The organism is Serratia sp. HNCC26DJ206 (assembly GCF_057180605.1).
Map to the genome: position 1 here is coordinate 1 of NZ_JBXUGP010000010.1, position 115,343 is coordinate 115,343.

A 115,343-nucleotide genomic window follows, 5' to 3' on the forward strand; every position below is an offset into this window, starting at 1 on the left:
TGTGCCTGCGCGGTTATTGATGCTGCTGGCGTGGGACAGCGTCAGATCCTGCTGCCCCAGTTGCTGCACCGTGCCCTGCTGGTTGGAGAGCGCAGCCGCGGTCAGCGCAAGCTGGTCGGCACTGAGTTTACCGCCGTCGTTATTGAGCATCCCACCGGTACGCACAGAGAGTGTTTGCGTTGCTGCCAGATTGGCCCCGGCGGTGCTGATATCACCCACCGTGGCCTCCAGATCAATAGTGTCGCCATAGGTCTGGCTGCCGCTGAAATCCAGCGCGGTGCCGGTGGCGGAAAGTTGCCCCGCTGCCGAGTTCTGGCCGTTGGCGGTGAGCTGCCCCTGGCTGTTGAGCGTCAGGTTGCCGCTACTGCCGAGTTTGCCATCGCGGGCCATGCCTGCCGCCAACACCCCTTGTGCGGTGCTGTTAATGCTGGCTGCGGTGAGTGTGGTGTTACCCTGTGCGGCCACAATCCCGCTGTTGGTCAGTGCGCCACGGCTCTGCACCTGGGTATCTGCCCCGGCGTACAGCTTGCCGCTGTTATTGATATCCCCAGTGGTCGTCACCTGGACGGTCTGAGAAGCGGTCATCGCCCCGCTGTTAGTGAGTGTGCCGTCGGCATTGACCACCACGTCACCGGCAATCGCATTGAGCGCCCCGGCGTTGTGCACGCCGACCCCGGCTTCGGTGCCCAGCAGGCGGATTTTATTGGCGTACATACCGCCCAGTTGGGATACATCCACCGCCACCTGTGGACGGGGGCTGCCGTCAGCGGTCTTTGCTGCGACAGTTTGATGTGCGGCATCCACCTGGTTGCGCCCGGTGGTCACCGCCAAATCGTTGGCCCACAGCCCGGCATTGATCTTGACCGAACGGGCAATCAGGTCGGTATGATCCTGCAGGCTGCTGTCCAGCCCATTGCCCTGTATGACGATTTCGCCGCGTTCGACGTTGTAACCCGTCAGTTGGCCGTTGGTCATTTGCGCCTGGCCGGTGGTGAGTGTGGCGCGGTTGGCGTTGATAAAGCCACAGCCGCTACAGGTGATGCCTGCCGGGTTGGCGATCACCACCTGCGCTTTCTGCCCGGCCACTTCAATAAAGCCGTTCAACTGGCTCGGATCGCGGGCGTTGACTTCATTAAGAATGACTTTGGCTTCACCCTTCGCCAGCCACGGGTTGGCGGTCACCATCCCGGCGATCTGGGTCTGGGTGTTGAGGTGGCTGTTATTGAGCACCACCCCCTTGTTATCCACATCGAACTGGCTATAGACGTTGCGGGAAACCCCCTCGGCGCTTGGCGTCTGGATATTGACCTGCGGCGTGCCGTTGGCACTGCTGATGATGGTCGGCTGCTGGTTGCCCGGCGCACTGCCATCGGCCACGATATTGGCCTGCACCGGCTGAATGGCCCCAAAGGCCAGCAGCACCGCAAAACACAGGCCATGAACTTTACCGACCATCTGGCTAAGGGTGTGGCCCGTGCCGGACGGCGACGACGCGGCTCCCGCACGGCCAGCCCCGGCGATATCGGGCACCACCATCAGCATGCCACGAGCCTGGTTGAAAATGAGTCGGTATAAGTTCTTGTTCATGACTGCGTCCCTGCGGAAAAGCAAAAAGTAAAAAAATAAGGTCTCTACCTTAATGACCTCAAACGACAGCGTGATCCCTATCGCTTCAGGTCATTAATCCCGGCCGAAACCGGGATGTCTGGCATCAGAAGCGGTAACCGATACCGATATTGAAGCCGTTGATGCCGTGAGATTTGCTGCCGTCATCCAGGCTGGAGCCTTCGTAACCGATATTAACGGACCAATTCTCAACAGGGTTGATTGCAACACCCGCTGCATACGCAAAGTTCGTTGAATTACGGGAGCCCGTAATGGTCATATGGCCTTCTTGCGCATCCGCATCAACACTGTTGCGCCATTCATAGCGTCCGTCCATTTTTGTATAAGCAACCCCCAACAGCCCATAGATACTGACATAATCATTAATACGATAGGCAGGTCCGACCAGCAACGAATAATATTTCGTATCGAGACTGGTTTTATAGGAATCACCCCAGGCATCATGATAGGCATTGGTGTCATCACCTTTCAGGTAACTGAAAGAACCCACAATACTCAGTGGAGAATCCCATTCGTAGCGATATTGCAAATTGACACCGTTTAAGCTGCTCGCATCCTGCACCTTGCTATGCGCATACCCCACAGAAACCGTGTGCTGATCGGCCTGTGCCAGTGAACTCAAACCCAGAGCGGCGACCAACGCCGAGGTCATCAATAACGCTTTCATTGTTTCATCCTTTAAGTGTGTGCTTGCCTTAGCAGCAGTTTTACGTCATCCCTAGTCCCGCCGCTCATCGGCGTGCGGGTATTCGGGTAGAGAAACAGATAATGGGTTGGCCGCACGCCAGGCGCGAGCCTGCGCGTGACTGACCTGGTCACCCTTGAAATTCATCACGCGTTTACCGCGTTGTGTGCCACGGTGATAAAGGGAACGAAAACAGTGCTCAGGGAGCAGTGCGGCCCCCACTAGGCGGCGCATCGCCCGGACGTCGCCAAACGGCGCGATCCAGTCGCGGAGCCACAGGCGATCGCCGCTGGCCCAGTCATCTTCCTGCACCAAAATGGCCGGTTGCGTGAGATAGCGCGCTTCCGCCTCCGCGTTCAACCACATCCAACTGAGGAAAAACAATGGCTGTGTGCCCCGACTGACCAGCATATAGTGCTGGTGTTTGATAATCGGCAGCAGCACCGTGGGCAACGCGTGCAGCGGCACATCCCGGTGCTGCGGCGAGTGCATCCATAGCCATACGGCGGCCCCGAGTACTTCGGCCTCACTGCGATCGCCACCTAACATCAACGGGGCATGGACGTCATAAGCACCTATCTGCATCAAAAATCCCAGTTCAGGGTGAAACCCAGCGTGACCGGGCTGGTATCAAAACCATCCGGTTTGGAGAGTGGCACCCCGGCGAACAGGTCATAACGGGTCTTGAAGGCGCTGCCACGCACGCCGAGTACGCTACCGGCGAGATTGGTCCCTATCAGTTCCTCAGGACCACAACCGCTGACATGGCCGTAGTCAGCCCCCAGGTACAGCTCCTGATTGGGTACCGGCGTCGTCCAGGCCAGCTCATTGCGTACCGTCCAACCCGCGTTGGCATTGAGGGTACGCTCACCGTCAAAGCCGCGCACCGTAAAGCGGCTGCCGATGGCAAACTGGTCCTGCGGCGTTAGCGGGGTGTTACTCATCTGGCGCTGATACTGAACGTTGTAACGGAAGGTCTGCTTGCCCAGCGCAAACGGCACGTTCAACTGGCTGGAGATCTGGATAATCTTGCTCAGCGCGGTCGCTTCACCGTAATACTCTTCCGGCGCAGGCAGTGCACCGAACCAGCGGGTGCCACGTTGATAGCTGATACCGGCGTCCAGTGTGGACTGTTGAATAAAGTGACGATGTTGCAGCCCCATGCGCCAGGCGGCGGTACGGCGGCGCTGCCCTTCTATTTCGGTATCATTGATGTAGCTCTTTGAGCCACGCGTCAGGATATCGTAGGTAAAGGTGGTTTTCTGGCTGCCGCTGCGGTGCAGCACGCGGCTTAGTTGCACCGTCAGGTTCTGGCTGTCACCGCTGTAGCGGAAGTCGCCATTGAGTCCCGCCACGGTCTGGTGATAGTCGTAGTCGTTGGCGGTCACTGACAGCATCGCGTAGCGGAACGGCACCGAGTAGTGAGCGGTGATGTTTTTGCTGCTCTTGGCATTGCCGGGTTGCAGCGCTCGGGTGCCGGAAATATAGAACAGGTCGCTGAGTGACAACGGGTTATCCAGCGAGAAGGTCAATCCGCCCTGGTAACGCCCGGTACTGCGGGTACCAGAATCGTCCAACGACGCGCCCAGCCGCCAGATTTTGGCCTGTTGCCAGTGCAGCAGGATGTCACTTTCCCCCGGCTTTTCCCCCGGGACGATTTCCATCTTGGCCTGCACGGTCGGCAGGCGTTGCAGGTTTTCCAAGCCTTGCTCGATGTCGCGCAGATCCAACAGATTACCCGCGCGCGGCGGGAAAGCGTTGAACAGGCTGACATACTGGCCGCTGTCCGGCGTCAGTTTCACCTGACGGATAAAACCGGGCAGGATTTTCAGTTGCAGCGTGCCGCTTTTTAAATCCTGCTGCGGGGCCAGTACGCGGGTGGTGATATAGCCGTGATCCACCAGGCGGTTCTGCATGGTGCTCATCAGCAGATTGATGCCTTTCCCCCCCAGACACTGGCCCTGCGCCTGATTGGCGATGCGTTGTAACGGCAACCAGCGCGGCAACGCTTCCTGACCACTCAATTCCACGCGATCGATATTGAAGCAGGGTTTTTCCTGTGGGAAAGCCAAACGCCCCAACCGCGAAGCCGGGGGCAGCAGACGCACATCGGGCGTCGGGGGCAACAGCTGCTGTTCCAGCGCGCGTTGGCGCTGCTGCTGCAAGATCACTTGTTCGTTGTTATTGATGGCGCTAGCGGCAAATGCCATAGGTGAAACCATCAGGAGCGCAGGCACAGCAATAGCACAGGCACGACAACAGCGCGCCCGGCGGACAAAACGGGGGGATAGCATCAAACAATCCTTGTTGGAAAACGCTTAATATTTGCTTATATAAATTTGCGCGAATATTAACCATGAGGAGAACCGTTTGCAATAATAATCCTGACTTGGACGCGTATAAAGACGCCTTTATCAGCCCTGATGGATGATTGCGGGATTACCAAAGGTCAGTATTAACCACAGCATTCAGGGTTGGGAGCAGGTATAAGCTAAGCAGGTTACACTGCGGCACCCTGACGAATGAAGTAGGAATGCACCACGTATTCTCTTAATCAAACTCACCCAATACCGTCGGGCGTGTATCCTTTGGCGGCTCTGGCTTTAGATACTCAGGTTTTATCTGGCAGATCCTGCCTGCCATTGCACCAAGTAATGACTCTGCGGGGTAAGATTCCCATTGCCCAACACTTCCCCTCTTGGCAATTGCATCGCCTTGCCCCCAATACTCCGAAAGGTAAATTCGTTCAAATTGCGCACGCTGATGAGTATCACAGTTCACTACATTGATAACCCGAGAACTAGCGATATAGACAGGTGGATTCCTATCGAAACGGCGAGGAGGAATGTAGTTGTTAACAATATAAAATCGACGTAGGTGAGGATTCCCCTGATAGCTGGAAATCGTGCGCAAATCAACATAGAGACCACCTGAATCATCTTCCAACAATTTAATCAACCCAGAAGGTCGAGGACCTGGCTTGGGTTCTTTCGCCTTATTCAGGCTGGCACACCCCGTTAGTAGAAACAGAACTGCACATAACGCAATTGGTTTCTTCATTTTTGAGCCTCACGCAGATCTGGGCGTAGAGATTCTAAAATGCCATTCGTCACACTTCCTTGTATCGAGCACAATAATGTTGTTCGGCCATTGCTGGTACTCAAGAGCGCTATTTTTTCCACACTGCCTTTCGCAGGGGCAATGCCGCTAGCCGCGCCCGTGTTAGGTTGCCAGTCGCTATCTCCGGTATATTTGATTTGTGGGTTTGCAAAATACTCCTCACCTGCTTTATGCCAGCTTGCCTGCGGCAAAGCAGCCATTACTGCCTCTATCGAGTCATTAAAGATCAACCCCCAATAATAGTATTTGCCCATAACTTCCAAGTCAGTTTCTTGCAGGGAATACCCGACTATTGACAATGTTCCGGTCTTTAACGGATTAGCAAACCAGACAGTACCATTATTGTCTTTGGGTGGAACAAACCACGCATGATGGTGGTTATCGACCACCATTGGAGCCAAATTCTTTAACTTGCCTTGTTGTGCATACAACTCACTGAAGAAACGACTGTCACAGTGAAGTAAGCTTTCTGGGAGGGTTTCGGCTTGCACCACAGTAGTCACACTAAACGTAACCAACAGGGTTATAAGTATATTTTTCATTTAACATCCTTGCTGAAGATAATGATTTCCTCAAAAAATAATAACCTAAAGTTCTGTGGCTAGTACATGGGAAGATGGAAAACGAAACAAACAGAATTAAGCCAAGGTTGGGTATTAACCCTGCACAATTAGCTTTGAACGTGGCTTGCCGTATCCCATAAGGAGTGAAGCCTCAAATAAGCCGAGTAGCCCACCCAGCCCCGTGTCAGAGCAAGGGCAGCAAGCATATATCTGCTTCTAGCGTCTCCAGATGTCACTGCACGTTCACTCCTGCACCTCACCGTAAACAAACGTAATCCACTGAAATTAAATAATAAAGATAGATTGAGGTACATTTTTGGCTGTTCTCTAATGGCGATGAAAACACACGGCCTTAAGTGGCAAAACCAAGGAGAACACATGACTCAATACCAGCTAGGAACGATATCAGCGCAGAGCTCGTACTTCACCCCTCCAGCACCAGATGCCATTCCGTATCAGCGTATGCCACTCAACCTCCTCAGCGACGCTATCTGGAGCGTACAGAACAAGACCAAAGCCCCCTTGCCTTTGGTTGTCGCTGCGGCCCTGACGCCAATTGCCCTGATCTGCCAGGGTTTGATCGACGTCAGCCCCGCAGAGGATCTGCTCTTCCCGGTGTCTTGTAACTTTTGCACTGTAGCAGAGTCGGGTGAACGCAAATCAACGGTCGACAAGCTGTTTATGGCCCCTATTTATGACTACGAGCGTTCAGCCAGCATGCAATATCAGGAAGACTTGCAGCTATACGCACTCAACCTGGAAACTTGGAAAGTGGAATTCAAAGCATTAAAAAGCCAGCTTTACAAACAGACCAAGAAAGGCCAGCCGACTGATGCGATAAAAGCACGTCTGATAGCACACCAACGCAATGAACCAAAACCACCAACCCGTGTGCAGTTGTTGGCGAATGACATCACGCCAGCAGCGTTGCAATATCTGTTGCACAGCGGTGGAGGGTCATTGGCTCTGCATTCGGCAGAAGGTGATATTCTGCTAAGTGGCCAGGCCTTGCAGAACCTGGGGCTGCTTAACGATTTGTGGGATGGTGCATCATTCTCGGTGACGCGTCGCCAATCCGAAAGTTTTACAGTTCATGATGCACGTTTGAGTATAAGCCTGATGGTGCAGGCTGCGGTATTGCAGAAATACTTAAAACACTCCATGGAACAGGCTCGTGGCAGCGGATCCCTGGCACGTTATTTCTTTGCGGCTCCACAATCAACCATCGGTACTCGTGTCGGCCATACCATGGAGAACTACCAGCAATGGGTTGCCCCGTATTACCAACGCCTGGAACAGTTGCTGATGCAATATACGGATAAACTGGCAATAGGCGACAAAAGCCGGATTACGCTGACTTTTACCCCAGAAGCACAGCGTTACTGGGCAAACCTGTGTGAGAACATCGAGCGCCAGTTGTTACCCGATGGTGACTATTTTGCCATCCGTGATTTCGCCAGCAAGGAAAGCAACAAGGTGGCTCGCCTGGCAGCACTGTTCCATTATTTCAGTGGTGATGAAGGGGATATCCCGGTACATACCGTGGAAGCGGCTCAGGCAATATGTCAGTGGTATTTGAACGAAGCGCTGCGCCTGTTTGCGCCAGCACCTGTGCCGCCCCAGCATGTCTTGGATGCGGATTTGCTCAGCCAGTGGTTGCACGAACGTTTTCAGGATAGTGATGGCCAACCAATGACGAGGTCCTGGATGCGTTCACGCGTTCCCAGTGCGCTGCGCCAACCAGGACGCCTAGGACCAGCGCTGGATTACCTGCATTGCAACCGGCGAGTGCATGTCTGGCGCAAGGGGAATACAACCTACATCTCCCCACCGCAATCTATTACCCAATCTGTTTTTACTCGCTAATCCCCTTTTACCTCACACAGCGTCCTTACTTTGGGCGCTGTATTTTTATGCATTCACACCCAATGCGGGCCGTGAGTTAGCATGCGTTAACCTTGGCCTCATTTACTGGTGAAATGTTACTTTTTTATTTTCCCCTTGGGGTTGCTACTGCTTAATTTGCTCAATTGAGCAAATTAAGCAGTTAGTTAAGGCGAATGCAGTGAAAAAAGACATTTCAAACCGTAAAGTCAATGCGTTATTGTCACGCTGTTTTATTGACGGCAACGACATATCACAGTGTAAAAGGTAGCTGCATGAATAGCGATGAACAGGATAACGTGAAGGGAAAGGGTGACGAGCAGCCGGTCTATTACTCTCAGTTACTGTCAAATGTCGGGTGTGAGAAACATAACGCAACACCGGATGAAGTAAGCTGGTTCGACTATAAAAAAAATTACTCTTTCGTCGCGCAGATGCCACTGAGAGATCTGGTTTGCGAACTGACGGTACGAAGGGAATTATGCATCATTGCTACCCATGGGGTTATCAATGGAACAATCCCCAAAGCGCTTTATGAAGAACTCTACGCAGAGATCACTTCAGGGAAAAGCGTCATCGGCGATCATTTCAAATCGCACACGTCAGTACCAGAAATTATCTATCTGGCTGATGAGCAAGAAACGCCATCGCAACAGTTGGAAGTCCCCGTTCGGGAACTGAACGTTAAGGATGTTCTTGCCTGCCATAATGCCCTGAACGGAGGAACTCTCACCATACCCACCCACCCTTGCTATCGTCGCCGATTAGACCAGGTTGACGAAAAGACGCCACTGACTGCGCTCCAATCACCCGATGTCGAACTGGTTTATCTTTCTGTAGATCCTTCGTACAGTGAAGCCCAGTTGATAGTGGCTTTTAAAGAGACACTGGCCAAGTTACGTGCACAATATAATATTTTTAGTGGTGCCACACGTGATAGACCGCTTACCTGCAGGAACATCATTAACATTCAATTACATCAAATAATACCCCTGATGGACTTGTTGCTTTGGCAACTCAGGAATGGATGGCAATTGCCGCTAGAGCAGATCTACAAATTGCTGAAAGGCAAACCCGTCAATATCCCCAACAAAGAGGTCGACTATCACCGGACCAACTTTATCAAAACAACATTATCCGGTTTTGAGAAGATTGTTTGCCAAGGGACATTTGAACAACTATTGAGCACCTTGCGAGAAAAAGAGCACCTGTATGACTTGAGTATTCGCGATTTGATTAATGATTCATCACTTTACAACAGCAAAAAATAAAATAAGTAAATATAATTTTATAAAATTTTACTTATAACGAAATGTCGAATCCCTTCATTTACTATTTACCTCGAGTTCAACAAACATCAACAACGAGGTAATTATCATGAAAGCAGTTTCTACTAACAATGTATCCCGCAATGAAGATCAGACAGATCGCCTGATCGACATGAAATTCCTGATGGCACACTCAGGCCTGTCACGCACCTTCTTCTACAAACTGATGGATAACAAGCTGTTTCCAGAACCACTTAAGTTGGGCCGCTCTAGCCGCTGGTGGCTGAGCGACTATCTGCAATGGCTGAAAGAGCGCAACACCAAGCATGCCGCGTAAAGGCCATATTGGCGCATGAATATGGTGCGAATTCGCCTTGGCGGTCGGTGATCACTTTCACCTGATTGCACTAACTTGCCACAACGGTATTAACCCGGGGATACCGTCCATGGCAGGGGAGTCGCTCAACCGCTCCAACAAACTGTCATGCCATAGACCCTATAGGCAAACGGTGAGTTCAGGAGTTTATATTATTGATATTAATAGCTAATCAATCATCACCAGATGCATTTGGTTGAAAGATAACACTGCCTGGTCAACTCATGATGAGTGAGTTGTTGTAGCTCTGACATTACGCGTTAGAGAGCCTGTTAAGGCTGGCAAGTGTGAATCATCAAACGGTTACCCATTGAACTGCAGTCTCTTCCCTGTTGTGGCAACACCACAACGGTAGGCGTTCTGCACCCGTAAATCACGGTTCTCTCTATTAGCCATCACTAATAAAGAGCACTCAAGGAATGAAGCATAATGAATGACGATGATTTGGCACAGCTGGAATCAACCAGCATGCACCACCCTTACAGTGATACCACACTACTGGTAACGCCAGATTGGGATCTGCTGAAAATACAACTGCGTGTGTTGTTTTTGCTGCGCAAGCTGATGACTGCTGAACAAGCCATCTTCAATCGCCGGGGAAAACTGACGCTGGCAGGGCATTACCTGCAAGAATTGTTGCAAATAATGCCTGGTCTCATCGCTGCTATCGGTGAATACCAGCAGTTGCACCCAACCATCGCGGCTTTCCGCCAGGAAATGGAACGCTGCGGTTTGGTATTGCCTCTCACTCTGCTTGCATGCACCCGGCAAAACATTGCGCTGTTGGAACAACTCCTGAGCGAGTTTCGTGCCACAGTAAATTCAGCAAAGCATCAACGCCAGTTGCGTAACTTCCAGCGTGCAGCCAATAAAAACCTGCGTGGCGCACTGGCCTATGTCGATGACTTATTTGAACGCCGTAGCCGTTTATCGGTGGTGCGGGTGGATCTCTCTTACGAGAAAACCGTAGCGAAATCCATCACAGCAACCCTCACGCGGTTGCATCACAAACGCCTGTTTAAACGTGTGCAATCTCACCCACTATTCGAACACTGTGACGGTTATTTGTGGAAGCTGGAACGCGGCTTGCACAAAGGCTTTCATTACCACACCTGCTTTTTATTTAATGGCAGCCGCATCCGTCGTGACATCTTGCTGGCACGCCGCATTGGTGAGTATTGGAAGCAGGACATCACTGGTGGCACGGGGCTTTATTTCAACTGCAACGCCATCCAGCATACCTATACGCATTCTGGAATTGGTGACGTTCATTACCTCGATCAGACCAAACGAGCCGCATTACAGAAGGCGATTACCTACATCACCAAAGTCGACGCTGCCGTCCGCCTGGTTCTACCGGGAAATGCACGCACATTCGGTCGCGGAGAACGTCGTATACAGCTTGGGGCTAAGCGTGGCAGACGTCGCCAGCCTCTACACCAATGATCACAACCGCTGCACGACCAGCGTAATCACTCACATTTATCATTTTTAAGGTATTTAATATGAACAATCACAACACACTGATTTCAAATGACGTAAATAGCCATTTATCCCACTTGATGCTGTCGACCAGCAAGAATGCAGAATTTTCACCGCTTAATACCCGTTGGCTAACAGAGGATTATGACCGCCTGATTGGACCTATTTTTCTTTTGAATCGGATAGACTATGCCGACGCAGAGGAGTTACTGAAGATCTACGGACGTTTACAGCTTTCGATGAACACCTGGAAAGGGCTGCGCACTTTCCACCCAAAGCTAATGTGTCTTGCTGAACTGACAGCACAGGCCGAATCAAATCTCCCGATTGATCGTGATGTTGAGTCTGAGTTGCTCCAGAGTATGGCAACAATATCCGATGTACTGCGGTCTGATGAACATAAACGGCAGGTGGCCGAATGGTTATGGGCAAAAGACAGAAATCTTCGCATTGGGCTTGCGGCACAATCGGTGATCAACACCAGTTACCCCTCTTTTGTCGCTGTTGGCGTTGAACTGGCCTACGCTGATGCAGATACGCCACTAGAGCGTATGGTGCAGGATCGCCAACAACTCTTGAGCGGCTTGCGCAACACTCCGGAATTTGAGCATTGCGTGGGGGCGTACTGGTATCTGGAATATGGTCAACAAAAAGGCTATTACCTGCATGGCACGTTTTTCTTCCCCACCAAAGAGCCTGACACTGCGCCGATACTGGCGAAACGCCTCGGTGAACACTGGCAAAACACGGTGACAACAGGCGATGGCTGCTACCATGCCAATACCCGTGTGCAAACCGAGTATCAGTACCCTGGCTGCCTTTTCGTGCAACAAGGTGATAACGAGATGCTCAAACAGTTGGAATGGTGGTTGATCTGCATGACCTGTGTGGATGAATTCTTCCCATTGGCGTTACCCGAAGGACAATACTCATTCGACACACAGCCCTATGTCTATTATTTACGCTCGCAGAGTGACTGGACGGAAACCTCTCTCTACGAAGCTGAAATGATGAACGAATGGGTCGAAAAGTTGCGCAAACAAGCATAGCGCGTTAAAGGGTGAACTGTACCACTATGGCAAGGATGCTGGTGGAAATCGGGTACAGTTCACAATAAATGTGGCAGATTTGTTAAATCAGGTCTACAAGCATTCTCAGCAGAATACAGTACAAAAATTTTTGTTGACGGTGCCTTTACCAAGCTCAGGAAGGCTAGAGGCTGGTCTTCGCCTCACCCAACCAACCTAGAAAGCTGTGGATCGTTACGCATGCGAACACACCATTTGGCCACTGCTGAAAGCTCGCTTTCAGGCTTGGTGAGGCAGACAATGTCGCGCGCTGCGGTCTTCGCTTGTTCACGAGCTGCAGCAGAGGTTCGTGCCTTCGCGAGTGCTTGAAGGTATTTATTAATCAGCTTTGTGGTGTTTTGCCAGATCTTTCGTCGTTCCTCAGCTAACGCTTGGTGTTCAGAGAGTTTTAAGCGATCCACAGTACGCCGTACTCGTACATAATCCCAGCGTGGAATGCCAGGTGCAGGAACGGCCTTCCCCTCCTCATCGAAAGCAAGCAGAGTCACGTCGTGGGCATTAGTCGGGTCAAGAAAGTGTGGAATTTCATCTCCTTCACAACGAGACACATAGGTTGAACACGGTGAGCCATGGCGAAGAGGGAACCATGCGCCTTTCTTTCGATTAGGTACTGTGCCTGCAATACGAAAGTTCATGTAGTCGAAGGCCAACCACCAATACCCGTCTCGTTCTGGTCCCTTGGCGTTGCGAGCAGCTTTCTTCGGACGAAAATGTTCCACATCTAAATGTGATGCAATATCACGTGCTTCGGTAAACCAACATTTGCCGCCCGATAGAGCAAGAAGCCACGGCTTCAGTTTTCCCCAGTGCCCGCTGTGCCTATCGATCAGTTCATTACGCTCTTTGAGCTTGCCTGTAGTATTCAGTCTGGCAAGTTCGCTTATCAGGCGTTTGGATTCTGTTAACCAAACCTCCCAATCAGCTTTTTTCCAACAAATATCAGGAGGTAAATCAGCATCAGTTGGCAGCTTGTTTTCTAAGTCGATGAAGATCACTGGCTATCCTCCTCACGTAAGATTTCATCGATAATAGTGTCGGCTATTATATCCTGCTCTATCTGTTCCTCTGGCGTAAGAATTGGTTTGTGGAACTTAGTGTGTTTAGCCATTCGTCGTACAAACTTGGCATAGAACGGATCTTTAAAATCTGCATTTGAAAAACCTAAGTCTGCCAACTCCGCACTCAAACGGCGCAATTCATCATCTTGTTCAGGGGTTCTTTCATCGAGTGCAAACAGTTCATTGCGCCGAAACAAGCGGCGCTCGGTTTCGATATCCAGTGTGGACGACAAACCAAACAATTCGCTCTTGAGTAGCCCTGTTACACCCATCCCTTGCGGGTGCTCATCCGGAGTATCGACCAGTGTGCGATTACCATCGCGACGCAGTATATGTACCTGTTCACGCTTCAGACTGCCCACCATCATGGGATCATGAGTGGTGATGATTATTTGCGACTCGCTCTGTAGCAGCGCTGCATCATCGGAACCCAGCACGCCTTCAATATCGTCGAAGTAACGCAGCTTCCAGATCGGGTTCAGGTGGGTGTCGGGTTCATCAAGCAGGAACAGACACTGGTCGTCACGAGTGATGCGCATCAGGCCCAACACGGTGAGCATTTGCAGCTCGCCTTCTGACAAATGAGTGAAGCTTACCTTGCCGCCGTGTTCATCACGCTTCTTCACCGTGATACGCACTTCTTCTATCAGGTCACCAATGTAAGCCCCCTCGGCGTAGCGGAAGAAACTGTCGGCACTGCCGACCAGTTCGCCAAGTAGTTTAAGTTTCTCCTGACTTGGCACAAAAAGGTACAGCTGTTTCTGTTTTTCGGTGCGGCCACGGAAGTCGATCTGTTTCGTCGCCTCTTGCTCAATCGGTGCCCAAGCTACTTGCCACAGCTTGTCGAGGAACTCGCTCACCACATTGCCGCGCGCATACCAGAAGCGCGGGTCGCCTTCGTTCAGTTCCTGCTCGTCAAACTTGCCACTGCGGCGCTTTTCACGCAGGCGGTGCGGTTCTTTCAGCACAAACAGTGCGGATTCCAGCGACTCAATGTGCAGGTTCTTTAGCACCTTCTGAAACACTGGGTCGTCAGACAATAGGCAGGCCAGCAGCACCAGTTGGCTATGGCCACCACGACAGTAAAACAGGCGGCGCAGGCGGTCGTCACCCGCTTGCTTCAGCCGCGACTCGCGGCGACGTTTGGCTTCTTCGACGGCGCGAATATCTGCCTCGGAGCCGGTAAAGTTCTCCAGTAGTTGCTCAGACAGTACTTCATCTGTAGTGATTTCCTGGCGCTGGTTGAAGCGACGCTGGTGCTCTTGAAACAAGGCTTCGATACGCTCGTTGCGGCCCGAGTAATAGGCAAAAATATGCGCAGGCAGCATCTCACGGTTTTTCAGCAAATAACCTTGTGATTCGGCTTTACCGTCCACCCACACATAGGGGCGCTTTTGCCTGGCGGTATCAGCCTCAATGCGTACCACATGACCACGAATACTATATTCCAGCGTGTAATCAAAAGCCGCTTCGCGGTCCAGATCCACATCGCGAAAGAGGGTGATCAGCGCCTCGATCAGGTTGGACTTGCCGGTGCCATTCTGACCAATCAGGGCGTGGCTACGGATGGGCTTGAGTGGTACATCTGTTGCACTCGCCGTTGGCTGCAAGTGCGTCGCGAAAGTGATCTCAAGCTCGCGCAGATTGCGAAAGGTTGGGATGCAGATGTGTAGCAGTTGCATATCAGGCGCTCACTATATCGGCTGGTTTTTCACGCACTTCGGCGGGGGCAGGCTCCAGAATCCAACCTTGCACCACTTCTGTTTTCAGTTGCGTGTAAAAAGCATCGATCTCACCGCCGAAGCGCAGCCATAAATCCTTGGCACTCATCTCGCCATGGTGACGAGCCAGAGTGGTGGCCAGCGGCGCTTGGGCTTTGATATCCGGCGTAATGCCTAAACGCAGCGTGGCAATCAACTCGGTTTGTGGGACTTTCATGGGTTCCTCTTGTTGTTCGATAGTGAGGCCGGTAAATGCTGCAACAGTCGCGCTAGCCAGCAATAATGCCAAGTGATTCTTACTCTCTAGCTTTTTGCGCCAAATACCCGCTTGCTTCGTCAGTGCATCAAGTTTGGCCAAAACTGCTCGCTGCTCATCAAGCGGTGGAATAGGCATTGGAAAGCTTCGAAGTTGCGTCATATTGATTGAAGCCAGATTGGTTGTCTGTTTTGAAGCTCCGGCGAAATAGTCACGACCGATGCCTGAATTGAATACAAGTTCGACCCATTCGTTCAGCAAGGACAATGAAGGAACCCGGGCCTTGAATACGTGGTTTTGATGGAGGCAGTTATCGACACCACCTCGCCATATTGCTGTGCGACCGACCTTGTCCCAATCACCGCCTTCAGTGATGAGCAAATCACCTTCTTGGACAAGATATTTATTCAACTCCTGTTTTCCGATCTGGATTGTTTTCAGATCAGTCAGCTTGAAGAATCCGCGTTGAACGTTGGCAACAGACAGATAAGGGCACGTCATGACATCTCGACCACGCAAGTCGCGACCTTTAGTTACCCCTCCAATAACCACCGCGACCTTATCAAACGGTGCAATAGCCCAATGTTCTGGATATACAACGTCCGAGTCAGCAACTGAGATGAGTTTCTGCCGACGCATCAAACCTGACGAGATGTATTGGCCGCGTAAGCTATCGCAATCGGCCATGATACCGCCCACAGGTGCAAGCGATGTTGATGGCAAAGAAAGCAAACCACGGACAGCAATATTTTTGAGCTCTGCGACGAACTCATCCACATCCTCCGGCACATGAAACAGCCTACCAAAATTGTCGGCCAAACGCGTCCAACTAGTTTGCAGTTCGTGCGGGCTGGTGGCGCTGGCTACCGCTTGCAACATGGACTGGCGCAGCTTGTTTTGCAGTTTGCGGCGGGTTTGTTGCTGCGCTTCCAACTTGTCGCACAAGGCCATCAACTCATTGACTTTGGCGACGATGCGGAATTGTTCTTCCTTTGGTGGAATTGGCATTGGAATTGGCCGCATCCCTCTGAGTGAAATATTTGCAATATTTGTTGTTTGACTTGCTGTGCCGCGCATCCGTGCCTGCATATAAGGGCTGCGTAGCGCAAGATAAAGGTACTCCGGTTCAAGAATATGAGGGCGTACTGCGGCGATGAAACCGCCGAATGTTACACGTTCTTTGACATCTCTCACTAGCGCCACTTTGCCAACAAGCTCGTAGCTATTTGCCATTGAGATCATGGTGTCACCTTTTTCGACCCATTGATCGACCCTGGTAACAAATTTTGGTTCGATGAAAATCAAATCATTCCAATCAATTTCTGACTGGACATTGCTGGTACGGAGGCAAGCTACCACATCGGAAGACCGGGTAGTTTGCTTTTTTGATGCGGGGAATGTGACGCCTCTAACAATCTCGCAAACGTTCCCTAAACGCTCATAAGCCCAGTTTTCGGGCAGTTTAAATTTCAATTCAAAATCTTCGATATCGGGTTGAGGCGTGGGCCTGCGAAGCCTTCCGCTTTTAACCATTTCATCGCGAAAAATCTTAATTTCTGAGAGAAGCGAGCTGGCATTTTCAGACCTATCTGGTGTTGCAGTTAATTCGCCCCTAATGGCCAAATCAAGAATCAGTTCGCGTAACTTACCAATACCCCCAGGTGCATTTGCTATATGCCCAAATTCTGCCAAAAGCTGCTGTGTATCCATTAAGCATCCTCGCCGACAAAGTGATGCGCCAATGCCGCCGCCAACTCACTTTTGAGCTGGTTTTCGGTTTCTTCAATTTCACCGAGCAGTTTTTTGTATTTCTCTAGCAGTACGTCTGGGTCGTGGGTTTCTTCTTCTGCCGTGTTGGGGTTTTTGATGTCGAGGTTAAAAATCGGCCAGTAGATACGGTCGCCAGCGGCTTGGGCATCGCGGGCTTGCAGGCGCAGCGGTTCGGCTTGAGCGCGCAACGCGGCGATCTGGGCGTCGATCTTTTCGCGGTAGGCAGCGTCAGTAGTGCCGACTAGGCTCTTGCGCAAGTCGCTCGCTTCACTTTCGAGCGCGGCGGCTTGATTATTCAGCGCTTCGGCACGTTGCCAGTGTGGTTGGGCAGCGGCTTCGGCCTGTTCGCGCTTGGTTTTGAAATCCACCTTCCAGGCAAATTCGTTCTCCACGCGGTCGGCAAAGTCGTTATCCTCCGAGCCCCACCACTCTCGTTCAGGATCGAATTCCTCCAGCCGGATGGGCTTGGTTTTGGAGTAGCTTTTGTAACCTGGCGGGTAGGGATGCTCGTAGTACCAAATGGTGTCGGTATGGAAGTGCTCGGTACCGTCATTGACCGCATTGCCCTTGGTGAAGAACAGCAGGTTGGTTTTGATGGTGGTGTAGGGCGCGAACACGCCTTTGGGTAGGCGGACGATGGTGTGCAACTTGCAGTCACGCAGCAGCAGCTTTTTCAGTGTACCTTTGATGCCATCACCAAACAGAAAACCATCGGGTAGCACCACGGCGGCGCGACCCTTTTCCTTCAACAGTTTCTTGATGATGAGCGCCATGAACATGTCGGCGGTTTCGCGGGTGCGCAAGTCAGCCGGATAGTCGCTGCCAACGCCATCGTCTTCATACCCTCCGAATGGGGGGTTAGTGATGATGCAGTCAACCTTGTCGCTGGCCTGCCAATCGTTCCAGCCGATACCTAGCGTGTTTTTGTGCTCGACCTGGCTGGGCACATTGATGCCATGCAGTAGCATGTTGGTGGTGCAGAGCAGGTGCGGTAACTGCTTCTTTTCAATGCCAAGGATCAACTCTTCAATGGCGCGCTTGTCTTCAGGACGCGGTGATTTCATTGTCGCGAGTTGCTTGCGGAAACGCTCTATGGCGGCAGTCAAGAAACCGCCTGTTCCACAAGCGGGATCCATGACTGTCTCGCGCTTATCTAGACGCGGGTTGACTCTATCAACCATAAAAGCTGTGATGGCGCGCGGGGTGTAGAATTCCCCTGCATTACCTGCGCCGCGCAAATCGTTGAGTAATTGCTCGTACACATCGCCAATATTGGCGCGGATGGTAAAATCGTGGAAATTGATAGCGTCTTCCAGCTTCTCGATCACGGCTAGCATCTGCGGGCCGGATTTCATGTAGTTATTCGCATCTTCAAAGACACTACGGATGACTTTGTGCTGAGGGCTCTTGTTAGCATCAATCTCTTTGAGCGTTGGGAATAACTCGTTGTTGACGAAGCTGATCAATTCACTACCGGCAATTTGTGGTTTCTTTTTGCCATCATCACCCGCTATATAAGCTGCCCAGTTACGCCAGCGGTACTTTCCGGGCAAGGGAGAGGTATACGCCGGGTTATCATCCACCCATTCCTCCTCACGTTGGTCAAACACCTTGAGGAACAACATCCATGTGAGCTGGCCGAGACGTTGTGCATCGCCGTCGACGCCGTCATCTTTGCGCATGATGTCTTGAATGGATTTAATGGTACTGCTGAGATTCATCTTTCTATTCGCTTGTTGAGGGCCCGTTGTTTAATCAAGCCTGTTTTTGTTCGGATATGTCGTAGAGAGCCAGCTCCAGCTCCTTCACGGCTTGGGTGTATTGCTCTACGCCACCAAAAATACCCCGCCGGATTTGTGTTTTGCTGCCAAATTGGTCAAATGGAGGTAATTCCAGCACGTTGGCATCCTCTATGTCTTGTACACCATGATCGGCAAATTTTTCTAGTAAAGCTTCCAGTACGACCTTGGCTTGCTCACCGTACTTGCCGAACACATCACGCTTTTTCACGTTGTTGGCTCGTTCACGCCGAGTGAGTGGCTTCTGGTCAAAGGCGACGTGGGTTACCAGATCAAAAGCATCCAGTTCGCTGCCGTTAGCGACAGCCTGTTGCAGGATCTCGAATGGTACGCCATGTTCAGCTAATTCCTCTAGCACTGCTTGTTTGCGCTCAGCGTTGCTCCAGCGCCGTAGAAAGTTGGTTAGGTTACCAAATTCAGCCTGCAAAGTGCTTTTAATGTCACTTTTGAGCAGGACTCGGTAATCCTCAGTGATGAGCTTGCCGTCGACATCAAGGTATTGCGAGCGTTCTACCGCTAAGCACACATTGACGTCATCAATCACATACCTTACTCGGCCTGCGCTGCTACCAGCCTTATCTGTGAGACTAGAGTCATAGGGTGGAGGTTCGGGTTCTTCTATACTAGGGGGCGTGACGACATCTGGCGGTACCACAGGATCCTCAGGGCGAGGTTCGTAGATCACCACGGGTTCGCCGTCGAAATCGGGATCAGCGAACAGTCGCGTAGCGCCTTTAAAGTCCATGATGGTGAAGTAGAGTTTTTGGTAGTCCTCACGCAGGCGCGTGCCACGGCCAATCATCTGTTTGAACTCCGTCATCGAGTTGATGCTCTGGTCCAAGACAATCAGTTTGCAGGTTTTGGCATCTACGCCCGTGGTAAGTAGCTTCGAGGTGGTGGCAATAACCGGGTAAGGTTCATCGTTGTCGATAAAGTAGGAGAGCTGTGCTTTCCCTTCGTTATCGTCTCCGGTAATTCGCATGACGTAACGGCGATTGTTTGCGGCAGCAGGGATGAGCTTTACCAGTTCTTGGCGCATCCGCTCGGCGTGATCTTGGTCGTCACAAAAAACAATCGTCTTGGCCATCGGATCGGTTGCTTGGAGGTATTCCCATACCTTGTTGGCAACAAGCGCTGTGCGTTTCTCCAGTACTAGATTGCGATCAAAGTCTTTTGTGTTGTACTGCCGTTGCTCAATGGCCTGGCCTAGCTTATCGATTTTCCCCTTCTCTGGTGTGTAGCCGACTGCATCAACATCGGTTGCAATGCGGATCACCTTGTAGGGGGCAAGAAAACCGTCTTCAATGCCCTGCTTGAGCGAATAGGTATAAATAGGCTCTCCGAAATAGCTGGTATTGCTTGTTTCCTTGGTTTCTTTCGGTGTGGCAGTCAGGCCAAGGTGGGTGGCTGTAGTGAAATAATCTAGTATATCGTGCCATGCTGAGTCTTCCGCAGCGCTGCCACGATGACACTCATCAATCACGACTAAGTCGAAGAAATCCCCTGGAAACTGGCGATAGATTTGTTTCCATTCTTCCCTCCCCGTTACAGCTTGGTAGAGAGCAAGGTAGATCTCATAGTTCTTTTTGACTTCACGGTTAGTGACTTTGTGCATCACCTCGCCGAAAGGGGCGAAATCCTGCTGCATAGTCTGGTCGACGAGGATATTGCGGTCGGCCAAAAACAGAATGCGCTTCTTGGATTTTGCTTTCCATAAGCGCCAAATAATCTGAAAAGCTGTATACGTTTTCCCTGTACCGGTGGCCATGACCAGCAATATTCGCTCTTGCCTTTTGGCTACTGCTTCAATGGCACGGTTAATTGCCACACGCTGATAGTAACGTGGTTCGCGGCCGCTGCCATCGGTATAAAACGGCTGTTCAATCAGCTTTACAGCTTCAGGTGCAACTAATCCTTTCCATTGTTGATAGACCATCCACAAGTCGGCCAAGGTCGGGAACTGGGTAAGCTGAAGTTCTCGTTCAATAGGCAGGGAAAGACCTGTTCGGTCATGCAGGAGAAAACCATCGCCATTGCTACTGATGGCAAACGGCGCGTCTAGCATTTCGGCATAGGCTAGAGCTTGTTGCATACCGTACCCAATGGAGAACTTCGCCTGTTTGGCCTCTACAACCGCGATCGGTACGTTTGGTCTTGCATAAAGCACATAATCGGCACGTTTAGGACCACCTTTCGCTTCAGGGTTTTTTACTCGAGAGGCCATCTTACCGCGTACCATGACACGACCGTCGGTGAGGTTGACTTCCTCTCGGAACTGATGCTGCTGCCAGCCAGCTTGTTGAATAGCTGGTGTAATGAATTTGGTGCAGATATCACGCTCGCTGAGCTGATATTTATCCATGACAGTAAGCTCCTTCAACGTTCCGGTGTGTGTGCCTTAGGTGCTATGAATAAGCATCAAATGATCAAGTTTGACAAGGTGTCCATATGAAATGTGAATTAATTAGCCACTAACCTAAATCCGGCCAATAAAATACGCCCAAAACATGCAATTTTCATGATACAACACCCCTGTTTCATCGGCTCGCTGATCTTCCTGTAGGCTAACAACCAAGAACCAGTGCATAGATTCTATGTCCCAGTGGCCCGTACTGCTTCCATGGCCTTTTCAGTCCCGCGAAAACTAACAGCGCCAACATCACTGCCAGTGCTGTTGGTCCCCGTCAGAAAAACCACCTCACCCTAAGCACGACGTCCAAACTCCCCATGCACCACATTTCCGTCAAACTCTAGGCTATCCATATAGTCGGCATACCACTGCAACATCTCACGCCTGCCATCCAGATACTTCGCATGGTTGTAGGTACCACGAATGCTGTTCTTATCCACATGGGCAAGCTGTGTCTCAATCCAGGCCGAGTTGTAGCCTTGCTCGTGCAGGATGGTGCTCATGGTGTGGCGGAAACCGTGGCCGGTCAGCCGCCCTTTGTAACCTAGCAGTTCGATAACCTGATTGATGCTTTCCTTGCTGATTGGCTTACGCTGATCGTTCCGGCCAATAAACACCAAGGGATAGCCACCAGTCATTGGCTTGAGAGAGCTGAACAGCTCGATAACCTGCATGGACAATGGAATGACGTGCGGTCGCTTCATTTTCATCACTTCAGCCGGTATGTTCCATACACCCTTATCCAAGTCGATATCCTGCCAGCGCGCAAATCTCAGCTCTTGGGTTCTTACGCCCGTCAGCATGATGATCTTGGTCGCAGTTTTAGTGATGACACTACCGGTATAACCAGAGAGATCTTTAAGGAAATGCGGCAGTTCCTGAGCCGTCAGGAAAGGAAAATGATGCTTCTTTGGCGTTTTCAAAGCACTGGCTAGGTCTGGTGCAGGGTTGTATTCAGCTCGTCCAGTGATAATGGCATAGCGAAAAACTTCACCACAGCGTTGGCGTACTTTGCGCATCTTCTCAAGCGCATCACGCTTTTCCATACGCCTGAGAGTTTCCAGTAGCTCCATCGGCTTGATTTCTGCAATAGGGCGTTTCCCTATAAAGGGGAAAATATCCTTCTCGAAGGTATCAATGATTTCATCACGGTAGCGCAGTGACCAGCGATCAGCTTTAGTCTGATGCCACTCTCGGGCGACGGCTTCAAAGGTGTTTATAGCATTAAGCCTCTGAGCGAGCTTCTCGGCCTTTTTGGTTTCACTAGGGTCGCCACCTGCCGCCAAGATCTTTTTAGCTGCATCGCGCTTTTCACGGGCATCGGCCAATGAAACATCGGGGTAAACGCCAAAGGCAAGACGCTTCTCTTTACCGGCAACGCGGTATTTCATGCGCCAATAGCGCGACCCATTGGTTGCTACTTCAACGTATAACCCTCCGGCGTCACCTAAGCGGTACGGCTTATCTCTGGGCTTTAATGCTCGAACTTTTGCATCAGTTAATGGCATCGTTGTTTCCTCCTCCTGAAAGCAAGAATGCTTTGACGGCCTGAGTTTGCTCTGGCGTAAGCGATAGGGTTTGCTTGGTTGTTTTGATAATCAGCCCGCCAGACTCGGTGAGCGAAAGCTGGAAAGCTTGTTTGGTACGTTCCTGACGGCGTTGTTCTCTCTCCAGAGTTTTATCAATCGCAGGATCGTAACCATCTTTGAGCTTCGCTCTGGCCTCTTCCCTTAACATAATGGCTTCACTAATCGTTACAGCAGGGAATGTCCCGAACGCCAGGCTCTTCTCCTTACCGTCTATGCGATACTTCAAACGCCAGTATTTTGAGCCTGTAGGCTTCACCAGCACATAGAGCCCCCTACCGATAGCAAACTTATAGGGTTTACTACGGGTATCAAGTGACGCTATTATTTGATTATTAATGGTTTTTAGCTGTTTTGGTGGCATGTGATTTTACCCACAGTGGTCGATGTGCCCAATAGTGCCCCCAGGGGCATATTGATACCAGTAGACTCTAGTTGACTTCGGAATACAAGGAAGGCTTGATATACAAGGGTTTAACGGGGGTTTAGTTGACGTTGGGAGAGCTCAGAATACACTGAATGGCGGAAGACCACAGGAGTCGAACCTGCCCAGGACCGCTGGCGGCCCCAACTGGATTTGAAGTCCAGCCGCCCCACCGGGGACGATGATCTTCCTCTAAAACGGAAGCAAGTGGCGGATTATAGCGCGAATCACCCTTAGTGCTAAGCGCGAAATCGTGTTTCCGCGATCCCCTTCTTACACTTTGCCTCCCGGCAAAAATCATCGCTACTTATCTGCTAACCTGATCCGGCCCGGGTTATTCACCCGTCCATTGCTGGAGATGCTATGACCAAGAAAGTTGCCGTCCTGCTAAGCGAAGGATTTGAAGAGGCTGAGGCGGTTATTGTGATCGACGTATTGCGTCGTCTGAAGATTGATGTGGAACTGCTGTCCTGTCAGGATCGGCTGGAACTCCGCAGCTATAACAAGATGCGCATGTTCGCCGATGCTCTGTTGGAACGCCGTATGGATGTCATGTACGACGCCGTGGTAATCCCCGGTGGGCCGCAGGCAACTGCCAACATGGCGGATAATTCGATGGCCGTGGAGTTTATCCGCCGTCACGATGAAGCCGCAAAGTTGATTTGCCCACTGTGTTCCGCTGCTGCTCGCGTGCTGGCCGTTAACCGGTTGCTGCAAGGGCGCCGTTATGTCTGCTCCGGTGAACTGCATCGTAGCGTGGCAGATGGCACCTATGTGGCTGAAAGAGTGGTTGAAGACGGTAACCTGATCAGTGGCAAAGGGCCGGGGGCTGCGTTTGATTTTGCCTTCACGGTTGCCTACCGCCTCACTGGCGATTATGCCGCCACGCAGGAACAGGCTGAGCATATCTATCACGAAAACTGGCAAGTACCACAACAAGCAGTGCCTGCATAAACGCTAAACACTGCTGCTAACTGGGCGCGGCACAGCTAGCGCTTTCTGGCCTGACGCCGGGAGCGAAGACTGTTACCGCGCTTTCTGTTTTTAAACCCTTAGTCATGCCTGCATATTCAGCAAAGTAAACCTGTTATTCCCTACCTCATTGCACATCGACGTTCGCAAACGTTTCACCGCTTCACTACGTAGTAAATGACATCTTTTGCAGCTTGGTTTGGAAGATTAGTTCAACAAAGCAGCATGTTTTTGCTTCAACCAAAGTATCAAGGCTTGCCACAGCGCTTCAGCTTGTTCTATACAAGCTGCAACAGCGCTATCCGTCACCAAGTCACCTGAATAATCAGCAACGTTACGCTGCTTACGTAATGCATCAAGATAAATCATGGTTTCACGCGAAATACCTATGGTCAAAGGCAATGATTGAATCATCATCTGATGATGACCAGGTTTACTGGTTAAGGTGCGGAAACCCTCTACCTGCAACGCCAGATTAGCCATTTGCATAATCGCTTTGTAAGCAGTATCGAAGCGGTTTTCGTTGCTAAGTTGCAAAATAGCGGCATCCCGCAAATTACGTTCGGCGGCCGCCAATAATTTCTTGATAGTCAGCGTATCAGTTGGGATTGCCTCCAACCCTATCCCGACTAAATTGCTCAGCGTCATCCTTATCCCCTGCAATCCATAATCTGGGTTTACTCAATACATCCTGAATAAACGCCGTTTTCTCATCCAGTGCGGCCAGCCATTCAGCCACAGAGTAAACCTTGGGATTTATTTCCCGCCCCAATTCCGCCTGGAGTGGGTATAACGCCATGACAATCTCATTGAATGTCACATCGCCAACGATCAGCAGATCCACATCGCTGGCATCAGTCGCCTTGCCACTGGCCACTGAGCCAAAAACAAATGCCAGAATGATTCGCGACTCAAAAACAGCCAATGCGGAGCGTAAATGTACGGCTAGTCCAGAGGTTTTGCGGAAAATCGCAGCCAGTTCGGGATAAATCAAGCAATCTACGTTCACACGATAATAAAGCTGCTTACCCTGTTCCTGTTTTTGCAGAATGCCCACCTGTGCCAACTTACTCAATTCTTTATGCAGCGTTCCTGCCTGAGTTGCGGTCTGGCGCGCAATTTCCCGCACGTGAAACGCCTGTTGCGGAGAATTCAGCAACAGATTTAACACTTTGCGCCGGTAATCGCTGAATAAAAACTCCAGTAAAGGCTCGTTCATGCGGGAACTCCATGTAGCTTTATTGGCTTCAAATGTAGCCAATAAAGCTACACAAAACAAATTGTGGATACTACCTAATACCCCACCTCCCCATAACGATCACGATGCTCTTTGGGCGTCATGTCATAGCCTTTCTTAAACACCGAATAGAAATACTGCAGCGACGGGTAGCCGCACATCTGCGAAATCTCATTGATCGGCAGCGACGTGGCGGTGAGCAGGTTGCGGGCGCGATCGAGTTTTTCTTCATGGATCACGTTATGAATGGTCTGGCCGGTTTCGTCTTTAAAGCGTTTTTCCAGGTTGGAGCGGGACATGCCGATCGCGTCCAGCACCTGTTCCACCTTGATCCCTTTGCAGGCGTGGTGGCGAATGTAATGCATGGCCTGAATCACCGCCGGATCGCGCAGCGAGCGGAAATCGGTGGAGCGGCGCTCGATCACCTTCACCGGCGGCACCAGAATGCGTTGCAGCGGCAACTCGCGCCGATCGAGCAACTGGTGCAGCAGCTTGGCGGCGCGATAGCCCATCTGGCGCGTGCCCTGCGCCACCGACGATAAGGCAACGCGCGAAAGATAGCGGGTCAGCTCTTCGTTATCGATGCCGATCACGCACAGCTTTTCTGGCACCGGGATATCCAAATGCTCGCACACCTGCAACAGGTGGCGCGCCCGCGCATCGGTAACGGCAATAATCCCGGTCTGCTGCGGCAGCGTCTGTATCCAATCCGCCAGGCGGTTCTGCGCGTATTGCCAGTTTTCCGGCGCGGTGGCCATCCCCTGGTACACCACACCCTGATACTGTTCCTCGGCCACCAACTGGCGGAATGCCTGTTCGCGCTCCTGCGCCCAACGCTTGCCACCTTCCACCGGCAGGCCATAAAACGCAAAGCGGTTCAGCCCCTTTTCCTTCAGGTGCATAAACGCCGCTTCCACCAGCGCGTAGTTATCGGTAGCGATATAATGCACCGGCGGGTAATCCTCTTGCCGGTGATAGGAACCGCCAACGCCGACAATCGGCACGTTGACGTTATGCAGCAGTTGTTCAATGTTCCGGTCGTCGAAGTCGGCGATCACACCATCCCCCAGCCAGTCTCGGATGTTATCGATGCGGCAGCGGAAATCCTCTTCAATAAAGATGTCCCAATCACTCTGTGAAGCCTGTAAATACTCACCAACACCTTCCACCACCTGGCGGTCGTACACTTTATTGGCGTTGAACAGCAAGGTAATACGGTAGCGCTTTTCGAACATGGGGATCCTCCTGCCTCTGTGAATTTTGCCTCGCCGCCAAGATCCCCTGAATGGTTACACCCGGCGCTTGGTGGCGGAATCCATCCACACCGCCAGCAGCAAGATGGCACCTTTGACGATGTACTGCCAGAAGGTCGGCACGTCCAGCATGCTCATGCCGTTATCCAGCGAGGCCATGATAAACGCCCCCATCACCGCCCCGGCCACGCTGCCAACCCCGCCCGCCAGGCTGGTGCCGCCGATTACACAGGCGGCGATGGCATCCAGTTCGGCAATGTTCCCCGCCGAAGGTGAACCTGCTCCCAGGCGTGAACTGAGGATCAGCCCGGCAATCGCCACCATCAGGCCATTGATGGCAAACACCGCCAGCTTGGTGCGCTCCACGTTCACCCCGGAAAGCCGCGCAGCGTCGATGTTACCGCCGATCGCATAGATACGGCGGCCAAAAGCGGTGCGCGTCGCCATAAAAATCCCCGCCAACATCAGCGCGGTGAGGATCAACACCGGCGTCGGCACGCCACGGTAATCATTCAGCAAATAGATAGCGCCCAGCACCAGAATCGCCAGAATGCTCTGCCGGGTAACGTCCCCGCTCGGTGCCGCCACCGGCAAACCAAGCAGGGCGCGCTTGCTGCGCTGCCGCCATTGCCAGGCCACGAACAGCATCAGGCCAACGGCACCGATGCCAAAACCCAGCCCGTTCGGCAGGTAGCTCTGGCCAATCTGCGACATGGCATTGCTGGTCGGGGCCACGGTGGTGCCGTTGGTAATACCGATCAGAATACCGCGAAACGCCAGCATGCCCGCCAGCGTGACGATAAACGAAGGCACCTTGCGATACGCCACCCACCAGCCGTTCCAGGCCCCCAGTAACAGCCCGGCCAGCAGCGTCACTACAATGGTCAACGGCAGCGGCCAGCCGAGCCAGACGTCAAATATCGCCGCCGCGCCGCCCAGCAAGCCCATCATGGAACCCACGGAAAGATCGATCTCCGCCGAAATAATCACAAACACCATGCCCACCGCCAGGATGCCGGTGATCGCCGTCTGTCGCAGCAGGTTGGAGATATTGCGCGCGCTGAGATAGGCCCCTTCGGTGGTAAAGGTAAAGAACAGCATGATGACAACGATCGCCGCCAGCATCACGAACACCTGCAAGTTGACGGATTTTAGCCCCGGCAACGGCTTTTTCTGCGCCAATGGCGGCAGGTTTGCTTCAGATTGCGTGCTTTTCAACATGGGTTTCACTCCTCAGTGCCGCTTCCATTACCTGTTCCTGGGTCAGACCACGGTTGACCAAATCGGCTTTGATGCGCCCCTGATGCATCACCAGCACCCGATCGCTCAGCCCCAGCACTTCCGGCAGTTCGGAAGACACCACAATCACCGCGATCCCTTGCTGCACCAGTTGGTTGATGAGTTTGTAGATTTCATGTTTGGCACCGATATCGATACCGCGTGTGGGTTCATCCAGAATCAGGATTTTAGGGTTCAGCAGCAGGCATTTCGCTAAGATAGCCTTCTGCTGGTTGCCGCCGCTCAGCCGGCCAATCGCCAGCTCCGGCGAAGAGGTTTTCACCTTCAGCCGCGCCAGCGACTGCTGAATGGTGGCCTGCTCCTGCGCGCTATCCAGCACCGTCAGCGGGCCGCTGAAATCACTCAGCGCCGCCAGCGTCATGTTCGAGCCAACGCTCATCACCGGCACAATGCCGTCGCGCTTGCGATCTTCCGGCACCATGGCGATGCCATACTGCATTGCCTGTCGGCAGGTGGTAATGGTGGCAGGCTGCCCGTCGATACTGATACTGCCCTGCCAACGCCCCGCATAAGCGCCGAACAGGCACTGCATGGTTTCGGTACGCCCGGAGCCCACCAGCCCGGCCACGCCGAGGATCTCGCCGCGCCGTAGCTGGAAGGAAACATCGTCCACCCGGCGGATATGCCGGTTGACCGGATGCCAGGCGGTGAGGTTTTCCACCTGTAGGATCACCTCACCAATAGCGTGCTGCTCCTGCGGATATAGCTCGGTCAGTTCACGCCCTACCATCATGGCGATAATATCGTCTTCGCTCATACCTGCCGCTGGCCGGGTACCAATATGCTTACCGTCGCGGATCACGCAGATCAGATCCGAGATCGCTTTCACCTCATTCAGCTTGTGCGAAATATAGATGCAGGCAATGCCGTGATCGCGCAGATCGGCGATGATCGCCAGCAGAGTGGCAGTTTCGCTTTCCGTCAGCGAGGCGGTAGGTTCATCCAGCACCAGCAGGCGCACCTGCTTGTTTAACGCTTTGGCGATCTCCACCAGTTGCTGCTGGCCAAGCCCCAGTTCACCAACGCGGGTATGCGGGTCCACCTCCAGTTTGACCTGCGCCAGCATGCGCTGGCAGCGCAGGTACATATTGTCGTAATCCATCAGCCCAAAGCGGCCCCATTCGTTGCCGAGAAACATGTTCTCCAGCACCGTCATCTGTTTCACCAGCGCCAGTTCCTGGTGAATGATGGCAATGCCCTTCTGTTCAGTATCGCGAATGGTTTTGGCCGTAATAAGGTCGCCAGAAAAATAAATCTCGCCCTGATAACTGCCGTGCGGATATATTCCGCACAGCACTTTCATCAGCGTTGATTTCCCTGAACCATTTTCACCGCACAAGGATAATACCTGCCCAGCCTCTAATTGCAGGCTGACATTATCCACGGCCTTTACTACGCCGAATTGTTTAGTGATATTTTTCATTTCTAACAGGCAGGGCATTATTCCCTCCAAAGAGCTTCGTCAGAATTAATTAAGATCGGATTTCTTATGGAAGCCATCGGCAATAATGGTGCTATCGATATTCGATTTATCCACCTGAACCGGGGTTAATAACCAGGCAGAGACTTCTTTACTGCCGTTATTTAATTTGGCATTGGATTTTGGCTGTTCGCCTTTACCCAGCTGCACCGCAATATCTGCCGCTTCATCGGCCAATTTGCTGATCGGTTTATACACCGTCATGGTTTGGGTGCCTGCCACAATGCGCTTCACCGCCGCCAAGTCGGCATCCTGACCGGAGATCGCCACTTTGCCCGCCAACCCCTGTGCCGCCAGCGCCTGAATCGCCCCACCGGCGGTGGCATCGTTGGAGGCGACAACCGCATCGATATGGTTATTATTGGCCGTCAGGGCGTTTTCCATAATCTTCAGCGCGTTTTCCGGCAGCCAGCCATCGGCCCACTGATCGCCCACCACTTTAATCTTGCCGCTGCTGATCAAGGGTTGCAGCACGGTCATCTGCCCTTTGCGGAACAGCTTGGCGTTGTTATCCACCGGTGAGCCACCCATCAGGAAGTAATTGCCCTGCGGCACCCGCTGCACCAGGCTTTGCGCCTGCATTTCGCCCACTTTTTCGTTATCGAACGAGATGTAGAAATCGATGTCGGCGTTATTGATCATCCGGTCATAGGCCAGCACCTTAATCCCTTCGCGTTTCGCTTCGCTGATCACATTGCTCAACACCTGGCCGTTGTAAGGGATAATCACCAGCACATCGACGCCACGGTTGATCATATTTTCAATCTGCGCCATCTGGGTTTCTTCATTACCGTTGGCAGACTGCACAAACACGTTTGCCCCCAGCGATTCGGCTTTTTTAACAAAGATATCGCGATCTTTCTGCCAGCGCTCTAAACGCAGGTCGTCAATTGCCATACCGATTTTAATTTCTTTACTGAATCCTGATTGACTGGCCAGCAGCAAAAGAGCGCAGGCGGAGAGGAGAATAGGCTTAATCATCATCTTATAACCCTTTTCAATGTAGTGTGTATGGGTAATATGAATCACGAAACGTCCAGCCGATTGTTGACACTTATTTTTCATTCGGCAATTGCAGATTTTTACCGGCGAATTACGATTTTTGGTTTAATGTTAATTTTATGATAGCGATCATGTTTTATAACCCTGCCGCTAATGACGTTGAATAAACGCGAATATGAGATCCCGCGCACATTTAATAATTCTGTGAATTTAAGTGTGAAATAACGTAATTGAGCATCGGCCAGCTAACTCCGAAGATAAACCCAACCCACTATCCCCCCGTTATTCAGGAGTTCGCTAATGCAATCCTATTTTGATCAGCTTGAGCAGGTTCGCTACGAAGGCCCCAGCAGTAATAATCCGTTGGCCTTCCGCCACTACAATCCCGATGAAATCATCCTTGGCAAACGGATGGCCGATCACCTGCGTTTTGCCGCCTGCTACTGGCATACCTTCTGCTGGAACGGTGCCGACATGTTTGGCGTGGGAGCTTTCGATCGCCCATGGCAGCAGCCGGGCGATGCGCTGGCGTTAGCCAAACGTAAAGCCGACGTGGCCTTTGAGTTTTTCCACAAGCTGAACGTACCCTATTACTGCTTCCACGACATCGACGTTGCGCCAGAAGGGGCAACGCTGAAAGAGTATCTGAACAATTTCGCCGCCATAACTGAGGTGTTGGCCGAAAAGCAGCAAAGCAGCGGCGTGAAGCTGCTGTGGGGCACCGCTAACTGCTTCACCAATCCGCGCTATGCCGCCGGTGCCGCCACCAACCCGAACCCGGAAGTGTTCAGTTGGGCTGCCACCCAAGTATTCACCGCCATGAACGCCACTCATCAACTGGGCGGTGAAAACTATGTGCTGTGGGGCGGGCGCGAAGGCTATGAAACCCTGCTAAATACCGATCTGCGCCAGGAACGCGAACAGATTGGCCGCTTTATGCAAATGGTGGTGGAGCACAAGCACAAAATCGGTTTCCAGGGCACGCTGCTGATCGAGCCGAAACCGCAGGAACCCACCAAGCACCAGTACGATTACGACGTTGCCACCGTGTACGGCTTCCTCAAGCAGTTCGGCCTGGAAAAAGAGATCAAGGTGAATATCGAAGCCAACCACGCCACGCTGGCCGGGCATTCGTTCCATCACGAAATCGCCACCGCCATTGCGCTGGGCATCTTCGGTTCGGTCGATGCCAATCGTGGCGATCCGCAACTGGGCTGGGATACCGATCAGTTCCCGAACAGCGTGGAGGAGAACGCGCTGGTGATGTTCGAGATCCTCAAAGCAGGCGGTTTCACCACCGGTGGCCTGAACTTTGATGCCAAAGTGCGCCGCCAGAGCACCGATAAATATGACCTGTTCTACGGCCATATCGGCGCGATGGATACCATGGCGCTGGCGTTGAAAGTAGCGGCGCGCATGATTGAGGATGGCCAGTTGCATCAGCAGGTGGCCAAGCGTTACGCCGGTTGGAACGGTGAACTGGGCCAGCAAATCTTGCAGGGGAAACTGTCACTCGCCGCGCTGGCGCAGTACGCTGAGCAGCAGGTTCTGGCACCGCAACATACCAGCGGGCATCAGGAGAAACTGGAGAATCTGGTTAACCGTTATCTGTTTGGTTAATTCCGCTTCTGGCTCCTTTGGGGGGAAGGTTGAGTGAGGGGAGCATTGGCGAAAGCCCATCACCCCGGCCCTCCCGCAGGGAGAGGGGGCGATACGTCAAGCATTCTGCTCGATTGAACAGCATAGCTGCTGCCTGCAAGTTTTCGCCGTACGTCCCTTCTCCCTTGGGGAGAAGGCTAGGATGAGGGGATACCGCTCGCCAATGCCACTCACACCGGCCCTCCCGTAGGGAGAGGGGGCGATACGTCGAGCATTCTGCTCGATTGAACAGCATAGCTGCTGCCTGCAAGTTGTCACCGTACGTCCCTTCTCCCTTGGGGAGAAGGCTAGGATGAGGGGAAAAAACCTTCCCCCTCTGGTGAAGGGGTGATACGACATATTAAAGGAACTGCACCCATGTACATCGGTATCGATCTCGGCACTTCCGGCGTAAAGGTCATCCTGCTCGGCGAACAGGGCCAACTGCTCGCCAGCCAAAGTGAACCTTTACCCATCTCGCGCCCGCACCCTCTGTGGTCTGAACAATCTCCTCAAGATTGGTGGCAAGCTACCGATCGCGCCATGCTGGCGTTGGCCAAACAGCATGATCTGCAAACGGTAAAAGCCATCGGCCTGACCGGCCAAATGCACGGCGCAACGCTGCTGGATAAGCAGCAACGGGTGCTGCGCCCGGCAATCTTATGGAATGACGGCCGCAGTTTTGCGCAATGCCAGGCATTGGAGCAAAGCGTACCCAACTCGCGGGAAATTACCGGCAACCTGATGATGCCGGGCTTTACCGCCCCCAAACTGCTGTGGGTTCAACAGCATGAACCGCAGGTTTTCCGCCAAATCGACAAGGTGTTATTACCAAAAGATTATCTGCGCTGGTGCATTACCGGCGAGTTCGCCAGCGATATGTCCGATGCGGCAGGCACGATGTGGCTGAATGTGGCGCAGCGTGATTGGAGCGACGCGATGTTGGCCGCCTGCGGACTAACGCGCGATCAGATGCCTGCGCTGTTTGAGGGGAATCAGATCACCGGGCAGGTGCAGGCTGAATTGGCCAAGCGCTGGGGCATGAGTCCAGTGCCGGTGGTGGCCGGTGGCGGCGATAACGCCGCAGGAGCCATCGGTGTGGGTTTGTATCAGGCCGGGCAGGCGATGCTATCGCTTGGCACCTCCGGTGTATATTTCGCAGTCAGCGACGGCTTTCTCAGCAACCCGGCCAGCGCGGTACACAGTTTCTGCCATGCGCTGCCGCACACCTGGCACCTGATGTCGGTAATGCTCAGCGCCGCATCCTGCCTGGACTGGGCCTGCCAGTTGACCAACATCGACAGCGTTGCCACCCTGCTGAGCAATGCCGAACAGGCTGCACCGGCAGAAGCCCCATTGTGGTTCTTGCCTTATCTTTCCGGCGAGCGCACGCCGCACAATAACCCGAATGCCAAAGGCGCTTTCTGGGGCTTTACCCATCAGCATGGGCCGAACGACTTGGCACGCGCGGTGTTGGAAGGCGTCGGCTTCGCTTTGGCAGACGGCATGGATGTGCTGCACGCCAGCGGCCTGCAACCTTCTGCCATCACGCTGATTGGCGGCGGCGCGCGCAGCCCGTTCTGGCGCCAGATGCTGGCAGACATCAGCGGCCAGCGGCTGGAATACCGCACCGGCGGCGATGTCGGCCCGGCGCTGGGAGCGGCACGGTTGGCGCAGATTGCGCTGAACCCCGGCCAACCGTTAAGCGATTTGCTGCCCGCGTTGCCGCTGGAGCAGGTACATGAGCCGGATACCGCACGGCATCAGCAGTACGCCGAACGGCGCAGCACCTTCCGCGAGCTATATCGCTGCCTGCGACCATTAATGTGACTCACCCCTTCAAAGACTGGTTAACAGGTCATTTCACCGCTACAATAAGACCTGTTAATCAGTCTTTTTGGTAGGTAAATATGGCCAACATTATTTTGAGTGATACCAGCGCAAGCATCAGCGAACTGAAAAAAAATCCGATGGCAACGGTCGGTGCAGGAGCGGGTTTCCCGGTAGCCATTCTTAATCGTAACCAGCCAGCGTTTTACTGCGTACCAGCAGAACTGTATGAGCAGATGCTCGATGCGTTAGACGATCATGAACTGGCTAAACTGGTCAATGAACGTCGGGATCAGGCACTGATTGAGGTCGATCTGGACGAGTTTCTATGACGTATCAGGTCAAGTTCCGCGAATCGGCGTTAAAAGAATGGAACAGGCTGGATAAGTCGGTACAGCAGCAGTTTGCCAAAAAATTGAAAAAGTGCTGTGAAAATCCACACATACCCGCAGCGAAATTACGCGGTATGCCTGACTGCTATAAAATAAAATTGCGCGCCTCAGGGTTCAGGCTGGTTTATGAAGTTATCGATAACTGCCTGGTGATTGCCGTCGTCGCCGTAGGAAAAAGAGAACGGAGCGATGTTTATCAGCTCGCCAGCGAACGCTTAAGATAAGCGTTAACCTGCCGATCTCAATGCTAGTCCGCTCGTGCCACCATGATGGCCGTTTTTGGCCTTCTTTCAGCCAGGTTAGCAGCGCACTATAGCGCTATACCCCACTGAAGGAAGGCCGAAAATGTCACATAGCGCATTATTGATTATCGACGTTCAACACTCGTTTCAACACCGTCCATTCTGGCAAGAAGACGATCTGCCAGCGTTTCAACAGGCACTGACGCGCCTGATCGCGGGCTGCCAGCGGCAAGGCGTAGCGCTGGTGGATGTGTTCCACGTCGCGCCGGAAGGGCCGTTTTCTCTCGCCTCTGGCTACGTGAAACGCCTGCCGTTCCTGGCGCATCAGGCCGACGTCACGGTACACAAACAGGTACACAATGCGCTGACCGATTCTGGCTTGGACGCCTGGCTGCGCGAACGCCAGATTGATCATCTGATCATCAGCGGTATGCGTACCGAGCAGTGCTGCGAAACCACCGCTCGCGTCGCTTCCGATCTGGGCTACAAGGTGACGTTTGTCACCGAGGCGACGCTCACCTTCCCGATGCGCCATCCTGATGGCACGCTCTTTACCCCCGAGCAGTTGAAGCGGCATACTGAAACCGTCCTGGTCGATCGCTTCGCTACGCTAGCCAGCGTTGATGAAGTGTTGGCCCAACTGAAACAGGAATAACCATGCCCAAGGCCGTTTACTTTCTGATGTTGCCCAACGTGCTGTCACTGGATGTCAGCGGCCCGGCGGAAGTTTTGCGGCTTTCCGGCCAGTTTCAATTGCACTATGTCAGCCCGGTGCCGCAAATCACCTGCTCTATCGGTATGAGCATCAGCCTGTTGCAGCCATTGCCTGCGCAGTTGGCCAACGGCGATATTCTGGTGGTGCCGGGCGTGGCGGACTCAGCCAGGGGTTTCGCCAGCCCAGAGGCCGCTCAGGCCCGGCAATGGCTGGAGGGATTACGGCCCGCGCTGGCACAGCAGCGTTTCAGCCTGGTCTGCGTCTGTTCCGGTGCCTTGCTGGCCGCGCAGGCAGGGCTGCTCGACGGTTACCACTGCACCACCCATCACGATGTGCTCACGCGCCTGCGCCAGCAAGCACCGGCGGCTCAGGTGAAAGAGAACCGCATCTTTGTGGAAGATCGCGGCATCTTTACCAGCGCGGGCGTCACCGCCGGTATCGATCTGGCGCTGCATCTGGTCAATCAATCTTGCGGAGCCGACCGTGCGCTGGAGATTGCGCGTGAAATGGTGATCTATTTCCGTCGCTCAGGCGACGATCCGCAGCTTTCCCCTTGGTTGCGCTATCGCAACCATCTGCACCCCGCCGTACATCGGGCGCAGGATGTGATGGCCGCCGAGCCGGAAGCGGATTGGTCGGTGCCGCTGGTGGCGGAAAAAGCGCACGTCAGCAGCCGACATCTGGCCCGGCTGTTCCGCCAGCATATCGGGATCAGCGTGCGGGAATATCATGAACAGCTGCGCTTGGCCGTGGCACAGCAACGCTTGCAGCAAGGTTACGGGCTGGAGAAAGCCGCGCTGACCGCAGGATTCTCCTCTGGTCGCCAGCTCCGGCGTGCGCAGCAGCGTAACGCCTAAATACACGGTCAGAATGCGTATACGGTTTATCTTATGATTGCCAAGAGTAACGATTGGCGGCAAAATAACCGCCTCAACTCGCTCAGATTGCGCTTCCCGCCCCTGGCAGTTCCTTATTTTTCTTTGCTATCAGTAGTATAAATATGAAAACAACATTACCCCCTACGGCACGCTTGGGCCGACAGGCGCTGTTATTCCCGCTTTGCTTGGTGCTATTCGAATTCACCACCTATATCGCCAACGATATGATCCAACCCGGTATGCTGGCGGTGGTAGCCGATTTCAACGCAGGCGTTGAGTGGGTGCCAACCTCAATGACCGCCTATCTGGCTGGCGGTATCTTTCTGCAATGGCTGCTGGGCCCGCTGTCGGATCGTCGTGGCCGCCGCCCGGTGATGCTGGCCGGGGTTGCCTTCTTTATCGTCGCCTGTCTGGCAATCTTGCTGGTGACCAGCATTGAGCAGTTCATCTTTATGCGCTTCCTGCAAGGGATCGGTCTGTGCTTTATCGGCGCAGTGGGCTATGCCACCATTCAGGAATCCTTTGAAGAGTCAGTGTGTATCAAGATCACTGCGCTGATGGCCAACGTGGCGTTGATCGCCCCGCTGCTCGGGCCGCTGGCAGGTGCTGCCTTGATCCATATTGCGCCGTGGCAAAGTATGTTTGTGATTTTTGCCGTTCTGGCCGCCATTGCCTTCGTCGGCCTGTGGAAAGCGATGCCGGAAACCGCCACACTGCAAGGGGAAGCCTTTTCCGCTGCCAACCTGTGGCGCGATTACCGCCAGGTGCTGACAAATCGTCGTTTTATCTGCGGTGCGCTGGCGATCGGTTTTGCCAGCCTGCCGCTGCTGGCGTGGATTGCCCAGTCGCCGGTGATCCTGATCAGCGGTGAGTCGCTCTCCACCATGGATTATGGCCTGCTGCAAATCCCGGTATTCGGCGCGCTGATCCTCGGCAACCTGACGCTGGCCCGCCTGACCGGCAAAAACAGCGTTGAGCGCCTGATCAAATTGGGGGCCGGGCCGATGATTGTGGGTTTGATGATCGCCGCGCTGGCGACGGTGTTCTCCGAGCACGCTTATCTGTGGATGACCGCCGGGTTAAGTTTGTATGCTTTCGGTATTGGGCTGGCAAACGCCGGGCTGTATCGTTTGACACTGTTTTCCAGCGAAATCAGCAAAGGCACCGTCTCTGCCACCATGGGGATGTTGAGCATGGCGGTATTCACCGTGGGTATCGAGCTGGCTAAAGTCGCCTATGTTTGGGGCGGGAGCGGATGGTTTAACCTGTTCAACCTGCTGAGTGGCCTGTGCTGGCTGGCGTTGGTGGCGGTGTTCCTCACCAAACGCGGTGGCGTAGCCTCAACACCGACGGAAGCGGCTTAAAGACGGGCCTCAACCACAAAATTTTAAACCGGGTGAACAGATGGCACCCGGTTTTCAACCACCAAACAGCCCGCTATCCCGCAGCAGATGCTGATTGCCCTTGCGGCGAGTGAAACCGCTGCGATCGAAAAATTCCAGCACCTGAATCGCCAGTTTGCGGCCAACCCCCAGCCGATCGCGAAAATCACCGGCATTGGCGCTGCCTTGCGTCGCATCCAGCTCGCGGATCAACGCAGCAAACTGCTCAATCCGCTGGCTGCGATAGTAGCGATCCACCACCACGGCGGTCACATGACCAAGCTGAGCGGCTTTGCGCAGCGCGGCGCGAACGTTGGCTTCTTCTTCACCCAGCGCTGCGGCCAGATCGCGCACCCACCAGGCTTCATCACCCAGTTGCGGTTCGATGCGCACCCACAACGCCTGCTGCTCCGCGCTGAACGCCAGACCATGCTCGGGCAAATGCAGCCAACCGCGCGTATTACGCAGCAAACCGGCCGCCAACAACCGATCGATCATCATAAATACCAGCGGTTCATCCAGCACCGGTAAGGCCATACGCCGCAAACGAGCGCGCCCTAAACCCAGTTGATCGCCATGCTGTTGATGGTATTCGGCCAACACCTGCAACACACGCTGCTCGCCCTGCTGCACGTTGGCCTGCGCCAGCGCCACTTCACCGGTAATCAGCAATGCGCGCCCGGCAAGCAACTGCGCCAGCCCGCTGTGGGTCAACTGCCGCGCCCAGGCAAAGGCAGCCAGATCCAGCGCACCGCCCGGCAAGCGTAAATCCAGCACCTGTTCGTCGTTTTGCGCCTCGGCCAGCGCCGCCAGCCAGGCCAGATAGTCTGGCTGACGTTTGCCACGCTTCGGCGCAGCCAATACCAGCACCCGTGCTGCGCCCAAGGTGTGGCGGGCGCCAATATCCCGCAACACCAGACGATCGTTTTCCGCCAGCCACAGCGGACGATCGAGAATCAACTCCGCCAAATTGCCGGTTAACAGCGCAATTCGGCCAGTAATATGGCTGGCAGCATGGTGCAGATGCAGCGGCTGCCAATGCTGCAACGGTGCATCCGCCTCAACCGCCACCAGAATACGCTCAGCGACCACCGGCGGTTGCTGTTCCAGCAGCCAGTCACCGCGCTCCAACTGCTCTTTGCTGACATCACCGCTGATGTTCAGCGCTATGCGTTGCCCGGCAAATGCCTGTTCCGCCGCTTGGTTCTGAGCATGCAGGCCGCGCACCCGCACCGGCACATCGGCACCGGTCAGCCACAGGGTATCACCCACTTTAACGCTGCCGCCCAGTGCGGTACCGGTCACTACCAGCCCTGCCCCTTTCACGCTGAAGGCGCGATCGACCGCCAGCCGGAAGCGGCGCGTCAGCGCGTGCTCGCCAGGTTGCCGCGCCAAAAGATGCTGGCGCAAAGGTTCGATGCCCAAATCCTGTGCCGCTGCCGTAACAAACAACGGTGCATCATGCCAGCCCTGCTGTGCCAGTTCGGCCGCCACTTGTGCACGCACTTCGGCGATCCGCCCTTCGTCGACGCGATCGGCCTTGGTCAGCGCTACCGTCAGTTGCGGGTGCCCGCTCAGGCGCAGAATCGCCAAGTGCTCGCGGGTCTGTGCCATCACGCCGTCGTCGCACGCCACCACCAGCAATGCATGGTCGATACCGCCGATCCCCGCCAGCATATTGCCAAGGAATTTCTCATGGCCGGGAACGTCAATAAACCCCAGCACGCGCCCGTCCGGCTGCGGCCAATAGGCATAGCCGAGATCGATAGTCATGCCACGGCGTTTTTCCTCTGGCAGGCGATCGGCATTGATGCCGGTAATCGCCTGCAACAGCGTGGTTTTGCCGTGGTCGACGTGGCCAGCGGTGGCGATAATCATGGGTTTAGCACCTCAAGCAGTGCGCTCTCTTGCTCCAGGCAGCGCAGATCGAGCCATAACCGGCCGTCGTGGATCCGGCCAATCACCGGCTGTGGCAAACTGCGCCATTGCTGCGCCAAAAGCTCCAGCGTAGCGCCTCGGCCATCGAGCGGGGCAAAGGTCAGGGCATAGCTTGGCAGGCGATCGACCGGCAGTGAGCCGCTGCCAATCTGTGACCAACAGGGTTCAGCACGCAGCGCGAAACGATCGGCAAAACGCACCGCCAACGGGCGCAATAGCCGTTCGGCGGCTTGTTGCATCTCCTGTTGCGGACGAGCCAGCAGGCGCAGCGTCGGCAGATGTTCTGCCAACAGTTCCGGTTGCTGATACAGCCGCAGCGTAGCCTCGAGCGCCGCCAGCGTCATTTTGCCGACGCGCAGCGCGCGTTTCAGCGGATGCTGTTGCAGGCGGGCGATCAGCTCTTTTTTACCAACGATAATGCCCGCCTGCGGCCCGCCCAGCAGTTTATCGCCGGAGAAGGTTACCAAATCCACGCCCGCAGCAATCAAACGCTGCGGCATCGGTTCTGCGGGTAGGCCGTATTGCGTCATATCGATCAGCGCACCGCTGCCCAGATCGGTGGCGGTAGGGATGCCCTGTTCGCGGCCCAGCATCGCCAGCTCCGCTTCATCCACGGCGGTGGTAAACCCTTGAATACAGTAATTACTGGTATGTACCTTCATCAACAGGCCGGTTCGCTCGTTGATGGCGGCACGATAATCTTTCAGATGGGTGCGGTTGGTGGTGCCCACTTCCACCAGTTCACAACCGGCCTGGCGCATCACGTCGGGGATGCGGAACGCGCCGCCAATCTCCACCAGTTCACCGCGCGACACCACCACCTGTTGACCAGGAGCCACCGCCGCCAGCATCAGCAAAACCGCCGCCGCGTTGTTGTTGACGATGCAGGCATCCTCTGCGCCAGTGAGCTGGCACAGCAAATCGGCGATAGCGCGATCGCGGTGGCCGCGCCCGGCACCGTCCAGATCGTATTCCAGCGTGACGGCGCTGCTCATTGCCTGCACTACCGCGTCGATCGCCGGTTGCGCCAGCAATGCGCGGCCAAGATTGGTATGCAGCACGGTACCGCTGAGGTTGAACACCGGTTGCAGCGCCGAGCGTTGCTGTTGGTTCAGGCGCATTAGCAGCGCCTGCGGCCAGTCTTGGCACCATTCCGGCAATTGCTGGCGGGTTTTAATCACCTCGCGCGCCTGCGCCTGCATCTGGCGCAGCAGTTCGCTAATCAACGTCTGCCCATGTTTCGCCACCAGAGGTTCAACGGCGGGATCGCGCAATAGACGGTCGATGGCGGGTAGCTGGCTGTAAAGTTGCTGAGATTCAGTGCTCATGGGCGCTCGGTTTTCAATGTTTTAATGGTGCGGTGAAATCAACTATTTCACCGCCAGCGTATCAATAATCCGCTGTACCAGTGCCTGATGTGCTTCGGGCGTTTTGGCCGGTGACAGCATCTGCAACGTCACGACCCGTTTATTGAACACCGTTAACACAATGGTGGAAACCAGTTTCTGCCCGTTCACCGTTTGCTCGGTGTCCAAGCGATGGAATTTCTGTTTACCGACGGTGAAATTCTGTTCTTTGGTTTTCTTGATGTTCTGATAACGATCGCCCAGTTCGGTAATGATGCTTTGTGTCAGATCTTTCAGCATCGCATCGCTGGTATTGAGCTTCATACCCGCTGGCGGGATCACTTCAGAAGCGACGGTACGCTGGCGCGCTTTACCGTTGAGGAACAGCTGAATGACGGATTTATCGTCGTTGACGATGCCGCTCAACGCGGTCTGATCGCTAAAACCCGCTGGCAATTCAAAGGTGATTTTGCCCTTTTGCAGCGAAACGCTCAGACCAGGAGGATAAGCCGGTTTGGTTTCGACGACTGGCGGTGGTGCAGGTGGGGCGGGCTGGGTGACCACCGGCTTCGGTTGCGGTGCGGGAACTTCTGGCTTTTTGGTGTCCTGATTGTCACAGGCTACCAGTCCACTCAGCAAAACAGCCAATACCGTCAATCTGGTAATCGTCTTCAACATTATTCCTTTCCTTGTGCTCTACGCATTCTGGCGTAACCGTAGCAACTCACCCCCGCGTTTGCCAGATGCCCAAGCCAAAATTAGCGGATCGCCCCTCACCCCAGCCCTCTGCCACAGGGAGAAGGAGTCGACCGGTGCTCTCGATTAACCATGGGTATCAGCAATGTTCCCTCTCCTTTGGGGAGAGAGTTAGGGTGAGGGGGAGAAACTGACATCGAGTTAAAGCCTCTCCCCCCACTCCCGAGAAGAACGGTGCGGGTGTTACTCGCCAGGGAACAGGAACGGATTGATACTGCTACGGGCAAAGCCTTCATCTTCCATCTTGGCATCAAGTACCAGCGAAGCCAGATCGTCGGCCACCGCTTCCACCTGCGGGTCTTTTTCCTGATAAAGGAGCTTCAGGTAAGTGCCGCAATCGCCACAGCTTTCCGCTTTTATCGCCGCCTGCTCACTGTCCAGTGACCAGTAGTTGAGATCGCGCGTTTGCTCGCAGTTGCTGCATTTCACCCGCACCACGTGCCATTCGCTTTCACACAGGTTGCAGTGCAGATAACGCAGGCCGTTCACCGTGCCGATATGCACCATGCTGGAAACCGGCATACTGCCGCACACCGGGCAGAACTGGCGGTGCTCACCGTATTCGGCGCGTGCCTTGCCGGGGATCTGGCTGGCCATCTGCGTCCAGTACAGCGACAGCGCAGCCCAGATAAACGGCGCTTTATCACTGCCCACTTTGGCAAACTCATTGTTCAGCAACGCGCTGGCCATCAGCTCCAGCTCATGAGCGGAGGCTTTTTCCAGGTTTTCCAGCACCGGAGCCACGTGTTCCGGCGCCTGCGGACGCAATTCAGCGATCAGCGATGCCAGCAGTTTGTGCCAGTGCTCGCTGCGCGGATAAACGCTCGCATCCAACGGTGGCTTGCCGCTGGCGGCACCCTGGATCAGCGCAGCGCTGAGATCCAGCACCAACGGGTTATCGTGGCACGCATTGTTCTGCGCGGCTGCGATGCTGGCAGCAAAGTTGAGATAATCGCCCAGCGGGTGGTCTACGGCCAATTGGCGCAGACGCTCAGCTCGACGGGTGTACAGGCTTTTCAGATTCGCGAAAAGTAACGGCGGAATGGTTTCCGCCGTTGTGGACTTCTCACGCTGTGCCCCTAACTGCTCTTTAGGAACGATGCGGATACTCATCAGGGTTTATCTTCCCGTTGTTTCTCGCGGACCTCACGGTACCAGCGCGGATGGTGTTTCTTGGCCCAGGCTGCCGGAACAGAACCTTCCACCATCGCGGTAATGGTGCCTTTTATCCACAGAGCGGCATAAATGTGCACCATAATCGTGATGATCAACCCCACCGCCGCCAGCGAATGCACCAGCAACGCAATGCGGATCAGCGGGATAGGGAAAGCAGGGGCGAAGTACGGCCGCCAGATAACCACACCGCTGGCCAGCAACAGCACCAGACTGATGATCGCTATCCAGAATACGCATTTCTGACCGAAATTATAGCGCCCGGTGTCGTCACCCACTTCCTCATTCAACGTGATTCTGTAGATATTTTTTGCCCAGACCAGATCTTCCCGGTTGAACAGGTTATGTTTCCAGTAGCGCAGGAACATAATCATGAACGCGGCGAACATAATCACCCCGGCAAAGGGGTGCAGAATGCGCGCCAGCTGTGGCGTTCCGAAAATGTTCATCAGCCAGTTAAAGGAGGGGAAGAAAAACCCCAGCCCGCTGATGGCTGCCAGAATAAAGCAGAACGCCACAACCCAGTGGTTCATCCGCTCCAGCGCGTTATAGCGCTGAATTGGCTTTTCCTTCCTCATTTGCGCGTCTCCTCATCGTGCGGTTCGTCGTGATCTTCCTCTTCTTCGACGCGGTTTGGCCCGACACCGATGTAGTGGAACACGCTGGCCGCAAAGGTGGCAGCAAAACCGACGGCCGCCAACGGTTTCCAGATCCCTTTCCAGAAGGTCACCGCCGGGCTGATGGTTGGGTTATCCGGCAAACCGTGATAGAGCTGCGGTTTATCGGCGTGATGCAGCACGTACATCACGTGAGTGCCGCCCACGCCCGCCGGATCGTACAGACCGGCGTTTTCGTAGCCACGGGTTTTCAGCTCGCTGACACGGCCAGCGGCGACATCTTTCATCGCCTCTTTGGTGCCAAAGTGGATAGCCCCAGTCGGACAGGTTTTCACACAGGCCGGTTCCTGGCCGACATCAACACGGTCAACGCACAGGGTGCATTTGTACACCCGGTTGTCTTCCTTGTTCATGCGCGGCACGTCGAACGGGCAACCGGCGATGCAGTAACCGCAGCCGATACAGTGCTCGGACTGGAAATCGACGATGCCGTTGGCGTACTGGATAATCGCCCCTTCCGACGGGCAGGACTTCAGGCAGCCCGGATCGGCACAGTGCATGCAGCCGTCTTTGCGGATCAGCCACTCCAGTTTGCCGTGCTCCTCCACTTCGGAGAAACGCATCACCGTCCACGATTTGGCGCTCAGATCGGCGGGGTTATCATAAACCCCGACGTTGTGCCCCACTTCATCGCGGATATCGTTCCATTCAGAACAGGCCACCTGACAGGCTTTGCAGCCGATACAGGTGGTGACATCGATAAGCTTGGCCACTTCTTCCTGGTGGTCACGGGCACGCGGGGCCGGTGTAAAACCATTGGTCGCGGATTTACGAATGATGTCTTGAGATTGCATTGCCATAATTCGTCTCCGTTACACCTTTTCCACGTTAACCAGGAACGCCTTGAACTCTGGCGTTTGCGTATTGGCATCGCCAACGAACGGCGTCAACGTATTGGCAATAAAGCCTTTCTGCGTCACACCTTGATAACCCCAGTGAATCGGGATACCGATGGTGTCCACATCCTGACCATGCACCTGCAACGTGCGGATACGCTTGGTCACGACCGCTTTGGCTTTGATAAAGCCACGGTTGGAACTGACTTTCACCAGATCGCCGTGCTTGATGCCTTTCTTCTCGGCCAGTTTCTCACCGATCTCCACAAACTGCTCCGGCTGCATGATCGCGTTGATCAGCGAGTGCTTGGTCCAGTAGTGGAAATGCTCGGTCAGACGATAAGTGGTGCCCACGTACGGGAACTTATCGGCTTTGCCCATCGTCGCCAGATCGTCTTTAAACACGCGCGCCGCCGGGTTAGACACCACGTTCGGGTGCAGCGGGTTGGTGCCAAGCGGCGTTTCAAACGGCTCGTAGTGCTCAGGGAACGGCCCTTCTGCCATTTTGTCGATGGCAAACAGGCGGCCCATGCCTTCCGCCTGCATGATAAACGGCCCAACATCGCTGCCTGGTGCTGCGGCGCTGTAGTCCGGAATATCTGCTCCGCTCCACTTGGTGCCATCCCAGCCGATCAGCTGACGTTTGGCATCCCACGGTTTACCCGCTGGATCGGCAGAAGCACGGTTATACAGAATGCGGCGGTTGAGCGGCCAAGCCCAGGCCCAGCCCAGCGTGTTGCCAAGGCCGGAAGGATCGGCGTTATCACGGCGCGCCATCTGGTTACCCGCAGGCGTCCAGCTACCGGCAAAGATCCAGCAACCGCTCGAGGTAGTACCGTCATCACGCAGATGCGCGAAGGTGCTGAGCTGTTCGCCTTTTTTCGCCAGCACTTTGCCTTCCGGATCGAGAACGTCCGCCAGCGCTTTGCCGTTGCTTTCCATCGCCACTTCTTCTGGCGCCGGGGCATCTGGAGTCAGGTAGTTCCAGCTCATGTTCAGCACCTGCTCAGGCACTGCACCGCCTTCACGGCTGTACATCTCGCGCAGGCGCGTTAACAGCCCCGCCAAGATCTCACCATCGGCCAGCGCTTCGCCCGGGGCATCAGCCCCTTTCCAGTGCCATTGCAGCCAGCGACTGGAGTTAACGATCGAGCCGTTCTCTTCCGCAAAGCAGGTGGATGGCAAGCGGAACACTTCGGTCATAATCTTTGAAGGATCAACATCATTCGATTCGCCGTGATTCTCCCAGAATGTGGCCGTCTCGGTATTCAGCGGATCGATGGTCACCAGGAATTTCAGCTTGGAAAGCGCCCCCACCACTTTGTTCTTGTTCGGGAACGAAGCGACCGGGTTGAAGCCCTGGCAGAGGTAGCCGTTAACCTTGCCCTGCGACATCATTTCGAAGTACTGCAGCACGTCGTAGCCTTTGTCCCACTTCGGCAACCAGTCAAAGCCCCAGCTGTTTTCTTTCTGCGCTTTATCACCGTAGAAGCTCTTCATCAGGCTGACGAAGAATTTCGGGTAGTTGCTCCAGTAGTTCACCTGGCCCGGCAGCAGCGCCTTCGGCGTGTTGGCCTTCAGGTAAGTGTCCAGATCCGGCTGTTTCTCGGAAGGCAGCGTCAGATAGCCTGGCAGGCTCTGTGACAGCAGGCCGAGATCGGTCAGGCCCTGGATGTTGGAGTGGCCGCGCAGGGCGTTCACGCCGCCGCCCGCCATGCCCATGTTGCCGAGCAGCAGCTGGATCATCGCCATGGTACGGATGTTCTGTGCGCCGACCGAGTGCTGTGTCCAGCCCAGGGCGTACAGGAACGAGGCGGTTTTATCGTTGGCGCAAGTTTCGGCGATATATTCGCAAACCTTGATAAAGTCTTCGGTTGGCGTACCGCAGATATTGTTCACCACCTCTGGCGTATAGCGGCTGACGTGCTGTTTCAGCAGGTTCCACACGCAGCGCGGATCTTGCAGAGTAACGTCACGCTTGGCAAAGCCGTTCTCGTCGAGCTGATAGTTCCAGGTGGTTTTATCGTACTTGTGGTTTTCCGCGTCGTAGCCGCTGAACAGGCCATCGTCAAAGCTGAAGTCTTCGCGCACCAGCAGGCTGGCGTTGGTATAGGCTTCAACGTATTCGCGGTTGATCTTGTTGTTGGTGATCAGGTACAGCAAGACGCCCGACAGGAAGGCAATGTCAGTGCCAGAACGGATAGGCGTGTAGAAATCCGCCACCGATGCGGTACGGGTAAAGCGCGGATCAATGACGATCAGCTTGGCTTTATTATGAATTTTGGCTTCCATCGCCCAGCGGAAACCCACCGGATGCGCTTCTGCCGCATTACCGCCCATGACGATAATTAAGTTCGCGTTCTTGATATCAACCCAGTGGTTGGTCATCGCACCGCGACCAAATGTTGGAGCAAGACTTGCTACCGTTGGTCCGTGTCAGACACGCGCCTGGTTATCTACGGCAAGCATGCCGAGAGCGCGACTAAATTTTTGTGTCAGGTATCCGGTTTCGTTGCTGGAGGCCGAGGCACACAGCATACCGGTGGTCAGCCAACGGTTGACGGTGACGCCTTTATCGTTGGTTTTTACAAAGTTGGCATCGCGGTCTTCTTTCATCAGTTTGGCGATGCGGGTAAAGGCATCATCCCAACTGATTCTCTGCCATTTATCAGAACCTGGCGCGCGATATTCCGGGTATTGCAGGCGGCTTTCGCTGTGGATGAAATCCACCAGACCGGCGCCTTTCGGGCAAAGCGCACCACGGTTTACCGGATGATCCGGATCCCCTTCGATGTGGAAAATGCTCTCTTTGGCGTTTTTCGCGCCATCACCAAGGCTGTACATCAACAGCCCACAGCCGACTGAGCAATACGTACAGGTATTACGGGTTTCACGGGCGCGCAGCAGCTTGTACTGCCGGGTTTCCGCTAACGCCACTTCCGGGGCAAAGCCCAGAGCAGCTACCGTCGTCCCTGCCATACCGCCAGCGCAGATCTTAAAGAACTGCCTTCTGCTGACCTGCATGGGGGTCTCCTTTCACTCGTGTTGTCACATTGTTTCAAATGGCACTTTCCCCGGCAAAGCGGGAAGCGCTAAAATCACTGTTCTTATGTTGGCTTGGCCAGAAGGCCGCAACGACGCCGCGATGATATCATAGCGGACTTGGGGTTGTTACAAACAGGTACCACTAAAGTGAACAATATAGACCCAAAGCAACCCATAAACGCGACTGCGATCACAGGCATGATCCAGGCCCCGGTATTTCAGCGCGGACAACTCTCCCTTGAGCAGCAAGACTGGCTGGCGGAAGAGGTTCCGGTCGCGCTGGTTTATAACGGTATTTCCCACGTGGTAATGATGTGTACCCCCAAAGATCTGGAGGCCTTCGCCCTGGGTTTTTCCCTGTCAGAAGGTATTATCGACTCACCGCGCGATATCTACAGTATAGAGGTTAATCCCACCTGCAACGGCCTTGAGGTGCAGATTGAGCTTTCCAGCCGCCGCTTTAGCGGGCTGAAAGAGCGCCGCCGCGCGATGGCCGGTCGCACCGGCTGCGGCGTATGCGGTATTGAACAGTTGGCGGATATCTTCCGCCCGGTCACTCCGCTGCCTTTCACCCAAACGTTTTCGCTCGCCAATCTTGATCACGCACTAAGGCAATTGCGCCAGGTGCAGGAAGTCGGCCAGCATACCGGCTGCACCCACGCCGCCAGTTGGATCTCGCCAGAAGGTGAACTGTTGGGCGGCTGCGAAGACGTGGGCCGCCATGTGGCGCTGGACAAAATGCTCGGCCTGCGCGCCAAACAGGGCTGGCAGCAGGGGGCGATCCTGGTTTCCAGCCGCGCCAGCTATGAGATGGTGCAAAAATCGGCCATGTGCGGTGCCGAGATTCTGTTCGTGGTTTCCGCCGCCACCTCCTTGGCAGTGGAGATCGCCGAGCGCAGTAATTTAACGTTAGTAGGCTTTAGCAAACCCGGCCGGGCGACGGTGTTTACTCATCCGCAGCGCATTGTCGATTAGCCCAGAAACCACACAACCCATACGGCATTGATAATCATTTTCAATCTCATTTAATACCCTATAATGGGAACCGATTGCTTATGCGGTGCTCATGCCTTGCGCCGCCCAACACCCATTGGAGACGATGATTATGAGTTATTCACTGCCATCCCTGCCTTATGCTTACGACGCACTGGAACCGCATTTCGATCAGCAAACGATGGAAATCCATCACACCAAACACCATCAGACCTACGTTAACAACGCCAACACCGTGCTGGAAGCTTACCCTGAGCTGGCTTCGCTGAGCGTTGAAGCGCTGATCCAGGATCTGGATAAAGTCCCTGCCGACAAACGCACCTTTATGCGTAACAACGCGGGCGGCCACGCTAACCACAGCCTGTTCTGGAAAGGCCTGAAAACCGGTACCACGCTGGGCGGCGATCTGAAAGCCGCCATCGAGCGTGATTTCGGCAGCGTGGAGAAATTCCAGGAAGAGTTCGAGAAAGCCGCAGCCACCCGTTTCGGTTCCGGCTGGGCTTGGCTGGTGCTGAAAGGCGACAAGCTGGCCGTGGTCTCCACCGCTAATCAGGACAGCCCGCTGATGGGTGAAGCCGTCTCTGGCGCTTCCGGCTTCCCTATTGTCGGCCTGGACGTGTGGGAACACGCTTACTACCTGAAATTCCAGAACCGCCGCCCGGATTACATCAAAGCCTTCTGGAACGTGGTGAACTGGGACGAAGCGGCAAAACGCTTTGCCGAAGCGCAGAAGTAATTCCGTTAGCCCTGATGATGATGCCCGCTGATGCGGGCATTTTTTTTCACTATCCCACCCGCTCGTTAATGCGTCCGTATTGATGTATCTGTTTACATCACCATTGTCTGATATTATGATTTACATCAACGAGGAGATAAGCCCATGCCCGCTGTTGAGTTGATGAACCGCCGAATCCAGATAGCTGATAGCGCTTTCGCTTCTATCCGTATTCTGAAGGTAGATCCGGAAATTTTAGGCAGTAAGCACCCGTACAAATACAGCCTGGCCTACATTGTTGATGGTGTATGCGTCATGCGTTACGACAACGAACGCGGCAAGGGCGACCACAAGCACATAGGCGAACTGGAATACCCGGTGACATTTACCAATATTGAAAGCCTGATCGCCAGTTTCCAGAAAGATATTGACCTGTTGAGGAGATAATACCATGCGAGTGCTAACCGTCAGAGTAATGGCCGTTGATGATGCTTTCCGGGTGGCAATGTCAGACGCCTCCCGCGCAATGAACGGGGATGTTATCGGCTCAGAGTTGATATTTCCCACCGTAGAGCAACTGGCCAAAACGATGCTTGCCCCCAACCGCTGGCAGATCATCAAAGCAATGGAAGGGAAGCAGGCCGTGTCTATCCGTGAGTTATCACGCATTGTTAATCGTGATTTTCGTGGTGTGTATAACGATGTTCAGTCGCTGCTAAATGGGGGAGTGCTGAACAAGGAGGGCGAGAAGATCGCATTACCCTATGACCGAATTCATATTGAATTCAACTCAGACGATGCGGCGGCGTAGCCATGCCAGCTAAAACCACCAGCCGAGATAAATCATCTTTCTGGCTGGTGGCTGTAAAGGACACCATGCAAATTCACACAAATTTGTCATTCAGATAATGACCTGATTAACTTCACTTCTCACGATTCGTTACGCCAGCCACATCGCGCAGAGAAAGGCACAGGACGCAGTAAGCAAAGAGAATTACAGCGAATACTGGCTCTGGTGCAGCTATATCGGTAGTGAACTCCTTTATTAAATTATGGCCGTCAGCCCATTTTTTGCACTGACCTTATTAGATCAAAGCCGGTTATTAGGGGGAGTGTGTCGAAGGGGTTGTAACGGCATAAGCCGCCGACAAATTTGCCGGGAGCAAATTTGAACGACGTTAAGTCGGCCCGTAGGGTGGGACACAAGGATGTGTCCCATCATAGCCGCTCGGTGCGCTAGACCCCGGTATCTCGGGCTAGAAGGCGACTTTGCCATCAGCCTCAGCCCGCTAATGCGGACATTTATTTACCCATTTCTAGCTAAAGCCCGCCCTTTTTCTGCCGATATCTCGTTTAATTAACGATTGCCTCAAAAGGAAAATCTTATGGCGGCACTGAAGACATTGGCAGGAAAGTTCGTTCATCTCACCGTAGGTAAAAAGCTTTCGTTGGGATTTAGCCTGATTTTATTACTGGCCATCATTATCGCCAGCACCGGGGGTTATTATCTTCGTCTCATTGAATCGCGCACCGAACGCATCGATTTCAGCTATCAGATAACCAGCGAAATCAGCCAGGCGAAATACGCGCGCGCGATGTTCGGCCAAACCTACAAAATCGACTATCTGAACAGCAACCGCGCGCATATCGAGAATGTGGTCAAGCTGATCAATCATGCGCAGGAACTGAATTGGGACCCACAAAGCCGTAAAGAGTTGGAATCGCTGAAAGCGTTGATGGGCAAGTATCAGCAGCAGCGAGATAGCTTCCAACAGGCGGTGACAAAGAAAGACGCAGTGCGTGCCACCTGGAATATGTCCGAAGTGCAAGACAGTTTGAGCCAGATCGAACCGCAGTTGGCCCAGGGCGATCTGCCGTTGGCTTTTGCCCAACTCAACCAGAAGCTGACCTTGATCCGCTACAGTGCCCGTGGCCTGCTGCTGAGCCCGAACAAGGAGTCAGAAACGCCGTTGCTGAGCGCTATCGACGATGCCCGCAGTGCGGCCAATGGGCTCAGCCAGCGTTTACCAGAAACCGATCGGCCATTATTGCAGCCGCTGCTGACCGCGCTGGATGAATATAGAGATCATATCGCAGCCTACCTGCCCGCCTATGACCTCGAGCAAAAGCTCAGCCAGGAACTCGGCAATACCGCCCAGAAAGTCGATTCGCTGATCGGCGTGTTTATGAAAGATGAACTGGCGCAAACCAACAGTAATATCGATACCGCCCAGATCCAGATGGGCATCATTACCGTGATCGCAATCCTCGCAGGCCTGCTGGTGTCATGGCGCATCACATTGCAAATCACACGCCCGCTGCACACCACGCTGGCACTGGCAGAACGCATTGCGACGGGCGATTTACGCCAAACGCAAACCAGCACCCGCCGCGATGAGTTGGGCCAATTGCTGAACGCCGTAGCGGCCATGAGCCAGAATCTGCGCGATATGATCGAGAAAATCCAGATGGGCGTCAGCCAGGTGTCCACCGCCGCCGGGGAGATTGCCGCAGGCAATACCGAGCTCTCCTCACGTACCGAGCAGCAGGCGGCGGCAGTGGAAGAAACCGCCGCCAGTATGGAACAGCTCACCGCCACGGTGAAGCAGAATGCCGAAAACGCGCATCATGCCAATCAGTTGGCAACCGATGCCTCACAAACCGCACAGCAGGGCGGCCAGTTGGTGAACCAGGTTGTCAGCACGATGCGTGATATTTCTGGTAGTTCACAGCGGATCGCCGAAATTACTACCCTGATCAACGGCATTGCCTTTCAAACCAACATTCTGGCGCTGAACGCGGCGGTGGAGGCTGCGCGAGCTGGTGAACAGGGCCGTGGTTTCTCGGTAGTGGCCAGTGAAGTGCGCAATCTGGCTCAACGCAGTGCGCAGGCGGCGAAGGAGATTGAAGGGCTGATCGCCGAGTCCGTCAGCCGCGTACAAACCGGTACCGCCTTGGTGGAAAACACCGGCAATACCATGGAGCAGATCGTCCGTTCGGTCACGCACGTGCGCGATATCATGGCGGAAATTGCCGCCGCTTCCGACGAGCAAACGCGTGGTATCGCGCAGATCGGCCAGGCGATCGTGGAAATGGATCACACCACCCAGCAGAACGCCGCTCTGGTGGAAGAGTCCGCCGCCGCCGCAGATTCGCTGGAAGAACAGGCGGAAATGCTGCTGCAAAGCGTTTCGGTGTTCCGTTTGGCAGAGCACTCTGAGCCCGTCGAGGCGAAAACGGCACTGGTCAAATCACCGCTGGCAGCAAAACCGCGAGAAACCTCTACCTTAACGGAAAACAACTGGACCACTTTCTGATGCGTATCCCGCTGATATTCTAAGCGGGTTATGCTGTTGCTCTCTGCTCACTCAGGGTACTCTGGGCTATGTCCCTGGTTTGCACAATGAAAGTGGAGGTTATTATGCACCACCCAGAGGTTTATACCGGCAGCATCCAACCTTACGCAGATATGCGGCCCAGCGCGATTGCCAAACGCCGAGTCGATGGCGCAGTGATACTCACTCCGCTAGGTTTGATAGGGGATGAGCAAGCAGAAAAAAACTACCACGGCGGGCCGGATCGCGCGCTGTGCCACTACCCGCGTGAACATTACGCCCACTGGCGCGAGCAGTTCCCGGCACAGGCCGAGTTATTCAATGCTCCGGCGTTTGGCGAAAACCTTTCCACCCTCGGCCTGACCGAAGACAACGTGTTTATGGGTGATATCTACCGCTGGGGGGATGCGCTGATCCAGGTCACTCAGCCACGTTCGCCATGCTTCAAACTCAACGCGCATTTCGCGATCGATTATCTCTCGGTGCTGATGCAACAAAGCGGCCGCTGCGGCTGGCTGTACCGCATCATTTCGGCGGGAATGGTCAGTGGCGATCGGCCGCTCGAGTTGGTCACCCGCAGCAGCGACATTTCCGTCGCCGAGGCAATTAGCATTGCCTGGCACCTGCCGTTCGACGAAGAGCAGTATCGCCGCCTGCTAGCGGTAGCCGGGCTTTCTGCCAGTTGGAGCAAAACCATGCTGATGCGCATTACGGCCAGCAGAATTGAAGACTTCAATCGCCGTTTACTCGGCCACTAAAGCGGGGTAGAGAGCATCTGGGGCACAGCATTCCGCCCCAGACACTTACGATCAGAAGGCTTTTTTCGCGTAACCGGTGACCGCTTTCAGGCCCATCTCACGGCCCAGCGCCGTCATCGGATGCACCACGATCAGGCCGCGTACGTTTTTCTTCAACGTACCCATATCCGCCTGCTCTTTCTTGGTGATCTCACGGCTGAACGGCAGTTGGCTCAGCTTCTGTGCTTCTGCACTCAGCTTCTCTACGCGCACGTGCTTCAGGCGTTCAATTTCTGCCGCCAGCTTCTCTTTTTCTTTGGTGTGCTGGGCGATCAGGTCGATATTACCCTGTTGGATCACCACGGTGTCTTTATGCTTCAGTGCGTCCAGCAGGTCGCTAAGGCGCTTAATCTCTGCCTTTTCTATCTCTTTCATGGTTTTTGGCCTGTTTGTGCCGCTATCGGCACGCTAAAAATGATGCAGGCAGTATAGCAAAACGCCGATCGTTCGTCTTACGCAATTCCCGCTGGCAGCCCGCTCATTTCACAGGCTTTGGCCCCCACGCGCGCCAGCGCCTGGGTGTAGCGGGCATCAAACGGGTAACAGCAGGAAAGCCGCAGCCCATTGCGATAACGCCCGCTGGGGGAATACAGCGTGCCCGGCGTCAGGCAGATCTGTTCTTCCAGCAACTGATGGAACAGCGCTACCGAATCTACCGCCAGCGGGAACTCAACCCAGAACACAAACCCTCCCGCTGGCTGCGTTGCCCGCGTGCCGCGCGGGAAATGACGGGCGATCAGCGCCCTGGCTTCTTCTACCTGTGCGGCATAACGTTTACGCAGGTTGCGCAAATGATGATCGTAACCGCCGGCTTCCAGGAACATCGCCAAGGTTTCCGACAACAGCAGTGACTCTGACATAGACGAGACCGCTTTCAGCTTGTGCAACGCTTCGCTGAAGCGCCCACCGGCCACCCAACCAATGCGAAAATCCGGCGCCAGCGTTTTGGTAAAGCTGGAGCAGAACAACACCCAGCCATCGCGATCGAACGATTTCACCGCCGGGCTGAGCGCACTGCCGAATTGCAGTTCGGCATACAGACCATCTTCGATCAGTGGTACCTGATGATCGTTCATCAAGCGCGCCAGGCGTTTTTTCGCCGCCAGCGGCATGATGCACCCGAGCGGGTTTTGCACCGTCGGCATGGCGATCACCGCATTGAGCCGCTTTTCTTGCAACAGCAATTCCAACGCATCCAACGACAAACCGTGCTGCGAATCGGTGGGGATCTCCAACGCCTTCAGCCCCAGGCTGGCGAGCAGCGGCAGCAGGTAAAAATAGGTTGGGGATTCCAAGCCAACGCAGTCACCCGGCTTGGTGGTGGCGCGCAGCGCCAGCTGTAGCGCCTCCATGCAGCCGTGCGTCAGGGTGAGGTCCCCTGGCTCCAGCAACATGCCCAGGGTCATTGAACGCCGGGCGATCTGCTGGCGCAACCGCAGGCTACCCGGTGGCAACGCGTATTGCCCGATCAGGTTTGGCTGGCGGCGCAGCTGTGAAGAGAGCATGCGCCCCAGCTTACTACCGGGATAAAAATCGCTGGTTTGCGGGCAGGCCAGCGACAGATTGGTAAATGCCGGATTCTGCTGGGCGGCGAACACCGTATCGATCAACGCCAGCACATCATCCGCCGGTTTTTCTATGCGGTTACTGGGGGCCGATGCGGTTTTCAACGCCGGTAACGTAGCGCGCACATAGAAGCCGGACTGCGGCCGCGCTTCGATCAACCCACGGTCTTCCAACTGGCGATAAGCCGCCACCACGGTATTGATACTGACGCTATGGATCTGCGCGCAGCGCCGTACCGAAGGCAGGCGGCTGCCGGGTAACAGGGTGCCACGGCGAATCGCCGCCGCTAGCGTATCGGCCAGTTGTCGGTAACGAATGTCTGGGATCTCATCGAGCAGGGTCACAGTTTGGCTCCAGGTAATGGGTACAGTTTAAAAATAGTGAAACTGTAACCATAACAATACTGTATTTCTGGTTCTGTCACCATTCACCCTCGGCCCTTATGCTGATAGCCAACCCGCATCTATACCCTTTAGGAGCTTTTTTATGCTGGATTCAGCCTTTGTCAGTTACGTTACCGTGATGTCGATTACCCCCGGCCCCAACAACCTGTTGCTGGCATCGTCCGGCGTCAACTTTGGCATCCGCCGTACCTTACCGATGGTGTTCGGTATCAGTGCCGGTTGTGCGGTTCAGCTTGCGCTGACCACCACGCTTCTGGCCGTGATCATCAACTGGGCTAGTGCCATCCGCTTCCCATTGGCCGCGTTAGGTTGTACCTATCTGCTGTGGCTATCGTGGAAACTGTTCAAAGCCGCGTCACCGGATGCCACACAGCAGACGCAGCCAATGCGCTTTATCGGCGGTGCATTGTTCCAAGCGGTCAACCCGAAAGCCTGGCTGATGGTGATTAATGTGGCGATCCTGTTCGCCCCACGTGAGGGAGCCAGCCTCGGCCAGACGCTGCTGATCATTGCCAGCTTCAGCGCAGTGAATATTCCCTGCGTGCTGGTGTGGGCATTGATGGGCGATCGGCTGCGCCACGCGCTGCGCGTTACCTGGAAGCTGAGAGTGTTTAACGCGGTGATGGCGGGATTAATGGCCACAACGGCATTGTGGCTGCTGTTTGATGAATGGCGTATGGCGTTTGCTTAAGGCTTTTGCGCACCCAGCGGGGAAAGGCGGGAGGGTTGTTTGGCTCCAATACCGGCCAGCAGTTCGGTCATCGACAGCACCATGGTGGAACGCACCATCTGCTGGTAACGCTGATGCTGCATGGCAATCAGCGATTCATCCGCTTCGCCGGGTTGCAGAAAGGTCGGCACCGGCGGCAAGGTGCTGACGCAGTGAAATTCGCTGAAAGGGCCAAGGATTTCGTCATCGATAAAGCGGTATTCCGAACCATCGTGATTCAGTTCTTCACGCATCGCCATCAGCAGTTCGGCATCTTCATATTCATAGCGTGAAATCACACCCAAGCCATACATCAGCTTGAGGCGGACCGAAAGTTCGCCCAGCGGCCCTTCGCCAGACAATAGCGGTTCTACGGCATATTTCACCGCGTAGTCGTCTTTACGAAATACCTGAACCACCAAGACGTTAAGCGCTTCTGCCAGCAGCTCGACCGCTGCAATCAGAAAACTGCGCACCGTCTTGCCTGCGTTCAGCTTTTCCAACACTTTATTTTCAAATGCCTGTGCTTGTTCCATCATCGCTTTTCGAATGGCGTGGGGAGAGTACTTTAACACTCTATTGTTCATCAATCGTTGCCACTAGGCTTTATTGACGCGATCCGTTGGCGAACGGACTGCGCAGCGTACACGGAGTAAGTACAGAGGTCGAGCATCACTCTCATGCAAGGCTAACCCGTTCCCTCTCCTTTGGAGAGTGGATTAGAGTGAGGGAGAGATCACCGCACTCAATCCCCTCACCCCGGCCCTCTCCCACAGGGAGAGGGGGTTACATGCCCAACCTGCTTAGCGCTGCTGCATGGCGTTATAAGCAGCGACCGCTTCGCTCACCACGGCGCTGTCAGTCGGTAAACCGGAGATTTGCACCAGCGCGGCTTGTGGCCCCAGCGTTGCCAGCAGTTCCACCAGCTCTTTGGCCTGCGGATCCTGCTCACTGCGATAACTCATGGCGGCGGCAATACCCTGGATCAGATTGGCATGCGGCAGGCCATATTCCAGCATACCCAGCAGCGGCTTGATCAGGCGATCGCCCGCGCTCAGCTTACGCAGCGGCTGGCGGCCAACGCGCTCTACGTCATCGTGCAGATAGGGGTTTTCAAAACGCGACAGGATTTTGTTGATGTACGCCGCGTGCTTGTCGGCCTCAAAACCGTAACGCTTGATCAGCACCGCACCGCTCTCTTCCATCGCGCCTTTCACGGTCTGGCGAATCGCCGGATCGAGGATCGCATCGCGGATGGTCAGCAGATTTGCCTGCTGGCCAAGATAGGCGGTGATCGCATGGCCGGTGTTCAGGGTAAACAGCTTGCGCTCAACGAACGCCATCAGATTATCGGTCAGTTCCATACCGGCAATCGCTGGTGGTTGGCCCTTAAACTGGGTTTGATCGACAATCCATTCGCTGAAGGTTTCAACCGTCACTTCCAGCGGATCGTTGCTGCCTGCCTCTGCTGGCGGCACGATGCGGTCAACGGCGGAGTCAACAAAGCCGATATGCTGCTCAACCCAGGCCTGCTCATCCTGCGGCAGTGCGTCGAATACGTGCTGCTTCAGTTGGCTGGTGCCACGTACCATGTTCTCACAGGCGATGATGTTCAGCGGCTGGGTATTGCCCTGCTGATGGCGTTTAACCAGCCCTTTGGCGATTGTCCCGGCGATTCTTGCCAGGATCTGCGGGCCAACGGCGGTGGTGACGATATCCGCGGTGGCGATTAACGCCACAACCTCTTCGCTGCCGCTGTTAACGGCGCTGACGTTGTTCACGTTCTCAACGCGCGCCTGCTCACCCACCACATGCACCTGGTAGCTTTTGCGCTTGTTCAGCTCATCCAGCACCGTCTGGTTAACATCAGCAAAAGTCAGTTCGGCATGTGCATCGGCAAGCAGCTTGCCGATAAAACCACGGCCGATATTCCCGGCTCCGAAGTGTAATGCTTTCATAGTCCTACCTTTATTAATGTAGAAGGGTGCAGCAAGCTGCACCCTTTAAAATGATTCTGTTTTATCAGGCTTTCTTGCCGCCAAGCAGATCCAACACTTCCTGCACGCTGGTGGTATTCGCCAACCGCTCGATCACGGTGTCGTCATCCAACGCATTGGTCAGGCTGGTGATCACATGGATATGCTCGTTGTTGCGTGCAGCGATACCAATCACCAAGCGCGCCACTTCGTCTTCTTCGTCACCGAAACGCACGCCGTGCGGATACTGGCAGAACACCACGCCGGTGCGCAGCACGCGGTCTTTGGCTTCAATGGTGCCATGCGGCACGGCAATCGACTCGCCCAGATAGGTGGAAGTCAACTTCTCACGCTCCAGCATTGCCGGAACATACTCAGGCTCAACGTAGCCGCCTTTCACCAGCTGCTCACCCGCAAAGCGTATTGCCTGCTCTTTGTCGGTGGCATGCAGATTGAGGAACACGTTGCTTTCGGTCAGTTTGAACAGGTTCTGCTCACCGGCTTCAAAGCTGTCGTCCAACGTGGCGATCACTTTCTGCTCGGTTTCGCCGGTTTTGTTGGCCGCCACCAGACGCGCGGTCAGATCGTTGTACAACTGGCTGTCGAGGAAGTTGGTCAGCGAAATGTGCTGGGCCTGCGGCGCATGACGCATCGCACGTTCGGTCAGATCGCGGTGGGTAATCACCAGATCCACATCTTCCGGCAGGTTGTTGATCGCGCAGTTAGTCACAGAGATATGTTTCAGCCCGGCGTCTGCCACTTTCTTGCGCAGCACACCGGCACCCATGGCGCTGGAACCCATACCGGCGTCACAGGCTACGATGATTTTACGCACGGTGTTCAGATCGCCGTCTGCCGCTGCATTCGCTGCTTTGCCGCCTTTGGACTGTGCTTTCATGTCCTGAATGCGACGGGTCGCTTCTTCCAGGTCATCTTCTTCTTTCACTTTCGAGGTTTTCAGCAGGAAGCCAGAAACCAGGAAGGAAACCAGGAAGGCTGCGAAGATCGCCGCCAGGTTAGCGAAGTAGGCACCTTTTGGCGTCATGGCCAGCACTGCCAGGATAGAACCTGGAGAAGCAGGGGAAACCAGGCCGCCGTTCAGCACGGTCAGGGTGAACACACCGGTCATACCGCCCAGAATAACCGCCAGAATCAGGCGTGGATTCATCAGCACGTATGGGAAGTAAATCTCATGGATACCGCCCAGGAAGTGGATGATTGCCGCACCGCCCGCAGACTGCTTGGCACTGCCACGGCCAAAGAACATATAAGCCATCAGCACGCCCATACCCGGGCCTGGGTTGGCTTCAATCAGGAAGAAGATTGACTTACCGGCTTCGGTAGCCTGCTGGATACCCAGCGGCGAGAAGATACCGTGGTTGATGGCGTTGTTCAGGAACAGGATTTTCGCCGGTTCAACGAAGATCGAGGTCAATGGCAGCAGGTTGTTGACCACCATGATATGCACGCCAGCCGCCAGAATCTTGGACAGCGCTTCGACCAATGGGCCAATGGCAAGGAAAGCGAGGATCGCCAACAGCATACCGATGATACCGGCGGAGAAGTTGTTCACCAGCATCTCAAAGCCGCTTTTGATCTTACCGTCTACCCAGCGGTCAAAATGTTTGATTGCCCAGCCACCCAACGGGCCAACAATCATGGCGCCGAGGAACATCGGCATATCGGCCCCGACGATCACGCCCATGGTGGTGATAGCACCCACCACACCACCACGCTCGCCGCCCACCAGTTTACCGCCGGTGTAACCGATCAGCAGTGGCAGCAGATAGGTGATCATTGGGCCAACCAGCTTGGCTAACGTTTCGTTAGGCAACCAACCGGTAGGAATGAATAGCGCGGTGATGATACCCCAGGCGATGAATGCGCCAATGTTGGGCATCACCATATTACTCAGGAAGCGGCCAAAGTTTTGAACTTTAACCTTGATATCTGGTGAAAACATAAAACACACCCCTATTGTTACGCGCTGACAATAAGAGCGCGCGATAATTGTTGTAACGTTCCAGCCCTGTTGATGCTGTATGCGAAACGGACTCTACCACGCTCTTTTTACTGCGCGAACCTCTCAACAAAACTGTGACTCATATCACACATAACACCCCCATGATCAGGCATTTATCGTGATGTAAATCACATTTATCCAGTGTAAAAAAAGCACAACAGGACGTTAATCGCATGAAACACAGCAAAAACGTGACACAAATCACAATTTAACTTCTGGTATTTGTTTTTAAATTGTGACATTAATCACAATTTATTTTACATCCGCTAACCGGGTTATGACCAGAAAGCGCATCTTCCCTGTGGGCACGCACTCCGCCAGCAATTAACCGTGGAGCGAATGAAAGAAAACTACATTAAAAGAAGTGATGATTCGGCGGTATTGCACCTAGTTGAAGTGTAGTACAGAAGTGCTGAGGGGAAGTGCGGCAAGTCATGAGAAAAAATGGGCGTTATGTGGGTAGACCAACACGTTGGCCCACCCACATCGTTCAATGCGCAGCGGCGTTTTCGCCCTATTGCATTACCGCTTGCACGGCTTTTTGTGCGTTCAGAAAATCCGGCTGCTTGGCCACCAGGCTCGCCATCATGGTGTTGTACTGCGTCGCCTGCTGCTGGGTGCGGAACTGTACGCCGCCATTGTTGAAACTGACCTGATTGCCCTGCGCCTGGAGGAAATCTCCGACCTGTACCAGCTCCTGCACAAAGCTGGCCGTGGTTGGAATGGCTGGCATCAAGGCATTGGCCGGTGCGGTGACAATTTTGTCATACGCCTGATTGTAAACCGCTTTCAGATCGTCCGGCTGTTTCAAGGTTGCACGCGCGGTGTCTGCCTGCGTTTTCGCCGACTGGATCTGCTGCCCTAACAGGTTTAACGCGCCCACCGACTGCTTCAGGTTATCGCGCTTGATCATGTAATCCTGCGCGGTGTGGATCTGGTTAATCTGATCCAGCACCGGAGTCAGGCTGGCATCAACCGACTTCGACAACTGCTGGGAGAAACCGACCAAAATCGCGTAATCACCGGCATAGTTGCCGAATTTCTGTTTCTGATCTTCGCTCAGCGTCGGAATGCTCACGCCGCTACGCATAACCGTATTCTGTAAGTAATCAACGAATGCCTTGCGTTGTTCTGGCTCTTTATCGCCGCAGGCGGTCAATTGCATAACCACCAACAATGCCAACACCGGTGCCAACCAACGCGCGAAACCTCTGCTCTGGATCCCTACCGCCATGTGACATAACTCCTATTTAAACGTCTCTTTTATCAGGCTCCATACCCTTTACTGCTCTCCATGCGCCTCTCCCCATCGTATCTACCTACAGATTCTTTGGGCCTACAAGAATAGATCAACTGGATGCGATGCGATACGCGATTCGCCTTTCTGGCTACATTGTGTTTCATTTTGCTGGGAGGGATGTAGGTATGAAGGTAACAATGCCAGAGAAACAGGGCCGGATCTCTCCGGCCCAGATAACCACTAAAACACCAGCGCCTGCCCGTCTTTGCGGCTTTCGGTGGCCGCAATATAGAACCCCTGCGGATCGCGGATAATCGCCTGCGCCCCGCCGAAGCTGTAGGTTTGCAGCGGATCTTCCAGCACCACGTTATGGCCCATGGCCCGCAGCGCCGCCAGCGTATTACGATCCATCGAAGGCTCGACGATCACCTCACGCCCGGCGACGATCCGCCAGCGCGGTGCATCGATCGCCGCCTGTGGGTTCTGCTTATGCAGCATAATACGCAACGCCATCTGCAAATGCCCCTGCGCCTGCATCGGCCCGCCCATCACGCCGAACGACATCAGCGGCTGCCCATGACCATCCAAAGCAAACGCAGGGATGATGGTATGGAACGGCCGCTTATTACCGGCCACCACGTTCGGATGCTGCTTATCCAAGGAAAAACCAGCGCCACGATTTTGCAGGCTGATGCCGGTGCCCGGCACCACTACGCCTGAACCAAAGCCCATATAGTTGGACTGAATAAACGATACCATCATGCCGCTAGCATCGGCGGTAGAGAGGTATACCGTGCCGCTCTGCGTCGGCGCGCCGAAGGTGAAGTCACCGGCTTTTTGCGGATCGATCAGCGCCGCACGCGTTTTCAGGTAGCTGTCACTCAGCAGGCGTTCAGCCGGGAACTCCATGTGTTCCGCATCAGCCACATAGCGATCCAAATCCGCCAGCGCCAGCTTCATGGCCTCGATCGACAAATGCAGCCATGCCACGGAATCCGGCTGATAGCGGCCAATATCCCACTGTTCAAGAATGCCCAACGCAATCAGCGTGGCGATCCCTTGGCCGTTAGGCGGCAACTCATGCACCGAGCCGCCGGCAAACGGACGCGATATCAGCTCAACCCAATCAGCCCGATGATTTCTCAAATCGTCCATGCTCAGCGCCGCGTTATGCTCACGGGCAAAAGCCACCATCCTCTCTGCCAGTTCACCACGGTAAAAAGCTTCGCCCCGGGTAGCGGCAATTTTTTCCAGCGAATTAGCCTGATCCGGGTTACGGAACAGCTCACCGGCGCGCGGCGGCTGGCCGTTTGGCGCGAAGCAAGCGCTAAAACCCGGCTGATCGCGCAGCTTGCTATAGCCCCGCTGCCACAGCGCGCCGATCAATGGGGAAACCGGGAAACCGTTGCGCGCATAATCAATAGCAGGCTGTGCCAGCGTGGTAAGCGGCAGAGTCGCGAAGCGTTCCGCCAACGCCACCCAGGCAGAAACCGCACCCGGCACCGTTACCGCATCCCAGCCCAGTTCCGGCATGGCTTGCAGCCCAGCAAAGGTTTCCGGTGACCAGGCCGCAGGCGCGCGGCCAGACGCATTTAACCCGTGCAGCTTTTTGCCGTCCCAGACGATGGCAAACGCATCGCTGCCGATACCGCAACCGGTAGGTTCCACCACGGTTAAGGCGATGGCAGTGGCGATCGCCGCATCCACCGCATTGCCGCCCTGCTGCAACATACGCAACCCGGCCTGTGCCGCCAGCGGCTGCGAAGTCGCTACCGCATTCGCTCCCATCATCGGCACGCGCCAGGATGGATAACCCTGGCTAAAATCCCATTCTCCACTCATCACTCTTCCTTTTTGTCAGTCGTTACGCGGATCGAGCGCGTCTCGCAGCCCGTCACCCAGCAAATTGAAGCCCTGCACGGTGAGAAAAATGGCGATCCCTGGGAAAATCGACATCCAGGGTGCCTGTTCCAGATAACCTTTCGCCGTATTCAGCATCGCCCCCCACGAAGGATTGGGCGGCTGCTGGCCCAGCCCGAGAAACGACAGGCTGGCTTCGGTAATAATCGCCGCAGCGATTGCCAGCGTGGCCTGCACCAGAATCGGTGACATCACGTTGGGCAACACATAGCGCAGCACGATCCAGCGGTCCGGCAGGCCGATGGCCCGTGCGCCGTCGATATACTCCTCATGGCGCACCGCCAGCACTTGACCCCGCGTCAGGCGGGCGAAAATCGGCATCGCCGACAGGCCAATAGCAATCATGGCGTTGCCGAGGCTGGGGCCAAGAAAGGCACCCAGCGCAATCGCCAGGATCAGGAACGGGCAAGCCAGCAGCGCTTCGATAACGCGTGAAATCACGCCGTCCCAAATTCCCTGCCAGTAACCGGCGATCAGGCCCAGCGGCACGCCGATCGCGATGGCGATCATCACCGAAATACAGCCCGCCAACAGCGAAGTACGCGCCCCCCAAATCAGACGAGAGAAGATATCTCGCCCCAGTTCGTCGGTGCCAAGCCAGTAAAGCTCCGACGGCGGCTTACGCACCGCCAGAAAGTTGGCTTTCACCGGATCGAACGGCGCCAACCAAGGGGCCAACAGCGCCACTACGACAAACAGCAGCACGATCGCCGCCCCAATCATTGCGCTTTTATTGGCGAGAAACTTCTTCAATACCCGATTACCCGGCGCGCGCAGCGGTGCAACCGCCGCCGTATCGGAAACCAAAACTTCACTCATGGTCAGCCTCGCATTTTCGGGTTAATCAGCACGTAGAGCACATCCGCCAGCAGGTTAAGCAGCAGGAAACCGATCGCCACTACCAGCACCACGCCTTGCACCACCGCGTAATCACGGTTAAACACCGAATCGACAATCATCTTGCCGAAACCGGGCAGCGTGAACACCTGCTCGGTCAGCACCGCGCCCCCCAGCAGTTCGCCAAACAGCAGCGTAGTCAGGGTGATGATCGGTACCAGCGCGTTGCGAAAGGCGTGCTTGAGGATCACCCGTAGCGGTAACAGCCCTTTAGCCCGCGCGGTGCGGATATAGTCGGCCTTCAATACGGTAATCATCGAAGCGCGGGTATGGCGCATCAGCGTGGCTGCCAGGCCGGTGCCCAGCACCAGCGCGGGCAGCAGCAGCGTTTTGAGATTCTGCGGAATGCTCTCACTGAGCGGCACATAGCCCGAGGCGGGAAACCACTGTAAATGCACCGAGAACAGCAGAATCAGTAAGATCCCCAGCCAGAAATGCGGCACCGAAATCCCCGAAAGCGCCACAAAGTTGGTGGTATGATCGACCCAACTGCCCTTACGCACCGCCGCAATAATCCCCATGCTGATCCCCACCAGCAACGCCACTATCATCGCCAACAGCGACAGCTCCAGCGTCACCGGCAGTTTGCTGATAATCAGCTGCGTGACCGGCTCTTTGGTACGCAGCGAAACCCCTAAATCACCGCGCAGCGCGTTGCTTACCCAGTAAAAATACTGCGCCGGGATCGGATCGTTGAGGTGATATTCCTCGCGCAGTTGCGCAATCACCTCCGGATCGCGCTCTTCACCCGCCATCGCCAACACCGGGTCACCGGGCAGCAGCTTTTGCAGTGAGAACACCATAATGCTCACCAGCAGCAGCGTGGGGATGGCCAGCAGCAGGCGCTTGCAGATCAATTCAACCATCAGTGCTTCTCCGCATGCCCTCAGGGCGCCATTTTCACACCGGCAAGACGCACCAGACCATCTGGCCAGGCCTTAAAGCCTTCCAGTTTCTTATTGAGGCCAAAAATGCGCGGCTCAAAATAGAGGTAGGCAATCGGCATATCGATGTTCAACTGCTTCACCACCTTGTCATACAGCGCCTGACGCGCCGCCGGATCGTTGGTCTGGCGCGCCTGCGTCAGCCACTCGTCGACCTGCGGGTTGCTGTAGCCGCCGTCGTTAAGCGTGCCCTTGCTGTGAACAAACGAGAAAATGCTGCCATCAGGATCCGGCCGCCCTGACCACCCTGACAGGCTGAGCTGATATTCACCGCGCTGTTGACGATCGAGCAAGGTGGCGAATTCATTCATTTGCAGGTTGAGATTAAAACCGGCTTCGCCAACCATCGCCTGGAGCACCTGACCCACCTGCTGTGAAGCTGGGCTATTGGTTACCAGCAGCGTCACGTCGAGCGGCGTCTTCACCCCTGCGGCAGCCAGCAACGCTTTGGCTTTCTCGACATCACGTGGAGCAATCGGCATGTTGACGTGATAAGGGCTGACGGTGGAAATCCCCTGATTAGCCGGGGTAAACAACCCTTCAAACGCCACCTGATTGAGCGCATCGCGATCGATCGCCAGAGAGAAAGCCTCACGCACCCGCGCATCTTTGGCGAACAGGTTGTTAGGGTCGACTTTACCGTTGGCGATGTTAAACGTAATGCCCTGATAACCCAGGCCGGTCACCTTGGCTAGACTCAGTTTCGGATTGGCCTCTACGGTTTTCACATCGCTGGCGGCAATGCCTTCCGTCAGATCGAGATCGCCAGAGCGCAGGTTGGCCAAACGTACCGAGGCGTCGGGGATTGGCAGGAACACCACCTTATCGAAGTGGTAGGCAGACTTATTCCAGTAGTTTTCGAAGCGCTTGAGCACGATGCGATCCTGCTGCACGCGGCTGTCAAACTGGTAAGGGCCGGAACACACCGGGTGGGCAGTGAAATCCGCTTTGGCAGCGGCTTTCGGTGCCAACATCGCTCCGGCACGATCGGTAAATTGGCTGAGCAGCGCCGCGTCGGCGGTTTTCAGGTGCAACACCACCTGATAAGGCCCGGCAACCTCGACAGACTCGATGGAAGAGATTTCGCTTTTGCGCAGCGATCCCGGCAGGGTTAATGCCCGCTCAATATTGAATTTCACCGCTTGAGCGTCGAATGGTTCACCGTCATGGAAAGTGACCCCTTGGCGCAGATTCATAGTGAGGGTTTTACCCTCATCGCTCCACGCCCAATCGGTGGCCAACCCCGGCACAATCTTCAGGTTTTCATCAATATCCACCAGCCGATCGCACATCGCTGCAAATACAAAACGGCCGTAATAGGTACGCGCCAGATGCGGATCCAACATGTCTGGATCGGCCCCCAAGCCAATACGTATCGTGCTTTCTGCCTGTGCCTGAACGCTGGCTCCTGTCAGCAGCAGGCCACCGAGCGCACTCAATACAATATGACGTCCTTTCATCGCTTCACTTCTCCAGAGGGGTTGATGATTTTTGATTAACTGCCTGCTCAAACAGCGCGCGGCGGCGTAAAAAGGCGGATGACGGTGGGGCAATTTCAATCACGCTGCGATCGCGATTAATCTCTTGCCAACGATGGCAGGCCACCTGACGGCCACCGGCTAAAACCTGATTAATCGGCTCATGTTGACGGCATTCGTCGCGAACGTGCGGGCAACGGGTATGAAAGCGGCAGCCGCTGGGTGGTGCGGCCGGATTCGGCAGATCGCCCAGCAGCATCGGTATCTCACGCTCAACGCCGGGTTTTAGCTGCGGCGCGCAGGCGATCAGCGCCTGGGTATAAGGGTGCAACGGCGCATCGAAAATCTCATCGACGCTGGCCAATTCGACGATCTGCCCCAAATACATCACCGCCACGCGATCGCTCATATGGCGGATCACCGCCAAGCCGTGCGCCACGATCACCATGGTCAGGCCAAACTGTGATTTCAGGTTCTCCAGCAGATTGACCACCTGCGCCTGCACTGACACATCCAGCGCAGATACCGGCTCATCACCCAGCAGTAGCTTGGGACCACTGGCCAGCGCGCGGGCAATGCCGATGCGCTGACGCTGGCCACCGGAAAACTCGTGCGGATAGCGCTGTGCCCAAGCGGCAGGCAGGCCGACGGTGCGCAGCAGTTGATGCACTTTTTCCTGACGATCGCGGCTCGACAGCTGTTCATGCAGCCAGATCGGTTCGCCCACGATGTTTTCTACCGTCATGCGCGGGTTCAACGAGGCAAACGGATCCTGAAAAATAATCTGTAGCTCGCGGCGCAGTTGATTCAGCCGAGTGCCGCTGGCGTGGGTAATCTCTTCCCCCTGATAAAACACCTGCCCGTGGCTGGCCGCCAGCAGGCGCAGCAGCAGACGGCCGAGTGTCGATTTACCCGAACCGGACTCACCGACGATCGCCAAGGTTTCACCGGGCATCACTTGCAGCGAGACGCGATCAACGGCGGTCACCTGTTTGTTGCGCTTAAACAGCGACGTGGGGCCGCTAAAGGTTTTGCTTAAATCGGTACAGGCAAGGATGGGTGTCTTCATATCAATACTCCCTGAGCCACGGAGTGTTCCAGCGGTGCGCGGAAACAGGCGACCTGATGCTGCGGATTCAGCACTTGCAGTGGGGGTTTTTGCTGGTGGCAACGCGCCTCTGCAAACGGGCAACGAGTAGCAAAACGGCAGCCAGCGGGCATCTGCTCCGGTAGCGGCACGTTGCCAGGAATGGTTGCCAGTTTGGCACTGCGGGCACCGAGGCTGGGAATCGACCCCATCAAACCGATGGTGTAAGGGTGTTGAGGATCGTTAAACACCTCTGCTACCTCGCCGCTTTCCACCACCTGCCCGGCGTACATCACCGCCACCCGCTGCGCTACTTCGGCCACCACACCCAAATCGTGGGTGATCATCAGCACCGCAGTGCCGGTTTCCTGTTTAAGCTGGTTGAGCAGCACCAGGATTTGCGCCTGAATGGTGACGTCGAGCGCGGTGGTCGGTTCATCGGCAATCAGCAACTGCGGGTGATTGATCAACGCCATCGCGATCATCACCCGCTGACGCATCCCGCCGGAAAGCTGGTGCGGATAAGCCTTCAGCCGCATTTCCGCTGCCGGGATCTGCACCTTTTCCAAAATCTCCAGCGCCAGATCCATCGCCTCGCGGCGGCTACAGTTGCGATGGCGCATCACCGCTTCGCTGAGCTGATCGCCAAGCGTAAACGCCGGATTAAGCGAGGTCATCGGCTCCTGAAAAATCATCGCCATCTGGTTGCCGCGCAGATCGGCATAGTCGCGAGCGCTTAACTGACGCAGATCGTGATGATTGAAATACATCTCACCGCCGTTGACCTGAGCACTGCTGGGCAATAATCCCATCAGCGCCAACGAGGTAATACTCTTGCCACAGCCGGACTCGCCCACCAATGCCAGCGTTTCCCCCGCGTGGACGGTGAGTGAAATGTTATCCAGCACCGTGACCGGCGAACCGCTGAACTGGACGTTGAGATCGTGCAGGCGCAGCACCGCAGGGCTGGCAGAAGAAAGGGTCATGGCAGCTCCTCGTCACCCAGATTGATCGCTTCAAGCAGCGCCTGTTGCAGCGCCAGCAGGTGTTCACGCATCGCCTGCGCGGCTTCCACCGGTTGGCGTGCCGCAATGTGCTGAATCAGGCGAACGTGGTGATGGTCATAATTTTCCAACCGCGCTGGCGTGCGGGCCTGCACGCGCAGGTGCTGCCAGGCGGGTTCACGGCGCACGGCATCAATGGCGTCAAACAGGCTGAGCATCAGGCGGTTACCTGCGGCCTCGGCAATGGCGCGATGGAAAGCGCTGTCCCACAGCTCATGCTGATCGCTATCGTTCAACGTGATGCGATGCATCCGTTCCAGCAGGCGCTGCATCAGGGCGATCTGCTCTTTGCTGGCACGCAGCGCCGCTAAACGCGCCAAGCCTGGTTCCAGTTGGATACGCGCTTCCATCACCTCCAGCAGGTTCGACTGCTGCGGCAAATCCTGCAATTGCAGCGGCTGCACCGGCGCGGCCGGGCCAACAAACGTCCCCTTGCCCTGTTTGCGCCAGATCCGCCCTTCTTCTTCCAGCACGTTCAGCGCCCGGCGAATTTCACGCCGACCCACGGCAAAACGCTCCGCCAGCTCACGCTCGGTGGGCAGGGCCAGATCGGGTTGAATGTCATCTTGCTGGAGCAGTTGACGAAGTTTTTCCAATGCGGAACTGGAGTTTGCGGTACGGCCAGCCATCTCATCCATTATTGGTTCGCCTATATTTCAATCAAATAAGAGAGTATTGATATAATTATTTTACAATTAATTAACAACAAAGCTACCACAAGGCCATTAAACGCACAACAGGCGTTATTAATAGATAAGCAAGAAAAGAACCAATTTTTATTGGTTCATCTCAAATAAGGCGATTTTCTATTTAATGCATTGAATTAAATGATAATTATATTTACGCGCGGCAGAAGCGGGAGGATGTGTTCTTGGGGCACGGTGATGTTCTGCGCACCAAACGGGGGCACTGATGCTGCATTAGGGTGCATGGTCTGCTCTGTTTTATGACATAAAAAGCAGTTTGGCAAACACGCAGAAAATTAGCTTATAATGCAATTTAACTTTTATGCTAATATTACATAGCGGAGGGAAATACCGTGTTCAACGTAATATTGCACGATGATGTGCCAGATGAAATCAGCGGACTCCCCCCTATTATCAGAGCCAAAATGATCCGTCTGATTGATAAGCTAAAAATAAATGCGACGGCATTGCGGGAACCTGATAGCAAACCCCTCAGGGACGGTTTGTTTGAACTCAGAACGATGGGAACAGATATCGCTAGAGGGCTGTATGTTTATCAGAAGGGGAAAAATATCTACCTGCTTAGAGTGTTCATCAAAAAAACGCAGAAAACCCCTTCAGGAGAGATAACGCTCGCTTTTGAACGGCTTGAGGAGATGCTCAATGAAGAAAGTTAAAGGTGTTACCTGGGAGACTGTGAGGGCTGATTTGATGTCAGATCCTGAAGTACAAGCGGCTTATGAAGCCGAAGAGCGGAAAGAACGCTTACAAGCCATGCTGGCTGAATGGCGTAGCCATGCAGGGTTAACGCGCGCACAGGTGGCTGAACGAATGGGTGTCACACCGCCAACGGTTTCACGTATGGAAGCTAATATCGTGAAAGCCAGTTTAGATACGCTGGTTAGATATGCCAAAGCTTGCGGTGTGGTACATCCCCAGATTACTTTGTAATGACTTAACCCTCTATAAATATAGAGAGTTAAGTCAGGTGTGTTACAGATATCTTAGTCAACCGGCCCGAATGGTTGATATAACCGAGAAAGCTGCCTTGAGACTAACACCGTTCATTTAAGATATTTTTAAGCGAACGGTGTTAGCAAGGACGCTACTGCCAACAGCCGGTTATTACTGCAATACCGAAATATCCGCCACCTGCAGGAACAGCTCGCGCAGCTTGCTCAGCAGCGTCAGGCGATTCACACGCACCGCTTCATCTTCTGCCATCACCATCACGCCATCAAAGAAGGCATCAACGGTTTCACGCAGTGCAGCCAGTTCTACCAAGGCTTCCTGATAACGGCCTGCGGCGAAGTCCGGTTGCAGTTTATCGCGCAACACCACCAGGTGAGTCGCCAGCTTGAGTTCAGCCGGTTCTTTCAGCACCGAAGCACGCACCTGCTCCAACAGGGTATCGTTGGATTTCGCCAGAATATTGGAGACACGCTTATTGGCTGCCGCCAATGCCGCCGCTTCTTCCAGCGTACGGAAGTGCGTCACCGCCTTCACGCGCGCGTCAAAATCAGCCGGTCTGGTTGGGCGACGTGCCAATACGGCCTGAATGGTGTCTACCGCGTGGCCTTCTTCCTGATACCAGGCGCGGAAACGGCCCAGCATAAAGTCGACAACCTCGTCCACCACCTTGGCGTTGGTCAGCTTGCTGCCGTACAGGCGCACGGCCTCTTCGGTCAGGGTTTGCAGATCCAGCGGCAGGTTTTTCTCGACGATGATACGCAGTACGCCCAGCGCGGCGCGGCGCAGAGCAAACGGGTCTTTATCGCCCTTAGGATGTTGCCCGATGCCGAAGATACCGGCCAGGGTGTCCATCTTGTCGGCGATCGCCAGCGAACAGGCCACCAGCGACTGCGGCAGTTCGTCACCGGCAAAGCGCGGCTGATACTGCTCGTTCAGCGCAACGGCGACGTCTTCTGCTTCACCGTCGTGACGTGCGTAGTGCATGCCCATCACGCCCTGGGTGTCGGTGAATTCGAACACCATGTTGGTCATCAGATCGCACTTCGACAGCAGCCCGGCGCGCGTGGCATGGTTGACGTCCGCACCAATCTGCCCGGCGATCGAACCCGCCAGCGCCTGAATGCGGTCGGTTTTGTCGCGCAAAGTACCCAACTGCTGTTGGAACAGCACGGTTTCCAAACGCGGCAAGTGGTCTTCCAGGCGTTTTTTGCGATCGGTATTGAAGAAGAACTCGGCATCGGCCAAGCGCGGACGCACCACCTTCTCGTTACCGGAGATGATTTGCTGCGGATCTTTCGATTCGATGTTAGCCACGAAGATAAAGTTCGGCAGCAGTTTGCCCGCAGCGTCGTACACCGGGAAATACTTCTGGTCGCCCTTCATGGTGTACACCAGCGCTTCTGCCGGTACCGCCAGGAATTTTTCTTCGAACTTGGCGGTCAGCACCACCGGCCATTCCACCAGCGAGGCCACTTCTTCCAGCAGGCTTTCGCTCAGATCGGCTTTGCCGCCGATCTTCTGCGCTGCCAGCTCGGCATCACGCTTGATCAGCGCTTTGCGGGTTGCGTAATCGGCAATCACTTTACCGCGCTCTTGCAGGATCTGCGGGTATTGGTCAGCGTTGTCGATGGTGAATTCCGGTTCACCCATAAAGCGGTGGCCGCGAATCGTACGCGCAGAATCAATACCCAGCACGGTGCCAGGGATCAGCTCCGCCCCCAGCAGCAGGGTGACGGTGTGCACCGGGCGCACGAACTGGGTCTCTTTATCGCCCCAGCGCATCAGTTTCGGGATCGGCAATTTGGCCAGCGCGGTGCTCACCATGCCTGCCAGCAGTTGCTGCGCAGACTGGCCAGGCACATGGGCGCGATACAGCAACCATTCGCCTTTGTCGGTCACCAGGCGTTCAGCCTGATCGACGGTGATACCACAACCGCGCGCCCAGCCTTCGGCCGCTTTGCTCGGTTGGCCGCTGGCATCGAATGCCTGGGCAATCGCCGGACCGCGTTTTTCCACTTCACGATCGGCCTGTGCGGCGCTCAGGTTGGCTACTTTCAGCGCCAGGCGGCGCGGTGCGGCAAACCAGCTTACGGCACCGTGTTCAAGACCGGCGTTATCCAGCTCGGCGGTAAAATTCGCGGCAAAAGCTTCTGCCAGTGAGCGAAGAGCCTTCGGCGGCAGCTCTTCCGTGCCGATTTCCACCAGGAAAGTCTGTTGAGTCATGGCTGCCTCTATTATTTCTTATGACACATTGGGAAGCCCAGCGCTTCGCGGGAAGCGTAGTAGGCCTCGGCAACGGCTTTGGTCAGCGTGCGGATACGCAGAATATAGCGCTGGCGCTCGGTCACCGAGATCGCCTTGCGTGCATCCAGCAGGTTGAAGGTGTGGGCAGCCTTCAGGATACGTTCGTAAGCCGGCAGCGGCAGCGGTTTTTCCAGTGCCAGCAGCGTTTGCGCTTCCTTCTCGTACTGCTCGAAGCAGCTGAACAGGAAATCGACATCGGCGTATTCGAAGTTATAGGTAGACTGCTCCACTTCGTTCTGGTGGAACACATCGCCGTAGGTGGTGATGCCCAACGGGCCGTTGCTCCACACCAGATCGTAAACGCTGTCCACGCTCTGGATGTACATCGCCAAGCGTTCCAGGCCGTAGGTGATCTCGCCGGTAACCGGTTTACACTCCAGGCCGCCAACCTGCTGGAAGTAGGTGAACTGCGTCACTTCCATGCCGTTCAGCCACACTTCCCAGCCCAGGCCCCAGGCGCCGAGCGTCGGGTTTTCCCAGTTATCTTCTACGAAGCGGATATCGTGAATGGTCGGATCCAGACCCAGCTCTCTCAGCGAGCCCAGGTACAGTTCCTGAATGTTTTCCGGCGATGGCTTAATCGCCACCTGGAATTGATAATAGTGTTGCAGGCGGTTCGGGTTTTCCCCGTAACGGCCGTCGGTCGGGCGGCGTGATGGCTGCACGTAGGCGGTAGCCATCGGCTCCGGCCCCAGTGCGCGCAGGCACGTCATCGGATGAGAGGTTCCCGCGCCGACTTCCATGTCCAGTGGTTGAACGATGGTGCAGCCTTGACGCGCCCAATAGTCCTGCAGTGTCAGGATCAGGCCCTGAAAGGTCTTGGTATCAAACTTTTGCATGTTGAATTCGCACGCGATACAAGTGGATTTAATGGAGTTTGTCAGTATACCCGTTGACCGTAAGATATACAGCCAGAATCCCGCAACAAGTGTGAATCATCGGGAGAATAACCGCTAAATAGGCCACTTTAGGACAGCAACCAGCACTTTTGCTTACCCGCTGCCCTGCTGAGTGCCCCTATTATTCCATCTCGGGGAGAACCGGCCTGATCAACTGCAACTCCATACCCAGCCTGATGGCATGCTTGGCGTTGGTGACGCCTAATTTTTTTACCGCATTACCGATATGATATTTTACCGTAGTGAGTTTTATCCCCAAGAGGGTGGCGATTTCCTGATAGGGCTTCCCCACGCTGGCCCAATAAATAATCTCATTTTCACGCTTTGAGAAAATTTCTTGGTTATTCATTTTATCAAAATAGGACTTACCGTTCAGTTCCTGATAAAACGCAGTGAGCTTTTCATGTGCTGTTAGCAATAGCATCTGAATTTTATGTTTATTACTTTCTATTTCTTCTATATTAATTCCGCACTGTTTATCGATCAGAATAGAGAGCACCGCAAGATTATGGTTATAATCGTGCAGAACAAAGGTATATCCATTGATAACATCGTAATTCTTGGCCATATCAAAAATTCTTGAAAGCTTCAGCCCGGAACCTATCATGAGGTTCTCATCCCACGGGAACGGCGTTACCCGCTGTGTGGCAGTGATAACCACCGGATCGATAAACTGGTAGTTATTTTCTTTGTAAATATCAAACCATTCTGTTTTGTTGGAAATAATCGCCAGATCAGCCGGGTTCCTTTTATTCATTATGCCATAGACGAACTTGATATTTTTATATTCCACCAAGTTGCGTTCTAAATAGTTTTTTATGGTGGCGTTAATAAACTCATTATTGAAAAATAAATCAGACACTGGCCACCTCCTTATCATCCTGATAAAGATAAAATTGTAACATAGAACCTGAGTTTCGCTATCCGTACATCTACGTACTAAAACCTGCAGAAAGCCGTTGAAAGAGCCTGAGAGGATGGCAAGGTAAGAGTAAATCGAGAACCACAAAGAAAAATCGACGAAAAAACACCGTATATATCAATATACAGTTCACAAAATAAACAAAGTTTCCCTGGTGTTGAGCAAATATCTGATTCTGAAAATAGGGTTTTGTCAGTGCTTCATTCTAGCCAATAACGATCAGGCTTGTTATGCATTTAAGAGTACATAATGACTATACAAAAGTATAGTCAGTACCTGTACTTTTTCTTGTTAGCGCCCAAGGATTTTTATCCTAACCGTGACGGCAAACAGGGCCTTACCTGCAAGGCCCTGTTTTTGTTGTTATCAGAAGCGCGCGCTTATCCCAACGTTATACATAAATTGCTCACCGCTGCTCAGGCCACCGGTTTGTGAAACCGAGGTAAAAGCTGCTACCCGATCGGTCAGCGGCATATTCGCCCCCAGTGTCATATTGACCCAGTCTTTATCCTGGCTGGCACTGTCACGGGTAAAGGAGGTCTGGGTGGATTTCAGCCCACCACCGGCACGATAAACATCATCACCAAACTGATGCTGGTAGCTCACCTCAGCATAAGGGTTGACCACGCCCAGTTGCGCGTCCAACCGCCACCCCAGAGCCGCAATCTGTGAACGATAAGTTTGATCGTTGAAACGCATCGCGGTGCTGTCGTTGCTGTCCTCACTGTAACCAGAAACATTGCTGTAATCCCAGGCAAACTGCGCCATCGGCCCGGTAGTTAAAGAGGAGGTCAGCGGGAAATCATAGCCGCCGGTTACGCGCGCGCCCCACTGTTTACCCGAGGTTGAACCGGTTTCCGTGCGCGTGAGTGAGCCCAATTGCATACTGCGGCGAATATCGTCGTAATTCATCGTCATGTAATGCACGTCTGCGTTCACCCAGCCCTGTTCAAACAGCGACAAGCTGCTAAAAGCAGAGAACAATAAACCACGCGCTTTATATTCATAACGGCTGGAGGGTTGCTGATCGTCATTGGAACCGGCCAGCAGAGCACCGATCAGCCAGTCATCCGTCAACTGATAGTCCACCCCCACCGTCAGGTTATGCGTGGTAGCATCACCATCACCCGCCACCTGATTAGCCGAGTAATCATAGCGTTGACCTGCATAACCCCCGAATACCCCAAAGGAACCTTGTGGATTGCTACCGGATCGCAACTGCTGAAAACGGCCGTCGAGGGTAGATCGGCTGTCACGCGCCATAGCCGCTGTCGCCTGGTTGAGCGCCACGACCTGCGCCGGGCCGTCAAGCACCGCCTGGATATAGTCAGCAATCAGTTGGTGTGCCTGCGGACTAGGGTGGAAATGATCGGCAAACAGATAAGACTGGCTGGCATCAAAACCAGGCGTGGACGCGTTACAGACCGCCGATGATAACCCAGCCGGGCAGGCCATCCCGGCGGTATTGGTGAAACCGAACTGCCCTGGGTTGGCGATCGCCTCACTGAACAGTTGATTGACATCAACACGCACGATATTGCCGCCACGTTGTGCCAGCAAGCGATCTTCACTCTGATTATAAAAATCGGTGAGTTGCCCAGCCTGCGCGCTCAGTTCATCAAAGGCAGCTATCAGTTGCGCGGCAATAAATTGTTGTACCTGCGGGTCGGCGCTGCCCTGTGCCGCAGCGGCGCTCAACGCCTGATGGATCGCCTGCTGGCGCGCAGCGTTATCCGGTGTGGCCAGCGCATTGAGCGTAGCGTAGGCCGCCTGTACGGCAGCACCCTGCACCGGAGAGAGCGCCTGCTGGATAATCAGCTCCATCAGCTGCGGCGTAGAACCGATATTTGGCACCGTCGGCACAATCACCGTTCCGGCACCGGCATTGAGCAACGAGTGCACCTGCATCGCTGCCGCTGCGGCGCTGATGTAGGCCACTTCCGGTGCCGTTGCCGGGTTCATGGCTGCCGCTGCTAAATCATTGCCGCCAATCCAGTGGATATAAAGCCCGTCGCCATCCGCTTTGCCGTTAACTCGTGCAAGGTAACGCTGTACCTGATCCTGCGTATTGTCTACCGGGTTGAGCGCAGGCACCGCCACTCCACCACCCGCGGCATAGTTATAGCCGCCATCGTCGGAGGCCACCAGCGCAGCACCAATCCGCTGCGCCAGCGCTTCGTCATACAGCAGATGTTGACGGTTGTCATAGGTAAACCGGCCGTTGTTACCGGTGTCACTCAAACTGTCACCAAACACGTAGAGCTGATCGTAAGCCTGCACCGGAGCGCTGAGACAAAACGCCAAAGCCACTGCAAGCACCGCCGGGCGCGGCATGCAAATCGTTTTTAGAAGCATGAATGAGCTCCTCAGAGCCAGAGAAAATGAACAAAACTACATTTTTATCGTTGACCACTCTCTCGCGGCCATGCAGTAAATATTGCGGGCTTTCACACTACGTCAAGTTATGTGACGAGAAAATAATCAAATGCTTGCCAGCCAGACCACTTCAGGCGATGATTAACTGTAAATAAACACAGCATAAGGAGCAGTAGCATGACCATCGAGCGTTGTGGTTGGGTGACAACCGATCCGTTGTATCTTGAGTATCACGACAAGGAATGGGGTATACCCACCACCGATGCGCGGGAACTGTTTGAAATGCTCTGCCTGGAAGGCCAACAGGCGGGGCTTTCCTGGATCACCGTCCTGAAAAAGCGCGAAAACTACCGCCGTGCCTTCCACAATTTCGATCCACAACGCGTTGCCGCCATGACCGAGCAGGATGTGGAAACCCTGCTGCAGGACAGCGGTATCATTCGCCATCGTGGTAAAATCGAAGCCATTATTACCAATGCCAAGATGTATCTAGCGATGGAAGCAGCCGGTGAGGACTTCGTTACCTTTATCTGGAGCTTTGTCGACGGCGAACCTCTGCTGAATCATTGGCAAACACTGAGTGATATTCCGGCAAAAACCGAACGTTCAGACGCCATGTCCAAGGCGCTGAAAAAGCGCGGCTTCAAATTTATTGGTTCCACCATCTGCTATGCCTTTATGCAGGCCAGTGGCTTGGTGAACGATCACCTGACCGGCTGTTTCAGCCACCCAAAGCAACGCAGGGCGTAATCCGCATTGCCCACCTGGCGGATATCGAAACATTGATGGCGCTGTGGTTGGCAAGTACGACCCAGGCGCATCCGTTTATTGCGGCAGAATATTGGCAGCAGAGCGCTCAACTGGTACGTGAAAGCTATCTACCCCGCGCCGAAAACTGGGTTTACTTGCATAGCGGGGAGATCGTCGGTTTTATCAGCGTGTTGAATGAGCGTTTCATCGGTGCGCTGTTTGTTAAGCAGAACTTTCACGGCAAAGGGATCGGCCAGGCATTGATGAACTACGTGCAGCAGCGCCACAGCTGGCTGAGCCTGGAAGTGTACGAGTGGAATCGGCGTGCCTGCGCATTTTACCGCAAGCAGGGTTTTCGTGAGATGAAACGTCTGTTCAATCAAGAAACCCAAGCCTTTACGCTGATTATGAACTGGAGCGCAGCCGACCAGCCTTATTCCTGAGGTACTTCCCCTCTCAGCCCTTTGAGAAGGGAAGCCTTATGTTAAAGATCTCATTACCGCTGATAATTCAGCTTTTTCTGGTTTCCCTCCCACAGATTGCCGGGTAATTTGCCCCGCAATGTCTGTAGGCATTTTTGCTCTTTAGCGCGTCCATCTTGGATCAGCCAATACAGATATTGATGCCATTTAAGGGAAAACCATGAAAAAACGCATTGCGATGATTGCCGGAGCCGTCGCCGTTGTAATGACGCTATCCGCTTGTACCACCAACCCCTATACCGGGGAATCACAGGCCGGTAAAGCGGGCATTGGCGCTGGGGTTGGTGCTGTTCTGGGGGCCGGTATCGGTGTGCTTTCTTCATCGAAAAAAGATCGCGGCAAAGGAGCCCTGATCGGTGCCGCCGCCGGAGCGGCTCTGGGTGGCGGAGCCGGTTATTACATGGATGTGCAGGAAGCCAAACTGCGCGAAAAAATGCAAGGTACCGGCGTCAGCGTTACCCGCCAGGGCGATAATATCATGTTGAACATGCCGAATAACGTCACCTTCGATACCAACAGCAGCACGCTGAAACCGGCGGGAGCCAACACCTTGGTAGGCGTTGCCATGGTGCTGAAAGAGTATGAAAAAACGGCGGTTAACGTGGTGGGCCATACCGACAGCACCGGTGCTCGTGCGCTCAACATGACTTTGTCACAGCAACGTGCCGACGGCGTTGCTAGCGCCTTGATCACCCAGGGTGTTGCCGCCAACCGCATCCGTTCTAGCGGCGTTGGCCCGGATCAACCGATTGCCTCCAACAGCACCACCGAAGGCAAGGCGCAAAACCGCCGCGTTGAGATCACGCTCAGCCCATTGTAATAATTCCGCGCGGGGCGAGAGCCCCGCTGATTTCAGCACCTCATACCGCGATTTTGCAGCACAACCCCGTCCTTCTCCGCTCAGCGCTTTATGTTATTTTAAACAAATCGTTAGCCTGCTGGAGTTTGTGATGAAGCCTTCCATTGTGTTGTACAAAAACATTCCCTCCGATCTGCATAAACGGCTGGAACAACATTTTACCGTTCATGCCTTCGATGACCTGAACCCAGAGAACCCCGCCTTGAAACAGGCGCTGCAACAGGCCGAAGGGATCATCGGTTCCGGCGGCAAGATTGACGACGCTTTCCTGCAGCAGGCCCCTAGGCTGCGGGCGGCGTCAACCATTGCCGTAGGTTACGATAACTTTGACGTCAATGCGCTCAACGCGCGTAACGTGGTGCTGATGCACACTCCAACCGTGCTGACCGAAACCGTCGCCGATACCCTGATGGGTTTGATGTTAGCTACCGCGCGCCGCATGGTAGAAGTGGCCGAACGGGTGAAGGCCGGTGAATGGCAGGAAAGCATCGATTCTGATTGGTATGGCGTGGACGTGCACCATAAAACCATTGGCATTCTCGGCATGGGCCGCATCGGCCTGGCGCTGGCACAGCGTGCACACTTCGGCTTCGGCATGCCGGTGCTGTATAACGCCCGCCGCGTTCATCAGGAAGCGGAGCAACGCTTTAACGCCCGCCGCTGCGATCTCGACACGCTGCTGGCCGAATCTGACTTTGTCTGTATTGTTCTGCCGCTGACCGACGAAACCTTCCATATCATCGGCCGCGAACAATTAGCGAAGATGAAAAACAGCGGCATCCTGATTAACGCGGGCCGTGGCCCGGTAGTTGATGAAGCGGCGCTGATCGAAGCCCTGCAAAATGGCACCCTCCACGCCGCCGGGCTGGATGTGTTCGAGCAGGAACCGTTAGCGGTGAATTCGCCGCTGCTGAAGCTGCCGAACGTGGTAGCCCTGCCGCATATCGGTTCTGCTACTCATGAAACCCGTTACGGTATGGCCGCCTGCGCCGTGGATAATCTGATTGCCGCGCTGACCGGCACGGTGCAAGAAAACTGCGTCAATCCGCAGGTGCTGAAAACGGCATTGTAGGTACGCTCAGATTGGCTGATTGTGCAGCATGGGACAAATGTCTATACTGGGGTAAGACAAATGAGAAGTTAGGAGGTGTTATGCGCACATTCAGCCCATCAAAAAGGCCAACCAGTAACGAACTGTGGCGCTCTGCCGGTTTCCCTGCCAGCAGGGGGCCAGAGTTAATCCTGCGCTTGCGCCAGGGGCTACCGGTCTCGGTGATTGAAACCATCCACAGTTGGGCGGGTTTTCCTAAAGCGGATATCCTGCGCATCACCGGCATCAATGCCAAAACGCTGAGCCGCAGAAAAGCAGGCACCGGGATATTAAGCCCGGATGAGAGCGAGAAGATCGCACGTTTAATCCGCGTAGCTGATGCTGCCGTCACGCTGTTCGAAGGCGATCGTGAAAAAGCCGTAAGCTGGATGCGCAAGCCCGTGCGTGGCCTGGCGAATGAAACGCCAGAAAGCCTGCTTAACACCGAAAGCGGGGCGGTTGAGGTGCTCGATCTTATCGGCAGACTTGAGCACGGCGTTTTCTCGTGATCGGTTATCGCATCGTAAAAACCAAGTTCCTGGATACCGCATGGTCAGGCTACGGTGCCCAGCAATACGGCGGCCGCTGGAACCACAAAGGCAAAGCCATGATCTATTTGGCAACCTCGGTTTCCTTGGCGATGCTCGAATGCCTGGTGCATTTCGATGACGCGGCGCTGTTGCAGCATTACACCTTGCTGAGCATTGAAGTGTCTGATGCGGAGATTATTACCTTAGAACCCAGCGCATTGCCTGCCAACTGGCAACAATTAACCGCGCCGCAAGAAACCATGGATATTGGTTCTGAATGGCTGGACTCAGCTACCTCTGTGGGTTTACTGGTTCCTTCGGCGGTGGTGCCAATGGAAAACAACCTGTTGATTAACCCGCAACACGCTGATTTCGCCACCTACCTTGCCAGCGCTCAGGCGATACCGCATCTGTTTGACGCAAGACTGAAATAACGACGGGATTAATACTTTTCCAACGGGCGCCTGCGCGTATGGAATACCCTGAGAATATGTATTTCATCGTTTTTAATTCTGTAGGGGATCAGATAAGGGAAGGTTTGCATCACAATTTCCCGCGTCCCCATCACTCTGCCCGCCCGGCCTAACGCCGGATTGGTAACCAGTAAGTTCACTAAGCGAAAAACTTCTCTGGCAAATTCGGCCGCAGCTTGCGGGTTCTCTTGGTAAAGCCAGTCATATTCATCATCAAAATTGATGGCGGCTTTCCTTAGCCATTTAATTTCCATCTGGATCAATCACTCCCATCTGCTTAAAACGGGCGGCCATTTCATGTTCCGAAGCAAAATCCCCCTCGTCCGCCTCAATAATTGCCTGTTGAATTTCAGCAATCTGCCAAGCTTCACGGTTTAAAAAATCCCGAATCGCTTGCGCTGCCAGGAAGGATTTGGTTCTACCGGTCGCTTCGGCCAATGCTTCAAGCTGCTGGGAGAGATCGTCGGAGAGTCGAACAGACATCACGCTCATAGGTTTACCTCACACTACAATGTATACATTGTAATATAGATTAAAAAAACAACAGAACATAGTCAAACCTCTCCCCCTGCGCCCTCCGCCCCCAAATTCCTGCCAGGGGATGAGGCGATTTTTCCATCGTTCAGCAAACTGGGCACTACCCTAGGATAAAAACGCTTCCTACCATGAGTAAGGAGAGCCATGAAACGCCTGACATTTCCTCTGTTGATGCTGCTGTCACCCGCAGCCTTAGCCACCTGGACGCTGCAAAGCTTCCCGGCCTTTAACGAATCCTCCAGCGGGCTGTTTATCAGCCAGGCTACGTTGCCAAAAGGGCAACTGCCGTTGCAGCTTTACCAGAACAAACAGTGCTGGCAACCAGCGGAAGCGATAAAACTCAATCAGCCCCTGTCGCTGCAACCTTGCGGTGATCATGCACCGGCCAATTGGCGACTATTCCGCAGTGGCGAATATCAGGTGCATATCGACACACGCAGCGGCACCCCGACCTTGCAGCTCAGCCTGAAAACCGAACCGGAAAACAGCGTGGCTGCCGTGGCTCACACCTGCCAACGCTGGGACGGCAAACCGGTCACCATCGCCGTTAACGGCACCTTCGCCGAAGGTGAAAGGGTACGCGATTTCTACTCCGGCCAAACCGCGAAAGTCACTTTGGGCAAGGTCACCCTGCAACCGGCGGCCAACAGCGGCGGCATATTGCTGCTGGAATCTGCCGCCACACAGCGGCAGGCAACCTTCAACTGGCACAACGCCACAGTCTATTTTGTGCTGACCGATCGCTTTGAAAACGGCAACCCGGCTAACGATCACAGCTATGGCCGCCGCAGCGACGGTATGCAGGAGATCGGCACCTTCCACGGTGGCGATCTTGCCGGGTTGACGCAAAAGCTGGACTATCTGCAACAGCTTGGCGTCAATGCGCTGTGGATCAGTTCACCGCTGGAGCAAATCCACGGTTGGGTTGGCGGCGGCACCAAAGGCGATTTTCCGCATTATGCCTATCACGGCTACTACCATCAGGATTGGACCAAGCTCGATGCCAATATGGGTACCGAGCAGGATCTGCGTAACCTGGTAGAGCAGGCACACCAACGCGGTATCCGTATTCTGTTTGACGTGGTGGTCAATCACGTCGGCTACGCCACGCTGACCGATATGCAGCAGTTTCAGTTCGGTTCGCTGTATCTGAAAGGCAACGAGCTCGAAAAAACCTTGGGCAAGAATTGGGGCGATTGGCAACCGGGGCCAGGCCAGAATTGGCACAGTTTCAACGACTACATTAATTTCAGTGATAAAGAAGGCTGGAGCCAATGGTGGGGCAAAAACTGGATCCGCACCGATATTGGTGACTACGACTCACCGGGCTTTAACGATCTGACCATGTCGCTGGCGTTCCTGCCGGATATCAAAACCGAAGCACCCGGTGCCAGCGGCCTGCCGCTGTTTTACCGCCATAAACCGGACACCGCCGCACGCGAAATCCCCGGAGCCACCACCCGCGACTATCTGACCATTTGGCTCAGCCAGTGGGTGCGTGATTACGGCATTGATGGTTTCCGCGTTGACACCGCCAAGCACGTCGAAAAACCGACGCTGGCGTTGCTGAAACAGCGCGCCGCCACGGCGCTGGCAGAGTGGAAGGCGGCTAATCCCAAGCAGGCGCTGGACGATGCGCCATTCTGGATGACCGGCGAAGCCTGGGGCCATGGTGTGATGAAGAGTGATTACTACCAGAATGGCTTTGATGCGATGATCAACTTCGATTTCCAAGATCAGGCCGCGCAGGCGTTAAACTGTTTCTCTACTATCGACACCACCTATCAGCAGATGGCCGATAAGCTGCAAAGCTTTAACGTGCTGAGCTATATCTCCTCGCACGATACGCGCCTGTTTTTCACCAACGATGCCAAAGGCTCACTGCCGTTGCAGCAACGGGCGGCAGATCTGCTGTTGCTGGCACCGGGTGCGGTACAGATTTATTACGGTGATGAAAGCGGCAGGCCATTCGGCCCCACCGGCTCCGATCCGTTGCAGGGTACGCGTTCCGATATGAACTGGGATGAGCTGAAAGGGGCCAAAGCGCCGTTGCTGGCGCACTGGCAGGTGCTGGGCCAGTTCCGCGCCCGTCACCCGGCGATCGGCGCGGGAACCCAGCAGTCGCAGCAAACGCCAAGTTACTATGCGTTCAGCCGCCAGCATGATGACGATAAAGTGATGGTGGTGTGGGCTGGCGATCGGTCACAATAATTCAGCAGGTTGTGCTAGCAAAACTCCGCTGGGCGATATCTCTCCCCAGCGGGGGAAATATCGCCGCATTGCACCGGCATTTGTCTGGCGTTATGGTGGTGGTTTACCTGCTGATAACAATACTGTTGCGCCTATACCAAAAATACTTGGAGTTGCAGGTAGGCGGCAACAGAGCGAATCCCGATGAGCTTACTAAAGTAAGTGATTCGGGTGAGCGAGGGCAGCCAACACCCCTGCGGCTTCAAGTATGAATGGTATATGACTTTTTCACTTTTCGGCGACAAGTTTACCCGTTACGCGGGCATCACCCGCTTGATGGACGATATGAACGACGGCCTGCGCACTCCTGGCGCTATCATGCTCGGTGGCGGTAACCCGGCGCATATCCCAGAGATGGAAAGCTACTTCAAACAGCTGTGCCAAGAGATGCTCGATCAGGGCAAACTGACCGAGGCACTCTGCAACTACGATGGCCCACAGGGTAAAAACACCCTGCTGAAAGCGCTGGCCAAACTGTTGCAGGAAGAGTTGGGTTGGCCGATCGAACCACAGAATATTGCACTGACTAACGGCAGCCAAAGCGCGTTTTTCTACTTGTTCAACCTGTTCGCTGGCCGCTATGCCGACGGCAGCCGCCGCCGCGTGCTGTTCCCGCTGGCACCGGAGTATATCGGCTACGCCGATTCCGGGCTGGACGAAGGGCTGTTTGTCTCCGCCAAACCCAATATCGAACTGCTGCCTGACGGCCAGTTCAAGTATCACGTCGATTTTGAGCATCTGAATATCGGCGATGATATCGGTATGATCTGTGTTTCTCGCCCGACCAACCCGACCGGCAACGTGATCACCGACGAAGAGCTGATGAAGCTCGATGTGCTGGCGCAGCAACGGGACATCCCGCTGGTGATCGACAACGCCTACGGCGTGCCCTTCCCCGGCATTATCTTCAGCGAAGCGACGCCGCTGTGGAACCCGAATATCATTCTGTGCATGAGCCTGTCCAAACTTGGCCTGCCGGGCTCACGCTGCGGCATCGTAATTGCCGATGAGAAAGTCATCACCGCGCTCACCAATATGAACGGCATTATCAGCCTGTCGCCGGGCAGCATCGGCCCGGCCTTGGCAACGGAGATGATCGAGCGCGGCGATCTGCTGCGTTTATCCAATGAGGTGATCCGCCCGTTCTATAAGCAACGGGTTGAACAAACCATCGGCATTCTGCGCCGTCATCTGCCGCCGGAACGTTGCCTGATCCACAAACCGGAAGGAGCGATTTTCCTCTGGCTATGGTTCAAAGATCTGCCGATCAGCACCGAATTGCTGTATCAGCGCCTGAAAAAACGCGGTGTGCTGATGGTGCCGGGCCACTACTTCTTCCCAGGGCTGGAACATGAGTGGCCGCATACCCACCAATGTATGCGTATGAACTATGTGCCGGATCCGGAGCAAATTGAGCGTGGCGTGATGATTTTGGCAGAAGAGATCGAGCGGGCGCATCAGGAAGCGGGTTAAATCAGTAGGGGCTCTGCTTGCAGAGCCCCAAATACAGCTACATCGTCCAGAACAATACCGCCAGCAGTTGCGGAGACATAATGCGCAGGAACATCGCTAACGGATACACCGTGGCATAAGACAGCGCCGCAGCACCACAGGTAGGATGCAGGCCGTTGGCAAAGGCCAGCGCTGGCGGATCGGTCATCGAACCGGCCAACATGCCGGAGAGCGTCAGGTAGTTCATCTTGCCCACCACCCGGGCCAAAACCCCCACGGTGATCAGCGGAATCGCGGTGATCAACACACCATAGCCCACCCATGCCATCCCTTCGCCATGCAGCAGCGTATCGACAAAGTTACCTCCCGACTTCAGGCCAACCACAGCCAAGAACAGCACGATCCCCAGCTCACGTAACGCCAGGTTGGCACTCGGTGGCATAAACCAGTACAGCTTGCCGATGCTGCCGATACGCCCCAGGATTAACGCCACCACCAGCGGGCCACCGGCCAGCCCCAAGCGCAAGGCCGCTGGGAAACCGGGAATAAACAGCGGAATCGAGCCCAGCAGCACCCCCAAGCCGATACCGATAAACACCGGCAGCATCTGTACCTGTTGCAACTTCTGCTTGGCGTTGCCGACAATCGCCGCCACGGCTTCGATCGCCTCTGGCCGCCCGACCAGGTTGAGAATATCACCGAATTGCAGCGTGACATTACTGCCTGCCACCAGTTCTACCCCAGAACGATTGAGGCGCGAAATCACCACGTCGTATTTCTGCTTCAGATTCAGATCGCGGATTTTTTTGCCCAGCACCTTTTCGTTAGTGACCACCGCACGCACCACCTGCAACGCCGTGCCCTGCGTGGAGAGTGACACATCCACCTCCTCGCCAATCACCAACCGGGCATTCTCCAACTGCTCACGCTTGCCCACCAGGTGCAGGTAATCCCCCAGCTCCAGCTTCTCCTGCGGGGCAGGCACCATCAGCAAGTCACCGCGTTTGAGGCGCGAGCAAATAATGTCGTCACTGTTGAGCAGCGGTACGTTTTTGATCGCCATACCATGCAGGTTAGGGTTGCGCACCGCCACGTTCATAGTCTGCAACAGCTCGCTATTGCCCAGGCTACTTTCGAACTCCCGCGCTTCCTTCTCAATATTGATGCGAAAGAACAGGCGGATCAGCCACATCACCAGCAGAATGCCGCAGATGCCGAACGGATAGGCCATCGCATACCCCATCCCCATGCGATTAACCAAATCCGGATCGGAGCCCAGATCGGTGAGGATTTGCTGCCCGGCCCCCAGCGCCGGAGTGTTGGTGACCGCACCGGAGAACACGCCAAGAATGATCGGCAGTGGCACGGCAAACAGCTTGTGCACAATCGCTGCCACCACCCCGCCCACCAACACCAGCAAAATGGCAAAACCATTCAGCCGCAAGCCGGATACGCGCAGGGATGAGAAGAAACCAGGGCCAACCTGAATACCGATGGTGTAAACAAACAGGATAAGGCCGAATTCCTGAATAAAGTGCAGCATATCGCCGTTAAGGCTGACTTGATAAGTCTGGGCAAAGTGTCCGACGATAATACCGCCGAACAGCACCCCACCAATCCCCAGCCCGACGCCGTACACTTTCCAGTTTCCGATCCACAATCCGAGAATAGCCACCAACGCCAACATGCTGACGGTCAGGGCAATATCACTCATACGTCACATCCTTACCTCAAGTTTAACAATCGGTATGCGGTTAAAAACACACAATTAATAGGGATTCTGACATAAGGCGCAGGGGGGGAATGTGGGTTGTGCCACAGAATGCAACGGGGGAAGCCCGAATGGACTTCCCCCGTGAGTTTTTCTTTTTTTTCAGCCGCTTATTTAGCTTCTAACCCCGGCGTGCTGCCGATACTGATACGCTGTGGCTGCAAGGCTTCCGGTACATGCCGCACCAGATCGATGTGCAGCAAGCCGTTTTCAAATTTGGCTTCGGCAACCTGCAGGTGTTCTGCCAGGGTAAAGGTCAGGGTGAACTCTTTAAACACCAAACCCTGATGCAGATATTCCACCTGTTTTTCCGGCGGTGTCGGGTTGCCACGCACGGTGAGGCGCGGGCCTTCCACTTCAATGTCCAGTTCGCTCTGCTTGAACCCGGCCAGTGCCAGAGAAATGCGATAGTGGTTGTCGTCGCTTTTCTCAATATTGTAAGGCGGGAACCCCTGTGGTTCCTGGCCACCCATTGAGCTGGCAAGTTTGTCAAAACCGATCCATTGACGCAGAAGCGGGGATAAATCGTAATTACGCATAGTATTAACTCCTTCCAAGAAGCGAGATGATATTGATTAGCCCCCTAACGGCAGGCAAGTATAAAAATTATTTAATTTCGATCCGGCGCGGTTTTAATGTTTCCGGCACGATGCGTTGCATATCGATATACAGCAAACCGTTTTCCAATTTGGCGCCTTTAATTTGGATATGTTCGGCCAACTGGAATTTTCGCTCAAAATTACGCTCGGCGATGCCCTGATATAAATAGGTTCTCTCCGCAGGCTCATTATTGTGGGCACCACGGACCACCAGCAGATTATCGTGCGTGGTGATCTCCAGTTCATGCTCGGCAAATCCGGCAACGGCGATCGCGATGCGATAGTGATTTTCGTCTACTAATTCAACATTATAAGGTGGGTAGCCACCGTTGCCCTGGCTTTGGTTAGCCTCAAGAGCATTGAACAGGCGATCGAAACCAATTGCAGAACGGTATAGCGGAGAAAGATCGAAATTGCGCATAAACAGCCTCCTAAGGCACTTCAGCGAGGTTATTAATATAAGCCCTCCACCATGGACAGACTCAATTTTAGCTATGGCCCAAACTCCCTTACGGCAAGTTCTTAATTTGGCCTGATAAGAAAATGGGGTTTGATTTCTTCATTTCAAGCGTCGATGATCAAAAAATTGTCCATCAGAAACGACGGAGGTCGGTTTATCACATACAATATAGGTTGCCGCCGAGTGATAAGCTGATATACACGTTATACTTCAAGTTGCATGTGCGTTGGCTGCGTTCACTCACCCTAGTCACGTAGGTATCTACGCTCCTAGGAACTCACGAACTTGCCGCCTTCCTGCAACTTGAATTATTTAGGGTACAAATCAGAACGCTTGCGCAGCCAACGACGCTACAGCTTCGAGTAATAAAGCAAATTTAAGGGAAACCGTACCCTTCTGGATGGATTAATGAAACCTCTGAAAATGATAGCGACCAGTTGCATGTTGTTGACCACCAGCGGCTGCTCCAGCGTGATGAGCCACACCGGTGCCGATCAGGGATACTATGCTGGCACGCGCGCCAACGTGGATATGATGAAAAAAGATGACACCAGTTGGGCGATGATCCCACTGCTGGCGATCGACCTGCCCTTATCGGCAGCCATGGATACCCTGTTATTACCTTACGACTACCTGCGTTCAGACAGCGATAAAAAAGCAAAATCACCCAAGGCACGCATCCAACAGGATGAAGAGCAAAATCAGGCCACCAGCGGAAACCCTGGCCAGGGTATGAACGCCCCTTCTCACTGATTGTGGGCCGTATGGCCCACATTTAGACTGTCACAGTAAAAATCTGGCTGAATCCCTCAACCTCGCGCATAAACGCCACCTGCTTACCGTCTGGCGAAAACACCACGGCATCCCCCAGCGGCGGTTGCGGAGTGCGCGGCGTCAAGCGCTGCATTTTGCCGCTGCTCACGTCACACAGCATCAGGCTGTTATCGCACACCAACGCAATCGCCCCCCCTTGCGGGTGCCAACTGAACGCCGACTGGATACTGTGTACACCTTCCGTCACCTGATGTGGCTGACCACCGTTAGGCGAAATGGTCCACAATTGCACAACGCCGCGATCGTCCTGCATCAGAAAGGCGATGGCATCACCCTCTGGAGAACTGCGCAGCCAGTGGCGCGGCGTCGTCGCTACCCCAGGATAGCGACGTTGGCCGGTAAACGTCAGCCGCCGCTGTTGCACCCCGAGCGGTGGCGCAGGCAATGTGCTGTCGGTGCCTTGCAGCGGCGCACTACCGGCTTTGGCGTAATCGGCATCGTTTTCAGGCAGATCGACGACAAATATTTCTGGCAGTTTTTCACCCTGCGCAGAAAGCGTATCGCCGATAAACGCCAATGCCCAGCGCTGGCGGCTACCATCGGCTTTGAGATAACCCCGTTGCCCAACCCAACCCTCTTCATAAGCACGATTGATCTGATCGCTGCCCGGCAGCGGAGTTGGCGTGGTTGAGCTGACCAGTACGCAATAGTGACTGCCGTCGTACTCACGCGGATGCTGCTTGGGCGGATTCACACCATGCAACGGCACCGCGACCCCGACATTACGCAGGTCCAACGCCGGATCGCGTTCGTGCATCACGTGATCGTTATAGGTGAAACTCAGGCGGCTGCCATCCGGGCTGAACACATGCACATGCGTACCGCCGCGCAAGGCTCCGGGCGTGTAAGGGGCGGTAATATCCATCGCATCCAGGGTGATCGCCAGTTCGCGATCCGGCTCGCAGACAATCACGCCGCGACGATGGTGAAAATCGTAATGCCAATGGCTGTCCGGGTGTTCGGGCCCATGGATAAACGCGTAACGTGCCGGTGTATCTGGGCTGACCGTGACCACGCCCACATGCGCCCCGTGCTGTGCCCGATACACCACTTCAACTTCACCATTCACCGCATTCACGCGCTCAATGGTCAATCCGGTAAAGGAGGCGCCGTTAGGGCGAACATCGTAAGCCAGCCACTGGCTGCATGGCGTCCAGACGTTAATGTTGGTTAACTGATGATTGCGCGGAGCAAACGTCAGTTGTTGTTCCCGATGGCTCATGGCGTGGCCTCCTGTTTTTTCGCTATCTATTTCGGTCAAGCAAGATGAACCCATTATCAGGCATCGCACAGACAACTTGAAGTATGATGGGTAGGTATTGAAAGTTTAAAGGGATCGGTATGAATAGTTTATTTGATGAGATTGTCTTGGCGCACCAATTGTTACGCCCACAGGTTCGCATTACGCCTTTGGAGCGCAGCGTGTTGCTTTCACAACAACTGGGCTGTGAACTGTATCTGAAATGCGACCACTTGCAGCATACCGGCTCGTTTAAATTCCGTGGAGCCAGTAACAAACTGCGCCTGTTGAACAAACAACAGCGAACACAAGGGGTGATTGCTGCATCAAGCGGCAATCATGGCGTAGCGACCGCATTGGCAGGCAAACTAATGGGCATTAACGTCACCGTATATGCCCCTGAAACTGCCGCCGCCATCAAGCTGGAAACCATTCGCGCCCTCGGGGGCCAGGTGGAACTGATCGCGGGTGATGCGTTGAATGCCGAACTGGCCGGGGAAAAAGCCGCTCACGAACAGCATAAAACCTACATTTCCCCTTATAACGACCTTCAGGTTGTGGCTGGCCAAGGCACCTGCGGTATGGAAATGGTAGAGCAACAGCCCGATCTGGATGCGGTGTTCGTTGCGGTTGGCGGTGGCGGTTATATTGCCGGTATTGGTAGCGTACTGAAGCAATTGTCGCCGAAAACGCAGATTATTGCCTGTTGGCCAGAAAATGCCACCAGCATGTACAGCGCGCTGGAGGCCGGGCATATCCACCCGGTGGAAGAGCAGGAGACGCTGTCTGACGGCACCGCTGGCAGCGTTGAGCCGGGCGCGATCACTTTCCCGCTGTGCCAGCAGGTGATCGACCGCAAAGTGCTGGTTAGCGAACAGGAAATCAAGCAGGCGATGCGCATGATTGCCGCCAGCGATCGCTGGATCATTGAAGGCGCTGCCGGTGTGGCCTTGGCCGCGGCCTGCAAACTGGCACCAGAGTTTCAGGGGAAAAAAGTGGCCGTGGTGCTGTGCGGTAAAAATATCGTGCTGGAGAAATACCTGAAGGCCGTTAGCGATGAGAATCAGCAATAATTGCTGTGTTCAGGGGCTATCACCCCAGCCCTCTCCCAGCAGGAGAGGGAGCTAACGGCAGGTTGCTTTGGCTAGCGATTAAACATCCAGCACAAACTTTTCGATCGCGCGCGCCACGCCGTCTTCGGTATTGCTGGTAGTCACAAACTGGGCGATCTCTTTCAGTTCAGGAATAGCATTGCCCATCGCCACACCAACCCCGGCATATTCGATCATCGCAATATCGTTGCCCTGATCGCCCAGCGCCATCACGTTTTGCTGTTTGATGCCGAGATGATCGGCCAGCATTTTCACCCCGGCGCCTTTATCCACTTGCTTGTGCAGGATCTCCAGATAAAAAGGCGCACTTTTCATAATGGTGTAGCGTTCGTGCGCTGCTGCCGGAATACGGGCAATGGCCTTATCAAGTAATTCCGGTTTATCAATCATCATCACTTTTGGGAAGCGGATCGTGCGATCCATCTCTTCAACGCTGCGGTATTTCAACGGGATACCGGTCATGGCGGCCTCGTGGACGGTGTATTTGCCAATATCTCTGTTCGGCGTGTACAGGGTATCGAAATCAAACGCCTGGAAATGAACGCCAAACTCCCGCGCCATCTGTTCAAAATAGAGATAATCCTCAAAACCCAGCGTTTCCTGCAAAATGCAGGCACCATCCGCCGCTTGCAGCACCAAGGCACCGTTATAGGTAATACAGAAATCACCACTGCCCTGAATATCTAACTGACGCAGATAGTCTTGCACACCCACATAGGGCCGCCCGGTGGCTAACACCACATGCACCCCTTGGCTGCGTGCGGCGCTAATCGCCTGCTTTACCGCTGGCGTAATCTGGTGCTGTGGATCGAGCAGCGTACCATCCATATCAATTGCAATCAGTTCAACAGCCATTAAAGCCTCTCCCAGTAGTTTTCCTCATGCTATACCCGTCATACTTCAAGTTGCATGTGCGTTGGCTTTCCTCACTCCCCCCAGTCACATAGTGGCCTATGCTCCTGGGGATTCGCTCCGTCGCCGCCTTCCTGCAACTCGAATTATTTAGGGTAAAACGCGTTTCAGCTTGCCATATCAGGGCTAAAAACGGCATAAAAAAATCCGCGCGAGTTGCCCGGCGCGGATTTTTAATCGCAAATTTTCGCGTTAGATATCGATATTCGCTGCTTTCAGGGCGTTTTCTTCGATAAAGGCACGACGTGGTTCAACCGCATCGCCCATCAGGGTGGTGAACAACTGGTCAGCCGCGATAGCGTCTTTCACCGTCACACGCAGCATACGGCGCTGCTCGGGATCCATGGTGGTTTCCCACAGCTGTTCCGGGTTCATTTCACCCAAACCTTTATAACGCTGCACCGACAGACCACGACGTGACTCTTTCACCAGCCATTCCAGCGCCTGTTCGAAGCTGTCTACCGGCTGACGGCGTTCGCCACGCTCAATATAGGCATCTTCTTCAAGCAGGCCACGCAGTTTTTCACCCAGCGCACAGAGCTTGCGATATTCACCGCCGTGGATGAAATCGAAGTCCAGATCATAGTCGGTATCCACACCGTGGGTACGAATACGCAGCACTGGCTCAAAGATCTGACGCTCGAGATTTTCATTAATCACAAAGTCGTAGCTGCTGCCATGCTGTTCATTATCGTTCAGCAATTTCACCAGTGATGCAATCCACGCCTGCACTTTGGCGCGATCGCCCAGATCGCCACCTTGCAGAGTAGGCTGGTAGATCAGGTTGTTCAGCAACGCGCGCGGGTAGCGGCGCTCCATACGACCGATCAGTTTCTGCACGCTGTAGTGTTCAGCCACCAGTTTTTCCAATGGTTCACCTGCCAAAGCCGGGGCGACCGCATTGGTGTGCAGCGTCGCGCCGTCGAGCGCAATGGCGATCTGGTACTGGTCCATCGCTTCGTCGTCTTTGATGTACTGCTCTTGCTTGCCTTTTTTCACCTTATACAACGGTGGCTGAGCGATAAACACGTGGCCACGCTCGATGATTTCCGGCATCTGGCGATAGAAGAAGGTCAACAGCAGCGTACGGATGTGCGAACCATCGACGTCGGCATCGGTCATGATGATGATGCTGTGGTAGCGCAGCTTATCCGGGTTGTATTCATCACGGCCAATGCCGCAGCCCAGCGCGGTGATCAGCGTTGCCACTTCCTGCGAAGATAGCATCTTGTCGAAACGGGCTTTCTCAACGTTGAGGATTTTACCCTTCAACGGCAAGATCGCCTGGTTCTTACGGTTACGCCCCTGTTTTGCCGAGCCGCCCGCCGAGTCCCCTTCCACCAGGTACAGTTCAGACAGCGCCGGATCGCGCTCCTGGCAGTCCGCCAGTTTGCCCGGCAGGCCAGCCAGATCCAACGCGCCTTTACGGCGGGTCATTTCACGCGCTTTACGCGCTGCTTCACGAGCACGGGCTGCATCAATGATCTTACCGACAACGATTTTGGCATCTGATGGGTTTTCCATCAGGTAATCCACCAGCTTCTCGTTCACCAGCGATTCAACCGCCGTTTTCACTTCGGAAGACACCAGTTTGTCTTTGGTCTGTGAAGAGAACTTCGGATCCGGCACTTTCACCGAGACCACGGCAATCAGCCCTTCACGCGCATCATCACCGGTCGCGCTGATCTTGGACTTTTTGCTGTAGCCTTCTTTATCCATGTAGTTGTTCAGGGTACGGGTCATGGCGGCACGGAAACCGGCCAAGTGAGTCCCCCCATCACGCTGCGGGATGTTGTTGGTAAAGCAGTAGATGTTTTCCTGGAAACCATCATTCCACTGCAACGCCACTTCCACACCGATATCGTCTTTCACGGTGGAGAAATAGAACACCGTTGGGTGGATCGGGGTTTTGTTCTTGTTCAGGTATTCGACAAAGGCTCTGATACCCCCTTCGTAATGGAAGTGGTCTTCTTTGCCATCGCGCTTGTCTTTCAGACGAATAGAAACGCCGGAGTTCAGGAACGACAGCTCACGCAGGCGCCTGGCCAGAATGTCGTATTCGAATTCGATGTTATTGGTAAAGGTCTGGTAGCTCGGCCAAAAACGCACGGTGGTACCGGTTTTCTCGGAGTCACCGACCACTTTTAGCGGGCCCTGTGGCTCGCCGTGGCAGTAAGTCTGCTCATGCACCTTGCCTTCACGGCGGATCACCAGCTCTAGCTTCTCGGACAAGGCGTTAACCACCGATACGCCCACACCATGCAGGCCGCCGGAAACTTTATAGGAGTTGTCGTCAAATTTACCGCCAGCGTGCAACACGGTCATGATGACCTGCGCCGCAGACACCCCTTCCTCTTCGTGAATACCGGTTGGGATACCACGGCCATCATCCTGTACTGAGACGGAGTTATCGGCGTGGATGGTCACCTGAATGTCACTACAGTGGCCAGCGAGTGATTCGTCGATAGCGTTGTCCACAACCTCGAACACCATATGGTGCAGACCGGTGCCGTCATCAGTATCGCCGATATACATGCCGGGGCGCTTACGCACGGCGTCCAGCCCTTTTAATACCTTGATACTTGAGGAGTCATAAGAATTCGACATCAACGTTTCTCGCTCATTTTAGTCCTGTGGTTGAACCTCTATTTTACCCTGTTCCACGCGGAACATCTTGCCCTTTTCACCCATCATGTCGGTTACTTGTTCAGCGCTGACTGCGCTGACAAAAACCTGAGCCTGGGTGGCTTTCAGGCGATCGGCCAGCAACCGGCGACGGCCGGTGTCCAGCTCGGAGGCAAAATCATCAATCAGATACAGGCAACGCCGCCCGCTCTGGCGGGTGAGAAACTCACCCTGCGCCAAGCGCAATGCGCACATCAGCAGCTTAAGCTGACCGCGCGATAACATATCCTCTACCGGCGTGCCTTCGGCACGAATACGGAAGTCCGCCTTATGCGGCCCCAGCGCGGTATAGGTTAACGCCCTGTCGCGCTCAAACTGGCGCTCCAGCAGCTCTCCGTAGTCGCTCTCTTTGTCCCAGCCGCGCTGGAAAGAGAAACTCAGGGCAAATTCGGGCAAAAACTGCGCGCAGGTCGCGGTGATATCCGCGGCAATTGCGTCGCTGTAGGATGCCCGCCACTCGCTGATGCGTTCGGCCAACGGGATCAGTTCCTGGTCCCAGGCGCGAATCTGCGCATAGCGGCTGACCTGGCGCAGCGCGGCATTGCGCTGCTTCAGTAACCTTTTCAGGTTGCTCCAGGCGGTGAAAAAACCGGGTTCATTGTGAAAACAGCCCCAGTCCAGGAAAGCGCGCCGATATTTCGGCCCGCCGTTTAGCAGAGTAAAACCTTCAGGGGTGATCAACTGCATCGGTAATAACTGGGCAAGCTCAGCCACTTTGTGACCATCGCTGCCATCAATACGCACTTTGCTGTCACCCTGACGGCTCTTGCTTAATCCCACCGATAACTCACGTTCTGTACCTTCGATGATCCGGCCGTGTAATACGAACTCCGGCTGATCGTGGCGGATCACCCGCCCGGCCTGCAGGCTGCGAAACGCCCGCCCGTGGCCAAGCGTATACACCGCTTCCAATACGCTGGTCTTACCGCTACCGTTGGGCCCCACCAGGAAGTTAAATCCCGGCGCGGGAGCCAGATCGGCAGCTTCAATGTTACGGAAATCTTTAATCAGTAAGCGCGTCAGTGCCATGCAATCTCTTTACCGATACCGGTACTTCTTTATAGAACTACAACCGCATTGGCATGACGACGTAAGCCGCCGCCTTACTGGCACCGTCTTCGATCTGCACGCTGGAGACCGAGTCGGTCAGCAACAGACGCACATCTTCACACTTGAGCGCATTCAGCACATCCAGCACGTAACTGACGTTGAAACCGATCTCCATCTCGGTGCCGTCATAGCTGACATCGAGGATCTCTTCCGCTTCTTCCTGTTCTGGATTATTGGCGGTGATCTTGAGCTGGTTCTGGCTGACGTATAAACGCACGCCGCGGAACTTCTCGTTCGACAAAATAGCCGCACGGGCAAACGCCTGCTTGAGCAGGTCGCAGCCCGCTTCCAGCGTTTTATCCGGGTTCTTCGGCAATACGCGGCGATAATCCGGGAAACGACCGTCAACCAGCTTGGAGGTAAAAATAAAATCCCCCACGTGGGCACGAATATTATTGCTGCCAATCTGCACCCGCAGCAGCGTATCGCCGCCGTCCAGCAGGCGCACCAGCTCCATCACCCCTTTGCGCGGCACGATCACCGAATGCGTTGGCAACTGCTGGCCAATCGGCATCGAACACACCGCCAGGCGGTGGCCGTCGGTAGCCACAGTGCGCAGTTCTTCCCCTTCAGTTTCAAACAGCATACCGTTCAGGTAGTAACGCACATCCTGATGCGCCATCGAAAACTGGGTGGCTTCGATCAGGCGCTTCAGCGTCGCCTGCGGCAGGGTGAATTCAACTTCGCTCTGCCAATCATCCAGGTTCGGGAAGTCTATCGCCGGCAAGGTAGACAGCGAGAAACGGCTGCGGCCAGAACGCACCAGCATACGCTCGCCTTCCAGTTGCACGGTAATCTCGGCGCCTTCCGGCAGGCCACGGCAGATATCAAAAAATTTACGCGCGGGGACGGTGGTCGCGCCCGCTTCATGGGGCTGAGACAGGGCAACGCGTGCCACCATCTCCATCTCCAGATCGGTTCCTGTCAGCAACAGGTTACCTTCCGTCACCTGCAACAGCAGGTTACCCAGAATCGGCAGCGTTGGGCGGCCACCCAATGGGCTACTCACCTGTTGCAGCGGTTTTAGCAGATGCTCACGTTCAACGATAAATTTCATATGCGCTATGACGACAATGTTCTGATTAAATTGGAGAAATCTTCTTTGATGTCGTGACTTTCCTCACGCAACTGCTCAATCTTGCGGCAGGCGTGCAACACCGTAGTATGGTCGCGGCCACCAAACGCATCGCCGATTTCTGGCAGGCTGTGGTTGGTGAGCTCTTTTGCCAATGCCATCGCCATCTGGCGCGGGCGGGCAACCGAGCGCGAACGCCGTTTAGACAGCAAGTCCGCGATTTTGATTTTATAGTACTCCGCCACCGTCTTCTGAATATTGTCGATGGTGACCAGCTTTTCCTGCAATGCCAGCAGATCGCGCAGCGCTTCGCGCACGAAATCAATGGTAATAGCACGGCCGGTAAAGTTTGCGTTGGCAATCACCCGGTTCAGCGCCCCTTCGAGCTCACGCACGTTGGAACGCAGGCGTTTGGCGATAAAGAACGCCACTTCGCCCGGCAGACGGATATCGTTCTCGTCGGCCTTTTTCATCAGGATCGCCACGCGGGTTTCCAGCTCCGGCGGTTCGATCGCCACCGTCAGGCCCCAGCCAAAGCGGGATTTCAGACGATCTTCAACGCCGTTGATCTCTTTGGGATAACGATCCGAGGTCAGGATGATCTGTTGATTGCCTTCGAGCAAGGCGTTGAAAGTGTGGAAAAACTCTTCCTGCGAACGCTCTTTGTTGGCAAAAAATTGAATGTCATCGATCAGCAGCGCATCAACCGAGCGGTAGTAACGCTTGAACTCTTCAATGGCGTTGTTCTGCAATGCCTTAACCATGTCTTGCACAAAGCGTTCCGAGTGCATGTAGACCACTTTGGCATTGGCCTTACGCGCTATGATGCCGTTACCGACCGCATGCAACAGGTGGGTTTTACCCAAGCCAGTGCCACCATAAAGGAACAGGGGGTTATAAGCACCGCCAGGATTATCTGCCACCTGGCGGGCAGCCGCGCGCGCCAATTGGTTAGATTTACCCTCAACAAAGTTATCGAAGGTGTGCTTGGGATTCACGTTGGAACGGTATGACAGCTCAGGGGGCGGTGCAGCGTTGTCCCAACTGGGGCGCGACGGTGCAACCATGCGCACCACCGGGGCCACGGGCGCACTGCTGACGCTGGCCGTAACAGGCTGACTAATGGTTCGCGTCAGCGGTTTACTGCCCACTTCAAAACGCAGCAGCGGTGCATCAGTGCCGCAGAAGTCGTTTAGCAACCCATTGATATTGTTTAAGTATTTATCGCGAACCCAATCCAGTACAAAACGATTGGGCGCATACAGCGCCAGGGTATTGTCACTCAGTTCCGCCTGCAATGGGCGTATCCACATACTAAATTCTGTGGCAGGTAACTCATCCTGCAATCGGGCAAGACACTGCTGCCAAAGCGAAAGTGACACGGCGGACTCCACTCGAACAAGATCAATAAAAAGAAAAGAATCAGGCTACTTTTTTATAACTCATGATTTTTTGACACACGCCCGGCATCGGCCGAAAACCTGTGGGGCATGCGAACCGCCTTTCACGGTTTATGTCCCTGACGATCCCTCATTTGGGATCGCGATCGGAATGAAGGATCATAACGCAATACGCGCAAGAGATCCTCCCCTTCATCACAGATTAGATCCATTTTATCCACAGCCATTGGCGAGTGGTTGTATTTTAGCCGCTTGTAGCGCAACGCTGATGAGATCTGATCCCGCGGCAGCACGTTTTTACCACATAAACGAGTTATACCCTGTTATCCACGCCGGATCCTCGCTTTAAACACGCAGGATCGCACCGGGATCCTTGCGATTTCACCCCGAGTCCGTATAATCTTCGCCCTACGTGTGATGCCTGGTTCCTTAACGGTGAGTGATTTGCCAGACGGGATTCTGCGGTGACCACGGGCCAAGGCCGGGATTTTGTTCCGTATTTGGCAAGCAACCAGGTAGGGCTATGCCCAGCAGATCTCAAGGTGCAGGAAAGCTGTGACTCGAAATATGCAGGGTTGATGCGTGATGCGAATTGACTCAGGACTGTACAATTATTACAATCCCGCCTCTTTATATGCGATTGAGGCGTCGGTAGTCTTCACGCCGAGTAGCCAAACGCATTTGACTTCTCAGTAATTCATTTAAGTTTAGGTAGAAATCGCTATGAAACGCACTTTCCAACCGTCCGTACTGAAGCGTAACCGTAGCCACGGTTTCCGTGCCCGTATGGCCACCAAAAATGGTCGTCAAGTTCTGGCCCGCCGTCGTGCGAAAGGCCGTACTCGTCTGACTGTTTCTAAGTAATAAAAGCTAACCCGCTGAGTGGTTAAGCTCGCTTTTCCCAGGGAGTTACGTTTGTTAACTCCCACTCATTTCACTTTCGTCTTCCAGCAGCCACAACGGGCTGGCACGCCGCAAATCACCATCCTCGGCCGCCTGAACCAGCTGGGGCATCCCCGCATCGGTCTTACCGTCGCCAAAAAACACGTCAAACGCGCGCATGAACGCAACCGGATCAAACGCCTCACCCGCGAAAGCTTCCGTTTACGTCAGCACGAGTTACCGGCGATGGATTTTGTCGTGGTGGCTAAAAAAGGGATAGCGGATTTGGATAACCGCGCGCTGACGGAAGCTTTGGAAAAATTATGGCGTCGCCACTGTCGCCAGGCTCCCGCATCCTGATCGGGCTGGTACGGGCGTATCAGCTCGTTATCAGTCCGCTGCTTGGGCCTCGTTGTCGCTTCCAGCCGACATGCTCTCATTACGCAATTGAGGCATTAAGCAGGTTTGGCATGTTAAAAGGCAGTTGGTTAGCATTGAAACGCGTATTAAAATGCCACCCTTTGAACCCAGGTGGCGATGATCCCGTGCCGCCGAAAACCGACGATAACAGAGAACACTAACGATGGATTCGCAACGCAATCTTTTCCTCATCGCTCTGCTGTTCGTGTCTTTCATGATCTGGCAGACCTGGCAAACGGACAATGCTCCGCAACCAGCCGCTCAGACCACGCAACAGACTGCGAACACTGCTACCGGTGATGCTGCCAGCCAGGCTTTGCCAGCCAGTGGTCAGGGTAAACTGATTACTGTTAATACTGACGTACTGTCGCTGACCATCAATACCCGTGGTGGTGATATCGAACAGGCTAAATTGTTGGCCTACCCGGACTCTTTGGGTTCATCGACTCCATTCCAACTGCTGGAAACCACACCGGCGTTTGTCTATCAGGCACAAAGCGGCCTGACCGGCAGAAACGGCCCGGACAACCCGGCAAACGGCGAACGTCCTCTGTTTGAAGCCACGCAAGATACCTTCACACTGGCAGATGGCCAAGATGAGCTGCGTATCCCGCTGACCTTTACCGGCAAAGACGGTTCGGTGTTCACCAAGACGTTTGTCCTCAAGCGTAATCACTACGGGGTTGGTGTCGATTACACCATCCTCAACAAAAGTGAAGCGCCTCTGGAACTGACGCTGTTCGGCCAGCTCAAGCAAAGCAGCGAGTTGCCAAAGCACCGTGACACCGGCAGCAATAACTTTGCGCTGCACACCTTCCGTGGTGCGGCTTACTCCTCCAGTGACAATAAATACCAGAAGTATGCGTTCGATAAGGACGAGAATCTGGATATCACCACGCAGGGTGGCTGGGTTGCCATGTTGCAGCAGTATTTCGCGACCGCGTGGGTGCCACAGACTCAGGGCAAAAACACCTTCTATACCGCAAAACCTGGCGATAACCTCTCCGCTATCGGCTTTAAGTCGACTCCGGTGGTGGTGCAACCGGGTGCGCAACAGCAACTGAGTGCCACCTTGTGGGTTGGCCCAGAGTTGCAGGATAAGATGGCCGAACTGGCACCGCATCTCGATCTGACCGTGGATTACGGCTGGCTGTGGTTCATTTCCCAGCCGCTGTTCAAACTGCTGAAGTTTATCCACGGCTTTATCGGTAACTGGGGCTTCTCGATCATCATCATCACCTTCATCGTGCGTGGCATCATGTACCCGCTGACCAAAGCGCAGTACACCTCGATGGCCAAAATGCGTTTACTGCAACCAAAACTGCAGGCGATGCGTGAACGTATCGGTGACGACAAACAGCGCATGAGCCAAGAAATGATGGCGCTGTACAAGGCAGAGAAAGTGAACCCGCTGGGTGGCTGCCTGCCGTTGATCATCCAGATGCCGATCTTCCTGGCGTTGTACTACATGCTGATGAGCTCGGTTGAACTGCGTCATGCGCCGTTCATCCTGTGGATCCACGATCTGTCAGCGCAGGACCCGTACTACATCCTGCCGATCCTGATGGGTGTGACCATGTACTTCATCCAGAAGATGTCACCGACCACCGTGACCGATCCGATGCAGCAGAAGATCATGACCTTCATGCCGGTGATTTTCACCGTGTTCTTCCTGTGGTTCCCGTCTGGTCTGGTGCTGTACTATATCGTCAGTAACCTGGTGACTATCCTCCAGCAGCAGATTATTTATCGCGGTCTGGAAAAACGTGGCTTACACAGCCGCGACAAGAAGAAGTCCTAAGGCGTAGCCAAGGGGTTGCAGTTTGCGCCCCTTCTGCGACACTCAAAGGCGGTCATTCGACCGCCTTTTTGCATATTGTCAGAGAGATAACCTGTTATGAGCACCACCGATACTATCGCTGCCCTTGCCACCCCGCCGGGACGCGGCGGCGTCGGCATTCTGCGCATTTCCGGCCGCAATGCGAAAGACGTCGCTCAGGCGTTGCTCGGCAAACTGCCAAAGCCACGCTACGCCGATTACCTGCCGTTCCGCGATACCGCAGGTGCAGTTCTCGATCAAGGTATCGCCCTATGGTTCCCCGGCCCGAACTCCTTCACCGGTGAAGACGTGCTGGAACTACAGGGCCACGGTGGGCCGGTGATCCTCGATCTGCTGCTGAAACGCGTGCTGGCGCTGCCCGGCGTACGCATTGCGCGGCCGGGTGAATTCTCTGAACGTGCATTTCTCAACGATAAGCTGGATCTGGCACAGGCTGAAGCGATTGCCGATCTGATCGATGCCAGCTCAGAGCAGGCGGCACGTTCAGCGATGAATTCGCTACAGGGCGCATTTTCCATGCGCATCCACCAACTGGTGGAAGCACTTACTCACCTGCGTATCTATGTGGAAGCGGCGATCGACTTCCCCGATGAAGAGATTGACTTCCTTTCCGACGGCAAAATCGAAGCACAGCTCAATGGCGTAATGGCAGATCTGGACAACGTGCGTACCGAAGCGCGCCAGGGCAGCCTGCTGCGCGAAGGGATGAAAGTGGTGATTGCCGGGCGGCCCAACGCCGGGAAATCCAGCTTGCTCAATGAGTTGGCCGGGCGTGAAGCGGCGATCGTCACCGATATCGCTGGCACCACGCGCGACGTACTGCGTGAACATATTCATATCGATGGGATGCCGCTGCATATTATCGATACCGCAGGCCTGCGCGAAGCCAGTGACGAAGTGGAGCGCATTGGCATCGAACGTGCGTGGAATGAGATAGAACAGGCCGACCGCGTGCTGTTTATGGTGGATGGAACCACCACCGCCGCAACCGAACCCAGCGAAATCTGGCCGGAGTTTATGGCTCGCCTGCCCAGCAATCTGCCGATCACCGTGGTGCGTAACAAAGCCGATATCACGGGCGAAACTCTGGGTATGACCGAAGTGAATGGCCACTCACTTATTCGCCTGTCAGCACGTACCGGCGAAGGGATCGACCTGCTGCGCGACCACCTGAAACAGAGCATGGGCTTTACCAGCAATATGGAAGGGGGTTTCCTGGCTCGCCGTCGCCATCTGCAAGCCTTAGAACAGGCTGCCCAGCATCTGGTGCAGGGTAAAGAACAGTTAGTGAGCGCTTACGCGGGGGAGTTGTTGGCCGAAGAACTACGCTTGGCGCAACAGGCGTTGAGCGAAATCACCGGTGAATTCAGTTCCGACGATCTGCTGGGGCGTATTTTCTCCAGTTTCTGTATTGGTAAATAAGCCCAAGTTGCTAAATACCCTGCCATTTCTATAAATCCCACATGACGGGTTGTTTTGTGGGGTTTTTATTCCACACTCTAAGAGTGTCTTCTGCTGAAACACATTCAAAATTTAAATAAATAAGATAATACGCATACTGTTTTTTGATGAAAAAACCTGACGTTATGCTTAATCTAGCATTCCAGTTTTTTGTCAGCCTCGATCATGGAGTGAGTAATGGCTTGCCACTTTATCCGATGGGATACCACCTCAGGGATTTTGAATACCCATCGGTTATCCAGCGATCTGATTGAAAATACGCTAAATTTCTCTATTAAGCGCCGCAGGCGCTTTCTGCAAGGCCGGCTCCTGCTGGCTGAAATGATGTTCTATCTGTATCGCCTGCCCACTTTGCCCCCCATCACCATCACGCCTACCGGGCGCCCCCACTTTGTCGATCCCCACTTACCTGATTTCAGCCTTGCTTATGCAGGCAACACGGTAGGTGCCTTGCTGAGCCTCGAAGGCAAAGTCGGGTTGGATATTGAAGTGATGCGCGCGCGCGGCCGCAATCTGCAGCAGCAATACCAATCCGTTACCGAGCATGCCTGGATTGAAGCGCAGTATGATCGGCTGGAGGCTGAAACTCAGCTCTGGAGTATTCGCCAGTGCGTGTTGAAGCTTTGTGGTCTGAGTAACGATGAGAAGGGAACGTTGCATCTGCATCCCTTTTCCGGGCATTTACGCTCCAGCGCTACACCACATGTGCAAGTGATGAGCGACGCCGGGGAGTATCTGAGCTGGGCTTGCGCTCGTACACCGGGATTAGAACGCCTGATTTGCTGGCAGTATGACGATCGGCTAGGGTTGCGGAAAAGCAGTGAAATATCATCACGTCGCCCACCCCCTTCAACGCACTTTCTGAAACTGACTAGCCTGTCTGCACGATAATTACCGATGAATGCCTGCTCATAGCGAAAATATCTGAAATAAAACTTTTTTAAACAAATTAATTCCTACACAGAATTGTAAAAACAGATAAATATGCAGAACCAGCCTATTATCTGTTGAAAGTTTGCCCTACTATTGTCGGCTGTTTTATAGCCTCACTTTTCAGGCGGTAGAGTCCTCCGGCTACAGCTAAAATCAGTAGGTACAAGCTGAATCTGTTTACTAGCAAGGGAGAATCATCCTATGTCAGAGCAAGCACTAAAAATCGTCACGTTGCTGGGCAGCCTGCGTAAAGGTTCTTATAACGCCATGGTCGCCCGCAGCTTACCCAAACTGGCACCGCATGGCGTAACCATCGAAGCACTTCCCTCGATTCGCGATATCCCTCTTTACGACGCAGATCGGCAACAAGAAGACGGCTTTCCTGCCACGGTTGAGGCCATTGCGGAACAAATCCGCCAGGCTGACGGAGTCATTATCGTTACGCCAGAATATAACTATTCGGTTCCCGGCGGCCTGAAAAATGCCATTGACTGGCTTTCCCGTGTGCCCAATCAACCTCTGGCCGGCAAACCGGTCGCCATTCAGACCAGTTCTATGGGGCCGATCGGCGGCGCACGTTGCCAATATCATCTGCGCCAGATCCTGGTATTCCTTGATGCCATGGTCATGAACAAGCCCGAATTTATGGGGGGCGTGATCCAGAACAAGGTTGATGAACAAGCGGGGGAATTGGTCGATCAAGGTACGCTGGATTTTCTGACCGGCCAGTTGTCTGCATTCAGCGATTATATTCGTCGCGTGAAGTAACTTTCCTTTCGGCGTCTTGATACAAAAAGGCGCCGCTTATGGAAGAAACCGCACCATTTAATGTAGTAGAAAACAAAGTAACACTATTATGCGTTTTTTTATTTTAGCCATAATCATGGCTTTCACCACCAGTTCACTGTTTGCTGCAGAAATGCGCTACCCTGCCGGAGAAGAGCCGGTAGACCTCCCCACGCACCACCCGCTGAATGCCCAATTGCCTCGGCTAGCCTATAGCCAGGAAGATAAAAAGACCGAAGCCATGTCGCTGTATCTGACCCTGATGCGCGAAGACGAACGGAACGTCTGGGCACCCTATCAACTGGCAGCCTCTTCGGCAGAAAAGGGCCAGACCGAGCTTGCAGAACGCTATCTGCAACTGAGTGCCAAACGCGGATTGTGGTATTACTACAATCTGCTGGAAGACAGCGCATTCAACAGTATTCAGCAAGGTGAAACCTACCGTTCCATCCTCGCCAAAACCAAGGCCCGCTATCAGCAACACGCTTCGCAGTTTGAAGGTAAAGCCCAGTATGCTGTCCCCAGCGGAGAACCACCGCCAGGAGGTTGGCCAACCATCGTCTATCTGCACGCTTATGGTCAGGCTGCGGCTATTAATCCACAAGACCGATTGCTGTTTGCGGAAGCCGGTGTCGCCTACATCGAGCTGAATGGCACCCAAATGCTGGCGGAGAACAACTTCCGCTGGTCCAATTACAGCGATGAGAGTACCCAAAGCGCTATTGAACGTGCTCTACGCTCCCTAACTCCGGTATTGAAACTCAATCCTAAGCAGGTGTTCCTTACCGCACGTGGGCAAGGCGCTCTGCACGGTGCCAACCTGATGGCAAAATACCCACAGTTTTATGCTGGCGCCATGCTGATTGCACCGAGCGGTGAAATCACGCCAGCCAAACAGTCGTTGGCAGAAAAAAAGCGGATTATGATCGCCTATTACGATCGACAGAATTTCGACGATCAGGCTTTGGCACTGTACTTCGCCGATCTGTTCAACGAAAGGAACCTGGTCGAGATTGAGCATTTTGCCCAAGGAGAAGATGAGATTGGTGGCTGGCAGGCACGTTTTAACCAGCCATTGCGCTGGGTAATGGGCAAAACTGCGGATGCGTCGCCGGGATTATAAGGTAAAAAAGGGGCCACAGATTGGCCCCTTTCTCTATCAATGCGCGTCAACAAACGCGATTTTAAGCACAAACAGCAGCGCCACCACGATCACGCAGGGGCTGATCTCGCGCCAGCGGCCGGTGCCGAGCTTCATCACACAGTAAGAGATAAAGCCCAAAGCAATGCCTTCGGTAATCGAGAAGCTGAAAGGCATCATGGCGGCGGTGACAAAAGCCGGAACCGCTTCGGTCATGTCTTCCCACTTCACACGTGCCAGGCTGGAGGTCATCAGCACGCCCACGTAGATCAACGCACCCGCAGCGGCGTAGGCCGGCACCATGCCCGCCAACGGCGACAGGAAGATCACCAGCAGGAACAGAATACCCACCACCACGGCGGTGAGGCCAGTACGGCCACCGATGGAAACACCGGCGGAGCTCTCAATATAGGCCGTCACGGAAGAGGTGCCGATAAACGAACCCGCCACCGAGCTGATACTGTCAACGTACAGCGCCTGCTTCATGCGTGGGAACTGGCCTTTATCATCCGTCAACCCGGCTTTGTCAGTCACGCCGATCAAGGTGCCTGAAGAGTCGAACAGGTTAACCAGCATAAAGGCGAAGATCACGCCAGCCAGGCCAAGATTCAGCGCACCGGCCAGATCCACCTGCCCCACCACGGTCGTGATATCCGGTGGCATAGAGAACACGCCGCCATATTTCACATCACCCAACATCCAGCCAATCAGCGTGGTGACCACGATGGAAACCAGCACCGCCGCATGGATATTGCGCGAAGCCAGCACCGCAATGATAAAGAACCCCAGCGCCCCGAGCAGCACGCTGTGGGAGGTCAGGTTACCGACCGCCACCAGCGTATCCGGGTTGGCCACCACGATACCGGCATTTTTCAGCCCCATCATGGCGATAAACAGGCCGATACCGCTGGTGATCCCCACGCGCAGGCTCAGCGGGATATTGGCAATCATCCAGTAGCGGATACGGAACACGGTCAGCAGCAACAGGCCAACGGCGCCCCAGAAAATCGCCCCCATGCCGACCTGCCATGAAATCCCCATCGCACCAACCACCACAAACGCGAAGAAGGCATTCAGGCCCATCGCCGGTGCCAGCGCGACCGGCAGGTTAGCCAGCAGCCCCATCAAGATGCTGCCGAAAGCGGCGATCAGGCAGGTGGTCACAAACACCGCCTGAGTATCCATGCCCGCCGCACCCAGGATCTGGGGGTTAACGAACACGATGTACACCATGGTTAAAAAGGTGGTAAGACCGGCAATCGTTTCCGTCCGTGCCGTCGTGCCATGCTGCTTGAGTTTAAACACACGCTCAAGCAAGCCTTGCTTTGCATCAAGGCTGATGTTTTGTTTGCTCATTATCAGAATTCCGAAGAGGGGAATGGACTGTCGGGCGCTATCCTATAACAAAATGTTGCCGTTTTAACCTTGCTCACCGGCTTTTTTCGCCCTATTTGTGACTGATATTTTCAACGAATTGTATTTATTGATATTCATCGTCAATAAATGTTTAAAGGGTCGCAATCCTGCACAATCCGGTTAAAGTGACAACAATCATGGCTTAACTGAGGATCCATCCCCCAATGAATCAGGTTGAATGTGTTTTGTTTGATTGCGACGGCACGCTGGTAGACAGCGAAGTGCTGTGCAGCAAGGCGTATGTGCATATGTTTGAGCACGTTGGTATTGCGCTTTCGCTGGAAGAAGTGTTCAAGAGATTCAAAGGCATAAAACTCTACGAGATTATCGAGCAGATTAATACCGAACAGGGTATGAGTTTTCCGGTCAGTGAGTTGGAGCCCATTTTCCGCCAGGAAGTGGCACGCCTGTTTGATGCCGAGCTGCAACCGATTGCCGGAGCCCGCGAACTGTTGGCGCAGATGACCGTACCAATGTGCACCGTTTCCAACGGCCCGGTGAGCAAGATGCAGCATTCGCTGGGGCTGACCAACATGCTGTCCTATTTTGATGACCGATTGTTCAGCGGCTACGATATTCAGCGTTGGAAGCCCGATCCGGCCATCGTATTCCACGCGGCAAAACAGATGCAGGTGCCGGTGGAGCGCTGCATTCTGGTGGATGACTCTGCTGCTGGGGCTCAAGCGGGTATCGCGGCCGGGATCCCGGTATTTTACTTCTGCGCCGATCCGCACAATAAGCCGATCGAACATCCGTTAGTCACCACGTTTGACGATCTGGCTCAGTTGCCCGCGCTGTGGCAACAGCGCGGTTGGCAGCTTACGCGTTAGTCGGGCCGATCCCGCTTATCTGGCGGGATCTCCAGCCAACAGGTTGCTTGCGATTTTTCAAAAAAGGAATTAAAAATGAAGTGGATAGTATCAAAAACAATTACCATATTGCTCGCAATAGTGGTTTCTTTTTTTTGCATTTTGACATTTTTCTCCCTTTTTTATATAGCAGCGACAATCATTGGAATATACGACGAAGGTCCCAGCAGGTATAACTTAGGCTATCTTACAGGGCAGCTTATAACGCTTATTCTTAGCGTAATTATAATATATGTATTAGGGAAACAATTTAAGAAACTTGAATGATGGTATTCAATGCCACATATTCACGACCAAACTTGTAGAGAACCTAAGTGAGATAGCAATAGATCCTATCCATAATTCTGTGTAACTGCCCGCCTATTAAAGGTGACCGTTTAGATGGTCACCGAATTCGATAATAAAACGACTCATGGCCAACCGCCAGTTTTGGATCGGCATATTCCATTTTTTCGACGCTGCCTGGATCGCCAGATAAATCACTTTTCGCACCGAGTCGTCTGTCGGGAACACTTTACGCTTTTTAATCGCCTGTCGGATCACATTGTTCAGCGATTCGATAGCGTTGGTCGTATAGATAGCCTTGCGGATATTAGTGTGGGTGACACGTCGGCATCGTACATCTCTTTGAACGTGGCAACGATTTCCCTTGTGGTCATCCCCTTGTGTCCATCTGCTTGATACGCATCTGGTTTTTCTTGATTAACTGAGGCTAGAAGGTATTTTCACGATCACGTGGTGTATTCACCATCATCAGTGAGCAGCGTCTTAGACGAGTAACCGTTACAGGTATTCGAGTCTGCTTTGGGGGAGTTTTTCTCATGACCGAGATGGTCGGTAAGCGCGGCATTCAACGCTGCTTCAATGGAAAGCTTGGTCAACATGCGAGAAAATGCATTGAGGTCGGCTTCGGTTTTAAGGCCTTTGGCCAGTTCGGCAGCGAGTGCCTTAAGTTTCTTTTCGTCCATAATTTGCCTGTCTCCGTTGTCAGGAAGAACATATCAAAAACAGGCAATTACGCAATATCGTTTACAGTCTCTAGCAATATGTTTACCTTGGTCGATTTTAGGAATAGTCTGTAACTTATTATTATTTAAAGCTAATACTTCCTGCGTTAACCATTCCATCCAAAAAAATCCTGGCCACTTTTGGATGTTTCATTATTACGCTAATGACTTCCATCTGATCAACTTCCTCTCCATTTTGCTGTCTCATAAATAAATTCATTACATCTGGTAGTGAAAGCAGTTCAAGCATAACGTCTGTCTCTGATGGCGCTACATCCTTTGGCTTGTAGTTGGGATATTCATACCCTGTCAGTTTTGCAATTTCTAAAAAATGATTATCTGGATTTGCTGGTTTCTTTTCAAAATGAGAAAAATATTTCTTTAACTCTTCCGATAATAATTTCAGACCTATTGTAGTGTTTTCATAAACAATATGTCGAAGGTGAGATATATCAAATGGAGTTGCCTTTGAGTCTTTTTCTTTTATTATTATCGTTCCTGCTTTACAAGCATGGCGTAAACCTAGCTCATAAAATACATTAGGATTTGGTTCTGATATATCTGCAATAACATATGTTGAATGCATTATCCTTGTTACTATATCTGTAGACATTGTCCCTGGTACTGATATCTCATCTGCCCGAACAACCTCCATATTTGGCCTCGCTTTTAAAATAGCCTCCTTGATCAGAGAGTTATATTTATCCCTTAGAGCCTCTTTTTTTACTGAAACAGCACCGCTTTCGTACTGATCTCCTATAGCCATTATTACAAAGCAAGTTTCCGATGTCATTTCCTACCCCTTTTTGTTTGTTTTTTATCAGTGAGACTAAACAACCTATATCAGATAAGGGGTTTGAAGTCCATGTATGGACGCCGATAAATTACTTTACATATCAAATAACTGTGCTATTACAGCCCCCCAAAAAACTCATCATCTGAAAGCATTCCCGCTTTATCAATGAATACGTTTATAGCTTGCATATTGGCTTTATCTTTCTCTCGTTCATTCTTTCTGGCTTCTATAGCCGCTTCTCCTCGGCCAATTTCCGCCCGCAGCCAATCGTGGAAATAACACACGCGCGGCAGTTCCCGCTTACCGGGTGGGATCTCCAACCAGTAGCCGTTGGTGCTTTTCAGCTCCAGCGGTGAAAGCAGCAGCAGCAGACCACTCTGTAATTCATTGCGGATCATCATTTTATCCAGCACCGCGTAACCCGCGCCGGTAATACAGGCGTTGATCACCTGATCCTGCGTGCTGAACTCCAACCCTCCTTGTTCCTGCACTTCTGTGCGCCCAGCCGCCGCCAGCCAGCGCTGCCAGGTATCCATGCGGCTATCGCCATTGAGAATATGTAACTGCGGCTGCGTGTTCAGCGGTGGAAACACACCGTTGATCATCAGCAACGGGCTGCCCACCAGCACCAGTTGTTCATGGCATAACCATTCTCCACCGCAACTCTCTGCCCACTCACCAAAGCGCACCGCACAGTCAAAGTCACAATACTTTTGCCGCGCTTCGCTGATCAGGGCGATTTGCAATTGGCTGTTACGCTGACGCAGCGTGACTAAACGCGGGGCCAACCAACGGGTAGCGAAAGTCGGCGCCACCTGCAACCGCAGGTGCTGTAGAGGATTGTGCAACTGCACGTGGCGCACACCTTCTTCCAGAATATCCAGTGATTGCCGCACCACCGGCAGTAACAGCATGGCATCCTGAGTCAGCGCTAGCCCGCTGTGGCTGCGCACAAACAGCAACTTACCGAGAAACTCCTCCAACTGCTTGATCTGGCGGCTGGCCGCACTTTGAGTGATAAACAGCGCTTCAGCCGCTTTGCTGAAACTCAGCGTCCGGCAGGTTTCTTCAAATACGCGCAACATACTGAGCGATGGGAGCTTTCTCACGATCCACAGACCTCTGCATCATGCTTTTGATTGTTAACAACATGTTGCCAATCTGGTGGGTTTTATCTACACCCGCAGCATTTATCTCCCCAAAACCAGAGGCAGATCACATGCATTTTCCGCTGAGGGGTATGACTAAAACGCACTCGCCTACCGCGCCTCTCACTGCCACATTGTTAACGCGATAAAAACAAAAAACCAACAATACACCTACAAACACCGCTCCAACAGGAGGACAGGTCCATGCAACATCTACCACAACAACAGATCCGTATGGATGACGTGCCGTTAAACCGTTTCCATATCAAGATCGCCGGGTTGACCTTTGGTGCCCACTTCACTGACGGCTATGTGCTGGGCGTTATCGGCTTTGCACTGGCACAAATCAAACCACAAATGGGGGTTTCCGCTTTCTGGGAAGGGATGCTCGGCAGTTCCGCCCTGATCGGCTTGTTTATCGGTAGCTTGATGTTCGGCTGGATTTCCGACTACATCGGCCGCCAGAAAATCTTCTCTTTCAGTTTTATTATCATCACGCTCGCTTCCGCATTGCAGTTCTTTGTGAGCACACCCGAACAATTATTCCTGCTACGCGTGATGATAGGCATCGGCTTAGGGGGGGATTTTGCGGTAGGGCACACCATGCTGGCCGAATTCTCACCACGTAAACAACGAGGCGTGTTGCTCGGTGCTTTCAGCGTGGTCTGGACATTTGGTTACGTTGGAGCAGGGCTCGTCGGCCATTTCCTGACCGCGACTGGCCCCGATGCCTGGCGTTGGCTGCTGTGCTCTTCTGCACTACCGGCGCTGGCTATTCTGCTGATGCGCATCGGCACGCCAGAATCACCACGCTGGCTGATGGGCAAAGGGCGACGCGAGCAGGCGATGGCGATCGTACATAAACACTTCGGGCCGAACGTGGTGCTCAATGACGAAGTGCAAGCCGTGTCTCAGCAACGTTTTCTGTCGCTGTTCGGTGCCAAATATCGCCGCCGCACCGCATTCAACAGTCTGTTTTTTGTCTGCCTGGTGATCCCTTATTTCTCAATCTACACCTTCCTGCCATCGATTCTGCAAATCATGGGGTTGGATAATAACTTTGCTACCGACCTGCTACTTAATGGCCTGCTGATCGTTGGGGCTTTATTAGGGATCGTGCTCACGGTGATGTGTTCACGTCGTGGGTTCCTGATCGGCTCCTTTATCTTTCTTGCGGCCTGTCTGGTGATGCTGAGTCTGATCCCTGCCAGCCAGACCGTCTGGCTGATCGCCATCTTTGCCGCTTTTACGCTGGTCATGTCGGCAGTCAGCAATCTGGTGGGTGTATTCCCTGCCGAAAGCTTCCCCACCGAAGTCCGCTCCATGGGTGTCGGTTTTTCTTTGTCAATCAGTCGGTTGGGTTCTGCTATCGGCACCGGCCTGCTGCCACTCTCGATTGCACATTACGGTATGCCCGCCACGACCGGCATGCTGGCATTGATTCTGATTATTGGTGCGATTGTTTCCATTACCTGGGCACCGGAAACCAAAGGGTTGACGCTGGTGGATGCCGCACAGGACTCACAGCCTCAGGTAGAGAACACATTCGCCGCCATCGCGAAATAACATCATCTTAAAAAACAGGAGATCTTTTAGTGGAAATGTATATCGGTGAAGGTTTTGCAGGCAACGGCGTGAACGCCTCGCATATCAATATCATGATCGGTCCGCGTAATGGCGTGGTCGGCCAGGCGTTCTCTGCCAGCCTGGCTTCGCCCAGCCAAGGCCACTGCCCGTTTATGGTGGTGATCAAGCCTAACGTCCCCGCCAAACCGATGACGCTGTACGTTAACAAAGCAGAAATCAGCGGTGAGCTGCACGGCAACGCCACCTGGGGCGCATCGCAAGCGGCGATCGCCAAGGCGGTAACCGAGGCGTTGCTGGAAGGCATTCTGCCAGCACAGGCGGAAGACGAATGGTGCATCGTCACCGCCAACTGGGTGAACCCAGGCTGTGACGATATCGATGAGGTTTACCACAACAACTACCGTGCTTGTACTCAGGCAATCTATGCAGCGATGGAAAAATTACCGACGCGCCATCAGTTAACCCAAGCGCTGCCACAGCTGGGTAACCCGTTCTATACGCCAAAAGCCTGAGGAAAGCGCCATGGAATACATCAACCTGGGCCAATGTGGCCTGAAAGTCTCGCGCCTGTGCCTGGGCACCATGAATATGGGCAGCAAACAGTGGAAACCGTGGATTTTCGATGAAGCGCAGAGCGAGCCATTGATCCGCCACGCCTTGGAAAGCGGGATTAACTTTATCGATCTGGCCGACTTTTACTCCAGCGGCGCAGGGGAAGAAGTGGTTGGGCGAGTGATTAACCGCATCGCCAACCGTGACGAGCTGGTGCTGACCACCAAAGTGGGTTACCCGATCGGCGCTGGCCTCAATAATCAGGGGCATTCACGCAAGCACATTATGGAGAGCATCGACGCCAGCCTGCGCCGCCTGGGCACCGACTATGTGGATATCTATATGCTGCACTATTTCGACGTCAATACGCCGATCGAAGAAACCTGGGCCGCGATGAACGATATCGTGCGCTCCGGCAAAGCGCGCTATGTCGGGGTCTCCACCATGACGACCTGGCAGTTGGCCAAGATCCTGTGGTGCTGTGAACGTAACGGTTATGTCAAACCGATCAACATGCAACTACAGCTCAACTGCGCTTACCGCGAAGAAGAACGCGAGATGATCCCGTTCTGCCGCGATCAAGGGTTGGGGGTTTCGGTATTCAGCCCGCTGGCGCGTGGGTTGCTGAGCTGCGATTTCAATTCTGTGCGCAACAAAACCGACTTTTTCACCCAGGAAATGTATGCTGATGCCACTTCGCTTAACGTTGCACAATCGGTCAGCCATGTCGCGCAACTGCGCGGTGTTCCTCCGGCGCAAATCGCCCAGGCTTGGGTGATCAACCACCCTGGAGTGGATTGCATGTTGGTGGGCGCTGACTCAGTGCAACAGATCGACAGCGCGGTGGCGGCACTGAACACGCCACTTAGCGAAGACGAGCGCTATGAACTGGAACGCCATTACACCCCGTGCGATGTGATTAACGACTACACCGCCGGTAAGCGCATTGCGCGTGAAAGCCGCCCGGCGCGCGGTTTATTCGCGCTGGATAACGTTGAAAAAAGGAACATTGCATGACGGCTTATTCTTCACTGTTGCGCACCGGTTGGTATTGCAACGGGGCATGGCAAACCACAGCCCAAACTTATCCGGTCGATAATCCGGCCAACGGCGAAAGGGTGGCCGATGTGGCGCTGGCTGGCCGAGCAGAAACCACGGCGGCGATTACCGCTGCGGCCGCTGCACTCCCCGCTTGGCGCGCTCAAACCGCCAAGGCGCGCGCAGAAATCTTGCAACGCTGGTTCCAGCTGATTATGCAGCATCAAAAAGAGCTGGCGGAGCTGATGGTCACCGAGCAAGGCAAAGTGCTGAGCGAAGCGAGCGGCGAAGTGGCCTATGCCGCTAGTTTTATCGAATGGTTTGCCGAGGAAGGCAAACGCGCCTACGGTAAAACCATCCCAACCCCTAAAAACGGCAACCAGATCCTCACGTTTAAACAACCGGTAGGGGTCATTGCCGCCATCACCCCGTGGAACTTCCCACTGGCGATGCTGACGCGCAAGCTTGGCCCGGCGTTGGCCGCTGGCTGTACCGCAGTGATTAAACCGGCGAATGAAACGCCGCTTTCGGCCTTCGCGCTGATCGTGCTGGCGGAGCAGGCCGGGGTTCCTGCGGGCGTCATTAACGCCGTTTCTGGGGATACCGTGGCTATTGGTGAAACCTTAATGGCCAGCCCGCTGGTGCGCAAAGTCTCCTTCACTGGCTCCACGCCCATCGGCAAGCTATTGATGCGTCAGGCTGCCGATACGGTGAAAAAGCTGTCGTTGGAACTGGGCGGTAATGCGCCGTTTATCGTGTTTAACGATGCGGATCTCGACGCTGCCGTTGCCGGTGCGATGGCGGCAAAATTCCGCAACAGCGGGCAAACCTGCGTGTGCGTAAACCGTTTCTACATTCAGGACGGTATTTACGATCGTTTTGTCCAGAAGCTGACCGAGGCCGCTCAGGCATTAAAAGTGGCACCGGGTATGACACCAGGGGCACAGCAGGGGCCGTTGATCCATGTGAAAGCAGCAGAGAAAGTGGCAGCCCACGTGCAGGACGCGCTGAAGCTGGGTGCCAAACTGATGTGCGGTGGCGAGCGCCATGCGCTGGGTGGTTCGTTCTTCCAGCCCACCGTGCTGGCAGAGGCCAACGAAAAAATGCAGTTAGCCCATGAAGAAACCTTCGGCCCGCTGGCCGCCTGTTTCCGCTTTAGCGATGAGCAAGAAGCCATTGAACGCGCCAATGCGACGCCGTTCGGGCTGGCGGCTTATCTGTACACCCGCGATTTGGCGCGCGCCTTCCGCGTCAGTCAAGCTCTGGAAAGTGGCATGGTCGGCATCAACGAAGGGATTATTTCCACCGAAGTGGCGCCTTTTGGTGGGGTGA

102 protein-coding genes, 1 tRNA gene and 1 pseudogene (1 of these 104 running past the window's edge) are annotated in these 115,343 nt (G+C 54.2%); 45 read left to right on the forward strand and 59 right to left on the reverse strand.

Annotated elements, in window-relative coordinates; all coding sequences use genetic code 11:
- The 6 genes from AC2A1E_RS08315 to AC2A1E_RS08340 all read right to left on the reverse strand — a co-directional run.
- Window positions 1-1,587: two-partner secretion domain-containing protein (locus tag AC2A1E_RS08315; protein ID WP_484383349.1), on the reverse strand; the 1,587-nt coding region annotated here is incomplete at its 3' end.
- 124 nt (window positions 1,588-1,711) lie between these two features.
- On the reverse strand, window positions 1,712-2,293 hold the full coding sequence (locus AC2A1E_RS08320; RefSeq protein ID WP_484383350.1) for an Ail/Lom family outer membrane beta-barrel protein: 582 nt from the start codon (window positions 2,291-2,293) through the stop codon (window positions 1,712-1,714).
- 51 nt (window positions 2,294-2,344) lie between these two features.
- Window positions 2,345-2,896, reverse strand: a complete 552-nt coding sequence (locus AC2A1E_RS08325; RefSeq protein ID WP_484383351.1) for a toxin-activating lysine-acyltransferase — start codon at window positions 2,894-2,896, stop codon at window positions 2,345-2,347.
- On the reverse strand, window positions 2,896-4,521 hold the full coding sequence (locus AC2A1E_RS08330; RefSeq protein ID WP_484383352.1) for a ShlB/FhaC/HecB family hemolysin secretion/activation protein: 1,626 nt from the start codon (window positions 4,519-4,521) through the stop codon (window positions 2,896-2,898). The genes AC2A1E_RS08325 and AC2A1E_RS08330 overlap by 1 nt, the downstream gene beginning before the upstream one ends.
- 340 nt (window positions 4,522-4,861) lie before the next feature.
- Window positions 4,862-5,371: a surface-adhesin E family protein gene (locus tag AC2A1E_RS08335; protein ID WP_484383353.1), complete on the reverse strand. Its 510-nt coding sequence runs from the start codon at window positions 5,369-5,371 to the stop codon at window positions 4,862-4,864.
- Window positions 5,368-5,973 carry a hypothetical protein gene (locus AC2A1E_RS08340; RefSeq protein WP_484383354.1) on the reverse strand — a complete coding sequence of 202 codons (606 nt, stop codon included), beginning with the start codon at window positions 5,971-5,973 and terminating at the stop codon, window positions 5,368-5,370. Before AC2A1E_RS08340 ends, AC2A1E_RS08335 begins: the two co-directional genes overlap by 4 nt.
- Before the next feature lie 399 nt (window positions 5,974-6,372).
- On the opposite strand from AC2A1E_RS08340, the gene AC2A1E_RS08345 reads away from it, so the two are divergent.
- The 5 genes from AC2A1E_RS08345 (at window position 6,373) to AC2A1E_RS08365 (ending at window position 12,053) form a co-directional block, all read left to right on the forward strand.
- Window positions 6,373-7,860: a YfjI family protein gene (locus tag AC2A1E_RS08345; RefSeq protein ID WP_484383355.1), complete on the forward strand. Its 1,488-nt coding sequence runs from the start codon at window positions 6,373-6,375 to the stop codon at window positions 7,858-7,860.
- A 293-nt stretch (window positions 7,861-8,153) separates the two neighbouring features.
- A complete protein-coding gene (locus tag AC2A1E_RS08350) occupies window positions 8,154-9,149 on the forward strand; it encodes a DUF6387 family protein (RefSeq protein ID WP_156294573.1) in 996 nt (331 codons plus the stop codon).
- Window positions 9,150-9,255: 106 nt separating this feature from the next.
- A complete protein-coding gene (locus AC2A1E_RS08355; RefSeq protein ID WP_156294572.1) occupies window positions 9,256-9,483 on the forward strand; it encodes a helix-turn-helix transcriptional regulator in 228 nt (75 codons plus the stop codon).
- A gap of 468 nt (window positions 9,484-9,951) precedes the next feature.
- On the forward strand, window positions 9,952-10,968 hold the full coding sequence (locus AC2A1E_RS08360) for a YagK/YfjJ domain-containing protein (protein ID WP_484383356.1): 1,017 nt from the start codon (window positions 9,952-9,954) through the stop codon (window positions 10,966-10,968).
- 59 nt (window positions 10,969-11,027) lie between these two features.
- A complete protein-coding gene (locus AC2A1E_RS08365) occupies window positions 11,028-12,053 on the forward strand; it encodes a hypothetical protein (RefSeq protein WP_484383357.1) in 1,026 nt (341 codons plus the stop codon).
- A 182-nt stretch (window positions 12,054-12,235) separates the two neighbouring features.
- On the opposite strand, the gene AC2A1E_RS08370 is transcribed toward AC2A1E_RS08365, so the two are convergent.
- The 8 genes from AC2A1E_RS08370 to AC2A1E_RS08405 all read right to left on the reverse strand — a co-directional run bounded on the left by AC2A1E_RS08370 (window position 12,236) and on the right by AC2A1E_RS08405 (window position 23,307).
- Window positions 12,236-13,087 (reverse strand): hypothetical protein, encoded by an 852-nt coding sequence (locus AC2A1E_RS08370; protein ID WP_484383358.1) that lies wholly within the window; start codon window positions 13,085-13,087, stop codon window positions 12,236-12,238.
- Entirely contained in the window at window positions 13,084-14,832 is a 1,749-nt protein-coding gene (locus AC2A1E_RS08375; protein ID WP_484383359.1) for an AAA family ATPase, read from the reverse strand. The genes AC2A1E_RS08370 and AC2A1E_RS08375 overlap by 4 nt, the downstream gene beginning before the upstream one ends.
- 1 nt (window position 14,833) lies before the next feature.
- On the reverse strand, window positions 14,834-16,837 hold the full coding sequence (locus AC2A1E_RS08380) for a restriction endonuclease subunit S (RefSeq protein WP_484383360.1): 2,004 nt from the start codon (window positions 16,835-16,837) through the stop codon (window positions 14,834-14,836).
- Entirely contained in the window at window positions 16,837-18,618 is a 1,782-nt protein-coding gene (locus AC2A1E_RS08385) for an N-6 DNA methylase (protein WP_484383361.1), read from the reverse strand. The genes AC2A1E_RS08380 and AC2A1E_RS08385 overlap by 1 nt, the downstream gene beginning before the upstream one ends.
- Before the next feature lie 34 nt (window positions 18,619-18,652).
- Window positions 18,653-21,058 carry an EcoAI/FtnUII family type I restriction enzme subunit R gene (gene hsdR, locus AC2A1E_RS08390; RefSeq protein ID WP_484383362.1) on the reverse strand — a complete coding sequence of 802 codons (2,406 nt, stop codon included), beginning with the start codon at window positions 21,056-21,058 and terminating at the stop codon, window positions 18,653-18,655.
- 341 nt (window positions 21,059-21,399) lie between these two features.
- Window positions 21,400-22,614 carry a tyrosine-type recombinase/integrase gene (locus AC2A1E_RS08395; RefSeq protein ID WP_484383363.1) on the reverse strand — a complete coding sequence of 405 codons (1,215 nt, stop codon included), beginning with the start codon at window positions 22,612-22,614 and terminating at the stop codon, window positions 21,400-21,402.
- Window positions 22,601-23,056, reverse strand: coding sequence for an Arm DNA-binding domain-containing protein (locus tag AC2A1E_RS08400; RefSeq protein ID WP_484383364.1), 456 nt, complete (start codon window positions 23,054-23,056; stop codon window positions 22,601-22,603). Before AC2A1E_RS08400 ends, AC2A1E_RS08395 begins: the two co-directional genes overlap by 14 nt.
- 156 nt (window positions 23,057-23,212) lie before the next feature.
- Window positions 23,213-23,307 (reverse strand) — tRNA-Sec (locus tag AC2A1E_RS08405).
- Between the two features lie 172 nt (window positions 23,308-23,479).
- On the opposite strand from AC2A1E_RS08405, the gene AC2A1E_RS08410 reads away from it, so the two are divergent.
- A complete protein-coding gene (locus tag AC2A1E_RS08410) occupies window positions 23,480-24,070 on the forward strand; it encodes a DJ-1/PfpI family protein (RefSeq protein ID WP_459400732.1) in 591 nt (196 codons plus the stop codon).
- Window positions 24,071-24,295: 225 nt separating this feature from the next.
- On the opposite strand, the gene AC2A1E_RS08415 is transcribed toward AC2A1E_RS08410, so the two are convergent.
- From AC2A1E_RS08415 to xylF, 6 genes are read right to left on the reverse strand one after another with little or no spacing between them, the layout of a single operon-like run.
- Window positions 24,296-24,736, reverse strand: a complete 441-nt coding sequence (locus AC2A1E_RS08415; RefSeq protein WP_473189175.1) for a DNA-binding protein — start codon at window positions 24,734-24,736, stop codon at window positions 24,296-24,298.
- Window positions 24,687-25,349 carry a nucleotidyltransferase domain-containing protein gene (locus tag AC2A1E_RS08420; protein WP_484383365.1) on the reverse strand — a complete coding sequence of 221 codons (663 nt, stop codon included), beginning with the start codon at window positions 25,347-25,349 and terminating at the stop codon, window positions 24,687-24,689. The genes AC2A1E_RS08415 and AC2A1E_RS08420 overlap by 50 nt, the downstream gene beginning before the upstream one ends.
- 32 nt (window positions 25,350-25,381) lie before the next feature.
- On the reverse strand, window positions 25,382-26,560 hold the full coding sequence (xylR, locus tag AC2A1E_RS08425) for a D-xylose utilization transcriptional activator XylR (protein WP_484383366.1): 1,179 nt from the start codon (window positions 26,558-26,560) through the stop codon (window positions 25,382-25,384).
- Window positions 26,561-26,614: 54 nt separating this feature from the next.
- Window positions 26,615-27,799, reverse strand: a complete 1,185-nt coding sequence (xylH, locus tag AC2A1E_RS08430; protein ID WP_484383367.1) for a xylose ABC transporter permease XylH — start codon at window positions 27,797-27,799, stop codon at window positions 26,615-26,617.
- The gene (locus AC2A1E_RS08435; RefSeq protein ID WP_484383368.1) at window positions 27,777-29,318 is read right to left on the reverse strand and encodes a xylose ABC transporter ATP-binding protein; all 1,542 of its coding nucleotides are present in this window, start codon (window positions 29,316-29,318) and stop codon (window positions 27,777-27,779) included. The genes xylH and AC2A1E_RS08435 overlap by 23 nt, the downstream gene beginning before the upstream one ends.
- A gap of 27 nt (window positions 29,319-29,345) precedes the next feature.
- On the reverse strand, window positions 29,346-30,341 hold the full coding sequence (gene xylF, locus AC2A1E_RS08440) for a D-xylose ABC transporter substrate-binding protein (RefSeq protein WP_484383369.1): 996 nt from the start codon (window positions 30,339-30,341) through the stop codon (window positions 29,346-29,348).
- A gap of 318 nt (window positions 30,342-30,659) precedes the next feature.
- On the opposite strand from xylF, the gene xylA reads away from it, so the two are divergent.
- From xylA to AC2A1E_RS08475, 7 genes are all read left to right on the forward strand, one after another.
- The gene (xylA, locus tag AC2A1E_RS08445) at window positions 30,660-31,979 is read left to right on the forward strand and encodes a xylose isomerase (RefSeq protein ID WP_484383370.1); all 1,320 of its coding nucleotides are present in this window, start codon (window positions 30,660-30,662) and stop codon (window positions 31,977-31,979) included.
- A gap of 396 nt (window positions 31,980-32,375) precedes the next feature.
- Entirely contained in the window at window positions 32,376-33,827 is a 1,452-nt protein-coding gene (gene xylB, locus AC2A1E_RS08450) for a xylulokinase (RefSeq protein ID WP_484383371.1), read from the forward strand.
- A gap of 80 nt (window positions 33,828-33,907) precedes the next feature.
- Complete coding sequence (locus AC2A1E_RS08455) at window positions 33,908-34,159, forward strand: type II toxin-antitoxin system Phd/YefM family antitoxin (protein ID WP_037401138.1); 252 nt, start codon at window positions 33,908-33,910, stop codon at window positions 34,157-34,159.
- On the forward strand, window positions 34,156-34,443 hold the full coding sequence (locus AC2A1E_RS08460) for a type II toxin-antitoxin system RelE family toxin (protein ID WP_484383372.1): 288 nt from the start codon (window positions 34,156-34,158) through the stop codon (window positions 34,441-34,443). Before AC2A1E_RS08455 ends, AC2A1E_RS08460 begins: the two co-directional genes overlap by 4 nt.
- Window positions 34,444-34,564: 121 nt before the next feature.
- Complete coding sequence (locus AC2A1E_RS08465; protein WP_484383373.1) at window positions 34,565-35,116, forward strand: cysteine hydrolase family protein; 552 nt, start codon at window positions 34,565-34,567, stop codon at window positions 35,114-35,116.
- A 2-nt stretch (window positions 35,117-35,118) separates the two neighbouring features.
- The gene (locus AC2A1E_RS08470; protein WP_484383374.1) at window positions 35,119-36,033 is read left to right on the forward strand and encodes a GlxA family transcriptional regulator; all 915 of its coding nucleotides are present in this window, start codon (window positions 35,119-35,121) and stop codon (window positions 36,031-36,033) included.
- A 143-nt stretch (window positions 36,034-36,176) separates the two neighbouring features.
- Window positions 36,177-37,418, forward strand: coding sequence for an MdfA family multidrug efflux MFS transporter (locus tag AC2A1E_RS08475; RefSeq protein ID WP_484383375.1), 1,242 nt, complete (start codon window positions 36,177-36,179; stop codon window positions 37,416-37,418).
- Between the two features lie 54 nt (window positions 37,419-37,472).
- On the opposite strand, the gene selB is transcribed toward AC2A1E_RS08475, so the two are convergent.
- The 7 genes from selB to fdnG all read right to left on the reverse strand — a co-directional run bounded on the left by selB (window position 37,473) and on the right by fdnG (window position 47,186).
- Window positions 37,473-39,314 (reverse strand): selenocysteine-specific translation elongation factor, encoded by a 1,842-nt coding sequence (gene selB, locus AC2A1E_RS08480; RefSeq protein WP_484383376.1) that lies wholly within the window; start codon window positions 39,312-39,314, stop codon window positions 37,473-37,475.
- Entirely contained in the window at window positions 39,311-40,702 is a 1,392-nt protein-coding gene (selA, locus tag AC2A1E_RS08485; RefSeq protein ID WP_484383377.1) for an L-seryl-tRNA(Sec) selenium transferase, read from the reverse strand. Before selA ends, selB begins: the two co-directional genes overlap by 4 nt.
- Window positions 40,703-40,744: 42 nt before the next feature.
- Window positions 40,745-41,398 carry a DcrB-related protein gene (locus AC2A1E_RS08490; protein WP_459400720.1) on the reverse strand — a complete coding sequence of 218 codons (654 nt, stop codon included), beginning with the start codon at window positions 41,396-41,398 and terminating at the stop codon, window positions 40,745-40,747.
- Between the two features lie 261 nt (window positions 41,399-41,659).
- Complete coding sequence (gene fdhE, locus AC2A1E_RS08495) at window positions 41,660-42,589, reverse strand: formate dehydrogenase accessory protein FdhE (RefSeq protein WP_459400719.1); 930 nt, start codon at window positions 42,587-42,589, stop codon at window positions 41,660-41,662.
- On the reverse strand, window positions 42,589-43,227 hold the full coding sequence (gene fdoI, locus AC2A1E_RS08500) for a formate dehydrogenase cytochrome b556 subunit (RefSeq protein ID WP_484383378.1): 639 nt from the start codon (window positions 43,225-43,227) through the stop codon (window positions 42,589-42,591). Before fdoI ends, fdhE begins: the two co-directional genes overlap by 1 nt.
- Window positions 43,224-44,126: a formate dehydrogenase subunit beta gene (fdxH, locus tag AC2A1E_RS08505; RefSeq protein WP_459400717.1), complete on the reverse strand. Its 903-nt coding sequence runs from the start codon at window positions 44,124-44,126 to the stop codon at window positions 43,224-43,226. Before fdxH ends, fdoI begins: the two co-directional genes overlap by 4 nt.
- 12 nt (window positions 44,127-44,138) lie before the next feature.
- A complete protein-coding gene (fdnG, locus tag AC2A1E_RS08510) occupies window positions 44,139-47,186 on the reverse strand; it encodes a formate dehydrogenase-N subunit alpha (protein ID WP_484383379.1) in 3,048 nt (1,015 codons plus the stop codon).
- A gap of 219 nt (window positions 47,187-47,405) precedes the next feature.
- On the opposite strand from fdnG, the gene fdhD reads away from it, so the two are divergent.
- From fdhD to yiiM, 6 genes are all read left to right on the forward strand, one after another.
- On the forward strand, window positions 47,406-48,182 hold the full coding sequence (gene fdhD, locus AC2A1E_RS08515; protein WP_484383456.1) for a formate dehydrogenase accessory sulfurtransferase FdhD: 777 nt from the start codon (window positions 47,406-47,408) through the stop codon (window positions 48,180-48,182).
- A gap of 130 nt (window positions 48,183-48,312) precedes the next feature.
- Window positions 48,313-48,936, forward strand: a complete 624-nt coding sequence (gene sodA / locus AC2A1E_RS08520) for a superoxide dismutase [Mn] (RefSeq protein ID WP_484383380.1) — start codon at window positions 48,313-48,315, stop codon at window positions 48,934-48,936.
- A gap of 144 nt (window positions 48,937-49,080) precedes the next feature.
- Window positions 49,081-49,362: a toxin-antitoxin system TumE family protein gene (locus AC2A1E_RS08525; protein WP_484383381.1), complete on the forward strand. Its 282-nt coding sequence runs from the start codon at window positions 49,081-49,083 to the stop codon at window positions 49,360-49,362.
- Between the two features lie 4 nt (window positions 49,363-49,366).
- Window positions 49,367-49,726 (forward strand): HVO_A0114 family putative DNA-binding protein, encoded by a 360-nt coding sequence (locus tag AC2A1E_RS08530; RefSeq protein WP_484383382.1) that lies wholly within the window; start codon window positions 49,367-49,369, stop codon window positions 49,724-49,726.
- 574 nt (window positions 49,727-50,300) lie between these two features.
- Window positions 50,301-52,232 carry a methyl-accepting chemotaxis protein gene (locus tag AC2A1E_RS08535; RefSeq protein ID WP_484383383.1) on the forward strand — a complete coding sequence of 644 codons (1,932 nt, stop codon included), beginning with the start codon at window positions 50,301-50,303 and terminating at the stop codon, window positions 52,230-52,232.
- Between the two features lie 104 nt (window positions 52,233-52,336).
- Window positions 52,337-53,008, forward strand: a complete 672-nt coding sequence (gene yiiM / locus AC2A1E_RS08540) for a 6-hydroxyaminopurine reductase (protein WP_484383384.1) — start codon at window positions 52,337-52,339, stop codon at window positions 53,006-53,008.
- Window positions 53,009-53,059: 51 nt separating this feature from the next.
- Here the strand turns inward: yiiM and AC2A1E_RS08545 are convergent, their stop codons facing one another.
- Together AC2A1E_RS08545 and AC2A1E_RS08550 are read right to left on the reverse strand one after the other, a co-directional pair.
- The gene (locus AC2A1E_RS08545) at window positions 53,060-53,422 is read right to left on the reverse strand and encodes a YibL family ribosome-associated protein (protein ID WP_484383385.1); all 363 of its coding nucleotides are present in this window, start codon (window positions 53,420-53,422) and stop codon (window positions 53,060-53,062) included.
- Between the two features lie 77 nt (window positions 53,423-53,499).
- Window positions 53,500-54,957 (reverse strand): aminotransferase-like domain-containing protein, encoded by a 1,458-nt coding sequence (locus tag AC2A1E_RS08550; RefSeq protein ID WP_484383386.1) that lies wholly within the window; start codon window positions 54,955-54,957, stop codon window positions 53,500-53,502.
- Window positions 54,958-55,099: 142 nt separating this feature from the next.
- On the opposite strand from AC2A1E_RS08550, the gene AC2A1E_RS08555 reads away from it, so the two are divergent.
- Complete coding sequence (locus AC2A1E_RS08555; protein ID WP_484383387.1) at window positions 55,100-55,708, forward strand: LysE family translocator; 609 nt, start codon at window positions 55,100-55,102, stop codon at window positions 55,706-55,708.
- Here the strand turns inward: AC2A1E_RS08555 and AC2A1E_RS08560 are convergent.
- The 11 genes from AC2A1E_RS08560 to AC2A1E_RS08610 form a co-directional block, all read right to left on the reverse strand.
- Window positions 55,705-56,265 carry an MltR family transcriptional regulator gene (locus tag AC2A1E_RS08560; protein WP_484383388.1) on the reverse strand — a complete coding sequence of 187 codons (561 nt, stop codon included), beginning with the start codon at window positions 56,263-56,265 and terminating at the stop codon, window positions 55,705-55,707. The genes AC2A1E_RS08555 and AC2A1E_RS08560 overlap by 4 nt on opposite strands.
- Before the next feature lie 264 nt (window positions 56,266-56,529).
- Complete coding sequence (locus AC2A1E_RS08565; RefSeq protein WP_484383389.1) at window positions 56,530-57,684, reverse strand: mannitol-1-phosphate 5-dehydrogenase; 1,155 nt, start codon at window positions 57,682-57,684, stop codon at window positions 56,530-56,532.
- Between the two features lie 64 nt (window positions 57,685-57,748).
- A complete protein-coding gene (locus AC2A1E_RS08570; protein ID WP_484383390.1) occupies window positions 57,749-59,665 on the reverse strand; it encodes a PTS mannitol transporter subunit IICBA in 1,917 nt (638 codons plus the stop codon).
- 574 nt (window positions 59,666-60,239) lie between these two features.
- On the reverse strand, window positions 60,240-60,959 hold the full coding sequence (locus tag AC2A1E_RS08575) for a DUF3053 domain-containing protein (RefSeq protein WP_484383391.1): 720 nt from the start codon (window positions 60,957-60,959) through the stop codon (window positions 60,240-60,242).
- A 246-nt stretch (window positions 60,960-61,205) separates the two neighbouring features.
- On the reverse strand, window positions 61,206-62,807 hold the full coding sequence (locus AC2A1E_RS08580; RefSeq protein WP_484383392.1) for a gamma-glutamyltransferase family protein: 1,602 nt from the start codon (window positions 62,805-62,807) through the stop codon (window positions 61,206-61,208).
- A 15-nt stretch (window positions 62,808-62,822) separates the two neighbouring features.
- The gene (locus AC2A1E_RS08585) at window positions 62,823-63,704 is read right to left on the reverse strand and encodes an ABC transporter permease (protein WP_484383393.1); all 882 of its coding nucleotides are present in this window, start codon (window positions 63,702-63,704) and stop codon (window positions 62,823-62,825) included.
- Between the two features lie 2 nt (window positions 63,705-63,706).
- Window positions 63,707-64,648 (reverse strand): ABC transporter permease, encoded by a 942-nt coding sequence (locus AC2A1E_RS08590; RefSeq protein ID WP_484383394.1) that lies wholly within the window; start codon window positions 64,646-64,648, stop codon window positions 63,707-63,709.
- Window positions 64,649-64,668: 20 nt separating this feature from the next.
- Window positions 64,669-66,186, reverse strand: coding sequence for an ABC transporter substrate-binding protein (locus tag AC2A1E_RS08595; protein ID WP_484383395.1), 1,518 nt, complete (start codon window positions 66,184-66,186; stop codon window positions 64,669-64,671).
- Window positions 66,187-66,190: 4 nt separating this feature from the next.
- Window positions 66,191-67,273, reverse strand: coding sequence for an ABC transporter ATP-binding protein (locus AC2A1E_RS08600; protein ID WP_484383396.1), 1,083 nt, complete (start codon window positions 67,271-67,273; stop codon window positions 66,191-66,193).
- Window positions 67,270-68,277, reverse strand: coding sequence for an ABC transporter ATP-binding protein (locus AC2A1E_RS08605; RefSeq protein WP_484383397.1), 1,008 nt, complete (start codon window positions 68,275-68,277; stop codon window positions 67,270-67,272). Before AC2A1E_RS08605 ends, AC2A1E_RS08600 begins: the two co-directional genes overlap by 4 nt.
- Window positions 68,274-68,993: a FadR/GntR family transcriptional regulator gene (locus AC2A1E_RS08610; protein ID WP_484383398.1), complete on the reverse strand. Its 720-nt coding sequence runs from the start codon at window positions 68,991-68,993 to the stop codon at window positions 68,274-68,276. The genes AC2A1E_RS08605 and AC2A1E_RS08610 overlap by 4 nt, the downstream gene beginning before the upstream one ends.
- Before the next feature lie 401 nt (window positions 68,994-69,394).
- Here AC2A1E_RS08610 and AC2A1E_RS08615 point away from each other — a divergent pair, with 401 nt between their 5' ends.
- Together AC2A1E_RS08615 and AC2A1E_RS08620 are read left to right on the forward strand one after the other, a co-directional pair.
- On the forward strand, window positions 69,395-69,718 hold the full coding sequence (locus AC2A1E_RS08615) for a type II toxin-antitoxin system RelE/ParE family toxin (RefSeq protein WP_484383399.1): 324 nt from the start codon (window positions 69,395-69,397) through the stop codon (window positions 69,716-69,718).
- Complete coding sequence (locus tag AC2A1E_RS08620) at window positions 69,705-69,992, forward strand: helix-turn-helix domain-containing protein (protein WP_484383400.1); 288 nt, start codon at window positions 69,705-69,707, stop codon at window positions 69,990-69,992. The genes AC2A1E_RS08615 and AC2A1E_RS08620 overlap by 14 nt, the downstream gene beginning before the upstream one ends.
- A 174-nt stretch (window positions 69,993-70,166) precedes the next feature.
- On the opposite strand, the gene glyS is transcribed toward AC2A1E_RS08620, so the two are convergent.
- The 4 genes from glyS to AC2A1E_RS08640 all read right to left on the reverse strand — a co-directional run bounded on the left by glyS (window position 70,167) and on the right by AC2A1E_RS08640 (window position 76,493).
- Entirely contained in the window at window positions 70,167-72,236 is a 2,070-nt protein-coding gene (gene glyS / locus AC2A1E_RS08625) for a glycine--tRNA ligase subunit beta (RefSeq protein ID WP_484383401.1), read from the reverse strand.
- A gap of 11 nt (window positions 72,237-72,247) precedes the next feature.
- Window positions 72,248-73,156, reverse strand: coding sequence for a glycine--tRNA ligase subunit alpha (gene glyQ / locus AC2A1E_RS08630; protein ID WP_473189217.1), 909 nt, complete (start codon window positions 73,154-73,156; stop codon window positions 72,248-72,250).
- Window positions 73,157-73,337: 181 nt separating this feature from the next.
- The gene (locus tag AC2A1E_RS08635) at window positions 73,338-74,078 is read right to left on the reverse strand and encodes a helix-turn-helix transcriptional regulator (RefSeq protein WP_484383402.1); all 741 of its coding nucleotides are present in this window, start codon (window positions 74,076-74,078) and stop codon (window positions 73,338-73,340) included.
- A 426-nt stretch (window positions 74,079-74,504) separates the two neighbouring features.
- Window positions 74,505-76,493, reverse strand: coding sequence for an autotransporter outer membrane beta-barrel domain-containing protein (locus tag AC2A1E_RS08640; RefSeq protein ID WP_484383403.1), 1,989 nt, complete (start codon window positions 76,491-76,493; stop codon window positions 74,505-74,507).
- Between the two features lie 198 nt (window positions 76,494-76,691).
- Here AC2A1E_RS08640 and AC2A1E_RS08645 point away from each other — a divergent pair, with 198 nt between their 5' ends.
- The 6 genes from AC2A1E_RS08645 (at window position 76,692) to AC2A1E_RS08670 (ending at window position 80,659) form a co-directional block, all read left to right on the forward strand.
- Window positions 76,692-77,264: a DNA-3-methyladenine glycosylase I gene (locus AC2A1E_RS08645; RefSeq protein WP_484383404.1), complete on the forward strand. Its 573-nt coding sequence runs from the start codon at window positions 76,692-76,694 to the stop codon at window positions 77,262-77,264.
- Window positions 77,264-77,707 carry an N-acetyltransferase gene (locus AC2A1E_RS08650; RefSeq protein WP_484383457.1) on the forward strand — a complete coding sequence of 148 codons (444 nt, stop codon included), beginning with the start codon at window positions 77,264-77,266 and terminating at the stop codon, window positions 77,705-77,707. The genes AC2A1E_RS08645 and AC2A1E_RS08650 overlap by 1 nt, the downstream gene beginning before the upstream one ends.
- Window positions 77,708-77,906: 199 nt before the next feature.
- Window positions 77,907-78,566, forward strand: a complete 660-nt coding sequence (locus AC2A1E_RS08655) for an OmpA family lipoprotein (RefSeq protein ID WP_484383405.1) — start codon at window positions 77,907-77,909, stop codon at window positions 78,564-78,566.
- 130 nt (window positions 78,567-78,696) lie between these two features.
- A complete protein-coding gene (ghrB, locus tag AC2A1E_RS08660; protein ID WP_484383406.1) occupies window positions 78,697-79,677 on the forward strand; it encodes a glyoxylate/hydroxypyruvate reductase GhrB in 981 nt (326 codons plus the stop codon).
- 80 nt (window positions 79,678-79,757) lie between these two features.
- The gene (parS, locus tag AC2A1E_RS08665; RefSeq protein WP_484383407.1) at window positions 79,758-80,204 is read left to right on the forward strand and encodes a type II RES/Xre toxin-antitoxin system antitoxin; all 447 of its coding nucleotides are present in this window, start codon (window positions 79,758-79,760) and stop codon (window positions 80,202-80,204) included.
- Entirely contained in the window at window positions 80,201-80,659 is a 459-nt protein-coding gene (locus AC2A1E_RS08670) for an RES family NAD+ phosphorylase (RefSeq protein WP_484383408.1), read from the forward strand. The genes parS and AC2A1E_RS08670 overlap by 4 nt, the downstream gene beginning before the upstream one ends.
- Before the next feature lie 8 nt (window positions 80,660-80,667).
- Here the strand turns inward: AC2A1E_RS08670 and AC2A1E_RS08675 are convergent, their stop codons facing one another.
- Together AC2A1E_RS08675 and AC2A1E_RS08680 are read right to left on the reverse strand one after the other, a co-directional pair.
- Entirely contained in the window at window positions 80,668-80,952 is a 285-nt protein-coding gene (locus AC2A1E_RS08675) for a type II toxin-antitoxin system RelE/ParE family toxin (RefSeq protein ID WP_484383409.1), read from the reverse strand.
- Window positions 80,942-81,190: a CopG family ribbon-helix-helix protein gene (locus AC2A1E_RS08680; protein WP_484383410.1), complete on the reverse strand. Its 249-nt coding sequence runs from the start codon at window positions 81,188-81,190 to the stop codon at window positions 80,942-80,944. Before AC2A1E_RS08680 ends, AC2A1E_RS08675 begins: the two co-directional genes overlap by 11 nt.
- Window positions 81,191-81,379: 189 nt before the next feature.
- Here AC2A1E_RS08680 and AC2A1E_RS08685 point away from each other — a divergent pair, with 189 nt between their 5' ends.
- Window positions 81,380-83,446 carry an alpha-amylase gene (locus AC2A1E_RS08685; RefSeq protein WP_484383411.1) on the forward strand — a complete coding sequence of 689 codons (2,067 nt, stop codon included), beginning with the start codon at window positions 81,380-81,382 and terminating at the stop codon, window positions 83,444-83,446.
- Window positions 83,447-83,704: 258 nt separating this feature from the next.
- Window positions 83,705-84,958, forward strand: a complete 1,254-nt coding sequence (locus AC2A1E_RS08690) for a valine--pyruvate transaminase (protein ID WP_459400686.1) — start codon at window positions 83,705-83,707, stop codon at window positions 84,956-84,958.
- A 37-nt stretch (window positions 84,959-84,995) separates the two neighbouring features.
- On the opposite strand, the gene AC2A1E_RS08695 is transcribed toward AC2A1E_RS08690, so the two are convergent.
- The 3 genes from AC2A1E_RS08695 to ibpA form a co-directional block, all read right to left on the reverse strand.
- Window positions 84,996-86,651, reverse strand: coding sequence for a putative transporter (locus AC2A1E_RS08695; protein WP_484383412.1), 1,656 nt, complete (start codon window positions 86,649-86,651; stop codon window positions 84,996-84,998).
- Between the two features lie 167 nt (window positions 86,652-86,818).
- Window positions 86,819-87,247 carry a small heat shock chaperone IbpB gene (gene ibpB / locus AC2A1E_RS08700; protein ID WP_076943822.1) on the reverse strand — a complete coding sequence of 143 codons (429 nt, stop codon included), beginning with the start codon at window positions 87,245-87,247 and terminating at the stop codon, window positions 86,819-86,821.
- A gap of 67 nt (window positions 87,248-87,314) precedes the next feature.
- Window positions 87,315-87,728 carry a small heat shock chaperone IbpA gene (gene ibpA / locus AC2A1E_RS08705; protein WP_459400683.1) on the reverse strand — a complete coding sequence of 138 codons (414 nt, stop codon included), beginning with the start codon at window positions 87,726-87,728 and terminating at the stop codon, window positions 87,315-87,317.
- A gap of 447 nt (window positions 87,729-88,175) precedes the next feature.
- Between ibpA and AC2A1E_RS08710 the strand changes: the two genes are divergently transcribed.
- Window positions 88,176-88,520, forward strand: a complete 345-nt coding sequence (locus tag AC2A1E_RS08710) for a YceK/YidQ family lipoprotein (RefSeq protein WP_484383413.1) — start codon at window positions 88,176-88,178, stop codon at window positions 88,518-88,520.
- Between the two features lie 22 nt (window positions 88,521-88,542).
- Here AC2A1E_RS08710 and AC2A1E_RS08715 read toward each other — a convergent pair whose 3' ends face one another.
- Complete coding sequence (locus tag AC2A1E_RS08715; protein WP_484383414.1) at window positions 88,543-89,823, reverse strand: YidR family protein; 1,281 nt, start codon at window positions 89,821-89,823, stop codon at window positions 88,543-88,545.
- A 119-nt stretch (window positions 89,824-89,942) separates the two neighbouring features.
- Between AC2A1E_RS08715 and AC2A1E_RS08720 the strand changes: the two genes are divergently transcribed.
- Window positions 89,943-90,914 carry a threonine/serine dehydratase gene (locus tag AC2A1E_RS08720; protein ID WP_484383415.1) on the forward strand — a complete coding sequence of 324 codons (972 nt, stop codon included), beginning with the start codon at window positions 89,943-89,945 and terminating at the stop codon, window positions 90,912-90,914.
- Window positions 90,915-90,992: 78 nt separating this feature from the next.
- Here the strand turns inward: AC2A1E_RS08720 and yidA are convergent, their stop codons facing one another.
- The 5 genes from yidA to dnaA all read right to left on the reverse strand — a co-directional run bounded on the left by yidA (window position 90,993) and on the right by dnaA (window position 98,117).
- On the reverse strand, window positions 90,993-91,808 hold the full coding sequence (yidA, locus tag AC2A1E_RS08725) for a sugar-phosphatase (RefSeq protein WP_484383416.1): 816 nt from the start codon (window positions 91,806-91,808) through the stop codon (window positions 90,993-90,995).
- A 249-nt stretch (window positions 91,809-92,057) separates the two neighbouring features.
- Window positions 92,058-94,472, reverse strand: a complete 2,415-nt coding sequence (gyrB, locus tag AC2A1E_RS08730) for a DNA topoisomerase (ATP-hydrolyzing) subunit B (protein ID WP_484383417.1) — start codon at window positions 94,470-94,472, stop codon at window positions 92,058-92,060.
- Between the two features lie 18 nt (window positions 94,473-94,490).
- Window positions 94,491-95,579 (reverse strand): DNA replication/repair protein RecF, encoded by a 1,089-nt coding sequence (gene recF, locus AC2A1E_RS08735; protein WP_459400677.1) that lies wholly within the window; start codon window positions 95,577-95,579, stop codon window positions 94,491-94,493.
- Window positions 95,580-95,616: 37 nt separating this feature from the next.
- A complete protein-coding gene (dnaN, locus tag AC2A1E_RS08740) occupies window positions 95,617-96,717 on the reverse strand; it encodes a DNA polymerase III subunit beta (protein WP_484383418.1) in 1,101 nt (366 codons plus the stop codon).
- 5 nt (window positions 96,718-96,722) lie between these two features.
- Window positions 96,723-98,117, reverse strand: coding sequence for a chromosomal replication initiator protein DnaA (gene dnaA / locus AC2A1E_RS08745; RefSeq protein ID WP_484383419.1), 1,395 nt, complete (start codon window positions 98,115-98,117; stop codon window positions 96,723-96,725).
- Between the two features lie 741 nt (window positions 98,118-98,858).
- Here dnaA and rpmH point away from each other — a divergent pair.
- The 8 genes from rpmH to AC2A1E_RS08785 all read left to right on the forward strand — a co-directional run bounded on the left by rpmH (window position 98,859) and on the right by AC2A1E_RS08785 (window position 105,580).
- Window positions 98,859-98,999, forward strand: coding sequence for a 50S ribosomal protein L34 (gene rpmH / locus AC2A1E_RS08750; RefSeq protein WP_004093983.1), 141 nt, complete (start codon window positions 98,859-98,861; stop codon window positions 98,997-98,999).
- A gap of 18 nt (window positions 99,000-99,017) precedes the next feature.
- Window positions 99,018-99,377 (forward strand): ribonuclease P protein component, encoded by a 360-nt coding sequence (gene rnpA, locus AC2A1E_RS08755; RefSeq protein WP_004950547.1) that lies wholly within the window; start codon window positions 99,018-99,020, stop codon window positions 99,375-99,377.
- The gene (gene yidD, locus AC2A1E_RS08760) at window positions 99,341-99,598 is read left to right on the forward strand and encodes a membrane protein insertion efficiency factor YidD (protein WP_037401295.1); all 258 of its coding nucleotides are present in this window, start codon (window positions 99,341-99,343) and stop codon (window positions 99,596-99,598) included. The genes rnpA and yidD overlap by 37 nt, the downstream gene beginning before the upstream one ends.
- Window positions 99,599-99,600: 2 nt before the next feature.
- Window positions 99,601-101,238: a membrane protein insertase YidC gene (yidC, locus tag AC2A1E_RS08765; protein WP_484383420.1), complete on the forward strand. Its 1,638-nt coding sequence runs from the start codon at window positions 99,601-99,603 to the stop codon at window positions 101,236-101,238.
- Window positions 101,239-101,334: 96 nt separating this feature from the next.
- The gene (gene mnmE, locus AC2A1E_RS08770) at window positions 101,335-102,699 is read left to right on the forward strand and encodes a tRNA uridine-5-carboxymethylaminomethyl(34) synthesis GTPase MnmE (RefSeq protein WP_484383421.1); all 1,365 of its coding nucleotides are present in this window, start codon (window positions 101,335-101,337) and stop codon (window positions 102,697-102,699) included.
- Between the two features lie 216 nt (window positions 102,700-102,915).
- A complete protein-coding gene (locus AC2A1E_RS08775) occupies window positions 102,916-103,629 on the forward strand; it encodes a 4'-phosphopantetheinyl transferase family protein (protein ID WP_484383422.1) in 714 nt (237 codons plus the stop codon).
- A gap of 243 nt (window positions 103,630-103,872) precedes the next feature.
- The gene (locus AC2A1E_RS08780) at window positions 103,873-104,439 is read left to right on the forward strand and encodes an NADPH-dependent FMN reductase (protein WP_484383423.1); all 567 of its coding nucleotides are present in this window, start codon (window positions 103,873-103,875) and stop codon (window positions 104,437-104,439) included.
- Window positions 104,440-104,527: 88 nt separating this feature from the next.
- Complete coding sequence (locus AC2A1E_RS08785; protein WP_484383424.1) at window positions 104,528-105,580, forward strand: alpha/beta hydrolase; 1,053 nt, start codon at window positions 104,528-104,530, stop codon at window positions 105,578-105,580.
- A 36-nt stretch (window positions 105,581-105,616) separates the two neighbouring features.
- On the opposite strand, the gene AC2A1E_RS08790 is transcribed toward AC2A1E_RS08785, so the two are convergent.
- Window positions 105,617-106,954: an NCS2 family permease gene (locus AC2A1E_RS08790; protein ID WP_484383425.1), complete on the reverse strand. Its 1,338-nt coding sequence runs from the start codon at window positions 106,952-106,954 to the stop codon at window positions 105,617-105,619.
- A gap of 224 nt (window positions 106,955-107,178) precedes the next feature.
- On the opposite strand from AC2A1E_RS08790, the gene yieH reads away from it, so the two are divergent.
- Window positions 107,179-107,844, forward strand: a complete 666-nt coding sequence (gene yieH / locus AC2A1E_RS08795; protein WP_484383426.1) for a 6-phosphogluconate phosphatase — start codon at window positions 107,179-107,181, stop codon at window positions 107,842-107,844.
- A 402-nt stretch (window positions 107,845-108,246) separates the two neighbouring features.
- On the opposite strand, the pseudogene AC2A1E_RS08800 reads toward yieH, so the two are convergent.
- The 3 genes and pseudogenes from AC2A1E_RS08800 to AC2A1E_RS08810 form a co-directional block, all read right to left on the reverse strand.
- Window positions 108,247-108,851, reverse strand: a pseudogene (locus AC2A1E_RS08800) (transposase).
- A gap of 121 nt (window positions 108,852-108,972) precedes the next feature.
- The gene (locus tag AC2A1E_RS08805; RefSeq protein ID WP_484383427.1) at window positions 108,973-109,683 is read right to left on the reverse strand and encodes a hypothetical protein; all 711 of its coding nucleotides are present in this window, start codon (window positions 109,681-109,683) and stop codon (window positions 108,973-108,975) included.
- A gap of 119 nt (window positions 109,684-109,802) precedes the next feature.
- Window positions 109,803-110,795 (reverse strand): LysR family transcriptional regulator, encoded by a 993-nt coding sequence (locus AC2A1E_RS08810; RefSeq protein ID WP_484383428.1) that lies wholly within the window; start codon window positions 110,793-110,795, stop codon window positions 109,803-109,805.
- A gap of 243 nt (window positions 110,796-111,038) precedes the next feature.
- On the opposite strand from AC2A1E_RS08810, the gene AC2A1E_RS08815 reads away from it, so the two are divergent.
- The 4 genes in view from AC2A1E_RS08815 to AC2A1E_RS08830 are tightly spaced (at most 29 nt apart) and all read left to right on the forward strand, a layout consistent with a single transcriptional unit that may run on beyond the window.
- Entirely contained in the window at window positions 111,039-112,400 is a 1,362-nt protein-coding gene (locus AC2A1E_RS08815) for an MFS transporter (RefSeq protein ID WP_484383429.1), read from the forward strand.
- A gap of 29 nt (window positions 112,401-112,429) precedes the next feature.
- Window positions 112,430-112,933 carry a formaldehyde-activating enzyme gene (gene fae, locus AC2A1E_RS08820; RefSeq protein WP_484383430.1) on the forward strand — a complete coding sequence of 168 codons (504 nt, stop codon included), beginning with the start codon at window positions 112,430-112,432 and terminating at the stop codon, window positions 112,931-112,933.
- A 10-nt stretch (window positions 112,934-112,943) separates the two neighbouring features.
- Entirely contained in the window at window positions 112,944-113,990 is a 1,047-nt protein-coding gene (locus AC2A1E_RS08825) for an aldo/keto reductase (protein ID WP_484383431.1), read from the forward strand.
- A protein-coding gene (locus AC2A1E_RS08830; protein WP_484383432.1) for an NAD-dependent succinate-semialdehyde dehydrogenase crosses the window boundary here: on the forward strand, window positions 113,987-115,343 show its 5' portion. The gene runs 89 nt beyond the window's last position; only the first 1,357 of its 1,446 coding nucleotides appear in the window; it begins with the start codon at window positions 113,987-113,989; its stop codon lies off the right edge, out of view. The genes AC2A1E_RS08825 and AC2A1E_RS08830 overlap by 4 nt, the downstream gene beginning before the upstream one ends.

Bases quoted from the DNA above. Each gene is read 5' to 3' on its own strand.
- yidC (WP_484383420.1), top strand. From the start codon at position 99,601: ATGGATTCGCAACGCAATCTTTTCCTCATCGCTCTGCTGTTCGTGTCT.
- AC2A1E_RS08385 (WP_484383361.1), bottom strand. From the start codon at position 18,618: ATGAATCTCAGCAGTACCATTAAATCCATTCAAGACATCATGCGCAAA.
- yidD (WP_037401295.1), top strand. From the start codon at position 99,341: ATGGCGTCGCCACTGTCGCCAGGCTCCCGCATCCTGATCGGGCTGGTA.
- yieH (WP_484383426.1), top strand. From the start codon at position 107,179: ATGAATCAGGTTGAATGTGTTTTGTTTGATTGCGACGGCACGCTGGTA.
- AC2A1E_RS08780 (WP_484383423.1), top strand. From the start codon at position 103,873: ATGTCAGAGCAAGCACTAAAAATCGTCACGTTGCTGGGCAGCCTGCGT.
- AC2A1E_RS08805 (WP_484383427.1), bottom strand. From the start codon at position 109,683: ATGACATCGGAAACTTGCTTTGTAATAATGGCTATAGGAGATCAGTAC.
- parS (WP_484383407.1), top strand. From the start codon at position 79,758: ATGCGCACATTCAGCCCATCAAAAAGGCCAACCAGTAACGAACTGTGG.
- AC2A1E_RS08785 (WP_484383424.1), top strand. From the start codon at position 104,528: ATGCGTTTTTTTATTTTAGCCATAATCATGGCTTTCACCACCAGTTCA.
- AC2A1E_RS08605 (WP_484383397.1), bottom strand. From the start codon at position 68,277: ATGACCCTTTCTTCTGCCAGCCCTGCGGTGCTGCGCCTGCACGATCTC.
- AC2A1E_RS08655 (WP_484383405.1), top strand. From the start codon at position 77,907: ATGAAAAAACGCATTGCGATGATTGCCGGAGCCGTCGCCGTTGTAATG.
- AC2A1E_RS08375 (WP_484383359.1), bottom strand. From the start codon at position 14,832: ATGCAACTGCTACACATCTGCATCCCAACCTTTCGCAATCTGCGCGAG.
- mnmE (WP_484383421.1), top strand. From the start codon at position 101,335: ATGAGCACCACCGATACTATCGCTGCCCTTGCCACCCCGCCGGGACGC.
- ibpB (WP_076943822.1), bottom strand. From the start codon at position 87,247: ATGCGTAATTACGATTTATCCCCGCTTCTGCGTCAATGGATCGGTTTT.
- selA (WP_484383377.1), bottom strand. From the start codon at position 40,702: ATGAGCACTGAATCTCAGCAACTTTACAGCCAGCTACCCGCCATCGAC.
- AC2A1E_RS08350 (WP_156294573.1), top strand. From the start codon at position 8,154: ATGAATAGCGATGAACAGGATAACGTGAAGGGAAAGGGTGACGAGCAG.
- AC2A1E_RS08330 (WP_484383352.1), bottom strand. From the start codon at position 4,521: ATGGCATTTGCCGCTAGCGCCATCAATAACAACGAACAAGTGATCTTG.
- AC2A1E_RS08695 (WP_484383412.1), bottom strand. From the start codon at position 86,651: ATGAGTGATATTGCCCTGACCGTCAGCATGTTGGCGTTGGTGGCTATT.
- gyrB (WP_484383417.1), bottom strand. From the start codon at position 94,472: ATGTCGAATTCTTATGACTCCTCAAGTATCAAGGTATTAAAAGGGCTG.
- AC2A1E_RS08365 (WP_484383357.1), top strand. From the start codon at position 11,028: ATGAACAATCACAACACACTGATTTCAAATGACGTAAATAGCCATTTA.
- AC2A1E_RS08395 (WP_484383363.1), bottom strand. From the start codon at position 22,614: ATGCCATTAACTGATGCAAAAGTTCGAGCATTAAAGCCCAGAGATAAG.
- AC2A1E_RS08815 (WP_484383429.1), top strand. From the start codon at position 111,039: ATGCAACATCTACCACAACAACAGATCCGTATGGATGACGTGCCGTTA.
- AC2A1E_RS08600 (WP_484383396.1), bottom strand. From the start codon at position 67,273: ATGAAGACACCCATCCTTGCCTGTACCGATTTAAGCAAAACCTTTAGC.
- fdhD (WP_484383456.1), top strand. From the start codon at position 47,406: ATGATCCAGGCCCCGGTATTTCAGCGCGGACAACTCTCCCTTGAGCAG.
- AC2A1E_RS08825 (WP_484383431.1), top strand. From the start codon at position 112,944: ATGGAATACATCAACCTGGGCCAATGTGGCCTGAAAGTCTCGCGCCTG.
- ibpA (WP_459400683.1), bottom strand. From the start codon at position 87,728: ATGCGCAATTTCGATCTTTCTCCGCTATACCGTTCTGCAATTGGTTTC.
- AC2A1E_RS08335 (WP_484383353.1), bottom strand. From the start codon at position 5,371: ATGAAGAAACCAATTGCGTTATGTGCAGTTCTGTTTCTACTAACGGGG.
- yidA (WP_484383416.1), bottom strand. From the start codon at position 91,808: ATGGCTGTTGAACTGATTGCAATTGATATGGATGGTACGCTGCTCGAT.
- AC2A1E_RS08610 (WP_484383398.1), bottom strand. From the start codon at position 68,993: ATGGATGAGATGGCTGGCCGTACCGCAAACTCCAGTTCCGCATTGGAA.
- AC2A1E_RS08465 (WP_484383373.1), top strand. From the start codon at position 34,565: ATGTCACATAGCGCATTATTGATTATCGACGTTCAACACTCGTTTCAA.
- AC2A1E_RS08460 (WP_484383372.1), top strand. From the start codon at position 34,156: ATGACGTATCAGGTCAAGTTCCGCGAATCGGCGTTAAAAGAATGGAAC.
- AC2A1E_RS08595 (WP_484383395.1), bottom strand. From the start codon at position 66,186: ATGAAAGGACGTCATATTGTATTGAGTGCGCTCGGTGGCCTGCTGCTG.
- xylB (WP_484383371.1), top strand. From the start codon at position 32,376: ATGTACATCGGTATCGATCTCGGCACTTCCGGCGTAAAGGTCATCCTG.
- AC2A1E_RS08400 (WP_484383364.1), bottom strand. From the start codon at position 23,056: ATGCCACCAAAACAGCTAAAAACCATTAATAATCAAATAATAGCGTCA.
- sodA (WP_484383380.1), top strand. From the start codon at position 48,313: ATGAGTTATTCACTGCCATCCCTGCCTTATGCTTACGACGCACTGGAA.
- AC2A1E_RS08380 (WP_484383360.1), bottom strand. From the start codon at position 16,837: ATGGATACACAGCAGCTTTTGGCAGAATTTGGGCATATAGCAAATGCA.
- AC2A1E_RS08710 (WP_484383413.1), top strand. From the start codon at position 88,176: ATGAAACCTCTGAAAATGATAGCGACCAGTTGCATGTTGTTGACCACC.
- AC2A1E_RS08360 (WP_484383356.1), top strand. From the start codon at position 9,952: ATGAATGACGATGATTTGGCACAGCTGGAATCAACCAGCATGCACCAC.
- AC2A1E_RS08645 (WP_484383404.1), top strand. From the start codon at position 76,692: ATGACCATCGAGCGTTGTGGTTGGGTGACAACCGATCCGTTGTATCTT.
- selB (WP_484383376.1), bottom strand. From the start codon at position 39,314: ATGATTATCGCCACCGCTGGCCACGTCGACCACGGCAAAACCACGCTG.
- AC2A1E_RS08690 (WP_459400686.1), top strand. From the start codon at position 83,705: ATGACTTTTTCACTTTTCGGCGACAAGTTTACCCGTTACGCGGGCATC.
- xylF (WP_484383369.1), bottom strand. From the start codon at position 30,341: ATGATGATTAAGCCTATTCTCCTCTCCGCCTGCGCTCTTTTGCTGCTG.
- ghrB (WP_484383406.1), top strand. From the start codon at position 78,697: ATGAAGCCTTCCATTGTGTTGTACAAAAACATTCCCTCCGATCTGCAT.
- fdoI (WP_484383378.1), bottom strand. From the start codon at position 43,227: ATGAGGAAGGAAAAGCCAATTCAGCGCTATAACGCGCTGGAGCGGATG.
- AC2A1E_RS08525 (WP_484383381.1), top strand. From the start codon at position 49,081: ATGCCCGCTGTTGAGTTGATGAACCGCCGAATCCAGATAGCTGATAGC.
- AC2A1E_RS08475 (WP_484383375.1), top strand. From the start codon at position 36,177: ATGAAAACAACATTACCCCCTACGGCACGCTTGGGCCGACAGGCGCTG.
- AC2A1E_RS08680 (WP_484383410.1), bottom strand. From the start codon at position 81,190: ATGAGCGTGATGTCTGTTCGACTCTCCGACGATCTCTCCCAGCAGCTT.
- AC2A1E_RS08325 (WP_484383351.1), bottom strand. From the start codon at position 2,896: ATGCAGATAGGTGCTTATGACGTCCATGCCCCGTTGATGTTAGGTGGC.
- AC2A1E_RS08490 (WP_459400720.1), bottom strand. From the start codon at position 41,398: ATGTTGAAGACGATTACCAGATTGACGGTATTGGCTGTTTTGCTGAGT.
- AC2A1E_RS08585 (WP_484383393.1), bottom strand. From the start codon at position 63,704: ATGAGTGAAGTTTTGGTTTCCGATACGGCGGCGGTTGCACCGCTGCGC.
- AC2A1E_RS08715 (WP_484383414.1), bottom strand. From the start codon at position 89,823: ATGAGCCATCGGGAACAACAACTGACGTTTGCTCCGCGCAATCATCAG.
- fdhE (WP_459400719.1), bottom strand. From the start codon at position 42,589: ATGAGTATCCGCATCGTTCCTAAAGAGCAGTTAGGGGCACAGCGTGAG.
- xylH (WP_484383367.1), bottom strand. From the start codon at position 27,799: ATGTTGAAAAGCACGCAATCTGAAGCAAACCTGCCGCCATTGGCGCAG.
- AC2A1E_RS08685 (WP_484383411.1), top strand. From the start codon at position 81,380: ATGAAACGCCTGACATTTCCTCTGTTGATGCTGCTGTCACCCGCAGCC.
- AC2A1E_RS08565 (WP_484383389.1), bottom strand. From the start codon at position 57,684: ATGAAAGCATTACACTTCGGAGCCGGGAATATCGGCCGTGGTTTTATC.
- AC2A1E_RS08675 (WP_484383409.1), bottom strand. From the start codon at position 80,952: ATGGAAATTAAATGGCTAAGGAAAGCCGCCATCAATTTTGATGATGAA.
- AC2A1E_RS08410 (WP_459400732.1), top strand. From the start codon at position 23,480: ATGACCAAGAAAGTTGCCGTCCTGCTAAGCGAAGGATTTGAAGAGGCT.
- recF (WP_459400677.1), bottom strand. From the start codon at position 95,579: ATGGCACTGACGCGCTTACTGATTAAAGATTTCCGTAACATTGAAGCT.
- AC2A1E_RS08470 (WP_484383374.1), top strand. From the start codon at position 35,119: ATGCCCAAGGCCGTTTACTTTCTGATGTTGCCCAACGTGCTGTCACTG.
- AC2A1E_RS08570 (WP_484383390.1), bottom strand. From the start codon at position 59,665: ATGTTTTCACCAGATATCAAGGTTAAAGTTCAAAACTTTGGCCGCTTC.
- AC2A1E_RS08415 (WP_473189175.1), bottom strand. From the start codon at position 24,736: ATGACGCTGAGCAATTTAGTCGGGATAGGGTTGGAGGCAATCCCAACT.
- AC2A1E_RS08535 (WP_484383383.1), top strand. From the start codon at position 50,301: ATGGCGGCACTGAAGACATTGGCAGGAAAGTTCGTTCATCTCACCGTA.
- AC2A1E_RS08790 (WP_484383425.1), bottom strand. From the start codon at position 106,954: ATGAGCAAACAAAACATCAGCCTTGATGCAAAGCAAGGCTTGCTTGAG.
- AC2A1E_RS08575 (WP_484383391.1), bottom strand. From the start codon at position 60,959: ATGGCGGTAGGGATCCAGAGCAGAGGTTTCGCGCGTTGGTTGGCACCG.
- fdxH (WP_459400717.1), bottom strand. From the start codon at position 44,126: ATGGCAATGCAATCTCAAGACATCATTCGTAAATCCGCGACCAATGGT.
- AC2A1E_RS08560 (WP_484383388.1), bottom strand. From the start codon at position 56,265: ATGATGGAACAAGCACAGGCATTTGAAAATAAAGTGTTGGAAAAGCTG.
- glyQ (WP_473189217.1), bottom strand. From the start codon at position 73,156: ATGCAAAAGTTTGATACCAAGACCTTTCAGGGCCTGATCCTGACACTG.
- AC2A1E_RS08530 (WP_484383382.1), top strand. From the start codon at position 49,367: ATGCGAGTGCTAACCGTCAGAGTAATGGCCGTTGATGATGCTTTCCGG.
- dnaN (WP_484383418.1), bottom strand. From the start codon at position 96,717: ATGAAATTTATCGTTGAACGTGAGCATCTGCTAAAACCGCTGCAACAG.
- AC2A1E_RS08555 (WP_484383387.1), top strand. From the start codon at position 55,100: ATGCTGGATTCAGCCTTTGTCAGTTACGTTACCGTGATGTCGATTACC.
- AC2A1E_RS08580 (WP_484383392.1), bottom strand. From the start codon at position 62,807: ATGAGTGGAGAATGGGATTTTAGCCAGGGTTATCCATCCTGGCGCGTG.
- AC2A1E_RS08435 (WP_484383368.1), bottom strand. From the start codon at position 29,318: ATGCCCTGCCTGTTAGAAATGAAAAATATCACTAAACAATTCGGCGTA.
- xylR (WP_484383366.1), bottom strand. From the start codon at position 26,560: ATGTTCGAAAAGCGCTACCGTATTACCTTGCTGTTCAACGCCAATAAA.
- hsdR (WP_484383362.1), bottom strand. From the start codon at position 21,058: ATGGATAAATATCAGCTCAGCGAGCGTGATATCTGCACCAAATTCATT.
- AC2A1E_RS08590 (WP_484383394.1), bottom strand. From the start codon at position 64,648: ATGGTTGAATTGATCTGCAAGCGCCTGCTGCTGGCCATCCCCACGCTG.
- AC2A1E_RS08345 (WP_484383355.1), top strand. From the start codon at position 6,373: ATGACTCAATACCAGCTAGGAACGATATCAGCGCAGAGCTCGTACTTC.
- AC2A1E_RS08320 (WP_484383350.1), bottom strand. From the start codon at position 2,293: ATGAAAGCGTTATTGATGACCTCGGCGTTGGTCGCCGCTCTGGGTTTG.
- AC2A1E_RS08720 (WP_484383415.1), top strand. From the start codon at position 89,943: ATGAATAGTTTATTTGATGAGATTGTCTTGGCGCACCAATTGTTACGC.
- AC2A1E_RS08455 (WP_037401138.1), top strand. From the start codon at position 33,908: ATGGCCAACATTATTTTGAGTGATACCAGCGCAAGCATCAGCGAACTG.
- xylA (WP_484383370.1), top strand. From the start codon at position 30,660: ATGCAATCCTATTTTGATCAGCTTGAGCAGGTTCGCTACGAAGGCCCC.
- AC2A1E_RS08620 (WP_484383400.1), top strand. From the start codon at position 69,705: ATGAAGAAAGTTAAAGGTGTTACCTGGGAGACTGTGAGGGCTGATTTG.
- AC2A1E_RS08640 (WP_484383403.1), bottom strand. From the start codon at position 76,493: ATGCTTCTAAAAACGATTTGCATGCCGCGCCCGGCGGTGCTTGCAGTG.
- AC2A1E_RS08775 (WP_484383422.1), top strand. From the start codon at position 102,916: ATGGCTTGCCACTTTATCCGATGGGATACCACCTCAGGGATTTTGAAT.
- AC2A1E_RS08545 (WP_484383385.1), bottom strand. From the start codon at position 53,422: ATGAAAGAGATAGAAAAGGCAGAGATTAAGCGCCTTAGCGACCTGCTG.
- glyS (WP_484383401.1), bottom strand. From the start codon at position 72,236: ATGACTCAACAGACTTTCCTGGTGGAAATCGGCACGGAAGAGCTGCCG.
- AC2A1E_RS08340 (WP_484383354.1), bottom strand. From the start codon at position 5,973: ATGAAAAATATACTTATAACCCTGTTGGTTACGTTTAGTGTGACTACT.
- AC2A1E_RS08355 (WP_156294572.1), top strand. From the start codon at position 9,256: ATGAAAGCAGTTTCTACTAACAATGTATCCCGCAATGAAGATCAGACA.
- rpmH (WP_004093983.1), top strand. From the start codon at position 98,859: ATGAAACGCACTTTCCAACCGTCCGTACTGAAGCGTAACCGTAGCCAC.
- yiiM (WP_484383384.1), top strand. From the start codon at position 52,337: ATGCACCACCCAGAGGTTTATACCGGCAGCATCCAACCTTACGCAGAT.